Source organism: Marinobacter lipolyticus SM19 (genome assembly GCF_000397065.2).
GTDB lineage: Bacteria > Pseudomonadota > Gammaproteobacteria > Pseudomonadales > Oleiphilaceae > Marinobacter > Marinobacter lipolyticus.
On record NZ_KE007325.1, the window covers coordinates 441,835 to 553,661 of the forward strand.

Annotated in this window: 101 protein-coding genes (1 of these 101 running past the window's edge); 51 read left to right on the forward strand and 50 right to left on the reverse strand. The window is 57.9% G+C overall.

Annotation, left to right across the window (positions count from 1 at the left end; all coding sequences use genetic code 11):
* The 8 genes from MARLIPOL_RS11435 to MARLIPOL_RS11470 form a co-directional block, all read left to right on the forward strand.
* On the forward strand, window positions 1-229 hold the end of the coding sequence (locus tag MARLIPOL_RS11435; protein WP_012138277.1) for an FAD-dependent oxidoreductase. 1,982 nt of this gene lie to the left of the window's left edge; only the last 229 of its 2,211 coding nucleotides appear in the window; the start codon falls outside the window, past its left edge; the stop codon is at window positions 227-229.
* Complete coding sequence (locus MARLIPOL_RS11440) at window positions 195-1,166, forward strand: radical SAM protein (protein WP_036191500.1); 972 nt, start codon at window positions 195-197, stop codon at window positions 1,164-1,166. The genes MARLIPOL_RS11435 and MARLIPOL_RS11440 overlap by 35 nt, the downstream gene beginning before the upstream one ends.
* Window positions 1,167-1,456: 290 nt before the next feature.
* Entirely contained in the window at window positions 1,457-2,869 is a 1,413-nt protein-coding gene (locus tag MARLIPOL_RS11445) for a sodium:solute symporter family transporter (RefSeq protein ID WP_012138280.1), read from the forward strand.
* Window positions 2,862-3,818, forward strand: coding sequence for a metallophosphoesterase family protein (locus tag MARLIPOL_RS11450; protein ID WP_012138281.1), 957 nt, complete (start codon window positions 2,862-2,864; stop codon window positions 3,816-3,818). The genes MARLIPOL_RS11445 and MARLIPOL_RS11450 overlap by 8 nt, the downstream gene beginning before the upstream one ends.
* 149 nt (window positions 3,819-3,967) lie before the next feature.
* Window positions 3,968-4,483, forward strand: coding sequence for a diaminobutyrate acetyltransferase (ectA, locus tag MARLIPOL_RS11455; protein ID WP_012138282.1), 516 nt, complete (start codon window positions 3,968-3,970; stop codon window positions 4,481-4,483).
* Window positions 4,484-4,650: 167 nt separating this feature from the next.
* Window positions 4,651-5,919, forward strand: a complete 1,269-nt coding sequence (gene ectB, locus MARLIPOL_RS11460) for a diaminobutyrate--2-oxoglutarate transaminase (protein WP_036191503.1) — start codon at window positions 4,651-4,653, stop codon at window positions 5,917-5,919.
* 51 nt (window positions 5,920-5,970) lie between these two features.
* On the forward strand, window positions 5,971-7,413 hold the full coding sequence (locus MARLIPOL_RS11465) for an aspartate kinase (RefSeq protein WP_012138285.1): 1,443 nt from the start codon (window positions 5,971-5,973) through the stop codon (window positions 7,411-7,413).
* A gap of 134 nt (window positions 7,414-7,547) precedes the next feature.
* Window positions 7,548-8,543, forward strand: a complete 996-nt coding sequence (locus MARLIPOL_RS11470; protein WP_012138287.1) for a sigma-70 family RNA polymerase sigma factor — start codon at window positions 7,548-7,550, stop codon at window positions 8,541-8,543.
* On the opposite strand, the gene MARLIPOL_RS11475 is transcribed toward MARLIPOL_RS11470, so the two are convergent.
* The 4 genes from MARLIPOL_RS11475 to pdxH all read right to left on the reverse strand — a co-directional run bounded on the left by MARLIPOL_RS11475 (window position 8,530) and on the right by pdxH (window position 11,085).
* A complete protein-coding gene (locus tag MARLIPOL_RS11475; protein WP_012138288.1) occupies window positions 8,530-8,979 on the reverse strand; it encodes a DUF3429 domain-containing protein in 450 nt (149 codons plus the stop codon). The two genes, MARLIPOL_RS11470 and MARLIPOL_RS11475, sit on opposite strands and share 14 nt — an antisense overlap.
* A gap of 147 nt (window positions 8,980-9,126) precedes the next feature.
* Window positions 9,127-9,708 carry a DNA-3-methyladenine glycosylase I gene (locus tag MARLIPOL_RS11480; RefSeq protein WP_012138290.1) on the reverse strand — a complete coding sequence of 194 codons (582 nt, stop codon included), beginning with the start codon at window positions 9,706-9,708 and terminating at the stop codon, window positions 9,127-9,129.
* A 17-nt stretch (window positions 9,709-9,725) separates the two neighbouring features.
* Window positions 9,726-10,481, reverse strand: coding sequence for a 4'-phosphopantetheinyl transferase family protein (locus MARLIPOL_RS11485; RefSeq protein ID WP_012138291.1), 756 nt, complete (start codon window positions 10,479-10,481; stop codon window positions 9,726-9,728).
* A complete protein-coding gene (gene pdxH, locus MARLIPOL_RS11490) occupies window positions 10,450-11,085 on the reverse strand; it encodes a pyridoxamine 5'-phosphate oxidase (protein WP_012138292.1) in 636 nt (211 codons plus the stop codon). The genes MARLIPOL_RS11485 and pdxH overlap by 32 nt, the downstream gene beginning before the upstream one ends.
* A 123-nt stretch (window positions 11,086-11,208) precedes the next feature.
* Between pdxH and MARLIPOL_RS11495 the strand changes: the two genes are divergently transcribed.
* Window positions 11,209-14,022: a DUF748 domain-containing protein gene (locus MARLIPOL_RS11495; RefSeq protein ID WP_036191509.1), complete on the forward strand. Its 2,814-nt coding sequence runs from the start codon at window positions 11,209-11,211 to the stop codon at window positions 14,020-14,022.
* Here MARLIPOL_RS11495 and MARLIPOL_RS11500 read toward each other — a convergent pair.
* On the reverse strand, window positions 14,019-14,858 hold the full coding sequence (locus tag MARLIPOL_RS11500; RefSeq protein ID WP_012138294.1) for a substrate-binding periplasmic protein: 840 nt from the start codon (window positions 14,856-14,858) through the stop codon (window positions 14,019-14,021). The two genes, MARLIPOL_RS11495 and MARLIPOL_RS11500, sit on opposite strands and share 4 nt — an antisense overlap.
* A gap of 106 nt (window positions 14,859-14,964) precedes the next feature.
* Between MARLIPOL_RS11500 and yfbR the strand changes: the two genes are divergently transcribed.
* Window positions 14,965-15,558 (forward strand): 5'-deoxynucleotidase, encoded by a 594-nt coding sequence (gene yfbR, locus MARLIPOL_RS11505; RefSeq protein ID WP_012138295.1) that lies wholly within the window; start codon window positions 14,965-14,967, stop codon window positions 15,556-15,558.
* A 7-nt stretch (window positions 15,559-15,565) separates the two neighbouring features.
* On the opposite strand, the gene MARLIPOL_RS11510 is transcribed toward yfbR, so the two are convergent.
* Window positions 15,566-16,603, reverse strand: a complete 1,038-nt coding sequence (locus MARLIPOL_RS11510) for an SPFH domain-containing protein (RefSeq protein WP_012138297.1) — start codon at window positions 16,601-16,603, stop codon at window positions 15,566-15,568.
* A 5-nt stretch (window positions 16,604-16,608) separates the two neighbouring features.
* Complete coding sequence (locus tag MARLIPOL_RS11515) at window positions 16,609-17,064, reverse strand: NfeD family protein (protein WP_012138298.1); 456 nt, start codon at window positions 17,062-17,064, stop codon at window positions 16,609-16,611.
* Between the two features lie 162 nt (window positions 17,065-17,226).
* On the opposite strand from MARLIPOL_RS11515, the gene MARLIPOL_RS11520 reads away from it, so the two are divergent.
* The 3 genes from MARLIPOL_RS11520 to MARLIPOL_RS11530 all read left to right on the forward strand — a co-directional run bounded on the left by MARLIPOL_RS11520 (window position 17,227) and on the right by MARLIPOL_RS11530 (window position 20,033).
* Window positions 17,227-18,042, forward strand: coding sequence for an SDR family NAD(P)-dependent oxidoreductase (locus MARLIPOL_RS11520; RefSeq protein ID WP_012138299.1), 816 nt, complete (start codon window positions 17,227-17,229; stop codon window positions 18,040-18,042).
* 107 nt (window positions 18,043-18,149) lie between these two features.
* The gene (locus MARLIPOL_RS11525) at window positions 18,150-19,241 is read left to right on the forward strand and encodes a GGDEF domain-containing protein (RefSeq protein WP_012138300.1); all 1,092 of its coding nucleotides are present in this window, start codon (window positions 18,150-18,152) and stop codon (window positions 19,239-19,241) included.
* A gap of 12 nt (window positions 19,242-19,253) precedes the next feature.
* Window positions 19,254-20,033, forward strand: a complete 780-nt coding sequence (locus MARLIPOL_RS11530) for a class II glutamine amidotransferase (protein ID WP_012138301.1) — start codon at window positions 19,254-19,256, stop codon at window positions 20,031-20,033.
* A 67-nt stretch (window positions 20,034-20,100) separates the two neighbouring features.
* On the opposite strand, the gene MARLIPOL_RS11535 is transcribed toward MARLIPOL_RS11530, so the two are convergent.
* The gene (locus MARLIPOL_RS11535; RefSeq protein WP_012138302.1) at window positions 20,101-20,994 is read right to left on the reverse strand and encodes a metal-dependent hydrolase; all 894 of its coding nucleotides are present in this window, start codon (window positions 20,992-20,994) and stop codon (window positions 20,101-20,103) included.
* 232 nt (window positions 20,995-21,226) lie between these two features.
* Between MARLIPOL_RS11535 and MARLIPOL_RS11540 the strand changes: the two genes are divergently transcribed.
* Together MARLIPOL_RS11540 and MARLIPOL_RS11545 are read left to right on the forward strand one after the other, a co-directional pair.
* Window positions 21,227-22,333: a helix-turn-helix domain-containing protein gene (locus MARLIPOL_RS11540; RefSeq protein ID WP_012138303.1), complete on the forward strand. Its 1,107-nt coding sequence runs from the start codon at window positions 21,227-21,229 to the stop codon at window positions 22,331-22,333.
* A 223-nt stretch (window positions 22,334-22,556) separates the two neighbouring features.
* Window positions 22,557-22,964: an NINE protein gene (locus MARLIPOL_RS11545; RefSeq protein WP_012138304.1), complete on the forward strand. Its 408-nt coding sequence runs from the start codon at window positions 22,557-22,559 to the stop codon at window positions 22,962-22,964.
* Between the two features lie 154 nt (window positions 22,965-23,118).
* Here the strand turns inward: MARLIPOL_RS11545 and MARLIPOL_RS11550 are convergent, their stop codons facing one another.
* The 9 genes from MARLIPOL_RS11550 to MARLIPOL_RS11590 form a co-directional block, all read right to left on the reverse strand.
* On the reverse strand, window positions 23,119-24,486 hold the full coding sequence (locus tag MARLIPOL_RS11550) for a WS/DGAT/MGAT family O-acyltransferase (protein WP_012138306.1): 1,368 nt from the start codon (window positions 24,484-24,486) through the stop codon (window positions 23,119-23,121).
* Between the two features lie 116 nt (window positions 24,487-24,602).
* Complete coding sequence (gene nirD / locus MARLIPOL_RS11555) at window positions 24,603-24,971, reverse strand: nitrite reductase small subunit NirD (protein ID WP_012138307.1); 369 nt, start codon at window positions 24,969-24,971, stop codon at window positions 24,603-24,605.
* Window positions 24,972-25,131: 160 nt separating this feature from the next.
* The gene (gene nirB / locus MARLIPOL_RS11560; protein WP_407638085.1) at window positions 25,132-27,666 is read right to left on the reverse strand and encodes a nitrite reductase large subunit NirB; all 2,535 of its coding nucleotides are present in this window, start codon (window positions 27,664-27,666) and stop codon (window positions 25,132-25,134) included.
* Window positions 27,667-27,674: 8 nt separating this feature from the next.
* On the reverse strand, window positions 27,675-28,904 hold the full coding sequence (locus MARLIPOL_RS11565; protein ID WP_012138309.1) for an NAD(P)/FAD-dependent oxidoreductase: 1,230 nt from the start codon (window positions 28,902-28,904) through the stop codon (window positions 27,675-27,677).
* Window positions 28,905-29,093: 189 nt separating this feature from the next.
* Window positions 29,094-29,984, reverse strand: a complete 891-nt coding sequence (locus tag MARLIPOL_RS11570) for an ABC transporter ATP-binding protein (RefSeq protein WP_323807374.1) — start codon at window positions 29,982-29,984, stop codon at window positions 29,094-29,096.
* Window positions 29,985-30,040: 56 nt separating this feature from the next.
* On the reverse strand, window positions 30,041-31,036 hold the full coding sequence (locus MARLIPOL_RS11575) for an ABC transporter permease (protein WP_012138311.1): 996 nt from the start codon (window positions 31,034-31,036) through the stop codon (window positions 30,041-30,043).
* A gap of 25 nt (window positions 31,037-31,061) precedes the next feature.
* Window positions 31,062-32,417 (reverse strand): CmpA/NrtA family ABC transporter substrate-binding protein, encoded by a 1,356-nt coding sequence (locus tag MARLIPOL_RS11580; RefSeq protein ID WP_012138312.1) that lies wholly within the window; start codon window positions 32,415-32,417, stop codon window positions 31,062-31,064.
* A 229-nt stretch (window positions 32,418-32,646) separates the two neighbouring features.
* Window positions 32,647-33,873: a CmpA/NrtA family ABC transporter substrate-binding protein gene (locus tag MARLIPOL_RS11585; protein WP_012138313.1), complete on the reverse strand. Its 1,227-nt coding sequence runs from the start codon at window positions 33,871-33,873 to the stop codon at window positions 32,647-32,649.
* Between the two features lie 24 nt (window positions 33,874-33,897).
* Complete coding sequence (locus tag MARLIPOL_RS11590) at window positions 33,898-34,518, reverse strand: ANTAR domain-containing response regulator (protein WP_012138314.1); 621 nt, start codon at window positions 34,516-34,518, stop codon at window positions 33,898-33,900.
* Between the two features lie 438 nt (window positions 34,519-34,956).
* On the opposite strand from MARLIPOL_RS11590, the gene MARLIPOL_RS11595 reads away from it, so the two are divergent.
* The gene (locus tag MARLIPOL_RS11595) at window positions 34,957-37,629 is read left to right on the forward strand and encodes a nitrate reductase (RefSeq protein WP_036191325.1); all 2,673 of its coding nucleotides are present in this window, start codon (window positions 34,957-34,959) and stop codon (window positions 37,627-37,629) included.
* On the opposite strand, the gene MARLIPOL_RS11600 is transcribed toward MARLIPOL_RS11595, so the two are convergent.
* The 8 genes from MARLIPOL_RS11600 to MARLIPOL_RS11630 form a co-directional block, all read right to left on the reverse strand.
* Window positions 37,613-38,314 carry a hypothetical protein gene (locus MARLIPOL_RS11600; protein ID WP_036191328.1) on the reverse strand — a complete coding sequence of 234 codons (702 nt, stop codon included), beginning with the start codon at window positions 38,312-38,314 and terminating at the stop codon, window positions 37,613-37,615. The genes MARLIPOL_RS11595 and MARLIPOL_RS11600 overlap by 17 nt on opposite strands.
* 234 nt (window positions 38,315-38,548) lie before the next feature.
* Window positions 38,549-38,995 (reverse strand): hypothetical protein, encoded by a 447-nt coding sequence (locus MARLIPOL_RS11605; protein WP_012138317.1) that lies wholly within the window; start codon window positions 38,993-38,995, stop codon window positions 38,549-38,551.
* 15 nt (window positions 38,996-39,010) lie between these two features.
* Complete coding sequence (locus MARLIPOL_RS18575; RefSeq protein WP_145768779.1) at window positions 39,011-39,358, reverse strand: hypothetical protein; 348 nt, start codon at window positions 39,356-39,358, stop codon at window positions 39,011-39,013.
* An 88-nt stretch (window positions 39,359-39,446) separates the two neighbouring features.
* Complete coding sequence (locus tag MARLIPOL_RS11610) at window positions 39,447-39,965, reverse strand: Hcp family type VI secretion system effector (RefSeq protein ID WP_012138318.1); 519 nt, start codon at window positions 39,963-39,965, stop codon at window positions 39,447-39,449.
* Window positions 39,966-40,171: 206 nt separating this feature from the next.
* Window positions 40,172-40,891, reverse strand: a complete 720-nt coding sequence (locus tag MARLIPOL_RS11615; RefSeq protein WP_012138319.1) for an energy transducer TonB — start codon at window positions 40,889-40,891, stop codon at window positions 40,172-40,174.
* Window positions 40,891-41,301: a biopolymer transporter ExbD gene (locus MARLIPOL_RS11620; RefSeq protein ID WP_012138320.1), complete on the reverse strand. Its 411-nt coding sequence runs from the start codon at window positions 41,299-41,301 to the stop codon at window positions 40,891-40,893. The genes MARLIPOL_RS11615 and MARLIPOL_RS11620 overlap by 1 nt, the downstream gene beginning before the upstream one ends.
* On the reverse strand, window positions 41,298-41,699 hold the full coding sequence (locus tag MARLIPOL_RS11625; RefSeq protein WP_012138321.1) for an ExbD/TolR family protein: 402 nt from the start codon (window positions 41,697-41,699) through the stop codon (window positions 41,298-41,300). Before MARLIPOL_RS11625 ends, MARLIPOL_RS11620 begins: the two co-directional genes overlap by 4 nt.
* Entirely contained in the window at window positions 41,686-42,483 is a 798-nt protein-coding gene (locus tag MARLIPOL_RS11630; RefSeq protein ID WP_012138322.1) for a MotA/TolQ/ExbB proton channel family protein, read from the reverse strand. The genes MARLIPOL_RS11625 and MARLIPOL_RS11630 overlap by 14 nt, the downstream gene beginning before the upstream one ends.
* Window positions 42,484-42,695: 212 nt before the next feature.
* Here MARLIPOL_RS11630 and MARLIPOL_RS11635 point away from each other — a divergent pair, with 212 nt between their 5' ends.
* A complete protein-coding gene (locus MARLIPOL_RS11635) occupies window positions 42,696-45,041 on the forward strand; it encodes a sensor domain-containing diguanylate cyclase (protein WP_012138323.1) in 2,346 nt (781 codons plus the stop codon).
* A gap of 12 nt (window positions 45,042-45,053) precedes the next feature.
* On the opposite strand, the gene MARLIPOL_RS11640 is transcribed toward MARLIPOL_RS11635, so the two are convergent.
* Both MARLIPOL_RS11640 and MARLIPOL_RS11645 read right to left on the reverse strand, forming a co-directional pair.
* Entirely contained in the window at window positions 45,054-45,815 is a 762-nt protein-coding gene (locus MARLIPOL_RS11640) for a sulfite exporter TauE/SafE family protein (protein ID WP_012138324.1), read from the reverse strand.
* A 16-nt stretch (window positions 45,816-45,831) separates the two neighbouring features.
* Complete coding sequence (locus MARLIPOL_RS11645) at window positions 45,832-46,938, reverse strand: lysozyme family protein (RefSeq protein ID WP_012138325.1); 1,107 nt, start codon at window positions 46,936-46,938, stop codon at window positions 45,832-45,834.
* Window positions 46,939-46,990: 52 nt separating this feature from the next.
* Between MARLIPOL_RS11645 and MARLIPOL_RS11650 the strand changes: the two genes are divergently transcribed.
* Window positions 46,991-48,481: an amidase gene (locus MARLIPOL_RS11650; RefSeq protein ID WP_012138326.1), complete on the forward strand. Its 1,491-nt coding sequence runs from the start codon at window positions 46,991-46,993 to the stop codon at window positions 48,479-48,481.
* A gap of 129 nt (window positions 48,482-48,610) precedes the next feature.
* Window positions 48,611-49,228, forward strand: coding sequence for a hypothetical protein (locus MARLIPOL_RS11655; RefSeq protein ID WP_012138327.1), 618 nt, complete (start codon window positions 48,611-48,613; stop codon window positions 49,226-49,228).
* 64 nt (window positions 49,229-49,292) lie between these two features.
* Here the strand turns inward: MARLIPOL_RS11655 and MARLIPOL_RS11660 are convergent, their stop codons facing one another.
* Genes MARLIPOL_RS11660 through MARLIPOL_RS11675 form a run of 4 tightly spaced genes read right to left on the reverse strand, consistent with a single transcriptional unit; the run spans window position 49,293 to window position 53,328 of the window.
* A complete protein-coding gene (locus MARLIPOL_RS11660) occupies window positions 49,293-50,429 on the reverse strand; it encodes a HupE/UreJ family protein (protein ID WP_012138328.1) in 1,137 nt (378 codons plus the stop codon).
* Entirely contained in the window at window positions 50,426-51,670 is a 1,245-nt protein-coding gene (locus MARLIPOL_RS11665) for a tetratricopeptide repeat protein (protein ID WP_228677610.1), read from the reverse strand. The genes MARLIPOL_RS11660 and MARLIPOL_RS11665 overlap by 4 nt, the downstream gene beginning before the upstream one ends.
* The gene (locus tag MARLIPOL_RS11670; RefSeq protein ID WP_012138331.1) at window positions 51,630-51,854 is read right to left on the reverse strand and encodes a hypothetical protein; all 225 of its coding nucleotides are present in this window, start codon (window positions 51,852-51,854) and stop codon (window positions 51,630-51,632) included. Before MARLIPOL_RS11670 ends, MARLIPOL_RS11665 begins: the two co-directional genes overlap by 41 nt.
* A gap of 13 nt (window positions 51,855-51,867) precedes the next feature.
* Window positions 51,868-53,328, reverse strand: coding sequence for a DUF4331 domain-containing protein (locus MARLIPOL_RS11675; protein ID WP_012138332.1), 1,461 nt, complete (start codon window positions 53,326-53,328; stop codon window positions 51,868-51,870).
* A 176-nt stretch (window positions 53,329-53,504) separates the two neighbouring features.
* On the opposite strand from MARLIPOL_RS11675, the gene MARLIPOL_RS11680 reads away from it, so the two are divergent.
* Complete coding sequence (locus MARLIPOL_RS11680; RefSeq protein ID WP_012138333.1) at window positions 53,505-54,062, forward strand: sigma-70 family RNA polymerase sigma factor; 558 nt, start codon at window positions 53,505-53,507, stop codon at window positions 54,060-54,062.
* On the forward strand, window positions 54,059-54,748 hold the full coding sequence (locus MARLIPOL_RS11685) for an anti-sigma factor (protein ID WP_012138334.1): 690 nt from the start codon (window positions 54,059-54,061) through the stop codon (window positions 54,746-54,748). Before MARLIPOL_RS11680 ends, MARLIPOL_RS11685 begins: the two co-directional genes overlap by 4 nt.
* 33 nt (window positions 54,749-54,781) lie before the next feature.
* Here MARLIPOL_RS11685 and MARLIPOL_RS11690 read toward each other — a convergent pair whose 3' ends face one another.
* Window positions 54,782-56,203, reverse strand: a complete 1,422-nt coding sequence (locus MARLIPOL_RS11690) for an HDOD domain-containing protein (RefSeq protein ID WP_228677611.1) — start codon at window positions 56,201-56,203, stop codon at window positions 54,782-54,784.
* 199 nt (window positions 56,204-56,402) lie between these two features.
* On the opposite strand from MARLIPOL_RS11690, the gene MARLIPOL_RS11695 reads away from it, so the two are divergent.
* From MARLIPOL_RS11695 to MARLIPOL_RS11705, 3 genes are read left to right on the forward strand one after another with little or no spacing between them, the layout of a single operon-like run.
* Window positions 56,403-57,410 (forward strand): methionine ABC transporter ATP-binding protein, encoded by a 1,008-nt coding sequence (locus MARLIPOL_RS11695; RefSeq protein WP_012138336.1) that lies wholly within the window; start codon window positions 56,403-56,405, stop codon window positions 57,408-57,410.
* Window positions 57,410-58,075, forward strand: a complete 666-nt coding sequence (locus MARLIPOL_RS11700; protein ID WP_012138337.1) for a methionine ABC transporter permease — start codon at window positions 57,410-57,412, stop codon at window positions 58,073-58,075. The genes MARLIPOL_RS11695 and MARLIPOL_RS11700 overlap by 1 nt, the downstream gene beginning before the upstream one ends.
* Window positions 58,076-58,097: 22 nt before the next feature.
* Window positions 58,098-58,880, forward strand: coding sequence for a MetQ/NlpA family ABC transporter substrate-binding protein (locus tag MARLIPOL_RS11705; RefSeq protein WP_012138338.1), 783 nt, complete (start codon window positions 58,098-58,100; stop codon window positions 58,878-58,880).
* Window positions 58,881-58,946: 66 nt separating this feature from the next.
* Here MARLIPOL_RS11705 and MARLIPOL_RS11710 read toward each other — a convergent pair whose 3' ends face one another.
* Together MARLIPOL_RS11710 and MARLIPOL_RS11715 are read right to left on the reverse strand one after the other, a co-directional pair.
* Complete coding sequence (locus tag MARLIPOL_RS11710) at window positions 58,947-59,600, reverse strand: peroxiredoxin (protein ID WP_012138339.1); 654 nt, start codon at window positions 59,598-59,600, stop codon at window positions 58,947-58,949.
* Window positions 59,601-59,656: 56 nt separating this feature from the next.
* Entirely contained in the window at window positions 59,657-61,018 is a 1,362-nt protein-coding gene (locus tag MARLIPOL_RS11715) for an alanine/glycine:cation symporter family protein (RefSeq protein ID WP_012138340.1), read from the reverse strand.
* A 216-nt stretch (window positions 61,019-61,234) separates the two neighbouring features.
* Here MARLIPOL_RS11715 and MARLIPOL_RS11720 point away from each other — a divergent pair, with 216 nt between their 5' ends.
* From MARLIPOL_RS11720 to fghA, 3 genes are all read left to right on the forward strand, one after another.
* A complete protein-coding gene (locus MARLIPOL_RS11720) occupies window positions 61,235-62,191 on the forward strand; it encodes an alpha/beta fold hydrolase (protein WP_012138341.1) in 957 nt (318 codons plus the stop codon).
* Between the two features lie 140 nt (window positions 62,192-62,331).
* Window positions 62,332-62,763, forward strand: coding sequence for a CBS domain-containing protein (locus tag MARLIPOL_RS11725; RefSeq protein ID WP_012138342.1), 432 nt, complete (start codon window positions 62,332-62,334; stop codon window positions 62,761-62,763).
* A gap of 30 nt (window positions 62,764-62,793) precedes the next feature.
* Window positions 62,794-63,639, forward strand: a complete 846-nt coding sequence (gene fghA, locus MARLIPOL_RS11730) for an S-formylglutathione hydrolase (protein ID WP_012138343.1) — start codon at window positions 62,794-62,796, stop codon at window positions 63,637-63,639.
* 9 nt (window positions 63,640-63,648) lie between these two features.
* On the opposite strand, the gene MARLIPOL_RS11735 is transcribed toward fghA, so the two are convergent.
* Window positions 63,649-64,770: an HD-GYP domain-containing protein gene (locus tag MARLIPOL_RS11735; protein ID WP_012138344.1), complete on the reverse strand. Its 1,122-nt coding sequence runs from the start codon at window positions 64,768-64,770 to the stop codon at window positions 63,649-63,651.
* Between the two features lie 126 nt (window positions 64,771-64,896).
* Window positions 64,897-66,282 carry an MATE family efflux transporter gene (locus MARLIPOL_RS11740; RefSeq protein ID WP_036191532.1) on the reverse strand — a complete coding sequence of 462 codons (1,386 nt, stop codon included), beginning with the start codon at window positions 66,280-66,282 and terminating at the stop codon, window positions 64,897-64,899.
* A gap of 182 nt (window positions 66,283-66,464) precedes the next feature.
* Between MARLIPOL_RS11740 and MARLIPOL_RS11745 the strand changes: the two genes are divergently transcribed.
* From MARLIPOL_RS11745 to MARLIPOL_RS11755, 3 genes are all read left to right on the forward strand, one after another.
* Window positions 66,465-67,334, forward strand: a complete 870-nt coding sequence (locus tag MARLIPOL_RS11745) for a carboxylate/amino acid/amine transporter (protein ID WP_012138347.1) — start codon at window positions 66,465-66,467, stop codon at window positions 67,332-67,334.
* A 150-nt stretch (window positions 67,335-67,484) separates the two neighbouring features.
* The gene (locus MARLIPOL_RS11750) at window positions 67,485-69,050 is read left to right on the forward strand and encodes a methyl-accepting chemotaxis protein (RefSeq protein WP_012138349.1); all 1,566 of its coding nucleotides are present in this window, start codon (window positions 67,485-67,487) and stop codon (window positions 69,048-69,050) included.
* A 165-nt stretch (window positions 69,051-69,215) separates the two neighbouring features.
* A complete protein-coding gene (locus tag MARLIPOL_RS11755) occupies window positions 69,216-70,598 on the forward strand; it encodes a sodium-dependent transporter (RefSeq protein ID WP_012138350.1) in 1,383 nt (460 codons plus the stop codon).
* Window positions 70,599-70,639: 41 nt separating this feature from the next.
* On the opposite strand, the gene MARLIPOL_RS11760 is transcribed toward MARLIPOL_RS11755, so the two are convergent.
* The 4 genes from MARLIPOL_RS11760 to dctP all read right to left on the reverse strand — a co-directional run bounded on the left by MARLIPOL_RS11760 (window position 70,640) and on the right by dctP (window position 74,317).
* Window positions 70,640-71,218: a hypothetical protein gene (locus MARLIPOL_RS11760; RefSeq protein ID WP_012138351.1), complete on the reverse strand. Its 579-nt coding sequence runs from the start codon at window positions 71,216-71,218 to the stop codon at window positions 70,640-70,642.
* A 116-nt stretch (window positions 71,219-71,334) separates the two neighbouring features.
* Complete coding sequence (locus tag MARLIPOL_RS11765; RefSeq protein WP_012138352.1) at window positions 71,335-72,645, reverse strand: TRAP transporter large permease; 1,311 nt, start codon at window positions 72,643-72,645, stop codon at window positions 71,335-71,337.
* Window positions 72,642-73,190 carry a TRAP transporter small permease subunit gene (locus MARLIPOL_RS11770; protein ID WP_012138353.1) on the reverse strand — a complete coding sequence of 183 codons (549 nt, stop codon included), beginning with the start codon at window positions 73,188-73,190 and terminating at the stop codon, window positions 72,642-72,644. Before MARLIPOL_RS11770 ends, MARLIPOL_RS11765 begins: the two co-directional genes overlap by 4 nt.
* Before the next feature lie 80 nt (window positions 73,191-73,270).
* Complete coding sequence (gene dctP, locus MARLIPOL_RS11775; protein ID WP_012138354.1) at window positions 73,271-74,317, reverse strand: TRAP transporter substrate-binding protein DctP; 1,047 nt, start codon at window positions 74,315-74,317, stop codon at window positions 73,271-73,273.
* A gap of 171 nt (window positions 74,318-74,488) precedes the next feature.
* Here dctP and MARLIPOL_RS11780 point away from each other — a divergent pair, with 171 nt between their 5' ends.
* Window positions 74,489-75,229, forward strand: coding sequence for an enoyl-CoA hydratase/isomerase family protein (locus tag MARLIPOL_RS11780; RefSeq protein WP_012138355.1), 741 nt, complete (start codon window positions 74,489-74,491; stop codon window positions 75,227-75,229).
* A 20-nt stretch (window positions 75,230-75,249) separates the two neighbouring features.
* Here MARLIPOL_RS11780 and MARLIPOL_RS11785 read toward each other — a convergent pair whose 3' ends face one another.
* Complete coding sequence (locus MARLIPOL_RS11785; RefSeq protein ID WP_012138357.1) at window positions 75,250-76,836, reverse strand: class I adenylate-forming enzyme family protein; 1,587 nt, start codon at window positions 76,834-76,836, stop codon at window positions 75,250-75,252.
* A gap of 140 nt (window positions 76,837-76,976) precedes the next feature.
* On the opposite strand from MARLIPOL_RS11785, the gene MARLIPOL_RS11790 reads away from it, so the two are divergent.
* The 12 genes from MARLIPOL_RS11790 to MARLIPOL_RS11845 all read left to right on the forward strand — a co-directional run bounded on the left by MARLIPOL_RS11790 (window position 76,977) and on the right by MARLIPOL_RS11845 (window position 88,852).
* A complete protein-coding gene (locus MARLIPOL_RS11790) occupies window positions 76,977-77,771 on the forward strand; it encodes an SDR family NAD(P)-dependent oxidoreductase (RefSeq protein WP_012138358.1) in 795 nt (264 codons plus the stop codon).
* Window positions 77,771-78,211: a PaaI family thioesterase gene (locus MARLIPOL_RS11795; RefSeq protein WP_012138359.1), complete on the forward strand. Its 441-nt coding sequence runs from the start codon at window positions 77,771-77,773 to the stop codon at window positions 78,209-78,211. Before MARLIPOL_RS11790 ends, MARLIPOL_RS11795 begins: the two co-directional genes overlap by 1 nt.
* A 73-nt stretch (window positions 78,212-78,284) precedes the next feature.
* A complete protein-coding gene (locus MARLIPOL_RS11800) occupies window positions 78,285-79,487 on the forward strand; it encodes an acyl-CoA dehydrogenase family protein (RefSeq protein ID WP_012138360.1) in 1,203 nt (400 codons plus the stop codon).
* A 177-nt stretch (window positions 79,488-79,664) separates the two neighbouring features.
* A complete protein-coding gene (locus MARLIPOL_RS11805; protein ID WP_012138361.1) occupies window positions 79,665-80,432 on the forward strand; it encodes an SDR family NAD(P)-dependent oxidoreductase in 768 nt (255 codons plus the stop codon).
* Between the two features lie 171 nt (window positions 80,433-80,603).
* Window positions 80,604-81,671, forward strand: a complete 1,068-nt coding sequence (locus tag MARLIPOL_RS11810) for a phosphotransferase (RefSeq protein ID WP_012138362.1) — start codon at window positions 80,604-80,606, stop codon at window positions 81,669-81,671.
* Window positions 81,664-82,443 (forward strand): 5'/3'-nucleotidase SurE, encoded by a 780-nt coding sequence (gene surE / locus MARLIPOL_RS11815; RefSeq protein ID WP_012138363.1) that lies wholly within the window; start codon window positions 81,664-81,666, stop codon window positions 82,441-82,443. The genes MARLIPOL_RS11810 and surE overlap by 8 nt, the downstream gene beginning before the upstream one ends.
* A 22-nt stretch (window positions 82,444-82,465) precedes the next feature.
* A complete protein-coding gene (locus MARLIPOL_RS11820; protein WP_012138364.1) occupies window positions 82,466-84,133 on the forward strand; it encodes a long-chain fatty acid--CoA ligase in 1,668 nt (555 codons plus the stop codon).
* A gap of 162 nt (window positions 84,134-84,295) precedes the next feature.
* Window positions 84,296-85,159: a branched-chain amino acid ABC transporter permease gene (locus MARLIPOL_RS11825; RefSeq protein WP_012138365.1), complete on the forward strand. Its 864-nt coding sequence runs from the start codon at window positions 84,296-84,298 to the stop codon at window positions 85,157-85,159.
* Between the two features lie 2 nt (window positions 85,160-85,161).
* Window positions 85,162-86,193 (forward strand): branched-chain amino acid ABC transporter permease, encoded by a 1,032-nt coding sequence (locus tag MARLIPOL_RS11830; RefSeq protein ID WP_012138366.1) that lies wholly within the window; start codon window positions 85,162-85,164, stop codon window positions 86,191-86,193.
* Window positions 86,186-86,956, forward strand: coding sequence for an ABC transporter ATP-binding protein (locus MARLIPOL_RS11835; protein WP_012138367.1), 771 nt, complete (start codon window positions 86,186-86,188; stop codon window positions 86,954-86,956). The genes MARLIPOL_RS11830 and MARLIPOL_RS11835 overlap by 8 nt, the downstream gene beginning before the upstream one ends.
* The gene (locus tag MARLIPOL_RS11840; RefSeq protein ID WP_012138368.1) at window positions 86,943-87,650 is read left to right on the forward strand and encodes an ABC transporter ATP-binding protein; all 708 of its coding nucleotides are present in this window, start codon (window positions 86,943-86,945) and stop codon (window positions 87,648-87,650) included. Before MARLIPOL_RS11835 ends, MARLIPOL_RS11840 begins: the two co-directional genes overlap by 14 nt.
* 53 nt (window positions 87,651-87,703) lie before the next feature.
* The gene (locus MARLIPOL_RS11845; RefSeq protein ID WP_012138369.1) at window positions 87,704-88,852 is read left to right on the forward strand and encodes an ABC transporter substrate-binding protein; all 1,149 of its coding nucleotides are present in this window, start codon (window positions 87,704-87,706) and stop codon (window positions 88,850-88,852) included.
* Between the two features lie 59 nt (window positions 88,853-88,911).
* Here the strand turns inward: MARLIPOL_RS11845 and MARLIPOL_RS11850 are convergent, their stop codons facing one another.
* The 4 genes from MARLIPOL_RS11850 to MARLIPOL_RS11865 all read right to left on the reverse strand — a co-directional run bounded on the left by MARLIPOL_RS11850 (window position 88,912) and on the right by MARLIPOL_RS11865 (window position 92,634).
* A complete protein-coding gene (locus MARLIPOL_RS11850; protein WP_012138370.1) occupies window positions 88,912-89,367 on the reverse strand; it encodes a MaoC family dehydratase in 456 nt (151 codons plus the stop codon).
* Between the two features lie 30 nt (window positions 89,368-89,397).
* Window positions 89,398-90,156, reverse strand: a complete 759-nt coding sequence (locus MARLIPOL_RS11855) for a class II aldolase/adducin family protein (RefSeq protein ID WP_012138371.1) — start codon at window positions 90,154-90,156, stop codon at window positions 89,398-89,400.
* A gap of 128 nt (window positions 90,157-90,284) precedes the next feature.
* Window positions 90,285-91,427, reverse strand: a complete 1,143-nt coding sequence (locus MARLIPOL_RS11860; RefSeq protein ID WP_012138372.1) for an acyl-CoA dehydrogenase family protein — start codon at window positions 91,425-91,427, stop codon at window positions 90,285-90,287.
* Between the two features lie 10 nt (window positions 91,428-91,437).
* Window positions 91,438-92,634, reverse strand: coding sequence for an acyl-CoA dehydrogenase family protein (locus MARLIPOL_RS11865; RefSeq protein ID WP_012138373.1), 1,197 nt, complete (start codon window positions 92,632-92,634; stop codon window positions 91,438-91,440).
* Window positions 92,635-92,964: 330 nt separating this feature from the next.
* Between MARLIPOL_RS11865 and MARLIPOL_RS11870 the strand changes: the two genes are divergently transcribed.
* The gene (locus MARLIPOL_RS11870; protein ID WP_012138375.1) at window positions 92,965-94,272 is read left to right on the forward strand and encodes a DcaP family trimeric outer membrane transporter; all 1,308 of its coding nucleotides are present in this window, start codon (window positions 92,965-92,967) and stop codon (window positions 94,270-94,272) included.
* Between the two features lie 129 nt (window positions 94,273-94,401).
* Here the strand turns inward: MARLIPOL_RS11870 and MARLIPOL_RS11875 are convergent, their stop codons facing one another.
* Window positions 94,402-95,445, reverse strand: a complete 1,044-nt coding sequence (locus MARLIPOL_RS11875) for an AraC family transcriptional regulator (protein WP_012138376.1) — start codon at window positions 95,443-95,445, stop codon at window positions 94,402-94,404.
* A gap of 115 nt (window positions 95,446-95,560) precedes the next feature.
* Between MARLIPOL_RS11875 and MARLIPOL_RS11880 the strand changes: the two genes are divergently transcribed.
* The 3 genes from MARLIPOL_RS11880 to MARLIPOL_RS11890 are packed head-to-tail and all read left to right on the forward strand — an operon-like array spanning window position 95,561 to window position 100,322.
* Window positions 95,561-97,168, forward strand: a complete 1,608-nt coding sequence (locus MARLIPOL_RS11880) for an FAD-binding oxidoreductase (protein WP_012138377.1) — start codon at window positions 95,561-95,563, stop codon at window positions 97,166-97,168.
* Complete coding sequence (locus MARLIPOL_RS11885) at window positions 97,165-98,769, forward strand: glycerol-3-phosphate dehydrogenase/oxidase (RefSeq protein WP_012138378.1); 1,605 nt, start codon at window positions 97,165-97,167, stop codon at window positions 98,767-98,769. The genes MARLIPOL_RS11880 and MARLIPOL_RS11885 overlap by 4 nt, the downstream gene beginning before the upstream one ends.
* Entirely contained in the window at window positions 98,766-100,322 is a 1,557-nt protein-coding gene (locus MARLIPOL_RS11890; protein ID WP_012138379.1) for an FGGY-family carbohydrate kinase, read from the forward strand. Before MARLIPOL_RS11885 ends, MARLIPOL_RS11890 begins: the two co-directional genes overlap by 4 nt.
* Before the next feature lie 74 nt (window positions 100,323-100,396).
* Here the strand turns inward: MARLIPOL_RS11890 and MARLIPOL_RS11895 are convergent, their stop codons facing one another.
* From MARLIPOL_RS11895 to MARLIPOL_RS11905, 3 genes are all read right to left on the reverse strand, one after another.
* The gene (locus MARLIPOL_RS11895) at window positions 100,397-101,470 is read right to left on the reverse strand and encodes a peptidoglycan-binding domain-containing protein (protein WP_012138380.1); all 1,074 of its coding nucleotides are present in this window, start codon (window positions 101,468-101,470) and stop codon (window positions 100,397-100,399) included.
* Between the two features lie 264 nt (window positions 101,471-101,734).
* Window positions 101,735-102,904: an acyl-CoA dehydrogenase gene (locus MARLIPOL_RS11900; RefSeq protein WP_012138381.1), complete on the reverse strand. Its 1,170-nt coding sequence runs from the start codon at window positions 102,902-102,904 to the stop codon at window positions 101,735-101,737.
* A gap of 52 nt (window positions 102,905-102,956) precedes the next feature.
* Window positions 102,957-104,162: a 3-oxoadipyl-CoA thiolase gene (locus MARLIPOL_RS11905; protein WP_036191335.1), complete on the reverse strand. Its 1,206-nt coding sequence runs from the start codon at window positions 104,160-104,162 to the stop codon at window positions 102,957-102,959.
* A 200-nt stretch (window positions 104,163-104,362) separates the two neighbouring features.
* Between MARLIPOL_RS11905 and MARLIPOL_RS11910 the strand changes: the two genes are divergently transcribed.
* Window positions 104,363-105,715 carry a hypothetical protein gene (locus MARLIPOL_RS11910; RefSeq protein ID WP_012138383.1) on the forward strand — a complete coding sequence of 451 codons (1,353 nt, stop codon included), beginning with the start codon at window positions 104,363-104,365 and terminating at the stop codon, window positions 105,713-105,715.
* A gap of 33 nt (window positions 105,716-105,748) precedes the next feature.
* Here MARLIPOL_RS11910 and MARLIPOL_RS11915 read toward each other — a convergent pair whose 3' ends face one another.
* Window positions 105,749-106,678, reverse strand: a complete 930-nt coding sequence (locus tag MARLIPOL_RS11915; RefSeq protein ID WP_012138384.1) for a 2-hydroxyacid dehydrogenase — start codon at window positions 106,676-106,678, stop codon at window positions 105,749-105,751.
* Window positions 106,679-106,962: 284 nt separating this feature from the next.
* On the opposite strand from MARLIPOL_RS11915, the gene MARLIPOL_RS11920 reads away from it, so the two are divergent.
* The 3 genes from MARLIPOL_RS11920 (at window position 106,963) to MARLIPOL_RS11930 (ending at window position 111,613) form a co-directional block, all read left to right on the forward strand.
* Window positions 106,963-107,787, forward strand: a complete 825-nt coding sequence (locus MARLIPOL_RS11920; RefSeq protein ID WP_012138385.1) for an IclR family transcriptional regulator — start codon at window positions 106,963-106,965, stop codon at window positions 107,785-107,787.
* Window positions 107,788-108,078: 291 nt separating this feature from the next.
* Complete coding sequence (locus MARLIPOL_RS11925) at window positions 108,079-110,172, forward strand: 3-hydroxyacyl-CoA dehydrogenase NAD-binding domain-containing protein (RefSeq protein ID WP_012138386.1); 2,094 nt, start codon at window positions 108,079-108,081, stop codon at window positions 110,170-110,172.
* A gap of 256 nt (window positions 110,173-110,428) precedes the next feature.
* Complete coding sequence (locus tag MARLIPOL_RS11930; protein WP_012138387.1) at window positions 110,429-111,613, forward strand: acetyl-CoA C-acyltransferase; 1,185 nt, start codon at window positions 110,429-110,431, stop codon at window positions 111,611-111,613.
* The last annotated feature ends 214 nt before the right edge of the window (window positions 111,614-111,827 follow it).

The following is a 111,827-nucleotide window of genomic DNA, read 5'->3' on the forward strand; positions in this document are numbered from 1 at the left end:
CCTGGCGATGAAGCACGGCCTGGGCCTGAACAAGATTCTGGGAACGATTCACCCGTACCCGACCTGGAACGAATCGGCCAAATACGCTGCCGGCGAGTGGAAACGCGCCCACGCACCCCAGGGCATTCTGAACCTGCTGGAAAAGCTGCACGGCTGGCGCCGTGGCAAAAACACGAAAACACCAAGGAGCACCTATGCCCCTGACCGAAACCCGACCGGCCCGAAGTAAGCGAATACCGGCCGTGGAAGTCCTGGAGCCCAGGGCGTTCGACAGTTGGACCCATACCCGCAACGGCGAACCGCGTGGTTATATTGATGCGGACAAGCTGAAGGAGCTGTGGATTCACACCGGCACCGCCTGCAACCTGGCCTGCCCGTTCTGCCTTGAAGGCTCTCACCCCGGTGACGGTCGGATTCCGGGCATGAAACTGAGCGATGTGAAACCGTTTATCCACGAAGCCATCGACATGGGCGTGGAGCAGTTTTCCTTCACCGGCGGCGAGCCGTTCGTGATCCGGGATTTTGTCAATATCCTCGATTACGCGAGCCAGCACCGGCCCTGTTTCGTTCTGACCAATGCCACCGAGCCGTTGTTAAAGCGTCGCCACCAGGTGTTGCCGTTGCTGGATAACCCCTACGAGATCCACTTTCGGGTCAGCCTGGATTTCCCGGACCAGGCGCGTCACGACAAGGATCGCGGCGAAGGCAGTTTCGATCAGGCGTTGGAGGGCATCCATTGGTTGATCGAACAGGGCTTCAAGGTGTCCATCGCCCGCCAGACCGATCCCGAGGAAGTTCCCGCCGACGTCGAAGCGGCGTTCCGCAAGATCTTCCGCGAATGGCGTATTCCCGAGAACCTGGCGTTCACCGCCTTCCCGGATTTGGGTACACCGGGTTCCGAAGACGGCAGCCCGGAGATCACCGAAACCTGCATGGAGAAGTACCCGACCAAGGAAAGCCGGGCTCATTTCATGTGCACGTACACTCGGATGCTGGTGAAAAAAGGCGATCAGGTTCGGGTGTATGCCTGCACGCTGGTGGACGATGATCCCCAGTACGATCTGGGCGGCACCCTGGCCGAGAGCATGGACGAGCGCATCATGTTGCGGCATCACCGGTGTTTTGCCTGTTATCGGTTTGGTGCCAGTTGTTCTGAGCCTGGCTGATTTTCTGGGCTCCCTCTGTAGCCTGCGAGCTCGGAGTTACGGCCTTTGGGGTTGGGGAGACCTTCCAAAACGAGAACCGTGGCTTCTCTGACTGTTTTGGAAGGTCTCCCCAACCCCAAAGGCCTTGTCTGACTGAAGTGGTATTTCAGACGGCAATTGCCAAAGACGGTGGCCGGTAAGGGGGGGTATGGTTTTCCAAAACATTCAAAGAAGCCACGCTTCTCCGTTTTGGAAAACCATACCCACCCCTTGCCGGCCTGCCCCCAAAGACAAAGAACCGGAAATAAACAATGAACTTCACTGAAGCCTCCCTGTTCTGGGGATTTTTGTTGGTATACGGCGTGGTTATGTATGCCCTATCGCCGAAGAGCAAGAACGCGAATTCTTTTTACAAAGGCGCTGATGATCATGGTAACCCGGTGGGTCAGTGGTCACTCACGGCGAGTATTTTTTTCAGTTGGATTTTTGCCAAGTCGGTGACCAACGCCGCCAATCTGGGTGCGGCCTATGGTGTGGTCGGTGGTCTGGCCTATGCCAGTTACTGGTTGTCGATTCCGGTGGCCGGTTATGTGATTTATCTGATTCGTACTCAGACCGGAGCCCGTAGCCTGCAGGACTTTCTGACCTCCCGCTTTGGGCGGCTGGCCAGTCTGGCGTTTGCGGCGGCGATTCTGATTCGTCTGTACAACGAGGTGTGGAGTAACACCGCCGTGGTGGGCGGTTACTTCGGGTTGCCGGGTGAATGGGAATATTATGCGGCGGCGATGTTGTTCACCGTGTTTACCCTGGCCTACAGCCTTAAGGGCGGGTTGCGGTCATCGATTTTCACCGATGTGATTCAGGCGTTTGTGTTCGTCTTCTTTGTCGGTGCGGTGTTGTTCCTGATCATTCCGGCCAACGATACCAGTGCCCTGTTGAGTAATGGCGAGTTCAAGCTTAACGCCGGCTTTGATCTGCTTCTGGTGGCCTTGCTGCAGCTGTTCAGCTACCCGTTCCACGATCCGGTGCTGACCGATCGGGGCTTTGTGAACAAGGAAAAGACCATGCTCAAGAGCTTTGTGGTAGCGGGGCTGCTGGGCTTTGTGGCGGTGTTTATCTTCAGCCTGGTGGGTGTCCACGCACGATTGAACGGTATCGACGCCATGGGCAATGCCCCGGCCGCCGTGGGGCAGTCATTGGGGCTGGCGGCGTTGTTCTTCATGAGTGTGGTGATGATGACGTCGGCAGGCTCAACGCTCGACTCTACCTTTACCTCACTGGCGAAATCGCTGGCGGTGGATTTGCCACGGTTGGCTCAGCGCGCGAAGGACAGGCTGCCAAGCATGCGGGTCGGCGCGGTGGTGATGATCGTGTTTGCGTTCCTGGGTAACCTGCCGATGTTTGCCGGCACCGATATCCTCAAGGCCACCACTATCTCTGGCACCATGGTCATGGGGCTGGCGCCGGTGTTCCTGTTCTATGGTTTCACCCGCTGGTCGCCCTGGAGCTTCCACCTGAGTTTCTGGACCGGTCTGGGGCTGGGCGTGCTGCTGGCCACCGGGTTGATTCCCTCTGGATGGGCGATTGGTGAAGGCAAATACGCCATGCTCCTGGGCGTGAATGCCTACGGCTTCCTGATCTGTTCCGCCGGGTTCTTCTTGCCGCTGGTGTTAAAACGCCTCGCTGGCAAGTCTCTGGCAGCCAGTGGTGTCGGACATGGCTGACCTTGAAGGTCGTAGTTGCCCATTGGCGTATCGCTACCACCCTGCTGCTCTTTGTCAGAACGTCAGTCAGGTTTCCGAGGATGTGCTGTTTATCATTGGCGGGCTTTACGGCAACCCCTTTGCCCTGGATGAAATCGAGCAGATGGCGCTGGCGGAGGAGCGCCAGGGCCATCGGGTAAAACTGGTCTTCAATGGCGACTTCAACTGGTTCAATGCCAGTGACACGCTGTTCCGGCAGATCAATAACCGGGTGCTGGATCATACGGTTATCCTGGGCAATGTTGATTTTGAGTTGGCGACGCCCAGCGTCGGGGCTGGTTGTGGTTGCGCGTATCCGGACTATGTCGACCAGAGCGTGGTTGAGCGTTCAAACCGAATAATAGAGCGGCTTCAGGCGCTGGCTGATAAGCACCCGGACATACAAAACCGGTTGTCCGGATTGCCGAGGTATCGATGCCTGATGTTTGGAGGCCTAAAGATTTTGGTGCTGCACGGTGACCCGGAGTCGCTGGCGGGTTGGGGGCTGGCTCACGAATCTTTCGCTGCGGGTAATGAGCCGGTACTGGAAGCCTGGTTCCGGGCGTCGGGGGCGGACGTGATGGTGTCTACCCACACCTGCCTTCCCGCAATGTGGTCGGGGATGGTTGATGAGCGGTTTCGTATGGTCGCCAATAATGGCTCTGCGGGCATGGGCAATTTGCTGTCGGATTCCCGTGGACTGATCACCCGGCTTGGCTTTACAAGCCCCCTGGCCGAGCCTGTGGCAGGCATTGAGCATCGTGGCCTCAATGTGTCGCTTATGCCTGTTTCCTATGATCTTGATGCCTGGCTGCAACAGTTTGATCAGCTCTGGCCTGCTGGTTCACCGGCGGCGGTGTCCTACCGAAACCGTATTATCACGGGCACGCCCCTGTGCCCGGAACACATCGTTTTTCCTTCCATTTCGTAATCAATTTGTCACTGGCGGTTGCTTCAATTCGGTCTATTCTAATAGGACACACGTAGCCTGTTCGGCGTGGGTCAATCAGGCTCAACTTGAAATATATTTTGTGGTCTATATAATTTAACCCTAATTTTTTGACGCGAAACGATCACGTTATGACATCAGAAGGCTCGAATACCACCGCCATCACCCTTCGCACACCTGTGAAAGATGATGGCTACAGGCTCCACCAGCTGGTGGCTGAATGCCCTCCGCTGGACCCCAACTCGATTTACTGCAACCTGTTGCAGTGCAGCCACTTTGCCGAGACCGGCGTGGCCGCGGAGAAGGACGGCGATCTGGTCGGCTTTATCTCCGGATACATCCCTCCCCAACAGCCCGAAACCGTGTTTGTCTGGCAAGTGGCCGTTCACGAGAAAGGTCGTGGACAGGGTCTGGCCAAGCGGATGCTGAAAGAGATTGTGGCCCGGGACGCGTGCAAGAACGTGACGCACATGGAAACCACCATCACCGAGGACAATGAAGCATCCTGGGCGCTGTTCCGTTCATTTGCCCGTGATCTGGGAGCCGAGCTCACCTACCACGAGCACTTCGAGAAAGAGACCCATTTCGGCGGCAAGCACGAATCCGAATTTCTGCTGCGCATCGGGCCTTTCACAAAGCCAGTCTGAGAGTCTGTTACTGACCAGGCGTCAATGACCGCTATCCGGAGTAGCCGGCAGACTACTGAGGTAGGTCTGCCACAAGGCTTTAACCAATGTGCGGCTGGCTGATCGTGACTGAACCCGATGGACAGCCCCACATCTACCTCGAACCTGACATGCTAAGAGGCAAGACAATGGAACTTTTCAAGTCGACCGAATCTGAAGTACGCGTTTATTCCCGCGCCTTTCCGGTGATTTTTAACCGCGCCAAGAATGCGCACCTGTACACCGAAGATGGCAAAGAATATCTGGATTTTCTCGCTGGTGCCGGTTCCCTGAACTACGGCCACAACAACGACATCCTCAAGAAAGCGCTGCTTGAGTACATCGAGGCTGATGGTGTCAGCCAGGGCCTGGACCTGTTCACCACCGCCAAGCACGACTTCATCGAGTCCTACAAGAATCACATCCTGGATCCCCGTGGCCTGGATTACAAAATCCAGTTCACCGGCCCTACCGGCACCAACTGTGTGGAAGCGGCCATGAAACTGGCGCGCAAGGTCAAAGGCCGTAGCGGTATTATCTCTTTCACCAATGGCTTTCACGGTGTGACCATGGGTGCCGTTGCTGCAACCGGTAACAAGCATCACCGGGGTGGTGTCGGTACTCCGCTGGGTAATGTCGATTTCATGTTCTACGACGGTTACCTGGGTGATGACGTAGACACCCTGGAAATCATGGACAAGCTGCTGTCTGACAGCTCTTCCGGTGTTGAACTGCCGGCCGCCGTGATTGTTGAAGCGGTCCAGGGCGAAGGCGGCCTGAATGCGGCCCGTGCTGAGTGGCTGAAAGGCTTGTCCGAGCTGTGCAAGAAGCACGATATCCTGCTGATCCTGGACGATATCCAGGCAGGTAACGGGCGCACCGGTGAATTCTTCAGCTTTGAATTCGCTGGCATCAAGCCGGACATTGTCACCGTTTCCAAATCTCTCAGTGGTTACGGCCTGCCTATGGCGCTGGTGCTGTTCAAGCCGGAGCTCGACGTCTGGTCGTCCGGTGAGCATAACGGTACCTTCCGCGGCAACAATATGGCCTTTGTAACGGCTCGTGCAGCGGTAGAGACTTACTGGAAAGACGACGCCTTTGCTAACGAGGTGAAGGCCAAGACCAAGGTACTGGGCGATGCCCTGCAGGCGATTTGCGACAAGTACCCGGGTGAGTTCAAACTAAAGGGACGCGGTTTGATGCGTGGTATTGAAGCCACACATGCCGATGTGACGGGTCCGATTACCAAGCGTGCTTTCGAGCATGGCCTGATTATCGAAACCAGTGGTCCCAACGACGAAGTGATCAAGTGCCTGATGCCGTTGACCACGAGCGAGGAAGACCTGAAGAAAGGTGCCGAGCTGCTGGCAAGAAGTGTGGACGAAATCATGCAGGAAGGGATCAGCAAGGCGTCGTAAGACGCCTTCCACATCCGGACATTCATTCTGCAGGATAATGAAGACGACACTATGACTACCCAACAACATACCGTAGAAAAGATCGGCGGCACCTCGATGAGCAACTACGAGGCCGTCCGTGACAACATCATCATCGGTGGACGCAGCAAGGAAGATCTGTATCAGCGCATTTTCGTGGTGTCCGCCTACGGTGGCGTCACTAACGAGCTGCTGGAGCACAAAAAGACCGGCGAGCCCGGGGTATATGCCTTGTTTGCCGATGCTGAGTCTGACTGGGCCTGGGGTGACGACCTCACCAAACTGGTCAAGTTCCTGACCGATATCAACGGTGAGCTGTTTGAGGATCCCATGCTCAAGCAGCAGGCGGACCAGTTCATCACCGACCGTATTGAGGGTGTTCGCGGTTGCCTGATTGACCTGCAGCGTCTGTGTTCCTATGGCCAGTTCCAACTGGAAGAGCATCTGCTGACGGTGCGTGAAATGCTTGCCGGTATCGGTGAGGCGCACAGTGCCTTCAACACCGCACTGAAGCTTCAGCAGGAAGGCATCAACGCCCGCTTTGTGGATCTTACCGGTTGGCGCGACAATGAATTGCTGCCTCTGGATGAGAAGCTGAAGCAGGCGTTCGATGCAGTCGACCTGACCCGCGAACTGCCCATCGTGACCGGATATGCCCAGTGCAAGGAAGGCCTGATGCGGACCTTCGATCGTGGCTACAGCGAGATGACCTTCAGCCGGGTGGCGGTGATCACCGAGGCCCGTGAAGCGATTATTCACAAGGAATACCACCTGAGCTCCGCCGACCCCAATATCGTTGGTGCCGACAAGGTCGTTCCCCTGGGGCGGACCAATTATGACGTCGCCGACCAACTGGCTAACCTGGGGATGGAAGCGATCCACCCCCGTGCCGGCAAGGGCATGCGTCAGAATGAAATCCCGCTGCGGGTGATGAACACCTTCGAGCCCGAGCACACCGGTACCCTGATCACTGGCGATTACGTCAGTGAGAAGCCCCAGGTGGAAATCATTGCCGGCGCCAAAGGCGTGTTTGCCATTGAGGTGTTCGATCAGGACATGCAGGGTGAGCCGGGCTCCGATCGACGCATCCTCGATGTGTTGAGCCGCTTCAAGGTGCGTTTCATGTCCAAGGACACCAACGCCAACACCATCACCCACTATGTCGGCAGCACCCTGAAGCACGTTAAGCGAGTGGTCAAGGCGCTGAAGGAAGAGTTCCCGAACGCGGAGATCAATACCCGCAAGGTGGCGGTGGTTTCGGCCATTGGCAGTGACATGAAAGTGCCTGGTATCCTGGCCCGCTCCGTAAAGGCCCTGGCAGACGAGGAAATCAGTGTCCTTGCCCTGCACCAGTGCATGCGTCAGGTGGACATCCAGTTTGTGGTGGATGAAGATCACTATGAGAAGGCCATCGTTGCCCTTCACGGTGCTCTTATTGAGCCACACAATCACGAGTACGCCATCGTCGCGGCCTGATGACCGGTCTGAATCAACCCCGGCCGGAATGATCATTCCGGCCGGGGCAATATCGTTTGTCCTGCCTCTCCGAGGAAATCCACCCCCCACCCTCCGTCGTATCCTTCAGTACATTCTTGAACGGTACCAACGCCATGACCAAATCCGTCAGGCTGGGACCGTCCCCGACCATAACCCCAAATAGTGAAGCGGATTCTCTGGTGGGGCTGTACTTCAGGGATGCGTCCCGGTATGAACTTTTAGGAGACAAGGGCGAACAACGTCTGGTTCGTCAACTCACGCGCTGTTATCAGGTGATTGGCCGGGAGTTGGCTTTGCCTGAGGAAACCCCGCAGACCTACCGCGATATCGTGGGCAGTTTCGGCGATGCCTGTGCTTTTTCAACCCGAAGCCGCCGTGCCTATCATCTTGCCCGCGCATGCCGCAGCAGGCTGGTTGAGAGCAACCTGCGCCTGGCGGTTCACATTGCCCGCCGATACGGTCAATACGGTATTCCGATGGCTGACCTGATCCAGGATGCGAACATTGGTCTGATCAAGGCGGTGGAGCGTTTTGACCCGACCAAGGGATTTCGTTTTTCTACATACGCCTACTGGTGGATCAGCGAAGAGGTGAAGCGTTGTCTCCAGCGTGGCACCCGACTGGTGCATACGCCGGAAAATGTAGTCGATGAGATCCGGCAGCTGCGCAAGGTGTCCATGCGGTTGCATCAGGTCCTGGGGCGGGCGCCGCTTCAGAGTGAGCTGGCGCGGGAAATGGAGGCTTCGCCTTCCCGTATTGGTGAACTCCGCGCACTGGCGAGCCGGGAGCTGTCCGTCGATGCACCGGTCTCTGGTTCTGAAGCCATCACTCTGGGTGACAGTTTGAGTGCCAATGATCAGTTGGCGCCTGAGCATTCCATGGAGCAGCGTGACCGGAAGAAGACGCTGGCGGAGATCCTGGGGGAGTTAACGGAGCGGGAGCGTTCAGTGCTATCTCGTCGGTTCGGGCTGGGAATGCCGCAGCCGGACACCCTCCAGATCATTTCTGACGACCTGGGCATCAGTCGCGAGCGGGTGCGACAGATTGAGAAGGGTGCTATCCGGAAAATCCAGTCAAAGCTGGGGGTGGAGCCCCTCAGTGAGTCGTGAAAAACCAGGTGCCGGCAGCGACCTGACAGGCGACAACAACAGCAGTGAGCACCAGCCGAAGTTTCAGGTACCACGCCGGCCAGAAGGCCTTCATCCATCGAACGTCGACATAGTAAAGAGCGAGATAGGCTGTGGTATACAGCGCAATCTGCCACGCTGTTGTGAGCAACAGGCCAAGACCGGCGGACAGAAAGAAAACCTGGCTGAGCAGCATGGTTACCAGGGGCGAGAGCGGGTAGCACCGGTTCTCCAACTGCATGGCAATGGGCCAGTAAACGCCGCCCATAAAGGCCAGAACTCCCGCGCTGTACAGATAGAACCAGCCGATGATAGCCACGCTGTGCGCCGGGATGAGAAACAGCGAAACAATGGCTGCAACGAAGGGCAGCAGGCCGAGAAGGCCTACGAGAATCGCAAGTCGGGCTACGGCAATCACAATGCTTTCCCCAGCCAGTATGGACCAAAGGGCCGTTTCACGAGGGTGATGTGGTGGCTATTACTGAATTCGTCGAATGCTATTTTCACCGTGGTGCTCCGGGGTGACGTTTTACGCCAGTATTTACGATACCCGGTAGCAATAGGATCAATTCCCCAGAGCCTGACATTCCGTGTGTTGCGGACAGCTGACAAGGTGATCATTGACCATGCCGGTGGCCTGCATAAAGGCGTACACGATGGTCGGCCCGACGAAGTTGAAGCCGGCTTTTTTGAGCGCGCGGGACATGGCTTCAGCCTCAGCGGTGGTCACCGGCACTTCTGACAGGCTCTGCCAGTGATTCTGAATCGGCGCGCCACCTACAAAAGACCAGAGGAAGTCACTGAAATCAAAGCCCTGTTCCTTCAGGTCCAGATAGCTTCGGGCGTTGCGGATAATTGATTTTACTTTCAGTCGATTGCGGATGATTCCGGGGTTGCCCAACAATTCCTCCACTTTTTTGTCGTTGTAGTGGGCAATCTTTTCCGGATTGAAGTTGTCGTAGGCGGACCGGTAACTGTGCTGCTTGCGAAGAATCGTGATCCAGCTCAGACCGGCCTGCTGGCCGTCCAGGCAAAGCTTCTCGAAGAGCGCGAGTTCATCGTACTCGGGTCGCCCCCATACCGTGTCATGGTATTCGGTATAGAGGGGGTCGGTGCCACACCAGGGGCAACGGTTGTTCTCATCCATAAGATCTCCTTTTCGGGTCAGTTGCCGGGCTCGATGGGGCGGTGCCAACTGAAGGGCAAAGGGCTCTCCGTCGGAACCACTCTGTCTAGGTCCAGATCGGCTGTTGGTCCGGCCAACAGCCCTCCGGAAGGCAGTAATATATGGTCACGCTGGTAAACCAGGGTTACCAGGAAGCCTTCCAGCTCGCCGCTGGCGGCTTGCCATCCGGAGTCATGGCGGTCGCCGTAAAGGCTGAAATCCGGTCGAACTTCCAGTGTTTGAAGATTGCCGGCTATGCCCCGCCCTGTGGCTTTCAGCCAGGCTTCCTTGAGTGTCCACACCCGCAGGAAGTCTTCATGGCTGTCATTGGCCAGCAGCCAGTCCTGCTCTGTCCGGGTGAACCAGCGCCGCACCACTTTTTGCCAGTGCGGGTGTCGGTTAAGAGGTTCCAGGTCCAGGCCAATACCTGGCTGGTCACTGACAGCGCAGCCTGATATTCCACCACTGTGGCTCAGGGACAGGTGCCAGCCCTTCGGCCGCACCGAGGCTACAGGGCGGCCGCTGACCGGTTCGCACTCCCGTGCCGGGCATTTAGAACCATGCCCGATAGCCTGTCGGATCAGCCAGCGGCTGCTCAGGTACTCACGCTGTCTGGGACCCGAAAATTTGGCCACTGTGGTCCGCTCGTATTCGGTCAGCCAACGCGGACAGGGCAAGGCACTGGCCTCTGGTTCGGGGCATAGCCAGACCGAGGGTGCCATGTCAGGGTTGCAGCCGCTGGATGTGCCAGCCATCACCTTGCCTCACGTATTCAAAACGATCGTGCAGGCGGCTGGGCCGACCCTGCCAGAATTCAATTCGTTCCGGTATCACCCGGTATCCGCCCCAGAAGCTGGGCAGCGGGATTTCGCCCTCGCTGAACTTGCGCTTGATTTCAGCCACTTTCTGCTCAAGTAACCCGCGGGACGTAATGGCCTTGCTTTGCTCCGACACCCAGGCGCCAATCTGGCTGCCCCTTGGACGGGAGGAGAAATAACGCAGAGATTCGGCCTTACTCACCTTTTCCACCGTGCCCTGGATCTTCACCTGGCGGTTTAGCGCAATCCAGGGGAATAACAGGGCCGCTTTGGGGTTTTGTTCCATCTCCAGGGCCTTACGGCTGCCGTAGTTGGTATAGAATACAAATCCATGGTCATCATAATACTTCAGCAGCACAGTCCGTAGGTCCGGCATCGAATCGCTGCCGGCTGTGGCCAGGGACATGGCGTTGGGCTCCAGGATGCCCGCGGCTCGCGCGTCATCAAACCAGGTATGGAACTGTCTTATCGGGCTTTCATCCAGCGCGTCCCGGTCCAGGCCTTCACTCTCGAAGTCGCGTCGCATGTCACTGATATCCATCGGATGGATCCTGTCGTAAAGGGTGAGTCTTCAGTACTATTGATACCATTAGAATACGGTGGTCTATTCTTTCAGGATTGACGGGTTATGGAAACTGACGGGCAACAATCGGGGAGTTCTGGCGTGTCCAAGGCGCAAACGCGAAAGCCGATGTACAGGAAGGTGTGGTTCTGGTTGGTGGTGCTGCTGGTCGCGTATACGCTGGCCGGTTTTTTTCTGCTGCCCTGGTGGCTGCAGCGGTTTGTGCCGGAACAGCTGGAACAGCGAATGGGCTGGCAAGCACAGGTCGATGAGGTCCGCACCAATCCTTTCAGCATGAGCGTAGATATCCGCACACTGACGGCGGATGACGCGGATGGTGAGAAAGTGGTCGGGTTCGACCGGCTGTTTGTCGATCTGGGATTCTGGAAGTTGTTTACCGGTGTGGTGGGAATGCAGGCCATTGCGCTCGAGGAACCCTTTATCCGTCTGGATCTTCTGGACGATTACAGTGTGAACTTCGCCAGGGACTGGAGCGACGCCAACCCTGCCGTGACTGAGCCTGAGCCAGAGCAAGCAGAGGACGACACGTCCACGCCGCCGAAACTGTACTTCCAGCAAATCACCGTTAATGGCGGTGAGCTGCTGTTCCGGGATTTCAGCAAGGAAGAGCCCGCCGAATTCCGGATCTCTCCTCTGGATCTGACACTGAACGATCTTGCCACCTGGCAGCGGGATGATGCCCAGAGTAATTATTATCTACTGGCAGCGCTGGGTAGCCAAACCATCGAGTGGGAAGGCGACCTGAGCATCAATCCTATGTATTCAAAGGGCTTTCTGCGAATTGCGGATGTCGACCACGCAACGCTGAAGCATTTTTTGAAGCCGTATCTACCCTATGAGCTGAGGGGCGGGAATGTCTCCGTCAGTACGAACTATGAATTGAGTGTGGCGGAACAGTTATACCTGACGACCTCGGATGGCTTGCTGGAACTTGAAGAACTGGCACTGGCCCTGGACAAAGATCAGGAGGAGGCTGCACTCACCAACGGGCGTCTGTCCGTCGATCAGATTCGTTTCAGCCTGACGGGCCGCAGCGCGGACATCGGCATGATCACTGTGGATGCCCTGGACCTGGCTTTGGCCCGCAGTGCCGAAGGTGAGATAGACCTGCTGGTTCCGCTTCAGCAGGACGCGGAAGACGAGACCGACACCGATGCCTCGGAAACCGGCGATGGCGGATTCCTGTGGTCGATTGCCGGGATAGAACTGAATAACAGCCGGGTGCAATGGCGGGATCTCCAACCAGATACTCCGGCGGATATCACGGTTGAGGACCTGTCCCTGACCCTCGGTGGTGTTAGTCACGAGTTGGAGGAGCCCGTTCGTTACCGACTGCAGGGGACGCTTGCCAAAGGTGGTTCGCTCGGGCTGGAGGGGCAGGCCACGATACAGCCATTTACCCTGGAGGCCGGCGTAACCGGTTCCGGTGTGCAGCTGGCGACCTTTGAACCCTATATCCTTGAGGCGGCGAACCTGAACGTGCGAAGTGGACAGCTGGCCGTGGATGGCAACCTGGATCTGGATGGCCAGAAGGAGCCGCTGACCGGTACGTTCAGCGGCACTGCGGAAGTGTCCGGACTCAACCTGACTTTGCCTGACTCCAATGACCCCTTGCTGGCCTGGAAAACACTTCGTCTGGCACCGCTGGAATACAACGTGCATCCGGCCCGCCTGGAAATCGGCACCATTACTCTGAGTCAGCCTGCGGTGAACGTCGTGCGCGGTGGTGACGGTCTGCATAATATCGAGCGAATCATCCAGATGTCTGGTGCGCCAGCGGAGTCGAAAGCTGAGGCGCCGGAGGAGGAAGAGGGTGGCGATCCAGATTTTATCTTCCGCATAGAGCAGTTGTTGCTGGAAGAAGGGGATGTGTCCTACACCGACCGAACCCTTGATCCGGCGTTCACCACCAGGTTCGATGAACTTAACGGTACCGTCACCGGGATCAGTAATATTGTGCCGCAACAGGGCAAAGTCTCGTTGCGAGGTCGGGTTGATGGGATTTCCGACCTGAGCTTTGAAGGGACCCTGGGCACCCTTGGCACTGATGACGTCAGTCAACTGAATCTGGACATGAAAAACGCATCCCTGCCGAATCTGTCGCCCTATTTCGGGCGCTATCTCGGGTATGGGGTGGACAGCGGTAAACTCAATGTCGATATGAACTATGAAATTGCGGGCAGTCGTATCGACGCCACCAATATGATCGTGATGGACCGACTGGAGTTGGGACAGCCGGTGGCGAGCGAAGAGGCTGTGAGTGCACCCGTGAAGCTGGGACTGGCGCTGTTACGGGATCGCAAGGGTGTGATTGAAATCGATGTCCCGATCAGCGGCAACCTGGATGATCCCGATTTCAGTGTCGGAAAAGTGGTGATGCGAGCGTTTGTGAACATCCTCGCCAAGGCGGCGGCCTCTCCCTTCAGCGTGCTGGGATCGGTTGCGGAGTTGGCGGGTTTGTCTGGAGAGGAGCTGAGTCAGGTCAATTTCCTGGCCGGCCAGGTCTCGTTGGCAGAGGGTGAACAGGCGAAACTGGATGCCCTTGCGGATGCACTGACGGAGCGGCCGGCACTGTTGCTCAATATCCGGGGTGTGGTTGCACCGGAAGCGGATGGATTGGCCCTGCTGAAACAGCGTCTGGAGGAACAGGGTGGTGGAAGCCTGAGTGAAGAGGCCTGGGGGCAGGCGCGTCAGGAGTACCTGGCCGGAGATCGCTCATTACCCCCGGAAGCCCTGGGCAACCTGGCCTCTGCGCGAGGCGTCTGGCTGCGGCAACAAATGCTGGAAGAGTATGGCGTTGCGCCCAAACAGCTGTTTTTACTGGACCCTGTGCGGAATGCTACAGCTGACGACCAGGGACGGGTCGCTGTCGAGTTTGCACTGGATGCGCGTTAGTCGGCTTGAGTGCTTCGGTAGGGAAAACTGGTCAGGAAATTCGGTGGTAACTGAAGGCCCCACTGTTCAACGAGCAGCCGGTACTGCCCGCTTTCCATGAGCGGTTCAAACAGGCGAATCATGTCTTTGGCATCGACGGGGGCGTCAGGATGGGTAATGATTGACAGGCGGTAGGACTGGTCAGGAACCTCGGATACCAGAAAGGTATCCCAGTCTTCCGGGTGGCGCTCCAGATATTTCTGAAGATAGGCGCGGCTGACAATCGCGACTTCTGCAACGGAAGGCCTGTCGGCCTTGATCAGGTTGATGTTGCGGCGATGGCTGTCGGAAAACTCGATATTGAATCGTTTCTCCAGTTCCGCATTGTTGGTTTCCAGATCGGCGAAGCCGTAGTGGTATCCGGAAATGGCGACAATGTGCCGCTTGCTCACGTCATCAAAGAAACTCAGGTCACGGTCGGGTTTCTTGAGGGCCAGGTAGACATCTTCATCGGTCAGGATCGGCATAGTGGCGTTGAATTCGTATTTTCTCCAGCCCCATTCCGGACTCTCGAAGAAAATGACATCGTACAGACCGGCCTCGAAATCCAGGTGACGTCGCTGGGGCGAAGTGTGAATGATCCTGAACCGGATGTCCTGATGGGCCTCGCCGACGCGCTCCAGCGTGTCAGCCAGCAAGCCCGTGACGTGATTGCCCTCTTTGATACTGGCAATGGGAGGGAAGTTATACACACCTACCCGGATCTCTGTCTCGGCACTGGCTACAGACAGGTTCGGTCCACCCGCGAGAATGGCCGCGACAAGAATCGTATTTCTGAATAGTTGGACAGGTGACACAATAGCGATCCCGGGGTATTGGTGTAAGCGTCTTCCAGAGTACTGTTACAGTATTCTAGTCATAAAGGGTCAAGTATAGACACATGAGCAAAAGGAAGCAGTTATTGTGAGTCTCCCCCTGAGTCATTTTTTTGCCTATGTCTCCCGTTTACGCTGGATCAAGCGTTGGGGATTGATGCGTAATGCGATCGAAGAGAACGTCGCCACCCATTCCTGGGAGGTCGCGACCCTGGCCCACGCTCTGGCATTGATTCGTAACCGGCATTTTAATGGTTCGGTGAATGCCGACCGGATTGCGGCGGCGGCGCTGTATCACGATGCCACCGAGGTGATTACCGGTGATATGCCGACGCCGGTCAAATACCATTCGCGGGTTATGCGTGTGGCGTTCGGAGATATCGAGCACAAGGCAGAGGCGGAATTGCTGGCGCTATTGCCGGACGACCTCAGGGAAGACTTCGCTCCCTATCTCAGGGAGTCTCAGCTGTCGGCAGAAGAGCAGGAATTGATCAAGGCCGCGGATCGGCTGTCAGCCTGGCTGAAATGTCAGGCCGAGATTCGCACCGGTAACAAGGAATTTGAACCCGCCGCCGAGCAGATCGCACGACGGCTGGACCAGGATGGGTTACCCGAGGTTGCCTACTTTATGGAGGTGTTCGCTCCCGGTTATCAGCAACCTCTGGATAACCTGCTGGGGTAATGCCCGTTCAGGAAGCAGCGCCCGAGGAAGCTACCATGCCGCCGCGCAGACCATCACGCTGCACTGACTGGCGCACCAGGTCTTCCGGGCTGCCCGCCAGCTCACGGAACATACCCATAGAACCCAGCAGCGCGGACGATTCGTAGGGAACGAATACCCGCTCGCCATCCTTGGCCATGTTTGGCAGTACCTTGATGTAGCTCTGACCCAGAAGGTAGCCGATAACCGTCTGTTTGTTCTCTTCCGATTCACCCATGGCGCTCAGTACCAGGCGAATGGATTCCTGTTCGCCCTGGGCACGCAGGATGGCTGATTCCTTGTCGCCCTGGGCGTTGAGGATGGCGGACTCCCGTTGACCCTGAGCCATGGCAATGGCGGCCGCCTTCTCACCTTCCGCTTCCGTGACGGTGGCACGACGCTTTCGCTCAGCCGCCATCTGCAGGCGCATGGCTTCTTCCACTTCCTCAGGCATGCTGATGTCCTGAACTTCCACCCGGGTCAACTTGACTCCCCATTTGGAGGCCGGTTCTTCCATTTCCGCCTGGATGGCGTTATTGACCTCGCTGCGGGACTCGAACAACTTGTCCAGTTCCATCTTACCGACCACCGAGCGGAGGGTCGTCTTCGCCAGCACTTCCACCGCCTGGCTCATATTTGCCACTTCATACACGGCGCGACGGGGATCAATGATCTGGTAATACAGGGCACCATTGATCTTGACCGTCACGTTGTCGGTAGTGACCACCGGCTGGCCGGGAAAGTCCATCACGGTTTCACGGCGGTCGATACGAACTTCATCGCTGGTGACCGGGTGGTAGTCGTCCCCCATGCGCATGTAGCGAATCATGGTGATGGGGCGAGGGCGTTCAATAAACGGGATGATGATGTTAACACCACTCTCCAGTATCCGGTTGAAGGAACCCAGGCGCTCAATAACCATGACCTCGGACTGGCGCACGATCACCAGACCTTTGGCAATAATAGCGATACCGATGACGACCAGAACCAGACTGATAATCAGTCCGGGTGTAATGAATGCTTCCATACTGTTTACTCCGTGAGATTGACGCAGTGGACAACGGCGGTGGTGCCGTCGAATCGTTCAAAAATGACTTCCGTGCCTTCTGGCAATTCCGCCACGCCGGTATCGCTGGTACGAATCCGGTAGAAATCGCCGTTGACCTTGATGCCGATGGCGCCGTCGAAATCCCGTCGCTCGCAATGGTAGCGACGACCATGTTCAACGCCGGTGCCCGTGGTGCCATAGGCAACGCCTTTCGGAGAAAACCGGGGGCGAAGCCAGAGGATGGCGACAGGGACGAGAATGCCGGAAAACACGCCCATACCTACCAGTTGCCATTCGAAAGACACGCCGAGGAATGCCAGTGCTGCCGTCAGCGCCGCTGCGACTCCCAGGGCCAGCAGCACAAGGACGCCGGAGGCAAGTTCCGCCAGGCTCAGGACCAGGGCCAGAATCAGCCAGAAATGAGAAAGACTCCATTCCATACAGGTAATATCCGTCAGTGGTTGGTTTGCAAAGTCGCGATGGATTGTAGCATGGCTCTCTCGGTTGGCCTGAGTGCCCGGTACCGGCGACCTCTTATGCCATGTTCAGGAACCGGACACCTGTTAGAGTAAATACTTTAAAACAAAGAAGAGGCCCCGGCCATGAAAGATCTGAAGAACAAAGTTGCAGTGGTTACTGGTGCAGGCTCGGGCATCGGTCGTGCGCTCGCCAAGTCATTGGCTGCCCGTGGTTGTCGCCTCGCCCTGTCGGACGTGAATGAAACCGGCCTGGCGGAAACCGTGAAGGCGCTGGATGGCGCTGACGCCAAAACCTACAAGCTGGATGTGTCCAGCCGTGACGCCATTTACGCCCATGCGGAAGAAGTCGCCAAGGATTTTGGTCAGGTGAACCTGGTGATCAACAACGCCGGTGTTGCGCTGTCTGCCACCGTCCGTGAAATGACCGATGACGATTTCAAATGGGTGATGGACATCGATTTCTGGGGTGTTGCCCACGGTACCCGTGCCTTCCTGCCCCATTTGATTGCGTCCGGTGACGGCCATGTGGTCAACGTATCCAGCGTGTTCGGCCTGATTGGTGTGCCCAAGCAAAGTGCCTACAACGCCGCCAAGTTTGCCGTGCGTGGCTTTACCGAGGCCCTGCGTCAGGAAATGCAGCTGGAAAATCAGCCGGTAGCAGTCAGCTGTGTCCATCCCGGTGGTATTCGCACCAACATCGCCAACGCTGCCCGCATGGGCAAATCGGAAAATGCCGATGCCCAGCGCAAGGGTTTTGACAAGCTGGCGATGACTACGCCCGAGAAGGCCGCGGAGATTATTGTAAAAGGTATTCTCAAGAATGAATCCCGCATTCTGGTAGGCCCGGATGCCTGGGGAATTGATGCCATCAACCGTCTGCTGGGGTCCGCTTACCAGCCGCTGGTAGCGAGATTTTCGCGCAAGAACCTGTATGTCTGAGGCATAATGTAATCTGTAGCAGGTTGCGATTGGATCGCAATCTGCTGTACATTTTACATACAGAGTATTACTTCTATACTTGCTGTTCATCTAGGGAAAGAGTCAGCATGAATACGCCTCATCATTCCGATCTGGGGGCTACACTGGAACTTAGCCGCTCGGGTCTACGCGACAATCATCGCCGCTCGTTAATGCGGTTGTTGTTTCTGGTCACCGGTTTGTCACTGGTGGTTTTCGCCTGCCTGCAATTACTGAATGGATTCTGGTGGGTCGCAACCATTGAGTTTTCCGCCAGCGCCCTGCTGCTTTTTGGCGTGGCCCGCCTGCGCACATCCCCTCACCTCCAGCAATGGATTTATGGGTATCTGGTGACCCTGTTTTCCTTTTTTCTGGTGATCATGCTTTTACCGGAGGCCTCGGTGTCGGCGTTTGTCTGGGTGCTGATGATGCCGGTGCTGGCATACCTGCTGCTGGGCAAGCATGAGGGGTTAATTCTGAGTGTGCCCTTCATGATTGTGGGTTGTGTCATCTATTTTATTCACCTTGGGGCTGTTGGCAGTGCCCAGGTGATGATCGACCTGCTCAATATGGTCTTTTGCGGCGCCCTTATGCTCACCTTCGTGCATATGTACGAGATTCGCCGGGAAGAGGCGGAGCAGCGGCTGGTCACCATGGCGCAGACCGACGCCCTGACCGGTCTGTCAAATCGCAACAGTTTCCAGCATAAATTGAACCGTACAATCGCCGAGTGCGAGCGAAGTGGCACTGGATTCGCTCTGGTGATCATGGATATTGACCATTTCAAGATGGTGAACGACAGCATGGGGCATGACGCCGGGGATCATGTGTTGCGAAATATTGGTCAGTGCCTGCTGGAACGCTTGCGGATGACGGATTCCGTTGGCCGTCTCGGTGGTGAGGAGTTCGGCCTGATACTCAGAGATGTCAGGCCTGCCGACGCATTTGAGTTGATGGATGCGCTGCGCCAGCGTATTGCTGACAGCGAGCTTGCCTATGGTGAGTCCCGTATCCGCGTCACCGCCTCTTTTGGTATTGCCCAATGGCCGGATCATGGCCGGCAGGCGGGAGAATTGTTTCGCGTGGCCGACCGTTGCCTGTACAGTGGTAAGCGCGCTGGCCGTAACCGGGTGGCGCCCGTGGGACCGATAACACCGAGAGGTGAAATGCTTACTGGCTGAGGTGGTTGAACCGTGTGTGAATTACTGGCCATGAGCGCCAATACCCCGACCGACCTGTGTTTCAGCTTTACCGGCCTGACCCGTCGCGGCGGCGAAACGGGTCCCCACAAGGACGGCTGGGGTGTCGCGTTCTATGAGGGTAAGGGCGTGAGAGCCTTCCACGAGTCCGGTGCCAGTGCCAGCTCCCGTATCGCCGAAGTGGTCCAGACCCATCCGATCAAAAGCGAAGTGGCCATCTGTCACATCCGCCAGGCCAATGTAGGTGAGATCTGTCTGGCCAACACCCACCCGTTTATCCGGGAGCTGTGGGGGCGTTACTGGGTGTTCGCCCATAACGGCCAGCTATCCTCGTTCCATGCGCCCCAGGGGTTTTACGAGCCGGTTGGCACGACAGACAGCGAAGCCATGTTCTGCGATATCCTCAACGATCTTCGTCAGCACTGTGACCGTGAGACCCCGGTTGACGAGGTGCTGGATCGTCTTGTTGCATTAGCCCGGAACTACGCCAGCGAAGGTGTGTTCAACCTGTTGTTGAGCAACGGCGACTGGCTGTTTACCTACTGCACCACCAAAATGGCCAGCATTACCCGCCGTGCTCCGTTTGGCCCCGCCCGACTCAAGGATGCCGATGTGACCGTGGATTTCGAGTCAGAGACCACGCCCGACGATATTGTCAGCGTCATCGTGACTGAGCCGTTGACGACGGACGAACAGTGGGACATCTACTCGCCTGGCGAGTGGCGGCTTTGGCGGGGAGGAGAAGTGATCAGGTCAGGTTACGCGCTGGCATAACCTGACCGTAAAGCCGTGTTATCGACTGCAGTGATTGCTGACTGCAGTGATTACTGACTTGCAGTGATTACTGAAGAGTACGGCGGTTCCCATTCTGGTACTGGGGCGCGATGTGCTCGCTGATCTGCTCCTTGAAGCTGGCAATCAGTTCACTGTTATCGTGATCCCAGGGATGGAAGCCCGGCTTGAAATATTCCAGCCAGGTGGGAATCAGGCTGGAGAAGGTGCCGTTCTTGCCCCACATGCGCCAAAGACCCTTGGCGGTGTCCTTCAGCGAGAAGTGCTTGGGATCGTTCAGCATCATTCGTGTCGTGAAGTAGCTTGCCATCACACCCAGCATGGCCGTACTGAACGCCAGGTAGAATGAACGTTCTGCGTAGGTGCCGCCGACCTGCTGGAACACGTCGTAGGTCACGGCCTTGTGCTCGGTCTCTTCAATGGCGTGCCACATCCACAGGGGGCGCATGGTTTCGTGCATATCTTCACGGACATCGCTGCGTTCCAGCAGCATGTCTGCCATCATGGCGGTCAGATGCTCAAGTCCGCAGGTGATGGCCAGCTGGTGCCGCTTGGGCAGCTTCTTGGCAATGCCGAGAACCACTTCCAGATGCTTTTCCAGCTCTTCCACGGGCATACCGCTATCCCGCACATGCTGGTTCATGGCATCGTGCTCCAGGGAGTGCATCGCTTCCTGGCCGATGAAACCACGCATCTCGGCCTTGAGCTTCGGGTCGTTAATCTGATCCCGGTAATAGCGTACGGAGTCCACAAAGAACTGTTCACCCTGCGGGAACAGAACCGACAGAGCGTTCATGGTGTGGCTCAGAATGTAGCTGTTATCGAGCCAGTAACGGGGAACCTTCTCGCCAAACTCGAAGCCCATGCGTTGGGGCTTGATGGAAACGTTATCCGGCGTGTTGGAAACTGGTGCCCTGGACTCTGCAGTTTTTGTTCTCAGCATGTTCATGCTCCTCTGCGACTGAACGCTTTGGCTGAAGTCATGTCTGCAGTGTGTGCGAGTCAACGGCGCCTGTGAATGCATGAAGGGGACGCCTGCCGTTCAGGTTGGGACAGTAATGGCAGTTTAAATTGACTATGATGACAGTATCACAGGTGCCTCCAGCCCCAGTGTTGCGGTCGCTGGCTTCTGTTAGCATCAGGATAACTTTCCCACAATACCCAAAGGACAACCTATGGCGAACACCAGCCCGGACAAAGAACGGCAAATGCTGGGGTTTTTCCTGGTACCTGGCGTGTATATGCGGGTCATGGCCGAAACCGTGCGGCAGCTTGGCTACAATGACCGGTCGTTATACGAGGGGCTGAGCTTTTCGGCGGAAGACCTGAAGGCAAATGACAGCCGGGTGTTCGTGACCGATGCCATCCTGATGACGCAACGGGCATTGGACCTGGCGGGCAAGGACGGTTTGAGCTTCATGCTGGCGCGGGAACTCCGGCTGACGATCCACGGCACCCTGGGTTTTGCCGCTCTGACCAGCCCGACGTTTGCCGATGCTCTGGATTCAGTGCGTCGTTATCTTCAGCTTCGCGCACCTTTTCTCAGTATGAGTCAGTCCGAGGCGGGGGAAAACGTCCTGGTTCAACTTCGTACCGAGTTTGACGCACCCGGGCTGTACCCGTTCCTGGCGGAAACCGTGAGTGCCACGCTGATTATGTTGACCGAGCAACTGTTGGACCGCGAGGATGCCGAAAAGCGTGGGTTTGCGATGACCGACGGCAAATTGCCGGGGGTAACGGTGCATATGAGCAAGCCCGAGCCGGATTATTATGCCCGCTTTGCGAATCAGTTACCGGTACGCTTCGAATACGGCAAGCCTGAGGAAATGATGGTGTTTCCAAAGGCCCTGTTGAATGTACGCATGCGCCTGGCGGACGCGGATGCCTCCCGCATGGCCCGTGAGCAGTGTGAATTCGAATTGCAGAAGGCGTTGAAGGACCAGGGTGATATCACCCTGGCGATTCGCAATATGCTGCGAATGACGCCTGGACCCTTGCCTTCCCTGGAGGCAATGTCAGAGCGCTTTTGCGTGTCGTCGCGGACCCTCAAGCGCCGCCTGGCAGAGAAAGACACAACCTATCGCGAGATTCTCGAGTCAGTGCTGAAGGACCGGGCGATTCAGTTGCTGCGGTATACCAACCAATCGGTGAGTGAGATTGCCTACGAGCTGGGGTATGCCGATCTGTCCAATTTCAGCCGCGCTTTCCGCAAGTGGACCGGCAAGTCGGCCAGCGAATTCCGTGAAGATGGGCCCGATCCGGCGCCTGAGCTGGGGCCCTGAGGTTTTGGCCTGCGTTCCACAGGCCTCTTGTATGGGAGTGTGGTCGCAGGGTGGTGTCTTATTTTTCTGAGAAAAAGAACTCGCTTTGCTCAGACACCTTTATTCTCAAAAAAATAAGACACCACCCCACGCCCTGCTGAACCGGGAGAATGCCATCTAAACCAATGTAGGTCGGGTTAGCGAAGCGTAACCCGACAAAGCACCCACAAATTGAGGAGAAACCATGTCACCCGAAAAAGACACCCACAGCAAACTCTTCGGTTATCTCCTCTGGATCTTTGGCTTCCTCGGATCTCATCGCTTCTACTACGGCAAACCGATTACCGGCACCATCTGGTTCTTCACTCTGGGTTTGCTGTTTATCGGCTGGATTATCGATCTGTTTCTGATTCCGGCGATGGACCGGGAGGCGGATCTGAAATTTCGGGAAGGCGAGGTCAGCTACAACATTGGCTGGTTGCTGTTGACCTTTACCGGCGTATTCGGCCTGCACCGGATGTACATGGGCAAGTGGATTACCGGCATTATCTACCTGCTGACCGGCGGCCTATTCCTCGTAGGCGTGCTCTATGACTTCTGGACTCTGAATGGTCAGATTTCCGAGCGAAACCAGGAAGTTAAATTCAGCTGATCTCCTGTGGCGCGCTTCTCCGGAGTCTGACGAGACCTTCTGCTGCCTTCTTCCAAAACCGTAGAGGGCCAGGGATGGCCCGATCCGAGCCCACATGGAAGTGCTTGTAGGCGTGTTTTGGGAGAAGGCAGCAGAAGGTCTCAATCACCCCAAGTCAGCTTCCTGCAGCAATCTCTAGTTCCGCCAACCCCTCTTCCAGATAATCCAGCATCCGCTGCAGGCTAGGCAGTGTGCGGCGGCAGCCGATGAGGCCGAATTCGATCTGATCGCGGTAGCTGGTCAGGGTCATATTCAGCGCCAGCCTGTCCATGGCGATGGATACCGGGTACATGCCTTCCATTCGGGCGCCGTTCCAGTAGCAGTCTTCCGAAGGCCCCGGCACATTCGAAATCACCACATTGAAGGTCTGCCACTTTGGTGCCATACCGGTTAACAGGTTAAACGCCGCCGGCGCGAGCGTCAGGGCGGTGTAGTTCAGGATCTCCTCGGAGGACATCGTCGCGTAGCGATCCTTGGCCATTTTGACATCGTGATGGATGTGCATCAGCCGGTCGGCGGGATCGCTCAGATGGGTGCCCAGGGAAGCAAGTATGATCCCGACCTGATTGCCTTCCTCACTGTCATCCCGACGGAGGGACACTGGCACCATGGCGATCAGCGGCTGCGCCGGGAGTTCATCCTGATTCATCAGGTAGGTCCGCAGGGCACTGGCGCACATGGCCATCACCACATCGTTCACCGTCACCCCGTAGGCCTGGCCCACCGCGCGAATACGATTCAGACAGTAAGACTGCGCCGCAAAGCGGCGAGAACCGGTAATCTTCTGATTCAGAATACTGGGGGGCGCGTGGAATACCGAATCATACGCCGGATCCTTACGGGCCTGATTGATCGTTTTCAGCAATTCCCGAGCCACCGTGGGCACAGTGCCTAGCTGTTTGCCGGACTCCCCGATCAGCTGTCCGATGCTTCTCCACAATGACATCCCTTCCCCGTCAGAGGAACGTCTCTCCCGGGGAGGCAACGCCCAGATCGGGGGCATATCGCGCTGTTCGGGGTCGGGGGACAACATGCGTTGCGCCATGCGCATGGCAGAGACGCCATCCACCAGGGAGTGGTGAATCTTGGTGTAGACCGCAAACTGGCGATCCCTCAGCCCCTCGATCAGGTGAAACTCCCACAGAGGCCGCTCGCGATCCATCAGGTGGGAATGCTCCGCCGACACGAACGACAGCAACTCCCGAACGCGGCCCGGCGTCGGCAACGCCTCGAAGCGGAAGTGATGCTCCAGGTCCAGGTGCTCATCCTTCACCCATACCGGTTGCGCGAACCGACTGTCCAGGCGGCGGTCGAACGGCGAAGTGACCGTGGTGTGATCACGAAGCTGGTCCGCCAGCTGTGCCACATAGTCATCCGGCGCATTCTCCGGGAAGGAAAACAGCTGGAGTCCGCCAACGTGCATGGGTTGCTGGCGTTTTTCCAGCCAGAGAAACATCTGGTCGGTAGGGCTGAGTGGCTTCACGAGGTCATCCTTGTTGTTGGATTTTTCCTGATCATACCCTAGCCAAAGTGTGAGGGAATTGACCTCTGGTAAACTCCAGTCGGGTTAAACGGCAATCAACCCCGCCAACTTTCCGATCAGGCGGCGGCAGTTTCCGACTGAGCCGCTGGAACTTCCAGCCTGATTCTGTCGCCGTCCAACAGGACCGGGTAGGTCTTGATACTGACATCCTGGTCTTCCAGACACTGGCCGGTCACCAGGCTGAAGTGCTGCTTGTACAGTGGTGACGCCACCACCGGTTCACCTTTGATATCACCGGTGATGCCCCGGGCCAGCACATTCGAGCCACTGAACGGATCGGTGTGACTGATGGCAAACAAAGCCGGCAGCCGATGCGGCAGGTAGAACACCGCCACCGGACCATCTTCGGTCCAGACTGCAACACCGGATTCCGGCACCAGATCTTCAACCTTACAAACCGAATCCCAACGAGTACGAGCTTTCATAAACAGTCTCCAACGAATCTTCTGATATCTCTGTGTGGTCAAGTGAGTGAGGGGTATGGGGGTAATTTTCTGTCAGGAAAAAGGTGTCTGAGCGAAGCGAGTTCTTTTTCCAGAAGAAAAATACCCCCATACCCCTCGCTCCACCCGCCAAGTCATCAGGCTACGCAGACTCGGTCTCCAAAACAGGCCGCCGCTGATCCCGCTCAGTCGTCCACTGCTGCACCGGATCCTTCTTGTCAGGCGCATTGACGAACTCGCGGAAGCGCTTGCGCTTCTCCGGATCTTCCACCGCGGTTTTCCATTCGCACTGGTAAGTGCCCACAATGCTCTCCATGTGCTCTTCCAGTTCCCTGCCAAGGCCCAGACTGTCTTCCAGCACCACCTCTTTCAGGTAGTCCAGACCACCTTCCAGATTCTCCATCCACACACTGGTGCGCTGCAGGCGATCAGCCGTGCGCACATAGAACATCAGCACGCGATCAATGGTGCGGACCAACTCTTCGTCAGAAAGATCCGTGGCAAACAGATCGGCGTGGCGAGGGCGCATGCCGCCATTACCGCACACGTACAGGTTCCAGCCATTCTCGGTGGCGATCACCCCGATATCCTTGCTCTGGGCTTCGGCACACTCACGGGTACAGCCGGACACCGCCATCTTGATCTTGTGAGGCGAACGCAGACCCTTGTAGCGATCCTCCAGGAAAATCGCCATGCCGACACTGTCCTGTACGCCATAGCGGCACCAGGTACTACCGACACAGGATTTCACCGTACGCAGGGACTTGCCATACGCGTGACCGGTTTCAAAACCGGCGGCAATGAGTTTTTCCCAGATCTCCGGCAGTTCGCTCAGAGTGGCACCGAACAGATCCACCCGCTGACCACCGGTGATCTTGGTGTAAAGGTTGTACTCCTTGGCCACCTCACCGAGCACGATCAGCTTGTCCGGAGTGATTTCACCGCCAGGTACACGGGGCACGATGGAATAGGTGCCGTTTTTCTGCATGTTGGCCATGAAGGTGTCGTTGGTATCCTGCAGTGGCACGTGGTCGGTGGCCAGAATGTGCTCGTTCCAGCAGGTCGCCAGGATCGAAGCGACGGCCGGCTTACAGATGTCGCAGCCATGGCCCTTGCCGTGTTCGCGAATCAGCGTCTGGAAGGTTCGGACACCGTTGACCTTCACCAGATGGAACAGTTCCTGGCGACTGTATGGGAAGTGTTCACAGATGTCCTTGCTGACTTCCACACCGCGCTTTTCCAGTTCGCTATCCACCACGTTCTTCAACAGTGCCGCGCAACCACCGCAGCCGGTGCTGGCCTTGGTTTCGCCTTTGACGCTGCCAAGGTCGCTACAACCGGCGTCAATCGCGCCGCAGATATCGCCCTTGGTGACGTTGTGGCAGGAACAGATGGAGGCGGTTTCCGGCAGGGCATCGGGGCCCAGGGCTGGGGCACCGCCCTCGCTTTCCGGAAGAATCAGGGTTTCCGGGCTGTCCGGCAGGGTGATGCCGTTGAGGGCATACTGCAACAAGGTGTCGTAGGGACCGTTATCACCCACCAGAATGGCGCCGAGCAGCGTCTTGCCGTCCTCGCTGACCACCATGCGGCGGTAGTGACCGGCCTGCTCGTCGTTGAAACGTATGTTGCGGGCACCCGGGGTCTGACCATGGGCATCACCAATGGAGCCCACGTCCACGCCCAGCAGTTTGAGTTTGGTGCTCATGTCGGCACCGGTAAAGGCCGCTTCACGGTCACCATTGAGGGCGGATGCCAGGGTGCGGGCCATGGTGTAGCCGGGAGCGACCAGACCGAAGATCTTACCGCCCCACAGGGCACATTCGCCGATGGCGTGAATGTGTGGGTCGGAGGTGGTGCACTGATCGTTGATGACGATGCCGCCACGCTCACCGATCTCCAGGCCGCTGGTCCGGGCCAGGGTGTCCTGAGGGCGGATGCCGGCGGAGAACACGATCAGGTCGGTTTCCAGATGGCTGTCGTCGCTGAAGTTCATCCGCAGACGGCTGTCCTCACCCTCGACAATCTCGGTGGTGGCTTTCTCGGTATGTACCTGAACACCCAGCTCCTCAATCTTGTGTCTGAGCAGGGCGCCGCCGTCGGCGTCGAGCTGCACCGGCATCAGGCGCGGTGCAAACTCCACCACGTGGGCGTCCAGACCCAGGCTCTTGAGGGCATTGGCCGCTTCCAGACCCAGAAGGCCGCCACCGACCACAACACCGGTTTTGACGCCGTTGGCGCTGGCGCGGATGCTGTCGAGGTCCTCCAGGGTGCGATACACCAGACAATGGGGGTGCTCGTTGCCTTTGATCGGTGGTACGAACGGATAGGAACCGGTGGCCAGCACCAGTTCATCGTAATCATAGGTGCCCGCGGGAGTGGTCACGGTCTTCTGATCGCGGTCAATGGCGGTGACCTGCTCGTTGAGGTGCAGGTCGATGTTGTTGTCTGCGTACCAATCGGCGGTGCCCATGGCCAGGTCGGCGTGGGTGGAGCCACCGAAGTACTCGGACAGGTGGACGCGGTCATAGGCCAGCAGTTTTTCCTCGCCGAACACCTTGATATCGAAGCGTTCAGCGGCAGCCGAACTGGTCAACTGCTCAAGAAAATGGTGACCCACCATGCCGTTGCCGATCACGATCAGGGTTTGTTTGCTCATGGTATTTCCTCTCTCTTTCACTGACGGCATCACGCGGCGTCGCAGTAATGTTTGCCAAAGGCCAGGTGGGCCCGGATAGGGCTGATGTCATCGGCCTGTTGAATACGTTCGCTGTACCAGAGGCCGTCCGTGGTCTCACCGAACAGGACCGCGCCGGTCAGGCGCTGGTTGCGGATCAGCAGGCGGCAATAGCGATTGGTTTCATAGTCCTGCCAGACCACCGACTCGGTATCGCCGTCCGGCTGTGTCTGGCCACAGGAAAAAATCGGAATGCCGCTGATCTTCAGTCGCGTGGGAATAACTGACGGTTCAAAAGCGGCATCGCTGTTAGCATCGCAGAGCACCTGGGCAAGCACTTCGGCCTGCTGGTAACCGGGCTCTACCAGCCCAAAGGTCTGATCGCTGATCTGGCAACACTCGCCAATGGCATAGATAGTCGGATCGCTGGTGCGCAGCCGGGTATCAACCCGGATGGCGCGATCACAGTCGAGGCCAGCATCCCGGGCCAGTTGGGCATTGGGTGAAATGCCGGCGGCGATGACCACCAGGTCGGTACTGATCAGGGTTTCATCGTCAAGCTGGACGGCGCGGATGGAATCCCTGCCCAACAGGGCAACCGGGGAGGTGCGGGTTCTGATGGTCAGACCCCGGGCGGTCAGGGCGTCTTCCAGCAGGGCGCCACCGGTCGGATCCAGCTGGCGGTTCAGCAGGTGGCTGCTGCGATGCAGAACGGTGACCGACATCCCGCGGCTGCGCAGGCCCTCTGCCGCTTCCAGACCCAGAAACCCGCCGCCGATAACCACGGCCCGCCGGTGACGCTGGCTGATATTGATGAGCTTGCGGGTGTCCCGCAGGTCACGGAATCCGACCACGCCTGCCATCTCTTCGCCCTGGATACCAAGGCTGGCTGAGCGGGAGCCGGTGGCAATCACCAGACGGTCGTATTCCTGAACCAGACCGCTGGTGGTAGTGACGGTTTTATCGATCCGGTTGATGGCGGTGACGGGGTCTCCCTGATGGATCTCGATATTATGCTGTCGGAACCAGTCTGACTGTTTCAGTACCAGACTGCTCTCCTTGGCATCGCCAGCCAATAACGCAGACAGCTGGATTCGGTTGTAGGCCGGGCTGGCTTCGCCATTGAACACCACAATCCGGCTAAAAGGCTGGTGTGGCTGTGCTACCAGCTTTTCCAGCAGCCGTTGTGCCACCATGCCGTGGCCGCAGATAACGAGGGTTTGTTGTGCCCCGGTGTTCATGGTCGCCATCCCCTTTTTACCCAAACAAAAAAAGCCGAAGCATCTTGTCCCCGGAGGGACTCAATGGTTCGGCGCCAATGCCAACAACAATGATCTGTTAATCCGGCCGATCCATAGCCGGGACATTCATCCTTGGTTAGGTAAAAGCGAACTCCGTGCCAACATTATTAATTCAGATTTAACAGCAGGTTAGGCATTTGCAGCCAGTTCCTCCTCGGCGTGCGTGCGCTCAGACGGGGCGGTGTGCACCGAGAAGGTGCCTGTTGGCTGGCCGGTCCCCTGGCCCTCGGTTTCTGCCTCCGGTTCGTCCGCAGACGCACTCTGTTTGGATGGGAACGACTGTTTTTCATACAAAAAGGACAATACAGCCTGTCGGTAGTGCACATATTCCGGATTGTCGGCCAGCGTGACCCGGTTACGTGGTCGTGGCAGGTCAATGTGGAGCTCTTCCCCCACCGTGGCGGCGGGGCCGTTGGTCATCATCACGATGCGGTCGGACAGTAGTACGGCTTCATCGACATCGTGGGTGATCATGATCACGGTGCTGTTGAGATTCTGCTGTATTTCCATCAGTGAATCCTGCAGGTGTGCCCGGGTCAGGGCATCCAGTGCCCCGAACGGCTCGTCCATCAGCAACACACTGGGTTTCATTGCCAGCGCCCGGGCAATACCGACCCGCTGGGCCATGCCCCCGGAAATTTCCCCGGGGCGCTTGTCCAGGGCATGTCCCATGTTCACCAGATTCAGGTTGTGCAATATCCAGTCGCGCCGCTCGGCCTTGCTCATGGTCTTGCGGAACACCTGCTGAACCGCCAGCTCGACGTTTTCATACACCGTCAGCCACGGCATCAACGAGTGGTTCTGAAACACCACGGCCCGTTCCGGACCCGGCGTATTCACTTCATGGCCGTCCAGTACACAGCCACCACGGGTGGCCTGTAACAGCCCGGCAACGATATTCAATACCGTGGACTTGCCGCAGCCGGAGTGACCAATCAGGGACACGAATTCCCCTTTACGGATCTTCAGATCCACGTTTTCCAATGCGATGAATGGACCTGTGGGTGTATCGAAGGCCATTTGGACATTGGTTAATTCAAGATGTGGCTTGCTCATAGCTAACTCCTCAAATGACGCTATTCGTTCCAGGCAACCTTCTTCTGAATCAGCAGCATGATCCGATCCAGCAGGAAGCCGATGAAGCCGATGGCCAGTACCGCCACCATAATCCGGCTCAACGACTGACTGCTGCCGTTCTGGAACTCATCCCAGACAAACTTGCCCAGGCCCGGGCTCTGGGCCAGCATTTCGGCGGCGATCAGCACCATCCAGGCAATGCCCAGAGAGACCCGCAGGCCCGTGAAAATCATCGGCACCGAGGACGGCAGCACCACTTTGCGAACGTGAGTCCAGAACGACAGCCGCAGAACTTTCGAGACATTCAGCAGGTCGGGATTGACCGCTGCCACGCCAACGCTGGTATTGATCAGCGTCGGCCACAGGCTGCACAGGGTGACGGTGATCATCGACGTCACGAACGACTTTTCGAACAGCGGGTCGTCGCTGACATAGGTCGCTGACACCACCATGGTGACCAGCGGCAGCCAAGCCAGCGGCGACACCGGTTTGAAGATCTGGATCAGCGGGTTCACCGCCGCCGAAAAGTGGCGGTTGAGCCCGATCACGATACCCAGGGGTACCGCAATCAGGGTCGCCAGTACAAAGCCGGCCAGGACCGTGCCCAGGCTGGTTACCACCTGGTCAATAAACGTGGGGGCGCCCGGATAGGAGCGGATTTTCACCTCTGCGACCGGATTCTCCGCAAGAATGCGCTCGTTACGTTGCTCCTGCATGGTGATGAACTGCGATGCGCGTTCCCGCTGGTCGCTGTGTTCCTGCCACAGCTGGCCGGACTGTTCCAGTACCGCCCCCGGTCCCGGAAACGCCCCGAGGGAGGTCTGTACCTGCGGCGCGGCAAGGTGCCAGAACCCCAGGAACAGGAGGATGCCGATGATGGGTAGCAACAGCTGGCGACCGGTGTCGGCCAGGTTCGGCCGGGGCAGTTTTTCGGTCAGTGCACGGAGCCAGTGCGTGGCAGCCGGTGTCTGATCGGTCTGGCTGAGTGTGGTCATGGGATCTCTCCTGACAATCACGTGATTAAGGGGTTTGCGACCCTTTCAGGCCAATGTCGAAACTGTCGATGTAGGCGTTCGGCTCCCGCGGGGTGAAGGTAACGCCGTCAATCAGCTCACCCTGGTAGGGACGGGCGAAGTTTTCGGCGTCCAGGTCCGGGAAGTCTTCGGCGCTGAGGGTGCCATCCTCGATCAGTGAGCGGGCGGCTTCCTTATAGATGTCCGCGCGGTAAACCTTGGCGGCGGTCTCCATGTACCAGTCGTCGGACTTGGGTTCCGGGATCTGTCCCCAGCGGCGCATCTGGCTCAGGTACCAGATGGCGTCCGACGGGTACGGGTAGGTGGCGTAGTGACGGAAGAACACGTTGAAGTCAGGCACCTCACGCACGTCGCCTTTCTCATACTCGAAGGTGCCGGTCATGGAGTTGGCGATGACTTCCTCATCGGCGCCGACGTAATTGGAGCGGGCGAGAATCTTCACTGCCTGTTCCCGATTGGCGTTGTCGTTTTCGTCCAGCCAGTGAGCGGCGCGAATCAGCGCACGCAGCAGGCGCAGGTGGGTGTTGGGGTATTGTTCGGCCCAGGTTTCGGTCACCCCGAACACTTTTTCCGGGTTGTTGGGCCAGATCTCGTAATCGGTAATCACCGGTACGCCAATGCCCTTGAACACCGCTTGCTGATTCCAGGGTTCGCCCACGCAATAGCCCTGGATGGTGCCAGCTTCCATGGTGGCCGGCATTTGCGGTGGCGGCGTCACTGACAGGTGAACGTCTGCCTCCAGTGTGCCGCTGGTGTCGCCGCGCTGGGGTGCGTAGTAGCCGGGATTGAGGCCGCCGGCCGCCAGCCAGTAACGCAGTTCATAGTTGTGGGTGGACACGGGAAACACCATGCCCATACGAAAGCGCTCACCTTCATTGCGGTACTGCTCGATAACCGGTTTGAGGGCGGATGCACTGATTGGATGCGCGGGCTGGCCGTCGTCGTTATCACCGATGTGCGGGCGCATCTGTTCCCAGACGTCGTTGGAGACAGTGATGCCGTTGCCGTTCAGGTCCATGCTGAAGGCGGTGATGATGTCGGCCTGGGTGCCGTAGCCGATGGTGGCTCCCAGAGGCTGGCCGGCCAGCATATGGGCACCATCCAGTGAGCCGGTCACAACGCCATCAAGCAGTACTTTCCAGTTGGCTTGCGCTTCCAGTTCCACAAACAGGCCTTCGTCCATAAAGAAGCCCTGCTCCCAGGCGACGGCCAGCGGCGCCATGTCGGTGAGCTTGATAAAGCCCAGTTTCAGGTCCGGCTTCTCCGCCGGTCCGATGTCGGCCTGAACCGTGCCGGTTCCGCCCAGTATCAGTAGTGAGAATGCCAGTGTCTTCAGCTTCATGAGTCTCTCCCGCAGTTTGCTTTTCCCCAAACAAAAAACGCCCGCTCCCCACTGATGGGAAACAGGCGTCGATGCCCGGGAAACCTGGTTGGTTATCGGAAAATGTTATCTGTAAATGTCATTGCAGACCTTGTGCCAGGTTTTCATGTTGTTGAAGTTAAAAGATTTTTGATGAGGTTGTGGTGGGTGAGGGCTGATTGGCGCGTATGGTGGGAACGGTTTTGGTGCGTCAGGCTTCGTTTGCGGGCACAGTCGGGTTGGATTGCCAGTCGTGAAGCTGTTCTCCGAGCAGAGAGTCGCTGGAGACATCCACAGGACCGAACTGACCGTTCAGTGTGAAAGCGCGGGGGTGTTGTCCTTCGGTTTTACTGTCGATAACCGGTGCATCAATACCCAGGGAGCCTGCGGCATCCCGGAAGATATCGGGGCGGAAAATCCGTTGTATCGACGACCTGTCAATGTGCGCGAGTTGCTGCTGGTGAGCAATCAGGCGTGTGGCCAGCCAGTGGGCCTGGGAAAGCCAGGGAAAGTTGGCCGAGTTGCGAAAGAAATGCTGATGCAGTTTGGGGTGGAACGGACTGCAGCCACGGTCTGGGTGCAAAGGAAACTGCTCGCCGATGTTGCGATTGAAGTATTCCCCCAGGTATTCCGGGCGCGCCAGGGTTCGGGCCAGCATGGCGTGATTGTTGGGGCTGTCCAGCCAGCGGCAGGCGGCAAGGAGGGCGCGAATCAGGTGGCGGTGCATTTCCTGGTGTTGTTCGGCCCAGTCCGCGCGAAGTCCCATAACTTTCTCCGGGGCGTTCTGCCAGATCTGGTGCCCGGAATGCAGGATACGACCGAGCTGCCGTCGCTCAAGCACACTGTTCCAGGGCTCGCCGACACAACAGCCTTCGATGGCACCACTCTGAAGGGCGTCCATCATCTGCACCGGTGACACCGGGATGATGTGGAAATCCTCGCCGTTAACGGCTCCGGCGGAATCCAGCCAGTCACGCAGTTGCAGGTCATGGCTTGACCACGGGGCTACCGAAGCAAGCCGAACGGGCTTCTGACGCTTCCTCGCGAGCTGGGTTAATGCGCGAGCGGTGTCAATCGGTTGCCTCAGGTCAACACCGGAGAGCACCATCCGGTCAAACAGCTCGTTGCCCAGGGTGATGCCATTGCCATTGCGGCTCAATACCATGCCGGTGGTTACCGGTACCCGGGGACGGTCTGTCGCCAGCGACATGCTCAGTGGCATGGGAGCCAGCATGTGTCCGCCCTCCAGAAGACCGAAACTGATCTTGTCCCGGAGGGATGCCCATGAGCTCTCACGAACCAGTTCGACCCGCAGCCCTTCAGCTTCGAACAGGCCCAGCTCCTGGGCCATGATCAGGGGAGCGCTGTCGAGGAGCGGTACAAATCCGAGCCTGAGGTGAAAAGCGGTGCGGCGTCGGATGGGTGTGGGGGTGGCCATGGGATCAGATTCGCCTCGGGTGGATCAGGACGCCTTTTTAACCGCCGGAGCAGCAGATTGCCTTTCCAGCAGGGTGATAATCCGGCGCGCCATATCTGGCAGACGTTCACTGTGGTCCATGGCGGCCGACCGCAGCATCTGGAACGCGCTGTCTTCGTCGCAATTCTCGTGTTTCATGATCAGGCCCTTGGCTTTCTCGATGTACTTACGGTCCTCGAGGGCACCACGGGTTTCTGCCAGTTCCGTCCGCAGGGCCTGGAAGGATTCGAACTGGGCAATGGCGGAATCGATAATTGAGCGGACGCTCTGGGGCTTGATGCCGTCGACCACATAGGCGCTGACGCCGGCGCGGACCGCAGCCTGAATGGTGGCGCGATCCCCGGGCTCGTCCGCGGAAAAGACAATGGGCCGTGGCGCATGGTCGTTCAACGTACTCATGTTTTCCAGGGTGTCGCGATCCGGAGAGTCCATATCGATGATCACCATGTCCGGTTGATCACGGGCGACTGCTGCCGTCAGTCCGGTGGCGTCGGGGCGCTGGCGAATGACTTCATGGCCGCTGTGGGTCAGGGCTGCGCATACCTTGCTGGCGCGCTCGGGATTGTTGTCGATCAGTAGAATTCGCAAAGACTCTGATGACTGCATGACGTTTCCTCGATGTTCACAACGCGGAATGATCGACACCCCGCAGCATAGCGTTTGGTTTGAGTCCGTTATTGGACGTTCACAACCCGGATATAGCAATTTATCTGCCATGCATGGCGAGTGGCTGGAAAACAGGAAGTTAGAGCGATTTCTGAGAGCACTGACTGGCTCGGAAGAATGACGCAGTGCCTCTCAGCTGTGCATGAAGATGCGAATGTGCACCACAATGTGGCTGCCGGGAGCCTTTGAGCCGGCCACTTTTCTGCCAAACCGTTGGTTATCAGGCACTTTGCCGGCCTGGCCCCCGATTTGCTACCTACTCTATACAGACAGAGAGTATTGAACAGGTACAGGCAACGAAGCCCATCATGATTCCACTGCCAGCCGGGGGGGAATCATGGCGGGCTTTTTTGTTGGCCTTTCATCAGTGGAGCAGACATGTTGGTGCCTCTGAGTGACCAGGAAAACGAGATAAAGACCACTTGCCCCTATTGTGGGGTGGGTTGTGGTGTGGTGGCGTCTGTTGCAGGAACGCCGGAAGTGGCTGGTGACGAGAGCCATCCTGCGAATGGTGGGCGCCTGTGTGTCAAAGGCGCCAGCCTGGGTGAAACCCTGGGCGACGATGGCCGGCTGCTGACACCGAAAGTGGCCGGTGCCACCGTAACCTGGCCGGAGGCGATTGATTCGGTTGCCGATGCCATCCGCATGGCGGTCGAGACTCATGGCCCCTCCTCGGTTGCCTTTTACCTGTCGGGCCAGCTGCTGACTGAAGACTACTACGTGGCCAACAAGCTGGCGAAAGGGTTTATCGGGACCCCGAATGTGGACACCAATTCCCGGCTTTGCATGTCATCGGCGGTGGCGGCCCACAAAAGGGCCTTTGGCGGCGACCTGGTTCCCGGGTGTTATGAGGATCTGGAACTGGCGGACCTGCTGGTCCTTACCGGCAGCAACGCGGCCTGGGCCCATCCGGTGCTTTACCAACGTATGAAGGCTTCGGCTCGTCCGGGCAGGAAGGTGGTGGTCATTGACCCACGTCGTACTGCTACCAGTGACCTGGCGGATCTCCATCTGGCCCTGAAACCGGGAACCGACACCCTGCTGTTCAACGGACTGCTGGTCTGGCTGGTGGCATCCGGGGCGATCGATGAGGCATTTGTTGCCGACCATTGCAGCGGGTTTGAAGAGACGTTGGCGGAAGCAACAGCGGCGGCACCCACTCTGGAATTCGTTGCTGAGGCCTGCGACCTGGCCCGGGATGAAGTAGAGGCCTTCTATCGCTGGTTCGCCGAAGAGGAGCGGACAGTGACTGCGTTCTCCCAGGGCGTCAATCAGTCCGTTGCCGGCACAGACAAGTGCAACGCCATCATCAATTGTCACCTGGCTACCGGCCGTATTGGCAAACCCGGGGCCTGCCCGTTTTCCCTGACCGGCCAGCCCAACGCCATGGGCGGTCGCGAAGTCGGCGGCCTTGCGAACACTCTTGCCGCCCACATGGACTACGATACGCCGGGCGCAAAGGAGCGTGTCGCCCGCTTCTGGCAATGCGACGAAGTGGCCGATGGGCCAGGGCTCAAGGCGGTTGAGCTGTTCGATGCGGTCGAGCGGGGCGAGATCAAGGTGTTGTGGGTGCTGGCCACCAACCCGGCGGTGAGTCTTCCAGAGTCCGGCCGGGTCCGTAGGGCGCTGGAACAGTGCCCGACAGTGATTGTGTCCGACTGCATCCGCCACACGGATACCACAGATTACGCCAACATCCTGTTGCCTGCTGCGGGGTGGGGAGAAAAAGATGGCACGGTGACCAACTCCGAACGTCGAATTTCGCGCCAGCGCCGGTTCCTGCCCCAGGCGGGAGAGGCGAAGCCGGACTGGTGGATTCTTTCCGCCGTGGCGGGGCGTCTGGGTCATCGGGCATGTTTCGACTATAGCGGCCCTGCGGATATCTTTCGCGAGCACGCGGCGCTCTCCGGCTACGAGAATGACGGCAGCCGGACCTTTGATATCTCCGGTCTCGCGAACCTGAGCGATAGCGCCTACAACTCACTACAACCAACCCAATGGCCGGTGCGGGAAGGTCCGCATAATACGACCTCGAGATTGTTTACCGACGGTTGTTTTGCCACCACCGATGGACGCGCCCGACTGGTGCCGGTCAAGACCCGGTTGCCGGAAGTACAGCCTGATGGCAAATTCCCGATGATTATCAATACCGGGCGAATTCGTGACCAGTGGCACACCATGACCCGCACGGCGCGGGCATCCCGCCTGCTGGCTCACCGCTCTGAACCTTTTGTGGATGTCCATCCCAGGGATGCGGAAGCATTGGGTGTGGAGGCGAATGGGCTGGCCACACTGGAGGGCGATCAGGGGCAGTTTGTTGGCAGGGTTCATATCAACCCGGGCCAACGGCAGGGCGAGGTTTTCGTGCCGATTCACTGGAATCGACAGTTTACCGGAGAGGGGGTCGCCACTGCCCTGACCCGAAGTATTACCGATCCGCTTTCCGGTCAGCCCGAAGCCAAGCATGGACGGGGCAGGCTGACCCGCTGGCCCGCACGCTGGCATGGCCGGTTGCTGGTGCGCAAAAACAGGCCCCGGCGCTGGCGGGCTGATTATTGGGCAATGCAGCCCATGGACGCCTGTGATAGCTGGTGGCTGGCTGGGCGCACCAACGTGGACTGGCCGGCCATGGTTCAGGAGTGGCTGGGCGGGCAACCACAATTGGTCATGCAGGATCAGCGTCAAGGCCGGTTCCGGGCTGCCCGATTGTCACACGGCACACTGGAGGCGGTGCTGATGGTGGAGCGGGACCCCGCGCTCTTGCCTGCCGTGGACTGGCTTGCGGACTGTTTTACGATGGAGGAACTGGACGAAGCCACCCGTCGTTGCCTGCTGGCGGCCCGCTCGGTCGATACCGAGGATATCGGTGCACTGGTATGCAGCTGTTACCAGGTCGGGGAAAAGCAGATATGCCGGGCTATCGAGGAAGGTGCCAACAGCGTTGAGCTGTTGGGTGAGCAACTGCAGTGCGGTACTGGCTGTGGCTCTTGTATACCGGAATTGACCGGGTTGGTTGAGCAACAGGTCGCAGAGGTTAACTGTTCGGTGTGACCAGCAATGACACCGGCACCCGATAGCGAAGTCCCCGCGAAGGGCCCGTGCCTGCGACAGTACAGGTCTTCCGGTTCACCCGAATGATCTTGCCTTGGTGCTGGGTTTGGCCATGGCCAAAACGGACGGCATCCCCTACCTGCCAGTCGGCTGCCAGCTGTTGGGGCTGAACGATCTCGAACGGCTCGTGAGGCAGCGCAAGTCCATGCTGCCGGGCCAGCCCGGTCAGGTAATCCCTCGCTGCCCTCGCACCCCCGCTTTCATGAAGCTGATCGAGAATCTCGTAGAAATGGTGGTTGTGTACTGATCCATGAAAGCGTTTGCCCGCGCTGTGTTGCAGCAGGTGGGCAAATTCATGGCAACAGGTGTGAGCCAGCAGGTTGAGCGTTGTCAGTTCACCACCGAAATACTCCCGTTGCAGGATTTCCCGGCTGGAGAGCCAGCCCATGGCGGTCTCGGCCTGCTGTTTGGCCATAATCATGCGAACACCATAAGTGATCTGATGTTGCCTGGTGCGGGGATCGTAACGGTGGTAAGTGGCCTGGCCGGAGCCGACCCGGCACTGCAGCGAACCTCCGGAGCTACGCCCCCTGATCCAGCTGGCGGCTGGTTGCCACAGCAATTCTTCGGTGACCGAACACATCAGTTTGCCCAGGCCAACAGCGTTATTTCTGGAGATGGTCATCGTGAGCAAACCTGAATGTTCGTTTTCCTTCGATGGGTGATCTTAAGGTTACCACCGTCCATGCTGCGCGAGAAAGCGGAAGCCTCAGACGAAGCTGCCGCTTGAAGCACCTCCCGGAGAATCAGACAAACTGTCACCAGATATAAATAAGTGGTGACAGTTTGTCTGATTCTCCGGGAGGGCGTTCAGTGAAGGTATCGAGCAGGCCGAGGTAGTTGGCATCACGCTGCAGGTCTATCGGATAGAAATTGATGACAGCAGCTCATCGAAGAAATCATCTCTTACACTGATCGTTATCCAAAACTCGTCGTACTTGGCGACTGCAATAAAGGCAGTGGTAAAACCGCGAACTGAAGACGCAAAACCATAGGCGCCTTTAGGTAACGACAACTCTATAGCTGCGCCAGAACTTCTTTGGTTTTCAATGAATCCCTGTTTAACTTCTTTGGTGGCCGTACCGGACTGGGGGGCGGTGACTACGGTCGTTATGATTCCAACCAGTTCTGAATCCTTCCAAAGTAACGTTTCGGATGATTGAAGTTCGACAACATCAAACTGGCCGCTGTCGATACTGAAGCTGACATTTGTGGTGGTGCGAAACTCTATGGGTTGCTTGATTAACGGGGTGCAGCCAGAAACAAATGCGACCATTAATAACATCAGCGAGGCGATACGCTTCATTACAGACATTCCCTATCAATTGAGCGAGTCAAGGATAACAGGTTTGAATTGCGCCGCACGAAATCGTTTACACATTAAGTTGACTCTTACATTGCCTGTTAGGAAGGGTTCGCCGGATTTCCGAATAACTCGTAAAGCCCATTTCCTGAGTTTGGTTGCGGGCATCAGTACGTCTTGAGGGCTTGGTACCGCATGGATCCAAGTGCTGCAATCCGAAGTTTCAGCTAGCAAATGTACAATCAGAATGACCGTTTCGTCTGTAATCGTAGAGCTTCTGAATTTTCGAGCATGGCCTTTTCCGTAGAAAACGCTGATGATCGATTGAATGATATCGACATCGCTCTCTGTTAAAGAATCGTCCACGTTACTTCATCCTTGAAGTTATAGAAGCAGCACGCTGGAACACTACCTGTTTCCAACGTGCTGCTTTAGTTGTTAATGAGGTGCCAAATTACGCCTCAATCGGCGAACGCCAGTCGTCCGCACCGGAAGTGCCGGCGACAGCGTGTTCCCAGGTCACTTTACGGTAGGACAGGGAAGCGGTTACCAGCTGGGTGAAGTCAGCGCTAGCGGCGTCCTGGCAGTGCGGCATGTTGCACTGGATGTCGATGATGGTGGCATCTTCCAGGATGGTGGAGAAGAAGTGCTCCTGTTTGCCCTCAACGGAGGTGCGGTACCACTTCAGCTCTACCTTCGGCAGCATTTCACCGGAAGCCAGGGCGTTGTACATCAGCGGGGTGGCCTTGTTCAGTGCAGAGGTGAACTTGAACGGCTTGTGGACGCGCTGACCGGAAGGCTGACCAGACTGTGGGTCGGTCGGAACGGTGACAACGTGGCTGAATTCCTGAACCAGCACTTCGTCTTCGTGCCCTTCCACGTAGATGTTGCCTACGGAGTCGGAAGTGAATGCGCCGGCAGTGATGTTGCCCTGGGTTTGGCCTTCGATGCTGATATAACAAGGAGTTGGCATAGTCATGCTCCATGACGTGTGAATGAATAAATGTCCCCGGGTTCTTCCCTGGACGGTCAGTGTCATAACAAGAGCTGTGCCAGAACTGAAAATACCTATAAAAACAGCAGTCTGAGGATTTTTAGAGGGTCATTGACGAGTGGCTGGGCAAGCGCTTGCTTCCGGTCGGGCGAGGGATTGCTGGCCGGGCAATAAGTTGCCCGGCTTCAGCGCAACCGGAAGCGCACCGGGAGCGCGTAACTGAAGCTCCTGCCTTGCATGGATTCAGGGACTTCGGGCAGCGGCGCTGCCTGCTCCAGCATATCCATGGCGGCCTCGTCCAGCAGGTCGTGGCCCGATGAGTTTCTCAGGGAGTGACTCAGCAGCGCGCCGTCGCGGCTGAACTCGAAGATGATGACCGGTGCGCCCTCCTGCCCCAGTCGGCGGGCGCGGCGTGGGTATTCGTAATATCGACTCAGATGGCGGCTCAGTCTGGACAGGTAATTGTCCACATCCGAAGAGTCACCGGCACTGAGCTCAACCTGCTGATCTGCGCTGCTGTCCTCGGCGTCCGCTTCGGTGGTGTCTTCGGCGTATTCCTCCGCTTCTGGCAGGTCAGACTCCGCCACCTCTTCGGGGGCGGGGTTCTTCACCGGCTCGGGTTGTGGCTCCGGTTCGGGTTCCGGCACAATTTCTGGCTCTGGCTCTGGCTCTGGCTCTGGCTCTGGCTCTGGCTCTTCAGGCTGTTCCTCAGGCTCCGCTTTGGGGGCTTCGTTACGGGGTGCCCCGGCAAGGGAGATCTTCATGGCCGGAGCGGTATTGACGGATGATTCGCCGAGGGAAGTCAGCGTCGGTACGTCCCGCGGCATCGCAACAACGACCGCAACAGCGGTGATCAAAACTGCCAGGACCAGAAACAGTCCCCTTACCTTCTTGCCTGCGACCATTACTGCGTGGGCTCCGTCAGCAGAATGACATCGGTGTAGCCGTTGTCCTCCAGTAACCGGAGTAGATCCTCCAGATCTGACATGGGTACGTCTTCGCCGGCGGCAATCTTCAGGGGTGTGGATTCGTCCGGAGCGGGAAGCCGGGTGGGCAGGGCTTCCCTGGAGATGGTTTCACCGTCGATGTGCCACCCCTTGTCCACGGAGATCATGAGATCCGCGTGGGGTGCTTGCCGGCCTTCGGCCCGGGTAGCGGCCGGAAGATCCGGTAAGGGAGTATCCGCCAGTTGTCCGGCCACGATAAAGAACAGCAGCAGCAGGAACACCAGATTGATCAGTGGCAGTAGAGAGTCTTCCACACGCTCCATCAGGGTCTTGCCGGACGTCGCCGGAGGTGGAACCAGCTCGATCACAGGCGGCTCCCGGACACCGGTGTCCGTTTCCAGTGTGCGGTAATTCCCCGATCCTTAAGGCTGCTCAGGGTCTGGGTGAAGTGATTGAGGCCGGTTTCCGGTGCGGTACTGACATTCACCTCCCGGACCCCGCTCGCGTGTAAAGCGGGCAAGACGTCTGGCAGGGTGAAGGTTTGATCTTTCCATTCCAGACGCCCGTCGGTCATGACCCGGAGTTCCGGGATCGGTTCACCGGTGGTGGGGCTGGTGTTACCCGTCTGATTGGACAGCTCCAGGAAATCTACCGGCAGCAGCCGGCTGGTGAGCATGAAGAACACCAGCAGGATAAATACGACGTCGATCAGCGGTGTGATGCGGATCGGGATCGGGCGGCGCGGCCTCGGATCAACCAGTTGCATGGACGAGATGACTCCGGGACTCGGTGGCGACTTCACGGACGGGGCGTGCAGCGGCACTGGCTGCAGGCTCCGGAGCCTCGTCAGCTGCGGAGTAAATCGTTTCTTGTTGACTGTTCGGGTCGACGGCAAGAACGCTGACCAGGGCGCCGTTGACGGTTTTGTGTATCCGGCGCAGGCGGAATTCGATCCAGGCTGCCAGGGCGGCAAAGGGAATGGCCACCACCAGGCCGGCCGCCGTGGTGGTCAGTGCTTCGTAAATGCCGCCACTGAGCTGACTGGCGTTGGCCCGACCTTCGGTTGCAGCCATGGCGCTGAAAGCTTCCATCATGCCGAGCACTGTGCCCAGAAGGCCCAGCAGTGGGGCCAGGGCGGCAATCACTTCAATGATTTTCAGTGGTGCCTCGAACGGTTCCAGGGATTGCTGCGCATCCCGCGCCGCGGTTTCCCGGACCTGTTGCGGACTGCGGCCGGCCAACTGGTTTTCCATGGTGTCTGCCAGCAAGTGGTGCAGGGGGTTGAGCCGCGACCAGAAAGTGGCCTGGTGGCGTAGCCGTTGCGGGGCCTGATCGGACAGGTTTTCTTGCCAAAAGGTAATCGCGTTTTTAAGTTTCCCGGTCAAACGAGGGGCGTAAAAGGCACCAAAAAGCATCAGATAGACAAAAGTCACTGCCCCTGCAATGGCCAGTGCAAGCAAAACCACCATCACGGGTCCGCCCATGTCTATCAGCTGACTGAGCGGTGTTGCCAGGGATTGCGGGGCGTTGGCAAGGGGAACTTCGGACATGGTTTTGCCTCGAGACGAATAAATAGATCTAAATAATAACGATTATCACTAAATATTCAAGTTTTGTAACCTGAGGTGCAATGCGGGGTCTGTTAAAATCCTGACATTATGCCGTTAATCTCAATGCTCATGTACTAACCTGTGTTTAATCATCTCTACCACTTACGGCAGAACGGGTTAGCTTGTTTCTGTCTGTGCGGAGTCGCGTCACTGTGCTGATTAAACGCTGGTTGGGTAGTCTGGTAAACCGAGCCGTCGCTTTCGTTATTCTGGTCATCTTGCTGTCGGCGCTCGTCGTCACAGTGGCGGGCACACTGGTCAGTCAGAGCGAACTGGAAAACCAGGCGAAGAATGAAGTGGTCACCATTGCCAACCTTGTGGCAGGGGAATTGGATGACAAGCTTGAGCAGCGCCTGGCTGTCCTCGCCGACATCGCCGATGGTTTGAGCATGCGCGAGGATATCCTGCAGATTCGTGCCACCATATTGCTCCGTCGTGAAATTGCCTTGCGCCACTTGTTTGATGCGTTTTACCTGATTGGTGCCGACGGCAGGATTCTTGCGGAATACCCCGAAGCGTACGCCCAGAAAGGCCGGGATGTCAGTGGTCGGGAGTATTTCAGAAGAACGGCTCGACAATTGACTCCCGTTGTAAGCCGTCCTTTTCGGTCGTTCTATCAAAATGAACCCGCGATCATGATCACTGCGCCGGTCTTCGATCATAACCGCCAGTTCATTGGCATAATCGCGGGCGGCATTCTGCTGGATGCGGATAACTTTATGGGCGACGTTGGCCGGGTCCGTATCGGCGAGTCTGGCTATGTCAGTGTCGCTACCCAGGGAGGCATTACCCTGGCCAATGGCAGGACGGGCGCCGTTATAGAGCCGGTACCTGCCAGCAGTTCTGCCCTGCAGCAGGCGATGTCCGGATTTGAGGGGGTTGTGGCCACTGAGAATGGTGATGGCGATAAGACCATCATGGCTGTGAAGCAGATGGATCAGGCGCCCTGGTTTGTCGCCGCATCGTGGCCCGCCAGGGAAGCGTTTGCTCCGGCCGCCCGCCTGGTGGATAACCTGCTCTGGGTGTTGTTGGCGGTGATCGTGACGCTGGCGCCCTTCGCGTTTGTCATGTTTCGGCGGTTGATGACGCCCATGGATGTCCTTGGACACCAGATTACCGAGCGGCATCTGGGGGTCCGCACGACGCCGGTGGACGTTACGGGCGTGCGTGAAATCCGTCAGGTGGCGGAAACCTTCAATACAGTGATGGAAGAGCGGGACGAGGTCCTGTCATCACTGGCAGAGCGGGAAGCTTTTTTCCGATCACTGACTCAGAGTGCCCCCATAGGTATCGTTCAGACCGATGTCCTGGGCAGGATTGAATTTGTTAATCCGACGTTCGAGAAAATTACCAACAGCGGTGGCAACGGGCTGCTCCATAAGTATCTCATTGCCGGGATCCATGAGGATGATCGGGAACAGGCGTTGCGGGAATGGTACTCCGCCTTGCGCAACCACGAGGTGTTCCGTGGGCGTTTCCGGCTGCTGCGTGGCACCTCCGGCGGGGCAATCTGGGCCGATGTTATGACCGCTGCCATCGAGACACCGGACAAGTCCCTCGGGACCATTACGGTCGTGCGCGATATCACCCGTGAACTGGAGGTTGAACAGGCGCTTCGGGAAGAGCAGCAGCGGGCGGACAGCATTCTCGCCGTGCTACAGGAAGGCGTACTGATGGTGGATACCGGCGGTGTGATCCGTTACGCCAACCGGGCCGCGTGCTCGTTCATCGGTGATGGGGAAAATTGCGAAAATCAGAATTTCTTCGAGCGCACCGTCATCGAAAATGAAGAACGTCAGTGGCAAGCCTCGGATTTTCTCGCGGGCGAAGACTTCGAGAGCCTGTACGTGACCCTTCGTAATGCCAGAGGGCAGATCTTTGATATCGACCTCACCATGTTGCACCTGCGCAAGGGCCATGACAACGAACGGTTGGTATTTGTGCTCCGGGATGACAGCGAACGCCGGCGTCAGGAAGAGCGGCTGTCCTGGGAAGCCACTCATGACAGTTTGACTCAGTTGCTGAATCGTCGAGCGTTCAGTGCCGCACTGATGAAATGCCTGGCCGACGTTAACGAGCAGGCGTCTGTCAGTGTGTTGATGCTGATTGATCTGGATTACTTCAAGCCGATCAATGACGAAGGTGGGCATCTGCTTGGGGATGACTTGCTGAAACGCCTGGCTGACCTGCTTAAGGACTCCGTACGCCAGTCGGATACGGTAGCGCGTCTGGGTGGCGATGAATTCGGGATTATTCTGCCGGCCTGTGGACTGAACCGTGCCGAGGTGTTGGCCGAGAAAATTCGTGCCGGTGTTCAGGCGTTGCGCATCGAGCGGGACGGGCGCTCGTTCGGTGTCACCACCAGTATCGGACTGACTGGATTGTCGCCCGGAGATTCCGGTCCCCGTGAGGTGGTGGCCCGCGCTGACGAGGGGTGTTACATCGCCAAGGCTCAGGGGCGCAACAAGGTTATTGTCGTACCGGTTCCCGAGCATTGACCCACTGTCCGTTCAAAACAAAGCTGCACTGGCGGCTTGCCAGAGAAGTCTGAGTGCCAGCACGGTCAGCAGAATGTTGAACGCCTGACTGAACAGCCGGTTGCTCATGGTCCTGAGCATGTGCAGGCCGATCCAGGTGCCGGCAAAGCCACAGGCAATCATGCCCAGAATGAACACCACCCATTCATGGAAGACGAATCCGGCAACACCAAACACCAGTGCCTTGGGGGCATGTTGCAGGCACATGGCGGTGGCAAAGGTGGCCACGGTGGTGAACCTTTCAGTATGCATCTGCTTGATAAACGCCGCGACCAGCGGGCCGGTTGCGCCCACAAACAGACTGACAAAACTGGTGACCGCTGAAGCCAGAAAGACACCGAACGGCCCAAACGCGCCTTTGGGCAGGCTCGGTCCCCAGCACAGGTACAGCACGAACAGGGCAATGGTCAGTTGCCACAGGTGTGCGGGAAGGTCCACCAGCAGCCAGGCGCCCAGCCCTGCACCGACAAGGACGCCCGGCGCAAATGCGGCGATGGTTTTCCAGTTTGTGTGGCGGCGGGCCAGGACCGCTCGTCCCGCGTTGGAACCAAGCTGGATCATGCCATGCACCGGGATAATGGCGGCGGGAGGCACCCACATGGCCATTAACACCAGTAATAACACCCCGCCGCCGGCCCCAAGGCTGGCCGTGATCATGGACGTAATGGCGGAGGCGAGTAGCAGGAACACCGCAATGTAGGGAGACAGGTTCTCCGGAATCAGGGTCAGTTCCACGAGTGTTTACCGGCGGTCAGCTGCAAAAGTCGGGGTCCTTGAGTTTCGGACTGTTGCACAGGGCTTCGGTGGCCAGTTGCACATCCGCCACATAATACAGGGAAGCCAGTCCGAACCGGTCCCTGCCCAGATTATGGAAAATCATGCCGAACGCGATATCCCCTGCCGTGTAGCTGTCATGGTGTTGGGCGAAATAGGCCGCTGGTTTTGCCAGGCTGTCATCGTCCAGCAGTGTCCTTACACGGTTGGCGCCTCCGTGATAGGCCTGCACCAGCATCAGGGTAAACAGGCGATCCTGCTTTGCTTGTGGCAGGTGGCCAAAACGTTCCTCGAATGCCGGCTGCAGGTTGCTTGCATTCTGGTGCATCAGGCGCAGAGCACAATCCATTTGCGCCAGGCGGTGCCAGTAGTTTGCGGGTTGAATCCTGCAATCTTGCAGGGCAGCCGGTGACAGCTGAAGGATGCCACGGGCGTTTGCAGCGGAGTGCGCCCGTTGACGACCACCGCTTTCAATCAGCAACTGGCCGCCGAGATAACGGATCAGGTCTCTGGGCAGGTTAATTCTCTGCTGCTGTTTGCGGGTGTTATACACATACAATAATGCATTGTGGAGGGGTTGCGGACTGTCAGCGGAGGCAAAGCTCAGATCGTCCCATGCTCCCCAGACCAGATCAGCGGGCAGTGTGCCCAGATATCGGGCCATGGCTTCGTCGAGATTGACGTGGGGTTGATCGCAGGCCAGAGCAAAGGGATAGCCCGTGGTGCCCTCGCTGCCTTGCGCCCAGGTGTCGGCACGCCCTTCTGCGGCCAGCCGGGCGCGGGTGTCATTAAGTAGCTTCTGGGTGTCTTTGCGGTCGTCGCCATCGTTCATATAGCCGAGGAACTGCCCACGCATGTTGTACAGGATGTGTCGTTCACTGTCGGAGCAGTAACCGGATTCCTTCAGCACCCAGCGCCGGATGGTGACGATATTGTCATAGACGCCCTGACTGACCCAGTAGGGCGAGCTGCGAATGATGTCTTTCCAGTCATCAACCGACTCCGAACCTCTGGCAAGAGTCGCCAGAAATACCAATGGGACAAACAGAACAGCCAAGTGGAGACTATTGAGTCTTGTCTTCATAAACGTTATACCCGTGAGTCCTCAGAGTTCAGAATAACAAATGGAAGCGACGATGAAGCAATCCGAATACCAAAAATACGACGCAGTGGCACTGGCAGACCTGATCCGACGGGGAGACGTGTCATCCCGGGAGGTGTGCGAAGCCGCGATAGAGCGTGCGAACCAGGTTGATGGCCGCCTCAATGCCATCTGTTTCCCGCAATTCCCCGAAGCCCTTGCCCAGTCATACAACAAGGAAGCGCCTTTTGCTGGCGTTCCCCTGCTGTTAAAGGATCTGGCCCAGGAACAGGAAGGTCAGCCATGCACCTACGGCAGCCGCGGGCTCAAGAACAACATTGCTCCGAGGGATTCGGAGTTCGTACGCCGAGCCCGTGAAGGGGGCTTGTTGTTTCTGGGGCGTACTGCCACCCCGGAGTTTGGCCTGAAAGCGGTAACAGAATCCACACTTTGGGGGCCATCCCGTAATCCCTGGGATACCGGCCTGACGCCCGGCGGCTCCAGTGGTGGTTCGGGCGCGGCGGTTGCCGCCGGTATTGTACCCATGGCCGGCGCCAACGATGGTGGTGGCTCTATCCGTATTCCGGCCGCCTATAACGGCTTGTTCGGCCTCAAACCTTCCCGTGGACGCATTTCTTCCGGGCCATTCGTCGGCGAGGCCTGGACCGGAGCCTCCTCGGATCACGTGGTCAGCCGCACCGTCCGGGACAGTGCGGCCATGCTTGACGTGTTGGCCGGGCCGGCGGCCGGCGATCCATTCGTGATTCCGCCGCCTTCTGAACCCTATGCGGATCTGATGCACCGGACCCCGGGCAAGCTTCGTATTGGTGTGTTCACTTCGTCGCCCTACCAGACCGAGGTGGCCCCGGAATGTGTGGCGGCGGTGGAAGAAACCGCGCGATTGCTGGAAAATCTTGGCCACCACGTGGAGTATGCGCGCCCCGAATTTGATGGCATGGCCCTGGCCCGTTGTTATCTCGGCCTGTATTTCGGCGAAGTGTCGGTGTTGATGGAGAAAGCGAAAGCGGAGTTTGGTGCCAGCGAGAATGATTTCGAGCTGGATACCCGGTTGATCGGCATGTTGGGGCGTACCCTGCCTTTACCGGAGTATGTCAGTCGCCGCCAGCAATGGAATGATTTCTCCCGCGCACTTGGGGCGTTTTTTGGTCAGTTTGACCTGTATCTGTGCCCGACCACTGGCCAGCTACCGGCGAAAATCGGGGAGTTGGACACACCGTCTCACCTGCAACTAGCCGCCAAACTGATGCTGGCCCTGAGAGCCGGAAAACTGGTGCACAAGAGTGGTCAGGTCGACCAGATGGCCATGGAAAACCTTGCGCGCACGCCCTTCACCCAATTGGCTAACCTGACGGGAACCCCGGCAATGTCCGTGCCTCTGCACTGGACATCGGCGGGCCTGCCGGTCGGTGTCCAGTTCGGAGGTGCCCATGGCAGCGAGGGGTTGTTGTTCCAGCTGGCTGCCCAGCTGGAGGAAGCCAATCCCTGGTTCCCCCAATACGAGCGGCTGGTGGAAGGAGTCAATTGAAATCCCGGTGTGTGATCCGACCCGGCCAATTCCACGTTTATCTTTATAGCCGGAACAGGCTATGCTGTAAGTCAGGAAGGCCTCAGTCTTCCTGACAGACCCTGATGGCATCGAGGAGGCGAGCGTCTTATGAACCAACCGATGGCAATCGACGAACTGGTATCTGTAGCACAGGCCGAGGCCATGGGGGAGCTTGATGCCCCGATGATGGCTATTGTCCTGTCCAGTGAACAAAGCTACGACTTGCCCATCAATTCCCTTGAAACCGATGCCGACAAGGCCCGCTGGGGGTTAATCCTCCGAGCTGCCCGCGAGCATGTAGAAGCAGACGCCGTGGCGGTTCTCTATCCCGCCTGGACTACTATTCGCCACAAGAAACCCGAGAACGAGACTGCGGATGCAGCCGAGGCAATGCCCGAAGATAGCGGTGAGGAGGCTGAGCCGTCAGACCCCATCGATACACTGTTCGTGCAGTTGCATACCCGTGACCACGTCTATTGGCGGGGGTTTGAACAAATCCGGGATCCCAAGCACCAGCGCATCATTGGATTCCGTCGCATCAAGGCCCTGTCGACGGACTACAAGCGTGATGAAGCGCCGTCCGTGACAGCCTGGTTGAGCACTTTGTTCGAACCGTTGCCGGATGAAGGTGAAGAAACCGAGGTGGATCGCGAGCTGGCAGATTTGTTGGAGGAACCGGAAGTGAGCGCAGCGCTTTATCCCAGGCAGATGCGTGCCCTGCACTGACCCTTCCTGAACCGCAAACGTTATGGAGAGCGCCCGCCGGCAGTGATGCCGCCGGGCGTTTTTGCTAGATAGCCGAGGCGCGTTCAGCCACCCAGTACAGGCTCAGGGCTCCGACCATCAGCAGCATCGCGGGTACGGCGGCACGCTCGTAGAGTCGGAAACGGCCGCAGAAGTACAGCAACGGGAACAGTACCACCAGCAACATCAGCTGTCCCAGTTCCACGCCCAGGTTAAACCCAGCCAGAGCGACCACTGTCTGCGATACTCCGGATGTCAGATTCCCCAGCACACTGGCGAAACCGAAGCCGTGAATGAGACCGAACCCGAAAGCCAGCTTCCAGGTCTTGTGGCCGAGGATTGGCCAGAACACGTTCAGGGCCGCGACGGCGATGGATAAGGCAATGACGGTTTCCACCCAGGCAATGGGCAGTGTCACGATATTCAGTGCCGCCAGCGCCAGGGTAACGGAGTGCGCCACGGTGAAGGCAGTGACGATACCCACCAGTTCCAGTAATCGGTTTCTCAGATCGCGACCTCGAGGGGCTTGCGTGGAACGGCGGGGTTTCAGCGGCAGGGTGGGCGGCAGCATCAGTACCAGCAGGAACAGGATATGATCGAGACCGATCAGCAGGTGGATAATGCCTTCGTAGAGAAACGTGGTAAACAGTTTCAGGCTATTGCCGAAGGTCCCAGTGCTGGTGCCCAGAGACATTGTCCGGTCATCGGGCGCCAGCACACCCAGGCGCTCGCCCTGGCTGTTTGTCACGCTCACCAGTGCCCGATGCAGGGGATCCTGCTCAAACAGCAATGAATAAGTGATGGACTCCGGTACCTGGCTGTCCGGACAGCTGACCTGGTAGCGCCCCGCAGCGTAGGGACCATCGCTGTGGCGGGACACGCCCCACTGCCTGCCGGTCAACTGGCAGGGTCCGCTGCCGTTGCTGAGTGTCAGGCCCTGATCAACCAGGCGGGTGATAGCCTCTCGCCCCTTGCGAACCTCGGCTCCGCTGAGCTTGCCATCGCCATTACTGTCCAGGGGCAACACGAGAGCGAGATCCCGCAAGGCAAGATCAATGCGCACCTGTGCCTGGGTTGGGTCCACATAGATAAAACTGTCGCTGGCCTTGTGAGCCCATGCGGGTAGTGCGATCAGCATGAGCACGGCAATGCAGGCTGTCATTCGGTGAAGTGCCGGGATCATGAGCGCGCCTCCGGATACCGGGCATCACGCTGGTTATACTTTTCCAGCCAGGCCCTTATGTCGGCCAGTACCGAGTCGTCACCGGCTGCTCTGGCCGCACGAAGCAGCAGTCTGGTGTCCAGAGGTTCCCGCTGGTCCCGCCAGTTGGCTCTGGCGTGTATCAAAGCTGTTTCCGCATCTTCTTCAAGGTCGAGGGCATAGCGCGCGAAGTCCCGCTGGTGCAGCAGCGTGCCGCGCCACCGGGCTTCGGCAAAGCGTTCCTCCAGCATTGCGGAGAGTCGGTCGGCGTCGGCATGTTGATGGCGTTTCATCGCTATGGCGCGGATAACGGCGAGGGAGTCCACCCGTTCGTAAGCGTTCGTCAGTTCTATCACCGCTTCGTTTTTGCCACGTTCCAGTAGCCAGTCTGCCAGCTGGGTCCGTGTGTAAAGGTCGTCTGGTGCCAGCATTAGTACCTGGCGCCAATGGGTTTCCGCCTGGGGCTTGCCAAGTTGTGCGGCGATATCGGCGAGGGTGCCTTCGGCCCAGATCCGGCTGATGGTGTCGCCGGCAAGGGAGCGGTGTGTCTGCGCCTGCAAGGATTCGTAAGCGGTTTTTGCGTTGCCGGTTCTTGCCTGTGCCTGGGCCAGGCAGCTGGCGGCGATCAGTCCGGGAAAATCGTTCGCCAGTTGCCGACAGTGGGCATGTGCGGATTGGTAGTGGCCTTGCACCAGTTCCAGATTTGCCAGCGTCAATCTGGCCTGGCTGGCGAGCCGTTGATTAGTGTTGGGTGAATTGAGGACAGCGGTCAGCTCCACACGGGCAGGTTCAAAACGGTGAAGGCTCTGGTTGAGTGTGGCGCGAAGGATCTTCAGCCGGTCTGTCATCCTGTCCTCTGGCCAGCGCTCGAACAACCCCTGGGCATAGCCAAGGTAGCGTGGGTCCCCCTGAGCGCGTGCCTGCGTCAGATATTCCTGGATCCGGTCTGCCAGTGCCGGGGCGGTCCCGGGCAGGGTGTCGGGTGCCAGTGCTTCTGATGGCAGTGTGATCAGTATTTCCTGGTCGTCAAACTCTGTTTCAATCGCAGCGGGGGCTGCCAGTGCCGTTTCCAGGGTCAATGCTGTGACCAGCGCGACGATGGAAAAAGCCCTGCGCCGAAGCGCAGGGGGTAGGGCCGTCAGCCAAGGGTCGGCGTCAGACTGACGGCGGAGCCCGCAGGATTCAAAACAGGTCGTCGTACGCCTGTTTGTTGTCCTTGTCATTGAAGCTGAACTCCAGTTCGTTGATGTTAACCGCGTTGCGGTCGTCGTCCGTCTGCTTGATTTCTTTTTTCACGAACGTGGTGAAATCAAGTGACAGGCCCAATCCCCGGCCATTGCTGGAACCGTCAGAACAGCCAGCCAGTGCCAGTACGGCGATCAGGGCAATCCCCATTCGGAGTGTCATGGTTGTCCCTCCCTCAGATATCGTTAGGTGAACCCGCGATCGGCGTCGCCAGGTATGGGAAGGTGGTTCTCAGCTCCGTTGGGTCCAGCTGCACACCGTCGGTGTATTCCAGGTCGCCATTGGGCGCGTCGGCCGGATCTGCCAGTACGCCCATAGCGACGCGTAGGGAGATGTCGACGGTATCATCAACCGGACGGCGACCGTTGGGGAAGCCGGCATTATCTCCGCCGAGTACACCGAGATCGTTTTGGGCCCCGGGCGCCGTGGTAGCAATGTTCGGATTCAGGCGCAGCATTTCGGATGCGGTGACACCATCCGGACCGTTCAGGTCAGGCACACCGGTCAGGAACGCTGTAATCAGATCGTTCCGTGGGAAGTTGTTGGGGGCGGTTACACCAAAGAGGGCCTCCAATAGCTCGGGCAGTGTCGGGTTGGTCACATAGGTCAGGAACTGACCATCATCCTTGGGTTCGCTCGCATTAAAGCCATCTTTGTCCTTCAGGCCGATAACCACTTCGTTGACCAGCGGCATACCCAGTCGCGAGACCTGAGCATAGGCTCCGCCTTCCACGGTTGCACCTTTGCCGTTGGCAGCCGGTGCCGGATTGATGACGCGGGCCTGACGCACGCTGGCGGTGGTCCAGCCACCAATGACCGGGTCACCCGAGGCTGTCTGGGCCGTGCCGGTCAGGCAGGTGGTCGGAACCTCCAGAGCGAAGGAGGTGATGTTTTTGTCCGCCAGATCCCCCGCGCCTTCGCCATTTCGAGGCCCGACCGGATTGGTGTTGACCAGGTCGAAAATCTCACCCAGATTCACCGCAAAGGCTTCTTTGCGCTGACCCACGAATACCCGGCCTTCAGTACCGCATCCGGGAATCGCAACATCAAAGATGTGCTGGTCGGCGTAGGCTTCGTAGTCACCGAAGGATTTTCCGCCTATGTTATCCAGAGGCTTGGCGAACGTCTCCATGCCCGTAGTGGCATTGGTGGCGACCTGCTTTGTGCCTGTGCGGCGATCGCCACGAATAACGGTGACGGTGTACTCCTGTCGCATCTGCACGTTGGCGTTGTCGGTGGCGTCGCCAATGTTCTTCAGCGGCACGGAGACCATTTCTCCCCCGACATCCAGCTGGATGTCATTCAGCACATCCTGCATCTGGAATCGGAAGGTGATGTCTTCCTGGGCATTGCCAGAGTTATCGATATGAATCTCGTAGATGGCGTCCTCGTCCAGGTCGAAGTAGTTGGGGCCGCCGTACGCGTCCTGAAGCGGGAGGTAGTTGGCGATCAGGGTGACAAAGTTTTCCCGACCGCTTTCGTAGCTTCGGAACATGTAAAAGTCGGTGCCATCAACCTTGGGAACTTCGGTGATGAACGGCGCCTCGCGGTGGCTGGAGGCAGAGGCTGTACCTGCTGTCAGACAGATCCCGGCAATCGCGAGAGCGAGGCCGGAGCGTTTAATTACTGTGTTCATTCCGCTTTCCTCATCTATTGTTGGTGTTGCATACGGAGAAACGGCACGGCTTTGAAAAAAGATGCAGGCCGCACGCAAAAAATTGAATGGGTGTAACCTGACGCCGATGCATCCTGACCGGACCGGGGGCCGTAGTAGGCAATAGGTCAGTGAAAGAACGAGGTGTGGAGACCACAATGATAAACACAGAAGTAGAACAAGAAGAGCTGATGACGTTGCTCGTGGCTGTTGCCCGTAGCGATCGCCAGGCGTTCCAGCGGCTGTATGAACGAATTGCAGCCCGGATGTTCGGGTTGTGCTTCAAGCTGGCGGGACAGCAGGAACTGGCGGAGGAAGCCTTGCAGGATGCGTTTGTGCAGATCTGGCATCACGCCGGGGAGTATCACAGTGATCGGGGGTCACCGTTGAGCTGGATGTTGACCATTGCGCGCTACAGAACTCTGGACTTGATGAGGGCAAGGACCGTAAGACGAACCGCCGGGGATGAGCGCCTTGAGCATCTGGAGGACCCCCGCAGCGGGCCCCTGGACCACTCATTGCGACGTGCCGGCGCTGAGCAGCTGACTGGCTGCCTGGATGAGTTGAGTGACGTCCAGCGGGACAGCATCCTGTTGTCCTACTACCGTGGGCTCACCCACGATGAGCTTGCCCAGGCGTTGAGTTCGCCTATTGGCACGGTCAAAAGCTGGATCCGTCGTGGACTGATGGCGTTGAAGAGGTGCCTGGAACGATGAAAAAGACGCCGGAAAGAATTGAAAGTCTCGCGGCTGAGTATGTCCTTGGTTCGTTGAAGGGCAAGGCCAGAAACCGCTTTGAGCGCTGGATGATGGAGTCGGGACGGGTCCGGCAGGAAGTCTGGTATTGGGAGGAAAAGCTCGGTCAACTGGGTGATCGGGTGCTGGAACGGGAGCCCCCGGAATCCGTGTGGCTGGCGATCCAGCACAGACTGTGGCCCCAGCAAGAGAAACGTCCTGCGCCCAGGCAGGCCGCAAACCGGATCTGGCCGGCCTGGGGCATGCTGGCGACGGCGGCAGCACTGGTTTTGGCCGTCATGCTGGTTCAGCAGCCCTCGCCGGAGCCGACGTTGTCTGGCGCCATTGTTCAGTCGGATGTCAGTGATCCGTTGTGGTTGGTGAGTGAATCCGGTCGCGATAACCGTCTGCGGTTGAGGTCTGTGGCCGCGACCTCGGCCGAGACTGGCAAGGACTACGAGTTGTGGATTGTGCCGGACAAGGGCGATCCGCTGTCACTGGGCGTGATTCCGGTGGGCGACATCTTTCAGGTGGAACTTACGGACGAAGCCCGTGAAACCCTTAGTCAGAGCCGTACCCTGGCGATCAGCCTTGAGCCGCGCGGTGGTTCGCCAACCGGCAAGCCGACCGGCCCGATCCTGCACGTCACCAAGCTATACGAGCTGTGACTCCGGCGGCTATGACTCTGGCGAATGTGCGGCTCAGTTGGAGGCCAGCAGCGTAATGCACAACTGGGCGTTCTGGACGAAATGACCGAACGCCGTCAGTTGTTCCTCAGAGGGAACGTAATCGCCGGCGGCGTTGTCGGCGTAGAACAGCCCCACCAACCGCCCCTTGGCGGTCAGTGGGCCGATCAGCGCCGGTACCTTGCCCAGCCAGCGATCATAAGGTACGCCGGCGTCAGTGGGGGTTGGCCTGAACACGTTACAGCTGGCATGGGGAAGCAGGTTGCCCAGTGCGCCGGTACCATCCCTGGGAATGATGAAGTCCTCGCGCCAGGTTTCCGTCCCCCGTCCGCCGACTTTCCTCGGAACCAGATTCTGGCCGCTCTTGTCGGCCATCAACAAAGCCACTCGTTGCATGCCAATGGCCCGGTGAATGCCCTCGATCACCAGTTGGCAGACCTCATTGATATCCGGCTTTTCGGTCAGGCTCAGGGTCAGATCCCGTAGAATCTGCAATTGCAGGGCCGGATCCATGGCTGGCGCCCTGGCTGGCTGGCGCTTGTTGCCGTCCTGACTGCCAGGCATTAGCGCTGTCACCTGGGGAATGCCCAGGGAGACCGCCACTTTCGCGGCTTCTTCGGCGTTGACCTTAATCTGATCACGAATGGCGGCCGGTGTCTCGCCAGTGTCCTTGCTCAGGTGTTCCAGCACCTTGTCCATTTCGGCGCCCCGCCAGCCATTTTCCGATAGCCGGGCCATTTCCACTGAGTGTCGTACCAGACCGGCGGCCATGGAATTGGCCTTGCCGGGCGAGACCACATCCTTGATGAAGGGCCCTAGTGCCCAGGCATCCACCAGGCCCCGGGTAATTTCCGTGAAGGTACTGTGCAATACCGTTTTCTGGGCTTCTACCGGCGGCTCTTCCAGTCGCAACCGCTGCTCCAGTTCGGCGGCCTGCTCGGTTTCACAGGACCAGAATGCCAGTTCGCCAATGTTCATCAACAAGGCTCCGATGAAAACTTCTTCCAGGGCATTTTCATTGCGCCTGGGCATTAGGCAGCGGGCCTGAACAGCGGCATGGATCGCTCTGGCGAGGCATCGCAACAGGTGAGGCCGGTCATTGCGTTGCAGCAGCGCATCCACAATCAGCGAAGAGATGGCCATGGATTTCACCGAGTCGAAGCCAATCAGGGTGATCGCGCGGCTGACGGTGCTGACCTGGGTCCGTGTCTGGTTATAGAAAACGGTGTTGGACAGCCTCAGGACCTGGGACGTGAGCTGGGCGTCATTGAGTATCACGTTGGCCAGTTCATTGACCGTGCTGTTTTTACTCTCGGTCAGCTCGCTGATTCGTTTGAGGGTGTTGGCCAATACAGGCAGCTCAACCTTGCTGAGATAGCTGACCCATGCCTGGGTAGAGTTCATCCTTGAGGGCGGAGTATCAGTTTTTGTGGTCACGTTATTGGTTCACTCCAGCGTGCGCCTCGGGATTGGAAGATTATTGTAATACCTGAGTTTAGCGCAGCGTGGCGGAAGGTGTCGGTAACAGAACGTGTACGGGGATCTACCGAGCGCAGCAGATTCGGGTTTGACCGGGGATTAGGCTATAATGGCCGGTTTTAACATTGCACCCACAAGGCGCTGACAAGGCTGATCCGTGATTGTATTTGACCAGGTCCAGAAGTCTTACCAGGTAGGCGGGCGGGCGATCCCTGCGTTGCATCCTACCAGTATGACCATTGAAACCGGCGAGGTGTTTGGCATCGTCGGTCACTCAGGCGCGGGGAAATCCACCCTCGTTCGGCTGATTAACCTGCTGGAGCCGCCGACCGGCGGTCGCATTCTTGTTGATGATGAAAACATCACTGAGTACGACGCCGCCGAACTGCGGGCTTTCCGTCGCAAAGTCGGGATGATTTTCCAGCACTTCAACCTGTTGTCCTCCAAGACCGTGGCCGACAACATTGCGTTCCCGATGAAGCTGGCGGGCATATACTCCCGCACCGAGATTCGTGAACGGGTGGCGGAATTGCTGGCCCGGGTCAGCCTGACGGATCACGCCAACAAGTACCCCTCGCAGCTGTCCGGTGGCCAGAAACAGCGGGTGGGCATTGCCCGCGCCCTGGCCTGTCGCCCGACGATCCTGCTGTGTGATGAAGCCACCAGTGCCCTTGACCCCCAAACGACCCAATCGGTGTTGCGTCTGCTCGCGGACATCAACCGTGAACTGGGGCTGACCATCGTGCTGATCACCCACGAGATGGATGTGGTGCGCCGGGTTTGCGACCGGGTGGCGGTCATGGATGCCGGGGAAGTGGTCGAAATGGGCGCGGTCAGCGATGTGTTTCTCCATCCGCAACATCCCACCACCCGGGACTTCGTGTTTGAAAGCGAAAACATCGATCGTGACGAGTTGCAGGAGGACCTGCAAAAGGCTAACGGTCGCATCCTGCGCCTGACCTTCCGTGGTGAATCCACCTACAAACCCTTGCTGGGCAGCGTGGCGCGGGAATCCGGCGTGGATTTCAGCATCCTGTCCGGTCGTATTGATCATATCAAGGACACGCCCTACGGCCAGCTGACCCTGTCCCTGGTCGGTGGTGACCTGGACGTGGCGATGAAAGCGCTGGAAGCAGCAGAAGTTCATGTAGAGGTGATGCGCTGATGGAAGCCTTACTGAGTAACGTGGACTGGGTGGAAATCGGCATCGCCAGCTGGGACACCCTGGTGATGGTGGGCATGTCCCTGCTGTTCAGTGTGTTGATCGGTCTGCCGATCGGCGTGCTGTTGTTCCTGTTTGGCAAGCGTCAGTTGTTGGAGCAGCCGGTGGCGTATGCGGTGCTGTCGTTTGTGGTGAACGTGCTGCGGTCGGTGCCCTTCATTATCCTGCTGATCGTGATGATTCCGTTTACGGTGATGCTGATCGGCACGTCTCTCGGCGTTGCTGGCGCGATTCCGCCACTGGTGGCCGGTGGCGCACCTTTCTTCGCCCGGCTGGTGGAAACGTCATTGCGTGAGGTGGATCGCGGCATCATTGAAGCCACTCAGGCGATGGGTGCCAGCGTGAGGCAGATCATTTTCGGCGCCTTGCTGCCGGAAGCGCTTCCGGGCATCATCGCTGGCATTACGGTGACTGCCATTACACTGGTGTCCTATGCGGCCATGTCCGGCGTCATTGGCGGCGGTGGTCTGGGTGATCTGGCCATCCGTTTCGGGTACCAGCGGTTCCAGACCGATGTGATGGTGATTACCGTCGCTTTGCTGGTCATTTTTGTGCAGTTGCTGCAGATGGCCGGGGATCGCCTGGTTTTGTATTTCAGCCGTAAATAATATCAAACGGGAGAACGTGCTTATGAACTTCAAGAAAACCCTGGTGGCCCTGGCCGCCGTTGCTACTTTCTCTTCTGCTGCCTCAGCAGAAACGCTCTCTGTTGCGGCTACCCCGGTGCCCCATGCGGAGATCCTGGAATTTGTGAAGCCGCAACTGGCCGAGCAGGGTGTCGAGCTGGACGTTAAGGTATTCACCGATTACATCCAGCCGAACATCCAGGTTGATCAGAAGCGGATGGATGCCAATTTCTTCCAGCACCAGCCGTATCTGGACGAGTTCAATGATGGCCGTGGTACCAGTCTGGTCACCGTAACCGGTGTTCACGTGGAGCCCTTCGGCGCCTACTCCAGCAAGATCGATTCTCTGGATGAATTGAAAGACGGTGCCGTGGTGGCCATCCCGAATGACCCCACCAACGGTGGTCGCGCCTTGTTGCTGCTGCAGAAAGCCGGGCTGATTACCCTGAAGGATGAAAGCAAGATTACCGCGACGCCGCGGGATATTGCCGACAATCCGAAAGACCTGGACTTCAAGGAGCTGGAAGCCGCTACACTGCCGCGTATCCTGGGCCAGGTGGATGTGGCACTGATCAACACCAACTACGCGCTGGAAGCGGGCCTGAACCCGTCCGAGGATGCGCTGGTGATTGAGGGTTCTGAGTCCCCCTACGTCAACATTCTGGTCGCCCGTCCCGACAACAAGGACAGCGAGGCCATGCAGAAGCTGGCGAACGCGCTGAAGTCTGACGCAGTGAAGGATTTCATCATGGAGAAGTACGAGGGTGCGGTCGTTCCCGCCTTCTGATAGCGCATTCTCTAAATAAAAATGCCGGGCAAATGCCCGGCATTTTTATTTAGAGAATGCGAATGGTCAGTCACCGCTCCAGTTGGCTGTGGGGTCCGGTGTCACTCGCAGGTAGGATCTTACCTCCCTGTGGCCCTGCGGGAAGCGCTCCTTGATTTCGTCTTGATCCTGCAGCGATGGCACGATGACCACTTCGCCGCCGCTTTCCCAGTTGCCCGGGGTTGCCACCTTGTGGTTGTCGGTCAGCTGCAGCGAGTCAACAACCCTTAGTATCTCATTGAAGTTACGACCGGTGCTCGCCGGGTAGGTGATTATCAGCCTCACCTTCCTGGCGGGATCGATGACGAACAACGAACGCACGGTCAGGGTTTCATTGGCGTTGGGGTGGATCATGTCATACAGGTCGGACACTTTCCGGTCATGGTCTGCGATGATCGGAAAGTTTACCGTACAGCCCTGGGTTTCGTTGATGTCCTTGATCCACTCAAGGTGTGACTCGACCGGGTCCACGCTCAGGGCAATAACCTTGACGTTGCGTTTGGCGAACTGGTCTTTGAGCTTGGCGGTCAGTCCCAGTTCGGTGGTGCAAACCGGTGTAAAGTCCGCGGGATGGGAAAACAGAATCCCCCAGCTGTCGCCCAGCCAGTCGTGAAAGCGGATCTTGCCTTCAGTGGAGTCCTGTTCGAAATCCGGTGCGGTATCTCCCAAACGTAAACTCATAGCGTAACCTCCTTCGGTGAAGCTTATGACAACAGTATAGTCCCTGAAGCACTGGATCAATTATTGATGCCGAGTGCCTTCTCCTTATCGAAGTGCTCGCGGGTCAGCTTGAACACAACCGGACTGAGGAACAGCAATGCGATAAGGTTCGGCAGTGCCATCATGGCGTTAAGCGTGTCCGCCAGCAGCCAGATAAAGCCCAGATTAATCGTTGCGCCCACCGGAATGGCGAGAATCCACAGCACCCGATAAGGCACGATGGCTTTGACCCCGAACAGGAACTCAACGCATCGCTCGCCGTAGAACGACCAGCCGAGAATGGTGGTAAAGGCAAAAATGGCCAGCGCAATGGCTACCACGTAATTGCCAAAACCCGGCAGGCCGTTTTCAAACGCCAGTGAGGTCAGGGCAGCCCCGGTTTCGCCGGAGTTCCAGGCACCAGAGGTAATGATCACCAGCCCGGTGATACTGCATACAATGATGGTATCAATGAAAGTGCCAAGCATGGCTACCATGCCCTGAGTAACCGGGTTTTTGGTCTGGGCAGCGGCGTGGGCAATTGGCGCGGACCCCAGGCCAGCTTCGTTGGAGAAGATGCCGCGGGCAACGCCAAAACGGATGGCAGCCCAGACCGCGGCCCCGGCAAAGCCACCTTCGGCGGCGATCGGGCTGAACGCATGCTTGAAGACCATGGCCAACGCAGCGGGAATCTGATCAGCGTTGACCGCCAGGGCAATCAGGCCGATGAAAACGTAAGAAATGGCCATCAACGGAACCAGGGAGCTGGCAACGTGGCCGATACGCTTTATACCACCGATCAATACCATGCCCACCAGGACCATGAGGATCACCCCGGTCATCCAGTGAGGCAGGCCAAAGTTGGCATTCAGCACGTCCGCGACCGAGTTGGCCTGTACCGTATTACCGATACCGAAGCCGGCAATCGCGGCGAAAATGGCGAACAACACGCCCAGCCAGGCCCATTTACTGCCCAGTCCGTTGCGAATGTAGTACATCGGGCCACCGACATGAGCGCCGCGCTCGTCCACTTCCCGGAAACGAACCGCGAGAACCGCTTCGGAGTACTTGGTGGCCATTCCCACCAGGGCCGTAAGCCACATCCAGAAAAGGGCTCCAGGGCCACCGAGGAAGACAGCAGTGGCAACACCGGCAATGTTACCGGTGCCGACAGTCGCGGACAGCGCTGTCATCAAAGCCTGGAAAGGGGGAATTTCACCGTCGCTTTCCGCGCCGGAACGGCCTTTCCACATCAGCCTGAAACCCGCGCCCAGTTTGAGCACTGGCATCAGTTTCAAGCCAAGGCTGAGGAAAAGCCCCACGCCGAGGATCATGACCAGCATGGGGGGGCCCCAGACCAGTCCGTTTACTGCACCAACAAAGTTTTCAATGGCTTCCATGGGGATCTCCCTGTGTTATTGCCAAAGACGGTTTTATGATGTTTACCCTTGCAAGGGTATAACTGATTGAGTTTAGTCGGTTATTCCTGTCTGTAAACCGTCAGATCAGGGAATTTGCCCGTTGAACAGTGGGGGATGTCATCAAAGTGATTGGATTTGACGTCAGTTGCGGTAGTGTTGAATAAGCAATCCCGGTTTGAATCACGAGGAATACCGATGTCCCAGAGCGCTGTCGCACAGACCAGTGCGGAAACCGATCCCACCCGTTCACATGCGGTGAATCATCGTTTTGTCGATGCCAACGGACTGACTTTTTGCGTGGAAACACGGGGCAATCCCGAGGGCGAGCCGGTGTTGTTCATCATGGGGCTGGGTGCCCAGATGACGCTGTGGCCGGAAGCCCTGCTGGACCGATACGCGGACGAGGGGTACCACGTTATCCGCTTTGATAATCGTGATATTGGCCTGTCCACGCACCTGAAGGACCGGCTGGAGGGGCATCCGGTAGCGATGATGGCGCGTTCCAGGGTCGGGCTGTTGATTCCTGCGCCGTATACCCTGAAAGACATGGCAGCGGACGCGGTTGGTATCCTGGATGCCCTTGATGTGCCGAATGCCCACCTGGTCGGGGTGTCCATGGGTGGCATGATCAGTCAGTTGGTGTCTTCCCTGTGGCCGGAGCGGGTGCGCAGCGCCACGTTGATCATGACGTCGACCAACAGCCCGCGGTTGCCGATGCCCAAACCCAAGCTGATCTGGCGATTGGCCGGTGTGGGTGCCAAGGGCCACGATGAAGCATCGGTGGTGGGCCGTTCCCTGGATTTCTGGAAACTGATCCAGAGCCCGGCATTCCCGCCGCCGGAGGATGATGTCCGTGAGCGCTTGATCCGGGAATACCGTCGCAGCTACCACCCGGCGGGTATCTTGCGTCAGACCCGGGCGATTCTGGCCACCGGCAGTCTGTCGTCCCTGAGCCGGCGGATTCGGGTGCCGACGGCAATTATCCACGGTAAGGCCGATCCGCTGGTACGTCCGGTGTCTGCGGAACAGCTGAAATATCTGATTCCCCATGCCCACCTGGAACTGATTGACGGCATGGGGCACGATTTGCCGGAACCCTTGCTGGAACGCTTTGCGGCGATAAGCCTGTCGGTGATTCGCGCCTCGTCCTGAAATCGACCCCCGCCCGGGGAGGATATTCACAATATCCTCCCCTTTGTGTTTTCACTTTTTGCCCCCATTGCCTATGGTTATAGGAGAACGTATCGGTTCTGCGACGTTACTTCGGAACGATAACTGCGAGGGGAATACCCATGCGCTCATTGAAAGCTTCTGATGTCATGTGGAATCACATCGAGCCGATTCGATGTGGTGAGCCGTTAACCCGGGTAGTGAAGGCGCTCCTGAAGAATCACGTCACCGGTTTGCCCGTGGTGGATGAGCACCGGAAGGTCATCGGGTTTATCTCGGAACAGGACTGCATCCACGCATTGCTGGTTAGCAGTTATCACTGTGAGGGTGATCCGATTGTTGATGACGTGATGTTTCGCGAACCTGTAACGATCTCCCCGGAAATGGCCGTGGTGGACCTGGCCCAGAATCTGGGCGCAGGCAAACCCAAGGTATACCCGGTGGTGGATCATGGACGTTTGGTAGGAATAGTGACCCGCACCGCCATTCTGGCAGAACTGGCCAGAGCCGGTTGCGGCATCGAATTACCAAAGTACGCTACGGCGGAAGACTGATCAGCACGCTTACCCTGAACCGAGGTCATCATGGAACTGTTATCGACCAACGTTTGTTTCGAAGGTGAACACCGTCGTTACCGTCATACCGCAGCAGCCCTGGGCTGTACCATGGAGTTTGCCGTTTACCTGCCGCCAGCGGCGGTCGGTCGCAATCCGCGCCCGGTTCCCGCGCTTTACTGGCTTTCCGGGCTGACCTGTAATGACCAGAATTTCATGCAGAAAGCGGGGGCACAGAAGCAGGCGGCCAGGCTGGGTATGGCCATTGTGTGTCCGGACACCAGCCCGCGTGGGCTCGGACTTCCGGGTGAGGATGACAGCTACGACTTTGGCACCGGTGCCGGCTTTTACATCAATGCTACGGAACAGCCGTGGGCGCCGCATTATCGAATGTATGACTATGTCGTAAAAGAGCTGCCGCAGCTGGTGGAAGACCAGCTGCTATTGACGGACAAGCGCGCTATAAGCGGTCACTCCATGGGTGGTCACGGGGCTCTGATCTGTGCCCTCAAGAACCCCGGGCGTTATGCCTCGGTATCAGCCTTTGCCCCCATCGCCAATCCCAGCGAATGTCCCTGGGGACAAAAGGCGTTCACCGGCTATCTCGGTACTGACAGGAGTCGCTGGGAAGAATGGGACGCCACGCTGTTGATTCCGACCGCACGGGAGCGACTGCCCCTGTTGGTCGATCAGGGCACGTCCGATGAGTTCCTGGACAGTCAGCTGAATCCGGACGTACTGGCCGATGCCTGCGAGAAAATGCACCACCACATCAACCTGAGGATGCACAGGGGATACGATCACAGCTATTTTTTCATCGCCTCGTTCATTGATGATCACCTGAATCACCATGCCGAGGCCCTGGGGCTGAGGTAGGAGTCGGTGCTAGTGCAAATCCCAGATCAGACTGAAATCCATGGAGGGCATGATTTCGGGTTGTTCCACTGCCCGTATGTTGAATTCGAGCAGGCTGCAATCCCGTTCAAACGTTCCACTATAGCGGTTGCCCTTCGGACTGATGATGGCTTTTACAAAGGGACCCAAGTGGCGGACAGGGCGTTGCGTCACGACGCCAACCTCGTTATTGGCCAGGCGCACCAGTGTGCCGGGCGGATACTCTGTCAGCACCGTCAACAGCGCTCTCGGAATGGCAGGACGTAACTGACCGTCGGTCAGGCTGGCAATCAGTTTGCGGGCATCGGTAATGTTCATCCGTTGCCGGTACGCCCGCTTGGTGATCATGGCCACGTAGCGTTCGGCCAGCGCGAGAATTTCCGCTTCCGGCCGTATTTCAGTACCGCTGAGCCCTTTCGGATATCCGGATCCGTCCGCTTGCTCGTGGTGTTGCGCAATGATGTCGAACAGGGTCTGGTTCCGAATGCCAGCGGCATACAGGGCGATCACACTGCGTTGTGGATGCTTGCGAATAACCGCGCGTTGGTCGCCGTTAAGAATTTTGCGGGAAGCGTTCAACTGGTCGGCAACAGGCACCAGCGCCAGGTTGGCGACCAGGGCAGCGCTGGTGAGCAGGCTGGTGCGTTCTTTATCCAGTCCGAACGTCTGCGCGGTAAAGTGACAGAGAATGGCGTAGAACAGAACCTGCTCGTGAATGGTGGGTTCAACGGAATACAGGTGAATCAGTGCCAGGCAGACATCTGGAGCATCGTCACAGGTTCTTTCAATCAGGCGGGTCAGACCGAGCAGGCGTTTTTCTGCGCTGTCGTCACCGGAGGTGATGGCGTTCAGGGTCACTTCCAGCGTTTGTAGCAGTACCGGATAATCTGCGAAGGGATTGCGCTGGCGGGTATCCTCGAGAATCTCCTCCTGCTGACGTTCAATCTTGCGGGGGTGAAACAGTCCCCGGTCAAACAGTTGCTCAAGCTGCATGTCATTCTGGATGACGTAACCCTGACGCAACAGCACGTTGCCTTCAACGTCATAAACCGTCCATGGCAGGGGTTTACCCACCACCAGGGCGCCGGGTGCGATACGGACAAGATTCGACACGGATTGATTTCCTGAACTTTGTTTTTCTTGCATTTGCATCTAACTCTAACCCTGAAACAAGGATCACTCCAGCGTCAGAGGAGGTCAACTGCTCAAATAGTCCGGATTTTGCAGAATTTCAGGCGTTCAGGTTTTGGGAGCGTAGAGAAACAACCGTAACCCCAGAAGAATGCTGGCGGATGCCAGCCCGCCAGTAAGCCCTACCCAGAAACCGGCGGCACCCATTGCAGGTACCAACCCATCGGTAAAGGTCAGCACGTAACCAAGCGGCAGCCCCACCACCCAGAACGAAAACAGCATGATGAACATGGGAATGCCTGTGTCCTTGTAGCCCCGCAGGGCGCTGATACAGGTCACCTGAATGACATCGGCGATCTGGAACAGTGCCGCGAACATCAGCAGGCTCACCGTCACCTCCCGGACCGCTGCATCGCTGGTGTACAGCGCGGCAATCTGCTCTGCGAAGGTGAACAACAGGGTGGCGAACACCAACGCTACGGTCGCCGCAAGGATCAGCGAACTGCGGGAAATAAGTCGTGCAGTGTCGGGCGCCTGCGCACCGACGAGGAAGCTGATTCTGAGCGTTAGAGCCATGCCAATACTCAGAGGCAGCATGAACACCAGGGACACCACGTTGAGGGCAATCTGGTGGCCAGCGACCACCACGGGTCCAAGCGGTGCCAGGAACAGGGCGATGACAGAGAACAGGCTGGCTTCCACGAATATCGTGAAACCGATGGGCACACCGATTTTCAGTATGTACCGAATACCTTCCGGGTCCGGTTTCACCCAGTCGGCGAGTAGGTGAAAGCGACGGTATACTTCGCTGCGGTTCAGGTACACCAGCAGGGCCATGGCGGCGACACCGTTGGACAGCGACGTAGCCCATCCACAGCCCACGCCCCCCAAGGCCGGCAGCCCCAGCTTGCCGTAGATGAAGATGTAATTCAGCGGCAGATTGAGCAGGGTGCTCAAGACCGCAAAGGCCATAATCACACGGGTATGTCCCAGACCATCGGTCAGTCCCCGCAAGGCGGTCATCAGCAACAGGGCTGGCACTCCCCAGGCAAAGGCATCGAGGTAGCCCTGGGTGATGCCAGCGGTATGGGGGTCCAGATTGAGCCGGTCGAGGATCGGATGCACGTGGGTCAGTAGCAGAATCATCACTACCGATCCGGCGGCGGCGATGTAGAGCCCCTGCCAGGTGGCAGGCATGATCTTGTCGGTGGTGCGGGCGCCATTATACCCGGAAATGATGGGCTGCAGGGCGCCGAGCAACCCCATGAAGAACAGGAACAGCGGCATCCACAAACTGCTACCGATACCCACTGCCGCCAGGTCTTCGGCACTGGCGTGGCCCGCCATGACGGTATCGATTACGCCGTTGGCCATCTGTGCCAGTTGGGCAATCAGAATTGGCCCACCGAGGATTGCCAGGGTGCGCCATTCGGTAAGGGTCCGCTGGATCAGTGGTTGTGTGCTGGCTGGCAGGGGTTGATGGGTCTCGTCCATGGGGTGTGATGCTGCCTTGGCGGTTTGAAAGGTGAACAGTGGGTATGCCATTGGCCATGGTAACCGAACAGGGTTGTGATCGGCATACCGCTTTTCCGGTATAGGCAAATGGTCCTGCGTGGCTGTACAGCCTTGGGATCGAGGCGGTAAAGTGCCGCTTTTCTGAACAACTGGCGAGTATTATGGGTCTTCTGGTCTTTGTAACGGTCCTCTGGGCATTCTCCTTCAGCCTGATCGGTGAATTTCTCGCCGGGCAGGTGGACAGTGACTTCGCAGTATTAACACGGGTGCTGCTGGCGGCGCTGGTATTCCTGCCGTTTACCCGCTGGCGCGGCGTCGCTACCGGCCAGAAGCTGGGCATCCTGGTGACCGGCATGCTGCAGTTCGGCATTACCTACCTGTGCCTCTACCGGTCTTTCAGCTATCTCACAGTGCCGGAAGTGTTGCTGTTCACGATCTTTACGCCGCTGTACGTCACCCTGATTGACGACGCCATGTATCGCCGGTTTTCCCCTGTGGCGTTACTGGCGGCTGCCGTGGCTACGCTCGGCGCCGGTATCATTCGCTATGATGGGTTGAGCCCGGATTTCATTACCGGCTTCCTGCTGTTGCAGGTGGCCAATTTCACCTTTGCTGCCGGGCAGGTGGGCTACAAGCATGTGATGCGCCATTACCCGTCCGATATTCCCGCTTTCCGTACCTTCGGGTATTTCTTCATTGGGGCGCTGATCATTGCGCTTCCCTCATTCCTGATTTTCGGTGATGGCAGCCGGTTGCCGGAAACCGGCCTGCAGTGGGGCATCCTCGCCTGGCTAGGGCTGGCAGCTTCCGGTATTGGCCTGTTCCTGTGGAATCGGGGTGGCTGTCATGTCGATGCGGGCACCCTGGCGATCATGAACAACGCCCTGGTGCCAGCGGGATTGCTGGTTAACCTTTTGATCTGGAACCGGGATGCAGATCTGTTGAGGCTGGCCTTCGGGGGTGCGGTGATTGTGTCATCCCTGTGGCTGAATGCCCGATTCCACCCTCGGGCCCGTCTCGCTATTACCTGAATTTTAGAACTAATGGTTTTTCGTTACTGGTCGATAACATTGGTAACCATACAAAGATAGTGGTCTTTGGTAGAAGCGTGATATTAATCTATCTTGCAACTATCTGAACTTAAGAAATCAGCCTAAGCGCCCACATAGACGGATGTCGATATGAGAAAAAACCTGCCGGTTACCCAGAGGGAAGTCAGGATGCGTGAGGGTGGTCGCCTGATCACCACCACTGACCTCAAAGGGGTTATCACCTACTGTAACGATGAGTTTGCCGAGATTAGCGGTTTTAGCCGAGAGGAACTGGTCGGTCAGGCTCACAACATCATTCGCCACCCGGATATGCCGCAAGCTGTGTTCAAGGGCATGTGGGATTACCTGAAAGCCGGCAAGGCCTGGATGGGTGTGGTGAAGAACCGTGCCCAGTCCGGTGACCATTATTGGGTGAGTGCTTACGTTACGCCGATTACTGAGAATGGCCAGGTTGTGGGTTACGAATCCGTTCGTGTTTCCCCCACCCGGGAGCAGGTCAGTCGCGCAGAAACCCTGTATAAGCGTATAAACGCGGGACGTTCCATCGTTGGTATTCAGAGTCGGGTAGCGTCTGTCGTCAAATCCGGCTGGCCATTTTTCCTGTCCCTGGCGTTAAGTCTTGGCGCACTGGCCATGGGTGAGCCGGCGCTGGCCGTGGCCATGATTGTTGCTGGTCATGCCATTGGGGCGGCGTTTGTTTTCAAATCCGTAACCGGTCGTTTGAATCAGATTCTGAAGCTTCGCGCGGATGCGTTCCGTGATCCCGTGGTGTCCCGAACATACAGTGATGAGAGCGGTCTGTTCTCCCAGCTTTCCATGGTGCTGCTCAGCGAAGACGCGCGTATCCGGACCGCATTGGCCCGCATTGAGGATCAGGCGGAACTGTTGTCGGCGCAGGCTGAAGCGTCCCATGGTTATATCAGTGAGGGAGCCAAGGCCATCGCCCGGCAGCGTGCGGAGACCGATCAAACGGCCTCAGCGATCAATGAGATGACCGCCTCGATACAGGAGGTGGCGGAAACCGTAAACGCCAACGCTCGAGATGCCGAAGAAGCAAACAGTTTCGCGGCTACTGGCAGCAAGCGCAGTGAGGAGGCGCTGGGAGCTATTGAGCAACTGGTAACGCGCGTCAACGGCATTGGTGAAGTCATCGGGCGTCTGGGTGAATCCACCAACAGCATCGGTGAGGCTGCCAAGTTGATTTCCGACATTGCCGACCAGACCAACCTGCTGGCTCTCAATGCGGCAATCGAAGCGGCCCGTGCTGGCGAGCAGGGGCGGGGCTTTGCGGTGGTGGCGGATGAAGTCCGAACCCTGGCGAGTCGAACCCGGGAGTCAACCGTGAAAATCCAGGAAGTCATCGATGATTTCCGCCAACAGGTTGAACAAGCGGTATCAGCGACCCGCGATGGTGAGGAAGTGGCTGGCCAGGGGTTGGCGAAAGTCCGTGAGGCAGAAACCTCTTTGCGGGACATTGTGTCGGCCATCCAGAACATTTCCGACAGCTTCATCAGTATGTCCGCGGCCTTTGAAGAACAAAGCCACGTATCGGATGAGATCAATCGTCAGATTGTGAGTATTGCCGAACTGGCGGATAACAGTACCGAGCAGGCCAACTCCGCCCGGGACAGCAGTACAAAACTGAGCGAAATGTCACACGGATTGAAAGACCTGGTGTCGCGCTTTGTAAAGTAAAACCGGTTGGTTAGTGTGCCGGGTGCGTCGGGCTGTCATGTGCTCCGCCCCGGTTAACTGGCATCCACCTGCGACTACTGGCAAAATCCCGCCCCAATTGCCGGAGACTATCTCCGGCAAATCCAATATAAAATGATTCCTCAGCCAAAAGCACAGGAAGAAAACATGACTGACAATAACCAGGCTGCAGCCCCACGGGGCATGTGGTCCTCAAGGCTGGCCTTTATTCTGGCGGCGACTGGCTCTGCCGTTGGCCTTGGTAATATCTGGAAGTTCCCGTATGTGACCGGTGAGAATGGTGGTGGTGCCTTCGTACTGGTCTACCTTCTGTGTATTGCCATTATTGGTATTCCCATCATGATGGCCGAAGTATTCATCGGTCGTAATGGGCGCCATAATCCGATTACCAGTATGCGCCTGGTGGCGGAACGTAACCTCAGTTCTCCGGCCTGGCGCATCTCTGCGATAGTGGGTGTGCTGGCGGCCTTCATCATCCTTTCCTTCTATTCGGTTATTGGCGGCTGGGCGGCTTCTTATATTGGCCATGCCGCCACCGGCGACTTTGCGGGTCAGGATGCGGATGCCATCGGTGCCCTGTTTGGGGACCTGCTTGCCAGCCCGGGAATGCTGCTGGCCTGGCACAGTCTGTTTATGGGGCTGATCATCTTTGTCGTGGCCCGCGGCCTCAAGTCCGGGCTTGAAAGGGCGGTCAACATCCTGATGCCTGCGCTGTTCGTGTTACTGCTGCTGGCGGTTGGTTACGCGGCGACAACAACTGGTTTTGGCCAGGCGGTGAGTTTCCTGTTTACACCGAATTTTGACGCGTTGACCGTTAACGGTGTTCTTATCGCCCTAGGCCACGCGTTCTTCACCCTTAGCCTGGGCATGGCAATCATGATGGCTTACGGTTCTTATCTGGGCCCCGATGTTTCCATCGGCCGCACAGCCATTGCTGTCTCGGTTATGGACACTGTAGTGGCGTTGCTCGCCGGGTTGGCGATCTTCCCGATCGTATTTGCCAATGGCCTGGAAGCCGGTGCCGGCCCCGGCCTGATCTTCCAGACCCTACCTCTGGCCTTCGGTCAGATGCCGATGGGCAGCCTGTTCGGCACGCTGTTCTTCGTGCTGTTGTTGTTTGCTGCCTGGACGTCCGGTATCTCACTGCTGGAACCAGTCGTGGAGTGGGTTGAAGAGAAATTCTCCATGGGGCGCGTTGGAAGCTCGATTCTGGTGGGCGTGGCCTGTTGGTTGCTGGGTATTACGTCTATTTTGTCCCTGAACGAGTGGTCCGGATTTGCGCCGCTGGGCATGTTTGAGCGCTTTGAAGGCAAGACAATCTTCGACTTGCTGGATTTCTTCACCGCTAACGTCATGCTGCCGTTGTCCGGTCTGTTGACTGCGGTATTCGTTGGCTGGTTCGTTGCCAAGGAATCCCTGAAGGCGGATCTGGCGATGGAGGGTGGCAGTTTTACCTTGTGGTATAACCTGATTCGGTTCGTAACACCGATCGCTGTGAGTGTTGTATTCGTCTATAACCTATTGTCGTGACAGGAAAAGGGGCAGGCCCAGTCGGCCTGCCCCTTGTATTTTCACCTCTCCCCGGATTCGGTGACCGCACGCAGCGCCTGCATGTGTGGGCGAACCGCTTGCTTATCGGACTCCGGAGCCTGGCGTGCGCTTTCCATAGCCGCCGTGGCCCCACCCATCATCGCCCTCATCTGTTCTTTCTGGGCTTCGCTCAGGTTTGGGTTGTTATTGATTTCATCCATGGCTGCGGCCATTTTCCGGGCCATTTGCGGATGTTGGTCCTCCATTTCAATGGCCATCCAGGCCTGGAATACCCGATCCCCTGTGGCGCCCCATTCCTCCATGGAGTCAAAACCGTTTTCTTTAACGATACCTTCCATGCGGTTGTATGCTTCGTGACCCCGCATTTGGTTCACCGAATCGGAAAAGATGGATGAGAAGTCAGGCATCTCCGACGGATTTCCGGAGCCTGGCATTTGCTCGTTCAGCTGGTCAAAGTCATCGTCGAGGGTTTCGGCTTCTTGCAGTGTGCTGATGAAGGCCCGGACTTTCTCGTTTGTGAGGCGGTCGGCAGCCAGCGTGCTGGTCGTAAAGAGTAGGGTGACAACCAGAGTAAGACACAGTGAAAGTGTGTGTTTCATAAGTTCCCTCCGTGAGAAGTATGCCCCCTAATCCATGCGCCGGGGGCTTATCTATACAATAGACACTCCTCCTTGAAACTCGCAACCTGCTCGGGAGGGCCAGGAGCCGAATCGGCTCAGAAAAACAGATCCGGCAGGTAGGTGGCGATTTCCGGGAAGATCATGATCAGAGCAAGACCCACAATCTCGACAATGACGAAAGGAATGATCGAGGAGTAGATATCCTTCATTGTAATGCCCGGTGGCACGACGCCCTTCAGGTAGAACAGGTTGAAGCCGAAAGGCGGTGTCATGTAACCGATCTCCATATTGATCACGAACAGGATTCCGAACCAGATCGGATCAAATCCCAGCGACTCCACAATCGGCATGAACACCGGCAGGGTGATCAGCATGATGCCGACCGGGTCCAGTACCATGGCCAGCAGGAATACGATCAGCATCATGGCAATGATGATGCCCCAGGGACCGCCGGGAATCATGTTCATCAGGCTCTCGATCAGATCCTGGGCGCCCATGCTTTGGTAGGCGGCACTGAAGGCGTGGGCTGCGAACAGTATCCACATGATCATGCCGGTGAGCTTGAAGGTTCGGATGGCCGCTTCCTGCAGGACGCTCCACTTGAACTGCCTGTATACGGCCGCGGAAATAAGTGCACCGAGTACACCCATGGCGGCGGCTTCGGTGGGCGTGGTGATGCCCCCAATGATGGAGCCCAGCACCATGATGACTACGCCGATGGGCAACAGTACCGCCCGCAGTGCACGCAGCTTCTCCGGCCAGGTGCCGCGTTCCTCCTTTGGAAGTGCGGGCGCCAGTTCGGGCTGCAGGTGGCTGCGAACCAGAATGTAAATGGCGGTCAACACCATCAGCAGAATGCCCGGCATGATGCCGGCGGCAAACATCTTACCCACGGATACGCCGGTAATCAGGGCATAGAGAATCATCAGGATACTGGGGGGAATGAGAATGCCCCAGCCACCGCCGGTGTTGATCACGCCCAGGGCCATCTTCTTGTCATAACCCCGTTCCAGCATGGATGGCAGAGCGATGGTGCCCATGGCAACAACCGCCGCGCCACTGATACCGACCATGGCCGCAAAAACGGCACAAATGCCCAGGGTGCCGATGGCAAGACCACCCCGAAGACCCCCGCACCAGAGGTGCATCATACGGTACAAATCCTTGGCCACACCGGTTCGCTCCAGGATCATCGCCATGAACACGAACAGGGGGATTGCGACCAGGGTAAAGCTTTCCATGGTGCCCCAGATCTGCGAGGACACCATGTAAAAGGAATCGAATCCCCAGGTGAAATAGAGGAAGACGACGGATACCCCGCCCAGCACAAAGGCCAGTGGTAGCCCGAGCAGCAGGAAAAACAGCAGGGAGCCGAAGAACAGAAGGGTCAGGACTTCAATACTCACAGTGCCTCTCCTTTCTCGTCTTCCTGGGTTTCGGGGGTGTAGTAACTGAGGTTGAAGGCCACTGCGATGTCTTCCAGTAACTTGACGATGCCTTGTAGAACCAGCAATCCGGTACCCAATGGAATGGCTGCCTTCACGGGCCAGATTGGCGGGTTCCAGGCGGAATAGGAGGTTTCCCAGCTGGCAATCGATTCGCTTGCCATGTCGTAGCCGAAGTACAACAGTGCGAGGGTAAAGATGAAGAATACCACCGAGGTCAGAATGTCGAGGATGGCCTGGCCACGAGGCGACAGGTGCGAGTGCAACAGATCGACATTCACGTGGCCGCGGTGCGCCATGATGTAGCCACCCGACATGACCGCGTAAATGCCAAACAGCATCTGGGTCAGTTCGTTGGTCCACACGGTGGGTGAGTTGAACAGGTAACGGAAGGCCACTTCCATGATCAGGAACGCGAACATGGCAAAGACGATAAGCGCTATCCCGCGCCCGATAACCTCGTTGAGGCGAGTCACCCCTCTCATGAATGCAGTCAGCACACCCATTGGTATTCTCCGGGAAACGGTGAGTTCATAAGCAAGGCCGGGCCAGAAAACTGGCCCGGCCGGTTTCAGGTGTCAGACGATTACAGGTAGCCCAGCTCTGACAGGTAGTCTTTCAGCATGTCCAGCGCCTTCTTGGCGTTGTCGCTGCGCTTGCCTTCTTCATCCCACAGTTTCTGTGCGGTCTGGGTCAGGCGGTCCTGCACGTCATCCGGCAGGGTGTTGACCTGCACACCGTGTTCATTGATGGCCTTGGCCAGAGTAATGCGTTCCTTGTACTGGTATTCATTGGTACGGAACCAGAACTGCTCATCCAGCGCCTGCTTGACGATGTTCTGCATGTCTTCCGGCAGCTTGTCCAGGGCCTTCTGGCTGACAATGATGACATCGGTACCGGCAATGTTCAGGGCCGGCTGCACGTGGTACTTGGCCACTTCATACAGACCCATGGAGAAGGCGCCCTGGGAAGCGCCCCAGTGGGCACCGTCGACAATGCCGGAGTCTAGTGCGGTGTAGAGCTCACCACCCGGGATGTAGGAGGCGGCGGCACCGGCTTCGGTCAGGAAGGTCTGCAGAGCGCCGGAAGAGCGGATTTTCAGTTTGGTGAAGTCTGCCCAGCTGTTAATCGGCTGCTTGACCACCATCTCGGTGGGGTAGACCTTGTCGGTTGCCCAGTAGACGCCGTATTCGGCGGCCTCATCACGAAGCATCTGCTCAAAGCCCAGGCCCTGGTGGAAATAGGCAGCTTCCCAGACGTTACGGAAGGCGAACGGCAGACCGGACGCAATGCCCGCGAGGGTGATCTTGTCCTGGGCATAAGAGGGGGAAATGGTACCCATTTCCAGAATGCCCCGGCTGACAGCGTTGAAGATTTCCTTGGCCTTGAACAGCGAGCCTGCTTCGTACAGCTCCAGTTCCAGGCGTCCGTCAGTGCGTTCTTCAAGAATCTTCTGGAGACGAACCAGGCTGTCTTCATAAGAGCTGCTGGAACCCGGCCAGTGGGACTGGACCTTCCAGGTGTAGGTTTCTTCGGCAGCTGCCGGAGTGCTGGCAAATACGGCGGTCAGGCCCAGGGTCAGGGCGCTACCGTAGATGGTCAGGGTTTTTCTGGCGGTGGTTAGCATCTTCATTGCGGGACCTCGATCATTGTTGTATTGGATGTCCTGTCCGTAGTTTCGCACTGCAGAATTTATGATTGCAGAATGAATCCGTGTATCTGAATCTATCACACACTTTGCTTTTTGCAATAGGATGGAGGTCGATATTCCGTTACCAAAGTTTAGTCCATGAGGAGATGTTCAGTGATCAATGCGCAAAGTCAGCCGGGTGTTACCCACCTTGTAATCAGTCGCGCGAGCAAGAAGAATGCTCTGACTCGCGATATGTACCAGGCTTTGGCCGATGGCGTGAGCGCAGCGGCGGCAGACACCAGTGTGCATGCCATCGTACTTAGTGGTGAGGGGGGCGTATTTACCGCCGGCAACGATCTTGATGACTTCCGCGCCCGCGCTACGGATGCCAATCCGAAACCGTCGGCTGGCCTGGCCTTCATTGAAACTCTGATGGCGTGCGACACACCGGTCATTGCTGCAGTGGAAGGGCTGGCCATCGGAATCGGTACCACCTTGTTGTTGCACTGTGATTCCGTCATTGCCGGTCGTTCCGCGCGCTTCAAGACCGCGTTCGTGGATCTGGGGCTGGTACCGGAGGCCGCCTCCACCGTGACCATGCCCTTGCACTTGGGGTCTCGTCGCGCTGCAGATTTGTTGCTTATGGGTGAAACACTGGACGGCGAGGAAGCCCGGGAGTGTGGGCTGGTCAGCCGTGCCGTCGATGACGGGCAGGCGGTAGAAGAGGCGCTGGAGCAGGCGAGAAAGCTCGCAGCCAAACCCCGGGAAGCCCTGAGAGCCAGTAAGCGGCTAATCAAGGCCCCGTGGAAGGATGCGGTGCGCGAGGCCCTCGAACAGGAGAGAACCGTGTTTGCCGAGCGGCTCCGGTCCGAGGATTGTCGGGCTGCTCTGGCACGGATGGATAAGCGCTAGTATTCCGGCAGGGCCACTATTCAGGCCCAGTAAGGCGCCCGCAGCTCCCGCTTCAGCACCTTGCCAATGGTGGAGCGGGGCAGCTCCGGACGAAACTCGATCGCCGCCAGGCGTTGGGTCTTGCCCAGTTGTCCATTGGCCCAGTCCAGAATCTCCCCTTCATCCTGCGTGCAGCCGGACTTGCGCACCACCAGTCCTAGTGGTGTTTCACCCCATTGCTCGCTGGGAATGCCAATCACCGCAACATCGGCGACGGCAGGGTGGGCGTGCAGCACCTTTTCAAGGTCCACGGCATAGATGTTAAAGCCACCGGAGATGATCATGTCCTTGCGGCGGTCCAGAATATAGACAAAGCCCTCGTCGTCGATTCGCCCCATATCACCGCTTCGATAGAACACCAGGTCTTCAGGACTGGTCCAGAGCATCTCTCGAGTCTGTTCTTCACGGTTGACGTAACCCCGCATCATGGAGATGGCGCGACCGACGATTTCCCCGGTTTCTCCCTGGGGCAGCTCATTGCCTTCCTCGTCAATCACCCGCACTTCCGCGCCTTCGGTTGGCAGTCCCACCGAATCCCATTTATCCGGATGGGCGGCGCAGTCCAGGCTGGTGGAAATGCCGCCTTCCGTCAGTCCATACACCTCACGGATGTTGCCGGGCCAGCGCTCCATGGCTTCCTGGATGACCTTCGCTCCCAGCGGGGCACTGGTACAGAGTTTGAGCTGGAAGGCGGACAGGTCGAAGCGATTGAACTCCGGATCTGCGAGGACGCGCTGATACTGAACCGGAACCAGCATGGCGTGGGTCACGCGGTAGCGTTCGGCCAGTTCGAGGAAGCGCCGTGCATCAAATTTCGCCATCAGTACCAGAGTGCCACCATGGAACAGGGTCGGCAGCATGGACACCAGGGTGGTGTTGGAATACATCGGTGTGGAGACCAGATTGATGGCATCGCCATCCAGCCCGAAGCGGCTCATGCGGACCATCTGTCGCTGGCGGAAACGATAGTCGTGGAGAATGCCCTTGGGAGTGCCAGTGGTGCCGGAGCTGTAAATGATATTGAACGGATCATCCAGGGTCACCGGTGCCGGCTGGGCCTCAGCGTCGACGTCTCCCAGCCAGGATTCAAGATCCTGACCTATCCCCGGGCCACGGCAATCCAGCCCGATGCATTGATCGGCGCCAAGAGTGTCGAGCTTGTCGGCCATGGCTTCAAACAGACTGAGATTCTTTCTGGACACAAACAGGAAGCGGGCCCCGCAATCCTCCACCATCAAAGCCAGGCTGCTATCGCTGGCCATGCCTGAGAGCGGCACCATACAGCCACCTGCGACTAATGTGCCCAGGTACAGTGCGACGTAGTCGATGCTGTTTTCCGATAACCCCGCCACGGCATCGCCCTGTTCCAGGCCTGCAGCCCGGAGCCGGTTGGCTATGCGATTGGCGCGCTCTACCAGCTCCCGCCAGCTGAGTTGGGTCTCGCCATCAATGAGTGCGATGTGGTCAGGACGCTCCGTCGCCAGCTGTTGGATACGGTGACCGAGGGCTTCCATGGTTTCCTCGGAGTCAACAGGAGCGTAGACAGGCATGTGCTGCGTGCTTTTCATTTTTTCGCCTCTCGGTGTTGTTGTGTTTTATCTAGTGAAATTAACTTTCGAATATATTGACTCAAAACCGGGTGACGTGACAAATTACAGTCAAGATGAAATTTATGACGACGCAACAAACCACAAAAAGGAGCATCGGCATGGGGCGTTTCGACAATCGGGTGGCCATCGTCACCGGGGCAGGCAGCGGCATCGGCAGAGCCACCGCCGTCAGGCTGGCCCGCGAAGGTGCGCGGGGGATGATGGTGGATCGCTCCGAAGCCGGCCTGCTGGATACCGAGGGCCTGATGCCTGAAGGCGCTGAGATCCTGCGCCGTATGGGTGATGTGGCGGACGAAGACCAGGGCAGATCGCTGGTCGAGGAAGCGATTTCTGCCTTTGGCCGGATTGACGTGCTGTGCAACGTCGCCGGTATTGCCAGTACCGGCGGTAGCCATCCCGACATCACCGCAAATGATCGGGATGAGTGGGAGAAAGTCCTGTCGGTGAACCTGATCGGCACCATGTTGTTTATCAAGCATGTGGCGCCACACATGCAGGCCCGCAAGCTGGGCTCAATCGTCAATACTGCCTCTGTGGCGGGTATCCGCTCCGGGGCCGGTGGTAATGCCTACAGCGCCTCCAAGGCCGGGGTTATCAATCTCACCATGACGGCTGCCTGTGACCTGGGAACGGACAATGTTCGAGTGAATGCCGTGTGTCCGGGGCTGGTGGAAACCGGGATGACCCAGGCTGTGTTCGATTACGCCCGTGCCAACGAGAAGGCCCACAAACTGGGGTCCCGTTGTGAGCTGCGCCGCTATGGTGCGCCGGAAGAAATCGCCGCAGCCATTCTGTTCCTGGCCAGTGATGACGCCAGCTACATTACCGGTCAGGCCCTGCCCGTGGATGGAGGCAACACCGCGTCGCTTAACCTGCCGGGGATGAAAGTGTAATGAATGACGAGAGTTTGCATATCCGTGGCGGCCAGGACCTGCCCGGATTTCACAACCTGCTGGGGTATCGCCAGGTGTCCTGGGAGGAGAACGAGGCGGTGATTGAGCTGGATCTGCAGCCCCGCCACCTCAATCTGGGTGGCGTAATCCATGGTGGTGTGCTGACCTCACTGCTGGATATTGTCCTGGCCGAGGCTGGCACCTACTGCCCCTATCCCGGTCGGATGCGCAAGGCCATCACCCTGTCACTGACCACGACTTTCACCGGCCAGTGTTCCGGTGGAACGATTCGTGTAACCGGGTGCAAGCGGGCAGGGGGCACCCGGATTTTCAACAGCACCGGAGAAGTCCACGACGACAAGGGCAATCTCCTGGCCATCGCAGAAGGCACCTTCCGTATTCGTTCCGGAAGCGAGAAACCGGAAGGCGTCCCGATCTGACCGTCGAAACAACAAGAGACACGCCGGTGTTGTCACTGCCGGCCAACGACTATCAACCAACGAGGTACTGGACATGTTTGAACTGTCTGACAAAGCCAAAAAGCTTCAGGCGCAACTTCACGAGTTCATGGATGCTCATATTTATCCCAATGAGCACAAGTACCATGAGCAGGTCGAGCAGGCGGAGAACCGATGGGCTCCGGTACCGATCATTGAAGAACTGAAGGTCAAGGCCAAGTCGGCCGGCCTGTGGAACCTGTTTCTGCCGGAAAGCGAATTTGGAGCCGGTCTGACCAACTACGAGTACGCACACTTGTGCGAAGTCATGGGCCGTTCGTCCATGGCCCCGGAAGTCTTCAACTGTTCCGCGCCGGACACCGGCAACATGGAAACCATTGCCCGTTACGGCAATAAGGAACAGCAGGACAAATGGCTTAAGCCATTGCTCAACGGCGAAATTCGTTCCTGTTTCTCCATGACCGAGCCGGATGTTGCCTCCTCCGACGCCACCAATATTGCCTGTGAAATCCGTCGTGATGGCGACGAGTATGTAATCAATGGTCGCAAATGGTGGTCTTCCGGCGCCATGACTACCACGGCCAAGATTGCCATTGTCATGGGCAAGACCGATCCGGATGCCGAGAAGCACAAGCAGCAGTCGATGATTCTGGTGCCTCTGGACACGCCGGGGGTGAAGATGGTCCGCCCGCTGACGGTGTTTGGTTATGACCACGCGCCGCACGGCCACGCCGAGATTCACTATGACAATGTGCGGGTTCCGGTGGACAACATTCTGCTGGGTGAAGGTCGTGGTTTTGAAATCGCCCAGGGCCGCCTCGGGCCAGGCCGTATCCATCACTGCATGCGCACTATCGGTGTCGCCGAGCGCGCCCTTGAGCTGATGTGTCAGCGTGCCAATGACCGCGAAGCCTTCGGTAAGCCGCTGTCCAGCTTCGATTCCATCCGCAAGGACATTGCCCGCAGTCGTATCGAGATTGAGCAGGCGCGGCTGATGACTCTGAAGGCGGCGCACATGATGGACACCGTCGGCAACAAGGTGGCCCGTCAGGAAATCGCGATGATCAAGGTGATTGCCCCGAGTATGGCGCTGAAGATCATTGATCGTGCGATTCAGGTTCACGGTGGTGCCGGTGTATCCCAGGACACGTTCCTGGCGAAGGCCTGGGCTCACGTCCGGACCCTGAGGCTGGCGGACGGTCCTGATGAGGTGCACCTGGATTCCGTGGCCAAGATCGAACTTAAGCAATATCGGTAAATATTTTAGGCCCGCGTTGTCGGGTGTCTGAACGAACGGGGAGGAGCCTGCCGGGACACGCTGTGAATACGTCCATGTACGCTCGACAAAAACATCCATGTTTTTGACGGACCCGGCAGGCTCCTCCCCGTTCGTTCCCATAGCTCCGAGAAAGATTTTCGAGAATGAGGTGCCCGTATGAACAACCCGCTTTTTGATATGACCGGAAAAGTCGCTCTGATCACCGGTTCCACCAAAGGCATCGGCCGTTCCATCGCCGAAGAAATGGCCCGTTTGGGTGCCAAGGTTGTGATCTCCAGCCGCAAGGCCGACGCCTGTGAACAGGTCGCCGGCGAGCTGAAAGAGCAGGGCTATGAAGCCATCGCCATTCCCTGCCACGTGGGCAAGAAAGAAGACTTGCAGAACCTGGTGGAAAAAACCAACGAAGCCTGGGGTTCCATCGACGTACTGGTGTGCAACGCAGCCACCAACCCGGTCTACGGCACCACCGCCGAAATGACCGACGACGCCTGGGACAAGATCATGGACACCAACGTCAAAGGCACCTTCTGGCTCACTAATATGGTGCTGCCGCAGATGGCTGAGAAAGGCGAGGGCGCCGTTGTTCTTCTATCTAGCATCGCGGGTATTCGCGGTAATACCACCATCGGCACTTACGGTGTGTCCAAGGCCGCCGAAGCGGCCCTGGCCCGCAACCTGGCCGTGGAATGGGGGCCGAAAGGTATCCGCGTGAACAGCATTGCCCCTGGGCTGATCAAAACCGATTTTGCAAAGGCCCTTTGGGAAGACCCCGTACGGGTCAAACGCGCCGAAGACAAAACCCCGCTGCGCCGAATCGGTGATCCGGTTGATATCGCCGGGCTGGCGGTCTTCCTGTCCACCAAGGCCAGTGCCTACGTCACCGGGCAGGTCATTGTGGCCGACGGTGGTGAAACCATTTGCTGAGGATTTCCCTCAATGGTGGTGTGGCCGACGGGTGGGGGTGCCTTTGTTCCGGGAAAAAGAACTCGCTGCGCTCAGACACCTTTGTTCCCTGCACAAAGGCACCCCCATCCGCCGGCCGCAGATCTGTTTGCAGGCCGCGACGCATAAAGATAACGAAGGTTGAAACGAACAATGAGTATGACGCCAGAGTTGGTGGATGTTCTGCCAGCGCATTCATTCGATGAAGCCAACCTCCTCACATGGCTCCAACAAGCCATTGAGGGCTTTGGTGCCAGGTTGGACGTGAAACAATTTCAAGGCGGGCAGTCCAACCCTACGTTTTTGCTCAACACCGACAGCGGTCAATACGTGCTGCGCAAAAAGCCGCCCGGAAAAACGTTGCCATCCGCTCACATGGTGGAACGGGAATACAAGGTCATGCGGGCCCTGTCCGAACACACTGACGTGCCGGTACCAATCACCCGGGCCCTGTGTGAAGACAGTAGCATCATTGGCACCCCGTTCTATGTGATGGACTTTCTTGAAGGCCGGATCGTGAGTCATCCGTCGCTGCGGGCGCTGGACCGTCGGGAACGGATGCCTGCACACCTTTCCGCCATTGATACTCTGGCGGCACTGCATTCTGTAGACGTGAATGCGGTTGGCCTGAGTGATTACGGTCGACCCGAAGGCTATGTGGCCCGGCAGGTTGCACGCTGGAGCAAACAGTATCTGGCGTCCAAGACCGACGATATGCCCGCCATGGATAAACTCATGGAGTGGCTTCCGAGGAATCTACCGTCCACCGATGAGTGTGCCATCGCCCATGGCGACTATCGCTTTGGCAACCTGATGCTGGCGCCGGACAAGCCCGAGGTTGTCGCTGTCCTCGACTGGGAGCTGTCCACGCTCGGCCACCCGCTGGCGGATCTGGCGTATTACTGTCTGCCCTACCATTTGCCTTCGGACATGGAAGGCTCCCGCGGTTTGCTGGGCGAGGACCTGGAGGCATTAGGCATTCCCGATGAGCAGGAAACCATTGCCCGCTACTGCAAAAAGACCGGCCGTGACGGTATCGCTGACTGGCATGTGTATCTGGCGTTCTCGCTGTTCCGGCTGGCAGCCATTCTTCAGGGCGTGTACGCCCGCGCGCTGCAGGGCAATGCCGCCAACGCCGACGCCCTGCAAGTGGGCAGGCGTGCGAGTCAGCTGGCGGATGTGGGCTGGAAAATTGCCAGTGAGGGGGCCGGTCATGAGTGAGCCGATCGTCCGTCGCATCCTGATCACCAACGACGATGGCATCAACGCACCGGGCCTGGCGATTCTTGAACGCATTGCCCGCAACCTCGCCGAGGAGGTCTGGGTGGTGGCGCCGGAGCACGATCGTAGCGGCGCGGGCCAGAGCATTTCCATCCATGACCCGCTGCGGGTGTACGAAAAGGGTGAGAACCGCTACGCCGTATCCGGCACGCCGGCGGATTGTGTTTTGTATTCGCTGGCCCAGTGGTTTGGCGAGACCCCGCCGGACCTGGTGCTGTCCGGGGTGAACTGCGGCGCCAATATCAGTGACTCGGTGCAGTACTCCGGAACGGTGGGTGCGGTACTCAGCGCGGAACATATGGGCATACCCGCCATTGCCCTGAGCCAGGCTTTTCTGAGCCGGGAAGGCGTTGACTGGTCGCCGGTGTCGGCATTCGGTGAGCAGATTGTCCGCAAGCTCTGGCAGCCCGGTGAGAACCGTGCCTGGAATGTGAACTTTCCAGCGTGCGACGCCGGTGTGATCCGGTACGCGCAATGGTGCCATCAATCCACCGGTTCCATTCAACGGCCCCGGCTGCTGGCGGGGCGGGATGCCCGCAGCCTGCCCTACTGGTGGTTGGGTTTTGATCGCAGTTCCCGCCACATCCTGGCACCGGAGGAAGATGTCACCGTCCTGCGGGAGAAGGCCATTGCCATCACACCTTTGCGTCATCGGGCTCTCTTGCCCGGCGATACCGAACGATTTGAGCTGGCCGCCATGGCGGCCCACTGACTTGTATGAGGGGATCATAACAATGACATTTACACGCCATCACAACGTCTGGCCCAAAGAGTTGCCGAAAACCATGACGCTGCCTGATACCAGCGTTTTTACCAATCTGGAAATTTCCACCCTGCGGTATCCGGATCACACGGCCATCATCTATTACGATGCGCCCATGAGTTACCGCCAGCTATTGGCTGAAGTGGAAGCGATGGCCGGCTATCTCCAGGCCCAGGGAGTGAAAAAGGGCGATCGTGTTCTGCTCTACATGCAGAACTCGCCCCAGTATGTGATTGCCTACTACGCCATTCTGCGTGCCGACGCGGTGGTGATTCCGGTGAACCCGATGAATCGCGCTGCCGAGCTGGAACACTACATCGCAGATACCGGTGCGAGTGTGTGCTTTGCCGGCCAGGAACTGGCAGGGTTTATCGCCCCTTTGCTGGAAAGCACGGATCTGGACCAGGTTGTGGTGGCGTCCTACAACACTTATGCCAACAAGGACACCGACCTGGAGCTGCCGGCTGAAGTGGCCGCCCCGGCCTGGTCCAAAGAAGTTCCGGGTGTTGTGACCTGGGAGAAGGCGCTGGCCGCTGAGTATAAGCCGACGGCGCATACCGCCGGCCCGGACGACCTGGCGGTGATTCCCTACAGTTCCGGAACCACCGGCGCGCCCAAAGGCTGCATGCACACCCATCGCAGTGTCATGGCCACGGCGGTGCATCGTGCGTTCTGGAATCTGAGTACGGCAAACAGTGTCCAGTTGGCAACGCTGCCGTTTTTCCACGTCACCGGCATGACCGGCTCCATGAACAGTCCCATCTTCAGTGGCTCGACCACCGTCATTATGACCCGCTGGGACCGCACCACGGCTGCCAGACTGATTGAACGCTACCAGATCACCGGCTGGACTAACATCGTCACCATGGCGGTGGATTTCCTGTCGAATCCGGACATCGCCAAGTACGACCTGAGCAGCCTGAACACCATCGGTGGTGGTGGTGCGGCGATGCCGGAGGCGGTTGCAGCCAAACTCAAGACCATGACGGGGCTGGACTATATCGAAGGCTATGGCCTGTCAGAAACCATGGCGGCCACTCACATCAATCCGCCGGATCATCCCAAGCCCCAATGCCTGGGCATTCCGGTATTCGATGTCGACAGCCGCATTATTGACGTGGAAACCCTGGAAGAGAAAGGCCCGGGTGAGGTTGGTGAGATTGTTTCCAGCGGCCCCCAGGTGACCCTGGGGTACTGGAATCGTCCGGCCGAGACCGAGGCCGCCTTTGTGGAAATCGACGGCAAGCGCTTCTTCCGTACCGGCGATCTCGCCTACTACGACGAGGATGGCTATTTCTTCATGGTGGACCGGGTCAAGCGGATGATTAACGCCTCAGGTTTCAAGGTCTGGCCATCGGAAGTGGAAGGTCTGATGTACCGGCATCCGGCGATTCACGAAGTGTGCATCATTTCCTCGCCTCATCCCAAGCGGGGAGAAACGGTAAAGGCCTGCATTGTTCTGACACCGGATGCAGACGGAAAGACCACCGCAGCGGACATCGTCAGCTGGTGCAAGGAGCAAATGGCGGCTTACAAGGTGCCTGAAATCATTGAGTTTGTGGATGAGCTGCCAAAGTCTCCCACCGGCAAGCTGATGTGGCGCGCGCTGCAGGAAGAGGAGTGGAAAAGCAAGGCCTGATGGCCACATTACGATCTTTTCGTTTCGCACTGCAGAATGTGATTCTAAATATTGACATGCGAGACGTTCGATGTAATTGTTTCATCATGCTGATGCGGGGTCGCAAGACCCTGCTCAAAACCGCATAACTCGCTACAACAACAAAACAGCGGAGGAGCACACTTGAACCTTTTCTTTCAACAAATCATCAATGGGTTAACCCTGGGGAGTATCTACGGTCTCGTAGCCCTGGGACTGACCCTGGTCTACGGGATACTCCACATCCCGAACTTCGCACACGGTGCGCTGTATATGGTCGGCGCTTTCATGTCCTACTTCTTCATGGTGGACCTGGGAGCGCATTACTGGGTTGCCATGGCTGGTTCCGCCATTGTAGTGGCCGCCCTGGCGGTATTGTGTGAGCGCCTGGTATTCCATCCCCTGAGGCATTCACCGCCGATTCATGACAAGATCGCCGCCATTGGTATTCTGTTGTTCCTGGAAGCGGTGGTGCAGATGTTCTGGGGTTCGGATTTCCGCCGCATGTCTTCGCCGTTTACCGGCATCCTGAATTTCGACGGCTTGATCATCCCTGAACAGCGTCTGCTGATCATTGCCGGTGCGTTCGTACTGGTGGTCGCCCTGCAACTGTTCCTGCGCAAGACGATGACCGGTGCGACCATCATCGCCATGGCCCAGAGCCGTGACGGCGCCTTCCTGGTGGGAATCGATGCCAACCGCGTGGCGATGATGACCTTTGCCATCTCCGGTGTGCTGGCCGCATTCGCCGCCACTCTCTACGCGCCGATCAACCTGGTGTACCCCGCCATGGGCCACCTGGTCATCATGAAAGCCTTCGTGATTATTATCCTCGGTGGCATGGGCAGCATTCCCGGTGCCATCGTCGGCGGCATGATTATCGGCTTCGCCGAGGCCCTCGGCGGGTTCTACATCTCCACATCCTATAAGGACATCATCGCCTTCGGCCTGTTGGTGCTGATCCTGTCCGTTCGTCCACAGGGCCTGTTCGCGAAGGGGGCGCACTGATCATGTTCAAGTTCGCATCCATGTTGATGACGCCAGCCGCCAAGTACCTGATGCTGGCCTTTGCCGTGCTGTTTCCGCTGGTCGCGGCGAACGAATATCAGGTGTACGTGATGGCCACCGCCTTTGTCTGGGCGATAGCGGTCTACGGCCTTAACATCATTACCGGTTTCTGCGGCCAGCTGAACCTGGCCCACGGCGGTTTCTTTGCCATTGGTGCCTACACCCTGGGCCTGCTGACCGCCGACTTTGGCTGGAGCTTCTGGCCGGCCTTTGTGGCTGCACTGGTCACGACCGCCGTACTCGGTTTTCTGGTGGGTATTGTCTCCCTGCGACTGAAAGAGCACTACTTTGCCATCTTTACCCTGTGCGTGGGTTTCATCATCTACCTGTTGATCGACAAGTGGGAAGAACTGACTCATGGCGCCATTGGCGTTCGTGACATCGCCGCCCCCTACGGCTTCGGTGTGGTGGATTTCACCGACACCACGCCGTTCTACTACCTGGTGCTGGCGTTCCTGGTGTTCGCTATCTGGTTCATGGGGCGGTTGTCCAAGTCTCTGCTGGGGCGGACATTCCTCGCCATTCGCAACGGTGACGAGCTGGCCCAGTCCCTGGGTATCAACCTGATGCGCAACAAAGTGCTGGCGTTTGTCCTGTCCACCACCTACGCCGGTCTGGCCGGTGCCCTGTATGCGGGGATGGTGCGTTTCATCGGTCCGGATGAGGCCAATATCCAACATACATTCGACATGATCACCTACCTGTTGGTGGGCGGCATCGGCACCATCATGGGGCCGCTGCTGGGTACCATCGGCATTGTGTGGATCACCCAGTCCCTGCAGTTCCTGGAAGAGTACCGGATGATCATTTTCGGTCCGCTACTGGTGCTGCTGGTGATCTTCTTCCCGAGGGGTATTACCGGTTCTTTCCTGACCTGGATGCACCGCAAGTCCCAGGCCTTGGTGCCTGGCAAAAAGCGTGAGGAAAGCAAGGTGAATACGGTTCAACCCAGGGAGGCAGAAAGCAATGCTTAAGGTAGAACATCTGACCAAAATGTTTGGCGGCCTGGCCGCGGTGAACGATGTCTCGGTGGAATTCGAGACGGGCAAGATCAACGCCATTATCGGGCCGAACGGGGCCGGAAAAAGTACCTTTTTCAATCTGATCTCCGGTATGCACGAGCCGACGTCCGGCCGCATCCTGTTGGGCGGTGTGGACGTCACCAAACTGCCCAGCGACAAGGTGGCACGGCTGGGTGTCGGAAGGACTTTCCAGACCACCAACCTGTTCGAGCAGGCGACCGTGCTGGATAACCTGATCGTGGGGCATCGGCTGCGCACCCGCTCCGGATTGTGGGATGTGCTGATCAACAGCAAACGCCTGCAACGGGAAGAAAAATCCGCTCGGGACAAAGCGATGGAAGCCCTTGAGTTTGTGGGGCTTACCCATGTGGCGGGCCAGTTTATTGCCGACATCACCCAGGAAGAGCGCAAACGCGTTGCCTTCGCGCTGGCGCTGGCCACCGATCCCAAGATTGTCCTGCTGGACGAACCCGCCGCCGGGATAAATCCGGAGGAAACCGTCGGTTTTGCCGCGCTGATGCGCAAGATGGTGGACGAGAAAGGACTGACCGTCTGCCTGATCGAGCACAAGATGGACATGATTATGAGCCTTGCGGACAAGATCATGGTGCTGGACCACGGCGAGAAGATTGCCGAGGGCACGCCGGAAGAAGTGCGCAACAATCCGGTGGTGATCGAGGCCTACCTGGGAGGTGATGAAGATGCTGCAGCTTAATCATGTCGACGTCTGCTACGGCAGCTTCAAGGCTCTGACGAACATTTCAATGTCCGTGGATACCGGGGAACTGGTGGTGCTGCTGGGGGCCAATGGCGCGGGTAAAACCAGTCTGTTCAATGCCATCAGTGGTCTGGTGAAGCCCGCCGCCGGCGACATTCTTTTCGAAGACAAGCAGCTCAACGGCATGAAGGCCAGCGCCATTGTATCCAACGGTGTGGTGCAGTGTGCCGAAGGGCGCAAGCTGTTCCCCGAGATGAGGGTAATGCAGAACCTGATGATGGGGGCCTATGTGCACCGTCGGGATCGTCAGGGCAACCGGAAACGTCTGAATGAGGTGCTGGAGCTGTTTCCGATCCTCGGAGACAAGGCCAATGAGTCGGCCGGATCGTTGTCCGGTGGCCAGCAACAGATGGTGGCCATCGGTCGCGCCATGATGAGCCGGCCGCGCTTGTTGATGCTGGACGAACCATCCCTGGGCCTTGCCCCGTTGGTGGTCAAGCAGATGTTCGAAACCATCAGACAGATAAACAGTCTGGGCACAACCGTGTTGCTGGCTGAACAGAATGCTTTCGCGGCCCTCAAGATTGCCAATCGCGCGTACGTCATGGAAAACGGCCACCTGGTCATGGAAGGTGACCGGGAAGCGATGCTTGGCAATGAGCAGGTTCGCAAGGCGTACATCGGGGCCTGACTGGCCTCAAACAACAATTATAGAGACACGCACAACACAACCAGGAGACAACAATGAAAATAGCCAAAAAACTGGGTCAGGCTGTCGCGACGGTAACCCTGGGCATGAGTCTGTCCGCCGGTGCCATGGCGGGCGAAGTGAATATTGGGTTCACCGGTCCGCTGAGCGGCGGCGCAGCACTCTACGGCGAAAACACGCTGTCCGGATTGCGGATGGCTGTTGAGGAAATCAACGCGGCGGGCGGTTTCGACCTGAACGGCGAGAAGACCACGGTGAACCTGGTTTCCCTGGATGACCGGTACTCACCGGCTCAGGCGGCCACCAACGCCAAGCGTCTGAAGCAGGAATCCAACGTTTCGGCGATATTTGTGCCTCATTCCGGCGGCATTTTTGCCCTTCAGGACTTCAACGAGAAAGATGATTTCCTGCTGATGGCCTACTCCAGTGTGCCCAGCATTACTGAAAAGGGAAACAGTCTGACCCTGCGCATTCCGCCCACTTTTGATGGATACGTCAGAGCCTTTACCGACTACGCGCTGGAGCACCAGGGCAAGAAGCTGGGCATGGGTGGCGCCACTCACGAGTACGCGAAGATCTGGGGCTCCATGGTCAAGAAAGAGTGGGAATCCAAGGGCGGTGAAGTCGTTTCGGATACTCCCATGGACTACAACAAGTCGGCGGATTTCTTTACTGGCGTCAGCCGCATTATCGCCGAGGCTCCGGACGTGATGTTTGTGGGCGGTGCCTCCGAGCCGACCGGCCTGGTAGTACAGCAGGCACGTCAGATGGGTTTCCAGGGTGGCTTCATCGTGATGGATCAGGCCAAGATTGATGAAGTAGCCAAGGTCGCTGGCGGTCTGGATATGGTGGAAGGCGCCATTGGAGTGGTGCCGCTGAGCGTGTATGAAACCGATGCGGCGAAAGACTTCATCGAGCGTTACAAGGCGGAGTACGGCAAGATGCCTGGCTCTGAAGCGGCCTATAACTACCTGGCCCTGCATGCCCTCGTGGAAGCCATGGACGCCACTGAGTCCACCGACCCGAAAACCCTTCGAGCGGCTGTCGGTGATGCCCTGAAGAGCATGGATGTGAGCAAGAACCCGTATGAGGTCACTGAAGTGACCGAAAACGGCGGATTTGTCACCGAGACCACGCTGGCTGTCGTGAAAGACGGTGAAATTGTTCGCGAGGAAATCGACTGACAGACCTGTCTTAAAACAAAAAGGGGCCGGAAGGCCCCTTCAGATATGTAACGAATGCTTTACTCCACGTACATCACCAGATTCTCCGCCACACAGGCGGGCTTGTCTTCGCCCCGGATCTCCACGGTCGTCTTGTAGGCTGCCAGCGTGCGCTGGTCATCCACTTTGGTGACGCTCTGAAGCTCTACCCGGGTGCGGATATCGGAACCGGACCTGACCGCTGCCGGGAACCTCAGCTTGTTCATGCCGTAGTTGATGCTGGCGCTGGTACCGGTCACCGTCATCAATTGCTGGTTGAGTTGGGGGATCAATGACACAGTAAGGAATCCATGAGCCACTGGGCTCTTCCACGGCGCTTCCCGCTCGGCCCGTTCCACGTCCACATGAATCCACTGGTGATCACCCGTAGCATCGGCGAATGCCTGGATCATGTCCTGGCTAATGGTCTTCCAGGGACTGTGGCCGATAACCACACCGGTGTAGCTGTCCAGATCATTTAACGCGATGGATACCATCAAAGTCTCCTTTTGTTCTTGTCAGTGGATTCAAACGGCGTAACCCGGATTCTTGCTGTCCAGGAGTCGCACCAGTGCAGGCCATGTCAGTGCAGCTGCGCCACCCAGCGCCTGAGACTGGTCGGCTGTGGTCTGAATGGCCTGTTGCGAGGGCAGGTAGGTCGGGCCACAGCTCTGGGCCTTGACCTGGATTTCGCAGGCTTTCATCAGAAAATACAGGTAGGTAAAGGTTTCCGGTACGTCCTTGCCCGCGGTCAGTACCCCATGATTGCGTAACAGCATCATCGACTTGTCACCCAGATCCCTGATCAGCCGTTCCCGCTCGTCGAGGTTCAGGGCGACGCCCTCGTAATCGTGGTAGCTCAGGTGGTTCAGGCACAGCATCGCAGTCTGGCTCAGGGGGAGCAGACCATCCCGATGGGCGGATACGGCAACACCATCGGGTGCGTGCAGGTGCATCACCGCGCCGGCATCTTCGCGCCCCATATGTACGGCACTATGGATGGTGAAGCCCGCTGGATTGACACGGCTGAGGTTGCCAGACTCCACTACCTGTCCGTCCTGATCCACCTTCACCAGCGAGGACGCGGTGATTTCATGGAACAGCAACCCATAGGGGTTGATCAGAAAATGGTGATCCGGTCCCGGCACCCGGGCGGACAGGTGGGTGAATACCAGATCGTCCCAGCCGAACAGGGCGACCAGTCGGTAGGCGGCGGCCAGTTCGGTACGTACTTTCCATTCGGCTTTTCTCAGGTCCTGCTGTGATTGATCACTTGTTGTTGTCACCGTGATGTCCTCAACCTATGAAAAAAATTTTCCGCAGTGTACGGCATAAAAAAGGGGGTGGCTGCCGCCACCCCCGCAAAAGACCCCTGACTGGATAGAGAGGCCCAGGCTCACAAGTCCAACGCCTGTTAGCTGGCCTGCAGCAGGGAGGCGTAATGTTCCAGGTGGAAATCGTCGTCGCCCAGCTGGTGATTGATGGCGATCAATCGCTTGGCATAGTGGGCAAAGTTGTACTCCCAGGTCATGCCGATACCACCGTGAGACTGAATACCGGCCTCGGAAATAAACTGACCGGCCCGACCAATCACGTTCTTGGCCGCAGCCAGCACACGACGGCGTTCATCACTCTGTTCGCTGTCGGCGACGCTGGCGGACAGAATGGCCATGGAACGTGCCTGCTCCAGTTCGGACATCATGTCCACCATACGGTGCTGCAGTACCTGGAACTTGCCGATGGGTACGCCAAACTGCTTGCGCTGTTTGAGGTAGTCCAGGGTCAGTTCGTTGGCCATTTCCATCACGCCCACGGCTTCGGCGCACAGTGCGGCAATCGCACGGCCGGCCTGATATTCGATGACGTTAGCTGCGTTGCCTTCCTCACCCAGCAGCGCATCTGCGCCGACCTGCACGTTGTTGAGGGTAATGTCGCAGCCCTTGGCACCGTCGATGGTGGGGTAGGTGCGGCGTTCAACACCGGCAGTTTCCGGGCTCAGGGCAAACAGGCTGATGCCGTCGGCCTCGCGGGAATCACCCGAAGTGCGGGCGGAAACGATGATCAGATCGGCACAGTGGCCGCCGATCACCACCGCCTTGCGGCCGTTCAGGACATAGCCTTCACCCTTTTTCTCTGCACGGGTTTCCACGTTGTTCAGGTCATAGAAGCTCTGGGGCTCCTGCAGGCCGACGGCGGCTTTCAGTTCGCCACTGGCGATACCGGCAAGCCAGTGTTCCTTCTGGTTATCGTTGCCGGTCTGATCGATCAGGCCGCCACCCAGAATGACCGACTGCATGTACGGTTCCAGGCACAGGCCTCGCCCCAGTTCCGCCATCACAGACTGAACTTCCACGCCGCCCCCGCCGAAGCCCCCAAGTTCTTCGGAGAAAGGCACCGCAGTCAGGCCCAGCTCGCTGAGCTGTTGCCAGAAATCGGCACTGAAACCCAGGTTGGTCTCGCTGAATTCCAGGCGCTTTTCAAAACTGTATTCACCGCGCACCAGACGCGCCACGGTGTCCTGCAGCATCTGCTGCTCTTCATTGAGTCGGAAATCCATGGTCGCCTCCTTAAAGCCCGAGAATCATTTTCGACACGATGTTCTTCTGGATCTCGTTGGATCCGCCGAAAATCGACAGCTTGCGATTGTTGAAGTACTGGGCCGATAGTGGCGCGGCGTTTTCGTCCGACAGGAAATCACCCTCGTAGTCCATATCCAACTCTTCTTCGAGGAATGGCAGGGCGTAGGGGCCGATCGCGCGGCGCGCCAGGTCGTTGATGGCCTGGCGGATTTCGGTGCCTTTCACTTTCAGCATGGAACTTTCCGCGCCGGGTACGCCGCCGCCTTCGACCGAAGCAATAATGCGCAGGTTGCTGATGGCCGCTGCGGTCAGGTCGATCTCCACCTTGGCAATTCGCTGGCTGAAGGACGGATCCTCAATCAGCGGGCGGCCATTCTTCAATCGCCGTGAAGCCAATTCTTTCAGGTGTGACAGTGCCGCCTTGGACATGCCAATGCCGGCCAGGCCGGTGCGTTCATAGGTCAGCAGATACTTGGCGTAGGTCCAGCCCTTGTCTTCTTCACCCACCAGGTTTTCAACCGGCACCTTCACGTCTTCGAAGAACACTTCGTTGACCTCGTGCTCGCCCTCCAGGGTGATGATGGGACGCACGGTAATGCCCGGTGTGTCCATGTCCATCAGCAGGAACGAAATACCTTCCTGGTTCTTGACTTCGGTGTTGGTGCGCACCAGACAGAAGATCATGTTGGCGTGCTGGCCCAGGGTGGTCCAGGTCTTCTGGCCGTTAACGATGTAGTGATCGCCGTCGCGCACTGCGCGGGTCTTCAGGGACGCCAGGTCGGAACCGGCGCCGGGCTCGGAATAACCCTGGCACCACCAGTCCTCGCCGCTGAGGATCCGTGGCAGGTACTTCTGTTTCTGTTCTTCGTTACCGAACTTGATGATCACCGGTGCCACCATGTTCACCCCGAACGGGATGGAGCGGGGAACACCGTAACGGCAGGATTCTTCGTCCCAGATGTGCTTCTGCACCGGAGTCCATTTCACACCGCCATACTCTTCCGGCCAATGGGTGGCGTACCAGCCCTGCTCGCTGAGAATTTTCTGCCACCGCTGATGGTCCTCTTTGGACAGGCGGCGGAACCCTTTTACTTTGGCGGCGATGTCCGCCGGCAGTTTCTCATCCAGGAACGCTCTTACCTCGTCACGGAAGGCAAGTTCCTCGGCCGTGTAGTTCATGTTCATCGGATAACCTCGTCAATGCATTACAGCGAAAATATATACCGCATAGCAGAATTACTCAATGATCAGTCAAAGATTGCACCCCTGTCAATGATAATGAAACAAGAAAACACACAGTAATTACGACTTTCATCAAAATTTGGTTTCAATGACTTGTTGATAGCAAAAGCATCGTCTATATTCGAAAACACGGAAGATGGTACTGCTGTGCGGAACTAAAAAATCAACAAATACCGCACAGTGAAACAGCAAGATTGATTTGGTGTGAGCCAGTACCAGCACCGGAAATTTCAATAACAAAGACATGCAATCAACTCCGTTAAGAGGTTTGAGATGACAACAACAACGCGTTTTCACGCACGCCCACTCGCTCGTGCCATCGCCCTGACCAGCCTCCCGCTGATCGCTTTCGGGTCAGGATCTGCCCTGGCGCAGAGTTCCGAGCTGGACGAACTGCGAGAGCGGGTACAACTGCTGGAGAGCAAACTGGAAGGCGCCGTGGACACGGCACCTGAGTTGCAGGATGACAACCCCTATCTGCTGCGGGATGGTGACGGGATCAAAATAGGGAATACCACGATTTCATTCGGTGGCTTCATCAAGGCGGATGCTATTTTTGGCTCCAACGGAAACGGCAGCATGAACAGTTACAGTGTTGGTCTGCCACGAACCTTTGCGAAAGCGGCGGCTTCAGGCGAGAGCGACTGGAAGACCGGCCTCTCTGCTCGTGAATCGCGCATCAGTATCGGTACCAAGACCGAGGATGTTGCCGGTCATACACTGACCACCTATGTGGAGATGGATTTTAACAAGGAGATGAACGACGGAAATGAAGTCGTTTCCAACAGTTATTCTCCGCGTTTGCGCCAGGCTTATGGTTCCTGGAACAACTGGGACTTCGGTCAGACCTACACCACCTTTACCGACCTGGCCGCCATGCCGGAGGTGCTCGATCAGGGTAAGCAGGCGGCATTTATATACGTAACCCAGCCGATGATTCGCTACAATATGGCTGCGCCGGGCGGGAAGGTTATGATTTCCCTGGAAAATCCCGAGGACGGCTTCTCCGACAATTCCTATGATGATCAGTCTTACCCGGACCTGGCCATGCGCTACCAGATTCGCGGCAATTACGGGTTCTACTCCATTGCCGGTCTGCTGCGTAACTTTGAAGATGACGCCGCAGACGAAACCAGGATCGATGGCGCGGTCTCTCTGAGTGCTCGAATTCCCACCATTGGACGTGATGATCTGCGCCTGCAATACAGCTACGGCGCGCTTGGTCGCTACATGGGCCTGTTTACCTACCCGGACGTGGACCTGGCTGCGCAAGCCATGGGTGATGTGGAACCGCTCAAGAGCTATGGCGCTACAGCCGCCTACCGTCATTTCTGGTCACCGTCATGGCGCAGCAACCTGATCGTTTCTCATACCGAAATTGTCGATGACCTGGTGGCGCCGCCGGCCGGTACGTTGAGTTACTTTGATTCCTCGACGTCGGTTCACGCCAGCCTGTTGTGGTCCGCTCACAGGAATCTGACCCTGGGCGTGGAATACGCCTACTGGGATTTCGGAGAGATTGCCACCAGCAGCAGCCAGCACTACGAGCAGGTTATGGCCTCGGCCAAGCTGAGCTTCTGATCGGTAAGGCGCAGACATAAAACGATTGTTCTCAGGTGCGTTTGCACCCTTTGCTTCGCCCCGCAGTGTTCCCCCGCTGCGGGGCTTTTTTGTGGCCGTCAGTCTGCCTTGTGGCAGGGGAAACTCATGCTATGACGCCGAATCTTTACGCGTTTTGTTCCTGAACTCGCCGGGGGTGCTGCCGCTCCAGTCTTTAAATCGCCGATGGAAGGAGCGCACCTCGCTGAATCCCAGGCGCACGGTGATTTCCTGAATGCTCAGTTGGGTATTGGTCAGGTAGTCCCGCGCCAGTTCGTGCCGGATATCATCCAGCAGGCGCTGATAGGACAGACCTTCCTCGCCCAGTTTGCGTTGCAGCGTTCGCGACGTCATGGCCAGTTGTTCGGCCACCCTATCCTGTCGGGTCACTCCCTGTCGCAGTTGTTGATAGATAGCGTGCCTGACGCGAGTAGACAAACCATCGCGGTCCCCGAGGGTTTCCATGCGAGTCCGGGCGTGCTCTTCCAGGGTCTGTCTCAGGTCCGGGTCCGGTTGACGCAGGGGGGCGTTCAACAGTGACTGGTTAAAGCGGATGCGACTGTCCGGTTGATCAAACCGCACCGGGCAGCCCCAGCGATCGCGATAGGCATTTTCCAGTCCGGCTCCGGGTGAGGGGTGTTCCAGATCGACCTGCAGTGGCGCCGGTTCGTCATGACCTGCGAGCCAGCGGGCGTACTGTATCCAGGAGGCAAAAACGTTATCGATCATGTGGGGGCGCACTGCCGGATCGGTATAGGCACATGCCCAGATCAGGTGTGTTTCGTCGCCCTGCCGCAGGACCCGGGTCACCCCCATGTCGCCCACCAGTTTCTCATAGGGAGCAATCCGTTCGATCGCTTCTCCCAGGGTGGCACAGCTCATGGTGATGTAGCCCAGCACATTATAGGAGCCGGGCTGCACATAGTCGCCACTGTACAGACCCAGCAACGGATTACCGGTCTGTTCAGCCATCGCACGGATCAGTGCCTGAAAGCGGTTTCCGGGGACATGGCCCTGGGACAGGGTTGGCAGATCGGCAGGCAGGCCGGCTGCGTGGCACAGAGCTGCAACGTCCAGGCCTTCGTCCTGTGCCAGGCGAAGATACTGTTGGACGGCGGTGACGGAGGCGAGGCCAAGACTGTTATCTGTCGTCATTTGCTCATTCAGTTGTCGCTGATCGACCGTGACAGGATTGTGGTAAACGGTAAGACTCTACACCCTGGTGTAACCGTATAAGTGTAACCGCATTAGCGACAACAAGGAGCCACAAATGCGACGTTGGAACGGCTGGGGTGATGATCAATTCAATCTGGAGCTGCCGGCCAATGGCTCGGCCTTTCTCGCCGAGAGGATCGGCGGGGCGCAGCCGCTTCCCGATGCCACTCTGGAATCTGTACTGGCCAGAGTGCCCGAAACCCGATTGCCGCACCACGAAAAGGTGTCGACAGACGCCGAGACCCGCGTCCGCCACGCCCGGGGGCAGAGTCTGGCGGACTGGCTGGCCATGCGCAGCGGTGAGTTCGGCGTTTTCCCGGACGGGGTCGCCTTCCCGGAGAGCTCGGAGGACGCCCGGGAGCTACTGCAATGCGCTGCGCATACCGGTGCTATTGTCATTCCCTACGGCGGCGGAACCAGTGTGGCCGGCCATATCAACCCCAACGAATCCGACAAGCCGGTCCTTACCATCAGTCTTGCACGCATGAATCGCCTGCTGGATCTGGATCACGAGAGCCATATTGCCACCTTCGGTGCGGGCACGCCGGGGCCATTGCTGGAAGCCCAGCTCAAGGCTGAGGGTTACACTCTGGGGCATTTTCCCCAGTCGTTTGAGCTGTCGACGGTTGGTGGCTGGGTGGCGAGCCGGTCCAGTGGCCAACAGTCCCTGCGTTACGGACGCATTGAACAGTTGTTTGCCGGCGGGCGTATGGAAACCCCTCGCGGTCCACTCACCATTCCCACGATTCCTGCTTCTTCGGCAGGACCGGATATCCGCGAGATGATCATGGGCTCGGAAGGACGCATGGGATTGATCACCGAGGTTAAGGTACGTGTCACACCGCTGCCGGAGAAGGAGGCTTTCCACGTTCTTTTCTTTCCCAGTTGGGCGACCGCCCGCGATGCGTCCCGGAGCTTGGTCCAGTCGCGGGTGCAGCTCTCCATGATCCGGGTCAGCAACGCCAGGGAAACCGAAACCCAGCTGGCGCTGGCCGGGCATGAAAAGCTGATCGGCACCCTGGAGAAATTCCTGGCTTTCCGTGGCGTGGGCGACGGCAAATGCATGATGACTCTTGGCCTGACCGGTAGCAAAACCCAGTGCCGCGCCGCCCTGCGGGAAGTCCGGCGCATCTGTAAAGCTCACCGGGGGGTCTATACCGGTACCCATATGGGCAGCAAGTGGGCCGAAAAACGGTTCACCATGCCGTACCTGCGCGAAGCCCTCTGGCAAATGGGCTACGCCGTGGACACCCTGGAAACCGCCACGGACTGGGACAATGTGGACAACATGATCAACCGGGTGGAGGACAACCTTCGGTATGGCCTGTCTGAAGACAATGAGGCCGTGCATGTGTTCACGCACCTGTCCCATTTCTACACTCAGGGCTGCAGCATCTACACCACCTACGTCTTCCGCACCGCGGATGATTACGTCACGACGCACGCGCGTTGGCAAAAGCTCAAACAGTCGACGTCGCAACTGATCGTTGAGAACCGCGGCACCATCAGTCACCAGCATGGGGTTGGCAAGGACCACGCGCCGTACCTGCCAGTGGAAAAAGGCGAGCTGGGTATGGAAGCGATTCGTTCCCTGTGTGACCTGTTCGATCCCGATGCCCGTCTTAATCCGGGTACCTTGCTGCAGGAGGATTCCGGGTCATGACGGGTGCCAACTTGCCGGCCTGGCCGCGTGAGTCGGTGCTTGATCGGTTGCGTGGAGGCGAGGAACACTATGATCTGGTGGTCGTCGGCGGTGGTATCACCGGGGCGGGTATCCTACGGGAAGCGGCCCGGGCCGGTCTCAGGGCCCTGCTGGTGGAACAGCGGGATTTTGCCTGGGGCACCTCCAGCCGCTCTTCCAAGATGGTCCATGGCGGTCTGCGCTATCTCGGAAGTGGACACGTCGGGCTGACCCGGGACGCGGTGCGCGAGCGTCAGCGGCTGTTGCAGGAAGCCCCGGGACTGGTGGATCCACTGCCGTTTGTGATGCCGCACTACTGTCGGCAGTTCCCCGGTCCACGGCTGTTCGGCGCCCTGCTGTCGGTGTACGACTGGATGGCAGGAGAGCGCAATCACGAATACCTGAAAGGCGACCGGGTTCTTGAGTGGGTGCCGGGCCTCAACCGTGATGGCCTGTATGGTGGCACTCGCTTCGCCGACGCGGTAACCGACGATGCCCGCCTGGTTCTGCGTACGCTGCACGAGGCGGTGAGTGATGGCGCCGAGGTACTTAACTACGTGCGTGTCGAGAAAGTGGATCGTGACTCTGGCGGGGTGAAACGCCTCCATGTCAGCAACCAGATGAATGGCGAGTCCCTGACAATCAGCGCCAATCTGGTGGTCAACGCCACCGGTGCCTGGACCGACAACCTGCGCGCCCAATTGGGCGCGGAGAAAACCATTCGGCCCCTGCGCGGCAGCCATCTGGTTTTCCCCTCCTGGCGCTTGCCTGCAGCTTGTACCATTTCCCTGTTCCATCCGGACGATGGCCGCCCGGTCTTCATTTTCCCCTGGGAAGGGGTGACGGTGGTCGGAACCACCGACCTTGATCATTCGCTGACCCTGGATGACGAGGCCCGAATCACGCCGGAGGAGGTGGATTATCTGCTGGCGGTCGTGGGCCGGGTTTTCCCGGACAGCGGTGTTGGCACCGCCGATGTGCTGAGCACCTGGGCGGGTGTTCGTCCGGTGGTGGGAGGAAGCGCCAAGGACCCCTCAAAGGAAAACCGGGAGCATGCGATCTGGGACGATGGCGGCGTGATCAGTGTTGCCGGCGGCAAACTCACCACGTTCCGGCTGATTGCCCAGGATGTCCTCGCCAAAGGGCTGCCTTATCTGGACAAGCTGGAAACCGCAAGGTCGGACGCTCCCATCTTCCAGCGACCATCGACGCCCGGGCAGCGACCGGCATCGGTTTCGAGCCGGCAATGGCAGCGTTTGCAGGGGCATTATGGTGACCGGTTGCCGGAGGTGCTGGCGGCTGGCCCCCTCGAACCGGTGGCGGACACTGACACCCTCTGGGCCGAGCTGGTGTGGAGTGCCGCCAACGAAAGCATCCAGCAATTGGACGACCTGCTCCTGCGACGGACCCGTATCGGACTGTTGCTCCCCCGGGGTGGCGAGGCTGTCCTCGACCGTTTACAGGCGCTTTGCACTCCGGTGCTGAACTGGTCCGCTGAACGCTGGCAGGTGGAGAGGAATCACTACCTTGAGCTTTGGCGGCAGGCCTACAGTCTGCTCGATGAAGGGAGGAGCGCATCATGACGGCTCCATTGATTCTGGCCATCGATAACGGCACGCAGAGTGTGCGGGCGTTGCTGTTCAACCTGGAGGGCGAACTGGTTGGCAAGGGCAAGGAAGAGATTGAGCCTTATTTCTCTGATCAGCCTGGTTGGGCCGAACAACACCCGGATTATTACTGGCAAAGTTTGGGCAAGGCGTGCAACAAGCTCTGGGCGGATACGGACGCCCGCCCGAAAGAGGTCAGGGCAGTCACTGTCACCACTCAGCGTGGCACGGTACTGAATCTGGATCGCAACGGTGACGTATTGCGTCCGGCCATTACCTGGCTGGATCAGCGCCACGCCCGTGCGGAAGGCCCGGTGCGAGGACCCTGGGGCTGGTTCTTCCGGCTGCTGGGGTTGCAGGACACTATTCGACGGTTTCGGGAAAATGCCCAGGCCAACTGGATTGCCCAGAATCAGCCGGACATATGGAACCGCACGGACAAATTTGTGCTGCTTTCCGGTTACCTCAATTGGCGCCTGACCGGCCGGATGGTGGACTCGGTCGGCAGCCAGGTGGGTTATATTCCCTTCGACTACAAACGGCAGGTCTGGGCCGGCAAACGGGACTTCAAATGGCAGTTGATGCCAATCAAACCATCCATGCTGCCGGAACTCGTGCAGCCGGGGGAGAAAATCGGCGAACTGCAGTCAGAAGCGGCCAGTCAACTGGGCCTTCCCGAAGGGCTGCCGGTTATAGCGGCGGCCTCGGACAAGGCCTGTGAAATCCTGGGTTCCGGCGGTTATGCGCCGGACATCGGTTGCATGAGCTATGGCACCACGGCGACCATCAACACCAACAGCGCCCGATATGTGGAACCGATTCGCTTCATGCCGCCATACCCGTCGGCAATTCCGCACCACTACTGTACGGAGGTCATGATTTATCGGGGTTTCTGGATGGTGAGTTGGTTCAAGCGCGAGTTCGGCCAGCGGGAGCAGCGCATCGCCGAGGAGCGGGGTATCCAGCCGGAGGCCTTGTTCGACGAACTGGTCAATGAAGTGCCACCGGGTTCCATGGGGCTCACCCTGCAGCCGTATTGGTCACCGGGGGTTCGTCAGCCAGGGCCGGAGGCCAAAGGGGCGATCATCGGTTTCGGTGATGTGCATACTCGCTCCCACATCTACCGTGCCATCCTGGAAGGGCTGGCCTACGCCCTGCGTGAGGGCAAGGAACGGATCGAGAAGCGCACCGGTGTGCCAATCACGCGTTTGCGGGTAGCCGGTGGTGGCTCCCAGAGTGATGCCGCCATGCAGCTGACCGCGGATATCTTTGGTCTGCCGGCGGAGCGTCCTCATACCTATGAAACATCGGGCTTGGGAGCGGCGATTGATGCGGCGGTCGGGTTGGGGGATTACCCGGACTTTGAAACGGCAGTAAACAGAATGACGCGGGTGGGGCAGGTGTTTGAGCCTAATCCGGAAACCCAGCAGCTGTATGACAGGTTGTACCGGGAAGTTTACCAGGGCATGTATGGGCGTTTGCAGCCGTTATATGCCCGTATTCGTGATATCACCGGTTATCCCAGATAGGCAGGGCGACGGTCCTGTCGCCCAAAAAATAACCGCGACCAAGGTCGCGGTTATTTTTCGTCCGGAATCTTTAATCAGAGTTCAACTCCGAGGTGCTCCAGGGACGCGATAGTGAGGTTGCCAGAGGGCAGGTTATTGTCTTTCTGATAGGCGATCAGGGCTGCGCGGGTCTTGGAGCCGTAGACGCCGTCGATCCAGACCGGATCGTAGCCTTTGGCTTCGAGAGCTTGCTGCAAGCGCTGAACCACACCCTCAGTGACGTTGGTTTCGCACAGAATTTCACGCCATTCCATGTCGGCTTCGGAAACCTTCACGCTCTTGGGAACTTCCGCGTAAACGGCAGGGATGGTGACCGTCTTTTCCTGGGGTGGTTCGACTTGCTGGACCACCTTCACGGTTTTGTACTCGGCGGGAATTGTGACTTTCTCGGTATGGGCCGGTACATCCACCACACGTTTGGTGACAGTCTCGTACTCTGCAGGAATTTCCACAGATTCGGTGCGCTCCGGGAGAACCAGTTCTCTGCGCTCAATTGTTTTGTATTCTGCAGGCACTTCCACCAGGCACATGATTTCACCGGTGGATTCGTTGATTTTCTCAATCGGGCCGCGACCTTTCTTCCAGGTGCTGTAGGCCGGCTTAACCAGAACTTTTTCGGTGACGGTTTTGTATTCTGCCGGCTTGGTGACCAGCTTGCTGGAAGCTTCTTTGACCAGTACCCGCTCGGTCACGGTCTTATAGGTTGCCGGAATCACCTTGAGTTCTTCGTAGGCTTCGTTAACCAGTACCCGTTTCTCTACGGTTTTGTACTGTGCCGGTTTGGTGGTCACCTTGGTGTCTTCTTCGGAGACCATTACACGCTGCATTTCCGTTTTGTAGGTTTCCGGGATGACAACGCGGGCATAACAGTGACCGGGCTGGGCGTTGGGCGGCAAAAGTTGTGACTGGTTTTGTGTCGAAGGCTCAGAGGAAGACGATTGTTGCTGGTTGTTCAGTTGCGCACGTAACTGCTGGTTTGTCTGCTCCAGACTTTGTTGCCTGTTCTGGAGCTCCTGGTATTCGGGGCTTTCTTGCACAGATTGGGTTGAAGCACAGCCTGCGGCCATGGCGGCAATGATGGCAGTTGTTATTAGACGGGATTTCTTCATGGGTTTCTCCTTAACCAGAAGATAATATATTGAAATAAAGGCACCGATCGCTTGGGATTGGCGTCTGAGATTAGGGGTGACGAGCGCCGCCTATTGTTAAGTCGTGTTAAAGACTAGCATTAACAACTAATTAAATAGGTGCTTCAGGAGGGGCAGAAGGGGCCAGAATTATCCTGGTGACAATGTTGTGAGACGTTTCACCGTATATGTTGCAGAAAAAAGGCAGAGCCGGGGCTCTGCCTTTTGGGTTTCCCTCAATGGAGATCAGCTGAAAGCCTGAATCCCGGTCTGGCCACGGCCCAGAATCAGGGCGTGGACATCGTGAGTACCTTCATAGGTATTCACCGCTTCCAGATTCATCACGTGGCGAATCACGTGGTACTCATCAGAGATGCCGTTACCGCCGTGCATGTCACGGGCAACCCGGGCGATGTCCAGAGCCTTGCCGCAGTTGTTACGCTTGAGCAGGGACACGGAATCCGGAGTGGCAACGCCGTCGTCCATCATGCGGCCCAACTGAAGCACCGCCTGAAGGCCGATGGTGATTTCAGTCTGCATGTCCACCAGCTTCTTCTGGATCAGCTGGTTGGCGGCCAGCGGCCTGCCGAACTGCTGGCGCTCCAGGGTGTAGTTGCGGGCGGCGTGCCAGCAGAACTCGGCGGCACCCAGAGCGCCCCAGCTGATGCCGTAACGGGCCTTGGTCAGGCAGCTCAGCGGGCCCTTCAGGCCTTCGACTTCCAGCTTGTTCTCTTCTGGTACAAACACCTCGTCCATAAAAATGGAGCCGGTGTCAGAGGCCCGCAGCGAGAACTTGCCTTCGATCTTCGGTGTTTCCAGGCCTTTGGCGCCTTCACGCTCGATCACGAATCCGGTTACTTTGCCATCAAGCTTGCCCCAGACCACGCAGACATCGGCAATGGGGGAGTTGGTTATCCACATCTTGGAACCACTCAACAGGTAGCCGCCGTCGACTTTCTTGGCGCGGGTTTCCATGCCGCCCGGGTCGGAACCGTGGTTGGGCTCGGTCAGGCCAAAGCAGCCGACGTACTCACCGGAGGCCAGTTTCGGCAGGATACGCTTTTTCAGCGCTTCCTGGCCGTAGCTGAAAATGGGGTACATGACCAATGAAGACTGCACGCTCAGGGCAGATCGGTAAGCGGAATCCACCCGCTCCACTTCACGGGCGATCAGACCATAACAGACGTGGTTCAGGCCGGGGCCGCCGTATTCTTCCGGCAGGGTGGCGCCGAGCATGCCCAGCTCGCCCATGTCGGTGAAGATAGAGCGGTCGAATTTCTCGTGGCGGTTCGCTTCGATAATGCCAGGCATCAGGCGCTGGTCACAGAAGGAGCGGATGCTGTCGCGAACCTGACGCTCGGTTTCATCCAGTTGCTTGTCGAATTGCAGCAGGTCATCCCAGGGTGCGGAAGCCATAGTGGTATCTCCTCAAAAAAATTAGTCTGTAGCTTGTTTAATCGGATGCTCTTTAATAGGTAACCCGTTCAATCACAGCAGCAATGCCCTGGCCGACGCCAATGCACATGCTGATCAATGCGTAACGCCCACCGCTGCGCTCAAGCTGGCGAGTGGCGGTCAATGCAATCCGTGCGCCGGATGCTCCCAGGGGATGGCCTACAGCAATGGCACCGCCGTTGGGATTCAGCCGGGAATCGGTTGGGTCAATGCCCAGTTTGGTGGTACAGCCGAGAACCTGGGCGGCGAATGCCTCGTTGATCTCGATCACGTCCATATCGTTGATGCCCAGACCCGCACGGGCGAGGGCTTTCTCGCTGGCCGGTACCGGGCCGTAGCCCATGACCCGCGGGGGAACCCCCGCAATGGCTGCGGAGACGATACGGGCGCGGGGCTGGATGCCGGCTTTCTCACCGGCCTCGCGGGAGCCGATGATCAGGGCAGCGGCGCCGTCGTTGATGCCGGAAGCGTTACCTGCGGTCACTACGCCGCCTTCAAACAGGGAGCGTAAGCCTGAAAGCGCCTCCACTGTGGACTGGGGGCGTGGGTGTTCATCACTGCTTACGCTGACCGGCGGTTTTTTCCGGCCCTGAGGCACTTCAATGGCAAGAATCTCTTCATTATAGAAGCCGTCCTTCAGAGCAGCGTCGTAGCGGGCCTGACTCTGGGCGGCAAACTGATCCACCACTTCCCGGCTCAGGTCCAGCTCCCGCGCAATGTTATCGGCGGTTTCGGGCATGGTGTCCGCGCCGAATGCCGCTTCAATACGGGGATTGGGGAAACGCGCGCCAATGGTGCTGTCGAAGGCACGGAAGTCCCTGCTGAACGGGCTTTCGCTCTTGGCCATGACGAATGGCGCCCGGCTCATGCTTTCCGCGCCACCGGCGACAAACAGATCGCCCTCGCCACAGCGAACCGCCCGTGAAGCGTCGATGATAGCCGCCAGGCCAGAACCGCACAGGCGGTTGACGGTGAGGCCGCCGGTTTCAACAGGGAGGCCAGCCATCAATCCGGCATGGCGGGCCAGGTTGCGGGCGTCTTCACCGGCCTGGTTGGTGCAGCCGGCAATGACATCCTCGTAGGCTTCTGCGGCAAACGCATTACGCTCAACCAATGCCTTGATGACGCTGGCCAGTAAATCATCCGGTCGCACCTTGGCCAGTGCGCCTGCGTGTCGACCGAAGGGTGTTCTTAGCCCGTCATAGATGAATGCGCTCATGGCATCTCCCGTTTCATCAGAAGACATGGTCCCCATTGTGATCTTCCCATTATAAGGAGGAAAGGGGTGGGGGTTGTCATGTCATTAATGTTGATATAGTTTCGTATAGCGGAATTAAGTTTTGTATATTGGTTGCTAAAGACTAATCCGGGTCTGTGTGAAATGCAACCGATACCATCATCGAAAGGCACTAATCTGTTATGAGCCGTTTTCTGGTTCCTGTCGCGGTTTTGCTGGAACTTATAGCGCTTTGCATCTCCAGCCCACATCTTAGTGCGCTCGCCGGCGTGTTATTTGTTCTTTACTTTCTGTTCGCCCTGTGGCGATTGCAGGCCTATTCCCGCTACCTGTTCCTGATTTCCCTGCTGGCCATCGGCTATCTGGGTGTTGTCGGCCAGCTGGATTCCGGTGATCTTATGCGGGCCGCCTCCAATGCCGCCTTTTACGCCGCCTTTCTGGGAAGTCTGGGGATGATGCAGTGCCTGGTACGGCGGCTGGAGGTATTGCAGAGAATCCACGATGTATTACTGGGTGGACGCCCGGCGTTGTTGTACCCGAAATACGCGGTGGTGAGCTGCGGTATCGCCTCGGTGCTGAGTTTCGGGGTGATGAACCTGCTCTGCGGCACCCTGGCGGATACCCTCGGGCAACGGGGTATTACTGGTGTCTCGCGCCTGCGGTGGCTGCGCAGTGTGTTGATCAGTACGTTGCGGGGATTCGCTCTGGTGCCGCTGGTAGCGCCCACCAGCGTTGCGGTCGCCATTATTACCCGGGAAGTGCCCACGCTGAGCTGGTCCGGCCTGCTGCCCTATGGCATTGGCAGCGCGATATTGCTGGTACTGGTGGGGTGGGTGCTGGAATACAAGCGCTTTCGCCTGGTCAGCAGCGAGCGTAAGCCGTTGGAAACCTGGCCGGCCGGAAGCGGGCGATTATTGCCCTTGGTACTGATCATCTTCACCGCCATGGGGGTGCTGGTACAGTTCACGGCTCTGAAGGTGTCGGTGGCGGCCATGCTGACGGTGCCGGTGGTGACCCTTCTTTATATGCTCTGGCACGATCGCTCAGCGACAGAGGTGGCGCGGGAGGCCGCTGACAATATGCTGGGTATGAGCAATGAGATGTCCATCTTTGCCGGTTCCGCCGGGCTGGGCGTGGCGCTGGTGGGTGTGATTCCGGCAGATGCCCTGGCAGGCATGGCATCTGGTGAGCTTGGTGTATTGGTGCTGGCGGTGTGTGGGTCGCTGATGATGCCCCTGCTATCGGCAGTGGGGATTATTCCTATCACCGTGCTCAGTGTGCAGGCGGGATTGATGCCTCAGTTGGTGACGGAGGGGGTCGACCCGTTGCCCGTTGCGGTCGCGCTGGTGATCGGTTTCTCCCTGGCCATGATGCTGTCGCCGTTCGGCCCGGCGGTGATGTTGCTGTCACGGTTTGGTCAGGTGTCACGGTGGGTGGTGGCATTTGGCTGGAACGGAGTGTTCGTCCTGTTGTCCCTTCCGTTATTGCTTGTAATGCTATGGGGAGTATTCGCGATGGCGCCGGCCATGGGGTGATTCCAGAGTGACCGGCGCGATTGTCTGGCGCAATCAGTAACCCCGGCTGGTGTCCACGATACCGGTAATCGATTGACCGCTATGGTGCGCACGGATTTTGCCGGTAATCTGTTCCAGTGTGGCGTCCCGAAGGGTGCGCGCCGAAATGTGTGGCGTGATGGTGATCTCCGGACGCTGCCAGAACGGGTGGTCCGACGGCAGCGGCTCCTGGCGGAATACATCCAGAGACGCCCGCGCTACATGACTGTCATCGATGGCCCTGAGCAGGTCGTCCTCCACCAGATGCTCCCCCCGACCGACATTGATTACCACCGCACCAGGCATCAATTGGCTGAGATGCGTGTAATTAAGGATATCCCGGGTTTCCTCCGTCAGCGGCAGAGTATTTACCAGCACCCGGGTTGATTGCAGGAAATGGGGGAGGCTGTCGGCCCCGGCAAAGGTCGTAACTCCTTCCAGGTCATGTTCGCTACGGGCCCAGCCGTTGACCCGGTAATCCAGGTCGGAGAGAGTGCGTGCCACCCGCTTGCCAATGTGGCCAAGGCCCATCACCCCGACTGGCCATTCACTGCGCTTGATCGGACGGTGAATTTTCCAGATGCCTTCACGCTGTTGTTCCCGATAGGTTTCCATGCCTCGACTGGCTTCCAGTAGCTGGTGCAGCACATATTCCGCCATTTGCACGGACATGCCAGCATCTTCCAGCCGCACTACAGGGAGGTGAGGCGGGAGGTTGGGCACGGCCAGCAGGCCGTCGATGCCAGCGCCGAGATTGAATACCGCTTTCAGCTTTTTCTCACGTTCAAACAGTTCTGCTGGCGGCTGCCAGACAATGGCGTAATCGGCGTCCACGGTCGGGCCATTGGCATCCCATACATGAATCTCGGCCTCCGGAAGCAGTTCCTTGATGGGTACAGTCCAACGCTCTGGCTTGGGGTCTCCTGCGACAAATAGAACTTTCATGGGCTCTCCGGGGATCGTCAGTTGCATTAAATTTGGTTACTATATTCCGCTTTGCAGAATAATATACCGAAAAAGATCCGTAAACCCGGGGTTCTGTCCCGCAGTGGTGGAAGAAAACTGAAACATAAAGGAAGAGTGTTTCATATTTGGCACGACTTTTGATAATGGTTTGTGGTACTTGATATCGACAACGATTAAAATACCGCAACTTTTCTTCTATCCGACGAGTATCCGGGTATCCCGGGCACACCGGAACAGGCGCAGTTGTTGGAGGACGCCAGTTTATGACAAAAGCACAGATCACTTCACCGGAACTGTTGGCGGCATCCGGCGACGGCGAACCGGTAAAGCCGGAAAAGGATCGCAAGTTCGTCGAGGCGCTTTCCCGCGGTCTCGACGTGCTTCGTGCCTTCAGTCAGGGCTCGGTGATACTGGGAAACCAGGATATTTCGCGTCTGACTGGGCTGCCGAAGCCAACCGTTTCGCGCATGACCTACACCCTGACTAAACTGGGCTACCTCAGTTACAACGCCCAGCTGGAAAAGTATCAGCTTAGCTCCGGCGTGCTGGCTCTGGGTTACGCCTATGTGTCCAACCTCAAGGTACGCCAGTTGGCCAAGCCCTACATGGATGAGTTTGCACGTCAGACCAACATGTCCGTCGGCCTGACCTGCCGCGACCGCCTGCACATGATCTATGTAGAGAACCGGCTGCCCCCGGAAGCCTCATTGCTGCGCATGGACATCGGCCTGAAACTGCCCATGGCCACCACATCGGCGGGCCGCGCCTACTATTGCGCTATCTCCGACAAAGGGCGCAAAGTCATTGATGACGCCATGGAAGCAAAGTATGGCGACGCCTGGCCGGAGAAGCGGGAAGGTCTTGAGCGTTCAATGGAAGACTTTAAGCAGTACGGCTTCTGCCTTTCCCTGGGAGAGTGGGATCGCAACATCAACTCCGCCGGTGTGCCCATTCACCTGCAGGACGGCACCATTATGGCCCTCACCTGTGCGGCGCCATCGTACCTGATTCCCGGCGAAAAACTGCGGGATTCGATTGCTCACCAGTTGGCGATGCTGGCCAGCGATATTGAATCGCTAGGTGTTTGATTCTATCGGCTAACTGAAGAAGCCTGGGGCCGGACGGGGATCTCCCTCCGAAACCGTGCGGAGCCATGGATGGCGGAGCCGAGCGTACAGGGATGTATTCACAGCGTGTTTCGGAGGGAGATCCCCGTCCGGGCCTCCCCCAAGCTGATATACCCGAGAACCCCAGAATTCGTTCTGGGGTTTTTTTATGCCTGCATTTTAATCCATGGTTGAAACCTGCCGAAAACTTGTATTAAATCGTACTTATGTTTCGCTTGATAAAACTACATTCCATATAGGCGAGGAGAGATTATGTCTGAGGTCGTAACTTACAACCGGGAAGGCGCCATTGGTGTCATCACAGTGAACTACCCGCCCGTGAACGCGTTGGGTCATGCGGTTCGTTCCGGTCTGGTGGCTGCGCTTGAGCAGGGGCAGCACGACGCAGACGCCAAGGCTCTGTTGCTGGTTTGCGAAGGCCGCACCTTTATTGCCGGCGCCGATATCCGCGAATTCGGCAAGCCGATGCAGGAACCGGGGCTAACTTCCGTTATAGATCAGTACGAAAATAGCGACAAACCGATTGTCGCCGCCATCCACGGCACCGCCCTCGGTGGTGGTCTGGAGACCGCGCTGGGCTGTCATTACCGGGTGGCCCTGAGCAGCGCCAAGGTTGGCCTGCCGGAAGTGAAGCTGGGCTTGTTGCCTGGTGCCGGTGGTACCCAGCGACTGCCGCGTCTGACCGGCGCCCGGAAAGCCCTGGAAATGATCACCTCCGGTGAGTTTGTAAGCGCCAGGGATGCCCTGGCTCTGGGTATTGTCGATGCCGTTGAGGATGGCAGCGATATCAAGGCCGTTGGTCTGGCATACGCTCAGAAAGTTGCCGATGAAGGCAAACCGGTACGCCGAGTGCGGGATCTTACTGACAAGGTCGAGGCCGACAAGGGCAGTGAGGTTTTCGACCAGTTCCGCGCGGGTCTGGAAAAGAAAGCGCGTGGTTTGTTCTCGCCGTTCAAGTGTGTGGATGCGGTCCAAGCGGCCTTCAACCTGCCGTTTGATGAAGGCATGAAGCGTGAGCGCGAACTGTTTATGGAGTGCATGGACTCACCGCACCGTGGCGGTCTGATTCATTCCTTCTTTGCCGAACGCGAAGTTTCCAAGGTAAAAGGTCTGTCCAAGGACACGCCGGTCCGTGACGTTAACAGTGTGGGCATTATCGGGGCTGGCACCATGGGTGGCGGTATCGCCATGAACTTCGCCAATGTTGGCATCCCCGTGACCATCGTGGAAGTGAAGCAGGAAGCCCTGGACAAGGGTCTCGGCATTATCCGCAAGAACTACGAGAACTCCGCCAGCAAAGGTCGCATCACGCAGCAGCAGGTTGAGGAGCGCATGGCGCTGATCAGCGGCAGCCTGACCTATGACGCCTTCAGAGACGTGGATCTGGTGATTGAAGCCGTGTTCGAGAACATGGCCATCAAGAAAGAGATCTTCGGCAAGCTGGACGAAGTGTGTAAGCCCGGGGCCATCCTGGCGTCCAACACCTCCACCCTGGATATCGACGAAATTGCGTCGGCTACCAAGCGTCCGGAAGACGTGGTGGGCATGCACTTCTTCAGCCCGGCGAACGTCATGAAATTGCTGGAAAACGTGCGTGGCAGCAAGACGTCCGATGAAGTGAAGGCCACGGTGATGGCCGTTGCCAAGAAGATCAAGAAAGTCGGCGTGCTGGTTGGCAACTGCCACGGTTTTGTCGGCAACCGCATGTTGCACAAGCGGGGTGCGGAAGCCATGGCGCTGGTGAACGAAGGCGCCAGCCCGCAGCAGGTGGATAAGGTGCTGACCGATCTGGGTTACCCCATGGGTCAGTTCGCCATGTCGGATCTGGCGGGTATCGACGTGGGCTACCGTATCCGCGAAGAGCGCCGCAATGCCGGTGAAGATGTAGCCCCAAGCTGGATGGACAAGCTGGTGGAGATGAACCGTCTGGGCCAGAAGACTCAGGCTGGTGTCTACAAGTATGAGGAAGGCAGCCGCAAGCCGATCCCGGATCCGGATGTGGATCAGCTGATCGCTGAGTTCCGCAAGGAGCAGGGCATCACGCCACGGGAGATTTCTGATCAGGAGATCCTTGAGCGCTGCATGTACGTGATGATCAATGAAGGCGCCAAGATTCTGGAAGAAGGTATCGCCGATCGTTCGCTGGATATCGATGTGGTGTGGATCTACGGCTACGGGTTCCCGGCCTACCGTGGTGGTCCGATGTTCTGGGCGGACCAGGTTGGTCTGGACACTATTCTCAGCACCGTCAAAAACTTCCACGACACCTTGGGTGGTCAGCAGTGGAAGCCGGCGGCCCTGTTGGAGAAGCTGGTCAGTGAAGGTCGCAAGTTTGGCGACCTTTAAAGACTAGCCTGCTGGTGTTGGGGCCGGTCCCGGGGTGGGGTGTCTTTTCTTCTGGGAAAAATAACTCGCTGCGCTCAGACATCTTTTTCCCGGCAGAAAAGACACCCCACCCCGTGACTGACGTTACCACTGAGGTTTATCCAGTAGGTCGGATTAGGCGAAGCCGTAATCCGACAACCCAGATGTAAAGCTCAATATAAGTGTCGGGTTACGGCTTCGCCTAACCCGACCTACCTGTTTAGGAAGGAATTTTTTTATGTCAGACGCCGTTATTGTTTCCACCGCCCGTACCGGCCTCGGTAAATCCTACCGTGGCGCCCTGAACAACACCCACAGCGTGGACCTGGCTGGTCACGTTATCCAGCATGCCGTTGAACGTGCAGGTATCGACCCGAGCATCGTTGAAGACGTGATTCTCGGCGCCACGTTCCACGAAGGTGCCCAGGGCAAGAACATGGCGCGCCTGGCCGCTATCCGCGCCGGTTTGCCGGTGACCACTGCCGGTGTCTCCATCAACCGCTTCTGCAGCTCCGGCTTGCAGGCCATTGCCATGGCCTCCCAGCGAGTAATCTCCGAGAAGGTTCCGGCCATGGTGGCCGGTGGTGTGGAATCCATTTCGCTGGTGCAGAACGACAAGCTCAACAGCTTTCACGCCACCAACGAGTGGCTGATGAAGAACAAGCCCGAGCTGTACCTGTCGATGATCGAAACCGCTGACATCGTCGCCCAGCGCTATGGGGTTACCCGTGAGTCCCAGGACGAATACGCGCTGATCTCCCAGCAGCGCACTGCCGCCGCTCAGGAAGCCGGCAAGTTTGACGACGAAATCGTGCCGTTCGATGCCACCATGATGGTGAAGGACAAGGAAACCGGTGATATCAGCTATAAGGACGTCACGTTGAACCGTGATGAATGCAACCGCCCCAACACCACACTGGAAGGCCTTCAGGGTCTGAATCCGGTGCGTGGGGACGATCAGTTCGTCACGGCTGGAAACGCATCGCAGCTGTCTGACGGCGCATCCGTGTGCACGGTGATGAACTCCACTTACGCCGAGAAAAACAACATCGAACCCATGGGCATCTTCCGTGGCTTTGCGGTTGCTGGCTGCGAGCCGGATGAAATGGGTATCGGTCCGGTATTTGCCATCCCGCGTCTGCTGGAGCGCACCGGTCTGAAAATGGATGACATCGATCTGTGGGAGCTGAACGAAGCCTTCGCCTCGCAGGTGGTTTACTGCCGCGATCGTCTGGGCATTCCGATGGAAAAACTGAACGTCAATGGTGGTTCCATTGCAGTAGGTCACCCATACGGTGTCACCGGCTCCCGTTTGACCGGACACGCCTTGATTGAAGGCAAGCGTCGCGGCGCGAAGTATGTGGTGGTCACCATGTGCATCGGCGGTGGTCAGGGTGCTGCCGGTCTGTTCGAGGTGGTTTAACCTCGGTGAATGAATTGGTCTTGGGGTGGCCTCCGGTAGCCTGCGGGTTTCGGGGCTGGGCCCGGGGTGGGGTGTCTTTTCTTATGGGAAAAGAACTCGCTTCGCTCAGACACCTTTGTCCCGTCAGAAAAGACACCCCACCCCGAGCCGGATCTGACAGCACAATTAGCGCCACGTTGCCACGTTGCCACGTTGCCACGTTGCCACGTTGCCA

What these genes read in the sequence shown, in the direction of transcription:
- MARLIPOL_RS11440 (WP_036191500.1), top strand. Translation starts at nt 195, where the DNA reads ATGCCCCTGACCGAAACCCGACCGGCCCGAAGTAAGCGAATACCGGCC.
- MARLIPOL_RS11445 (WP_012138280.1), top strand. Translation starts at nt 1,457, where the DNA reads ATGAACTTCACTGAAGCCTCCCTGTTCTGGGGATTTTTGTTGGTATAC.
- MARLIPOL_RS11450 (WP_012138281.1), top strand. Translation starts at nt 2,862, where the DNA reads ATGGCTGACCTTGAAGGTCGTAGTTGCCCATTGGCGTATCGCTACCAC.
- ectA (WP_012138282.1), top strand. Translation starts at nt 3,968, where the DNA reads ATGACATCAGAAGGCTCGAATACCACCGCCATCACCCTTCGCACACCT.
- ectB (WP_036191503.1), top strand. Translation starts at nt 4,651, where the DNA reads ATGGAACTTTTCAAGTCGACCGAATCTGAAGTACGCGTTTATTCCCGC.
- MARLIPOL_RS11465 (WP_012138285.1), top strand. Translation starts at nt 5,971, where the DNA reads ATGACTACCCAACAACATACCGTAGAAAAGATCGGCGGCACCTCGATG.
- MARLIPOL_RS11470 (WP_012138287.1), top strand. Translation starts at nt 7,548, where the DNA reads ATGACCAAATCCGTCAGGCTGGGACCGTCCCCGACCATAACCCCAAAT.
- MARLIPOL_RS11480 (WP_012138290.1), bottom strand. Translation starts at nt 9,708, where the DNA reads ATGGATGAGAACAACCGTTGCCCCTGGTGTGGCACCGACCCCCTCTAT.
- MARLIPOL_RS11485 (WP_012138291.1), bottom strand. Translation starts at nt 10,481, where the DNA reads ATGGCTGGCACATCCAGCGGCTGCAACCCTGACATGGCACCCTCGGTC.
- pdxH (WP_012138292.1), bottom strand. Translation starts at nt 11,085, where the DNA reads ATGGATATCAGTGACATGCGACGCGACTTCGAGAGTGAAGGCCTGGAC.
- MARLIPOL_RS11510 (WP_012138297.1), bottom strand. Translation starts at nt 16,603, where the DNA reads ATGGAAGCATTCATTACACCCGGACTGATTATCAGTCTGGTTCTGGTC.
- MARLIPOL_RS11515 (WP_012138298.1), bottom strand. Translation starts at nt 17,064, where the DNA reads ATGGAATGGAGTCTTTCTCATTTCTGGCTGATTCTGGCCCTGGTCCTG.
- MARLIPOL_RS11520 (WP_012138299.1), top strand. Translation starts at nt 17,227, where the DNA reads ATGAAAGATCTGAAGAACAAAGTTGCAGTGGTTACTGGTGCAGGCTCG.
- MARLIPOL_RS11525 (WP_012138300.1), top strand. Translation starts at nt 18,150, where the DNA reads ATGAATACGCCTCATCATTCCGATCTGGGGGCTACACTGGAACTTAGC.
- MARLIPOL_RS11535 (WP_012138302.1), bottom strand. Translation starts at nt 20,994, where the DNA reads ATGCTGAGAACAAAAACTGCAGAGTCCAGGGCACCAGTTTCCAACACG.
- MARLIPOL_RS11540 (WP_012138303.1), top strand. Translation starts at nt 21,227, where the DNA reads ATGGCGAACACCAGCCCGGACAAAGAACGGCAAATGCTGGGGTTTTTC.
- MARLIPOL_RS11545 (WP_012138304.1), top strand. Translation starts at nt 22,557, where the DNA reads ATGTCACCCGAAAAAGACACCCACAGCAAACTCTTCGGTTATCTCCTC.
- nirD (WP_012138307.1), bottom strand. Translation starts at nt 24,971, where the DNA reads ATGAAAGCTCGTACTCGTTGGGATTCGGTTTGTAAGGTTGAAGATCTG.
- MARLIPOL_RS11565 (WP_012138309.1), bottom strand. Translation starts at nt 28,904, where the DNA reads ATGAACACCGGGGCACAACAAACCCTCGTTATCTGCGGCCACGGCATG.
- MARLIPOL_RS11570 (WP_323807374.1), bottom strand. Translation starts at nt 29,984, where the DNA reads ATGGCCTTCGATACACCCACAGGTCCATTCATCGCATTGGAAAACGTG.
- MARLIPOL_RS11575 (WP_012138311.1), bottom strand. Translation starts at nt 31,036, where the DNA reads ATGACCACACTCAGCCAGACCGATCAGACACCGGCTGCCACGCACTGG.
- MARLIPOL_RS11580 (WP_012138312.1), bottom strand. Translation starts at nt 32,417, where the DNA reads ATGAAGCTGAAGACACTGGCATTCTCACTACTGATACTGGGCGGAACC.
- MARLIPOL_RS11585 (WP_012138313.1), bottom strand. Translation starts at nt 33,873, where the DNA reads ATGGCCACCCCCACACCCATCCGACGCCGCACCGCTTTTCACCTCAGG.
- MARLIPOL_RS11590 (WP_012138314.1), bottom strand. Translation starts at nt 34,518, where the DNA reads ATGCAGTCATCAGAGTCTTTGCGAATTCTACTGATCGACAACAATCCC.
- MARLIPOL_RS11595 (WP_036191325.1), top strand. Translation starts at nt 34,957, where the DNA reads ATGTTGGTGCCTCTGAGTGACCAGGAAAACGAGATAAAGACCACTTGC.
- MARLIPOL_RS11600 (WP_036191328.1), bottom strand. Translation starts at nt 38,314, where the DNA reads ATGACCATCTCCAGAAATAACGCTGTTGGCCTGGGCAAACTGATGTGT.
- MARLIPOL_RS11605 (WP_012138317.1), bottom strand. Translation starts at nt 38,995, where the DNA reads ATGAAGCGTATCGCCTCGCTGATGTTATTAATGGTCGCATTTGTTTCT.
- MARLIPOL_RS11610 (WP_012138318.1), bottom strand. Translation starts at nt 39,965, where the DNA reads ATGCCAACTCCTTGTTATATCAGCATCGAAGGCCAAACCCAGGGCAAC.
- MARLIPOL_RS11615 (WP_012138319.1), bottom strand. Translation starts at nt 40,891, where the DNA reads ATGGTCGCAGGCAAGAAGGTAAGGGGACTGTTTCTGGTCCTGGCAGTT.
- MARLIPOL_RS11625 (WP_012138321.1), bottom strand. Translation starts at nt 41,699, where the DNA reads ATGCAACTGGTTGATCCGAGGCCGCGCCGCCCGATCCCGATCCGCATC.
- MARLIPOL_RS11630 (WP_012138322.1), bottom strand. Translation starts at nt 42,483, where the DNA reads ATGTCCGAAGTTCCCCTTGCCAACGCCCCGCAATCCCTGGCAACACCG.
- MARLIPOL_RS11645 (WP_012138325.1), bottom strand. Translation starts at nt 46,938, where the DNA reads ATGAAGACAAGACTCAATAGTCTCCACTTGGCTGTTCTGTTTGTCCCA.
- MARLIPOL_RS11650 (WP_012138326.1), top strand. Translation starts at nt 46,991, where the DNA reads ATGAAGCAATCCGAATACCAAAAATACGACGCAGTGGCACTGGCAGAC.
- MARLIPOL_RS11655 (WP_012138327.1), top strand. Translation starts at nt 48,611, where the DNA reads ATGAACCAACCGATGGCAATCGACGAACTGGTATCTGTAGCACAGGCC.
- MARLIPOL_RS11660 (WP_012138328.1), bottom strand. Translation starts at nt 50,429, where the DNA reads ATGATCCCGGCACTTCACCGAATGACAGCCTGCATTGCCGTGCTCATG.
- MARLIPOL_RS11665 (WP_228677610.1), bottom strand. Translation starts at nt 51,670, where the DNA reads ATGACAAGGACAACAAACAGGCGTACGACGACCTGTTTTGAATCCTGC.
- MARLIPOL_RS11670 (WP_012138331.1), bottom strand. Translation starts at nt 51,854, where the DNA reads ATGACACTCCGAATGGGGATTGCCCTGATCGCCGTACTGGCACTGGCT.
- MARLIPOL_RS11675 (WP_012138332.1), bottom strand. Translation starts at nt 53,328, where the DNA reads ATGAACACAGTAATTAAACGCTCCGGCCTCGCTCTCGCGATTGCCGGG.
- MARLIPOL_RS11680 (WP_012138333.1), top strand. Translation starts at nt 53,505, where the DNA reads ATGATAAACACAGAAGTAGAACAAGAAGAGCTGATGACGTTGCTCGTG.
- MARLIPOL_RS11685 (WP_012138334.1), top strand. Translation starts at nt 54,059, where the DNA reads ATGAAAAAGACGCCGGAAAGAATTGAAAGTCTCGCGGCTGAGTATGTC.
- MARLIPOL_RS11700 (WP_012138337.1), top strand. Translation starts at nt 57,410, where the DNA reads ATGGAAGCCTTACTGAGTAACGTGGACTGGGTGGAAATCGGCATCGCC.
- MARLIPOL_RS11705 (WP_012138338.1), top strand. Translation starts at nt 58,098, where the DNA reads ATGAACTTCAAGAAAACCCTGGTGGCCCTGGCCGCCGTTGCTACTTTC.
- MARLIPOL_RS11710 (WP_012138339.1), bottom strand. Translation starts at nt 59,600, where the DNA reads ATGAGTTTACGTTTGGGAGATACCGCACCGGATTTCGAACAGGACTCC.
- MARLIPOL_RS11715 (WP_012138340.1), bottom strand. Translation starts at nt 61,018, where the DNA reads ATGGAAGCCATTGAAAACTTTGTTGGTGCAGTAAACGGACTGGTCTGG.
- MARLIPOL_RS11720 (WP_012138341.1), top strand. Translation starts at nt 61,235, where the DNA reads ATGTCCCAGAGCGCTGTCGCACAGACCAGTGCGGAAACCGATCCCACC.
- MARLIPOL_RS11725 (WP_012138342.1), top strand. Translation starts at nt 62,332, where the DNA reads ATGCGCTCATTGAAAGCTTCTGATGTCATGTGGAATCACATCGAGCCG.
- fghA (WP_012138343.1), top strand. Translation starts at nt 62,794, where the DNA reads ATGGAACTGTTATCGACCAACGTTTGTTTCGAAGGTGAACACCGTCGT.
- MARLIPOL_RS11740 (WP_036191532.1), bottom strand. Translation starts at nt 66,282, where the DNA reads ATGGACGAGACCCATCAACCCCTGCCAGCCAGCACACAACCACTGATC.
- MARLIPOL_RS11745 (WP_012138347.1), top strand. Translation starts at nt 66,465, where the DNA reads ATGGGTCTTCTGGTCTTTGTAACGGTCCTCTGGGCATTCTCCTTCAGC.
- MARLIPOL_RS11750 (WP_012138349.1), top strand. Translation starts at nt 67,485, where the DNA reads ATGAGAAAAAACCTGCCGGTTACCCAGAGGGAAGTCAGGATGCGTGAG.
- MARLIPOL_RS11755 (WP_012138350.1), top strand. Translation starts at nt 69,216, where the DNA reads ATGACTGACAATAACCAGGCTGCAGCCCCACGGGGCATGTGGTCCTCA.
- MARLIPOL_RS11760 (WP_012138351.1), bottom strand. Translation starts at nt 71,218, where the DNA reads ATGAAACACACACTTTCACTGTGTCTTACTCTGGTTGTCACCCTACTC.
- MARLIPOL_RS11770 (WP_012138353.1), bottom strand. Translation starts at nt 73,190, where the DNA reads ATGGGTGTGCTGACTGCATTCATGAGAGGGGTGACTCGCCTCAACGAG.
- dctP (WP_012138354.1), bottom strand. Translation starts at nt 74,317, where the DNA reads ATGAAGATGCTAACCACCGCCAGAAAAACCCTGACCATCTACGGTAGC.
- MARLIPOL_RS11785 (WP_012138357.1), bottom strand. Translation starts at nt 76,836, where the DNA reads ATGAAAAGCACGCAGCACATGCCTGTCTACGCTCCTGTTGACTCCGAG.
- MARLIPOL_RS11790 (WP_012138358.1), top strand. Translation starts at nt 76,977, where the DNA reads ATGGGGCGTTTCGACAATCGGGTGGCCATCGTCACCGGGGCAGGCAGC.
- MARLIPOL_RS11795 (WP_012138359.1), top strand. Translation starts at nt 77,771, where the DNA reads ATGAATGACGAGAGTTTGCATATCCGTGGCGGCCAGGACCTGCCCGGA.
- MARLIPOL_RS11800 (WP_012138360.1), top strand. Translation starts at nt 78,285, where the DNA reads ATGTTTGAACTGTCTGACAAAGCCAAAAAGCTTCAGGCGCAACTTCAC.
- MARLIPOL_RS11805 (WP_012138361.1), top strand. Translation starts at nt 79,665, where the DNA reads ATGAACAACCCGCTTTTTGATATGACCGGAAAAGTCGCTCTGATCACC.
- MARLIPOL_RS11810 (WP_012138362.1), top strand. Translation starts at nt 80,604, where the DNA reads ATGAGTATGACGCCAGAGTTGGTGGATGTTCTGCCAGCGCATTCATTC.
- surE (WP_012138363.1), top strand. Translation starts at nt 81,664, where the DNA reads ATGAGTGAGCCGATCGTCCGTCGCATCCTGATCACCAACGACGATGGC.
- MARLIPOL_RS11820 (WP_012138364.1), top strand. Translation starts at nt 82,466, where the DNA reads ATGACATTTACACGCCATCACAACGTCTGGCCCAAAGAGTTGCCGAAA.
- MARLIPOL_RS11830 (WP_012138366.1), top strand. Translation starts at nt 85,162, where the DNA reads ATGTTCAAGTTCGCATCCATGTTGATGACGCCAGCCGCCAAGTACCTG.
- MARLIPOL_RS11835 (WP_012138367.1), top strand. Translation starts at nt 86,186, where the DNA reads ATGCTTAAGGTAGAACATCTGACCAAAATGTTTGGCGGCCTGGCCGCG.
- MARLIPOL_RS11840 (WP_012138368.1), top strand. Translation starts at nt 86,943, where the DNA reads ATGCTGCAGCTTAATCATGTCGACGTCTGCTACGGCAGCTTCAAGGCT.
- MARLIPOL_RS11845 (WP_012138369.1), top strand. Translation starts at nt 87,704, where the DNA reads ATGAAAATAGCCAAAAAACTGGGTCAGGCTGTCGCGACGGTAACCCTG.
- MARLIPOL_RS11850 (WP_012138370.1), bottom strand. Translation starts at nt 89,367, where the DNA reads ATGGTATCCATCGCGTTAAATGATCTGGACAGCTACACCGGTGTGGTT.
- MARLIPOL_RS11860 (WP_012138372.1), bottom strand. Translation starts at nt 91,427, where the DNA reads ATGGATTTCCGACTCAATGAAGAGCAGCAGATGCTGCAGGACACCGTG.
- MARLIPOL_RS11865 (WP_012138373.1), bottom strand. Translation starts at nt 92,634, where the DNA reads ATGAACATGAACTACACGGCCGAGGAACTTGCCTTCCGTGACGAGGTA.
- MARLIPOL_RS11870 (WP_012138375.1), top strand. Translation starts at nt 92,965, where the DNA reads ATGACAACAACAACGCGTTTTCACGCACGCCCACTCGCTCGTGCCATC.
- MARLIPOL_RS11875 (WP_012138376.1), bottom strand. Translation starts at nt 95,445, where the DNA reads ATGACGACAGATAACAGTCTTGGCCTCGCCTCCGTCACCGCCGTCCAA.
- MARLIPOL_RS11880 (WP_012138377.1), top strand. Translation starts at nt 95,561, where the DNA reads ATGCGACGTTGGAACGGCTGGGGTGATGATCAATTCAATCTGGAGCTG.
- MARLIPOL_RS11885 (WP_012138378.1), top strand. Translation starts at nt 97,165, where the DNA reads ATGACGGGTGCCAACTTGCCGGCCTGGCCGCGTGAGTCGGTGCTTGAT.
- MARLIPOL_RS11890 (WP_012138379.1), top strand. Translation starts at nt 98,766, where the DNA reads ATGACGGCTCCATTGATTCTGGCCATCGATAACGGCACGCAGAGTGTG.
- MARLIPOL_RS11895 (WP_012138380.1), bottom strand. Translation starts at nt 101,470, where the DNA reads ATGAAGAAATCCCGTCTAATAACAACTGCCATCATTGCCGCCATGGCC.
- MARLIPOL_RS11900 (WP_012138381.1), bottom strand. Translation starts at nt 102,904, where the DNA reads ATGGCTTCCGCACCCTGGGATGACCTGCTGCAATTCGACAAGCAACTG.
- MARLIPOL_RS11905 (WP_036191335.1), bottom strand. Translation starts at nt 104,162, where the DNA reads ATGAGCGCATTCATCTATGACGGGCTAAGAACACCCTTCGGTCGACAC.
- MARLIPOL_RS11910 (WP_012138383.1), top strand. Translation starts at nt 104,363, where the DNA reads ATGAGCCGTTTTCTGGTTCCTGTCGCGGTTTTGCTGGAACTTATAGCG.
- MARLIPOL_RS11915 (WP_012138384.1), bottom strand. Translation starts at nt 106,678, where the DNA reads ATGAAAGTTCTATTTGTCGCAGGAGACCCCAAGCCAGAGCGTTGGACT.
- MARLIPOL_RS11920 (WP_012138385.1), top strand. Translation starts at nt 106,963, where the DNA reads ATGACAAAAGCACAGATCACTTCACCGGAACTGTTGGCGGCATCCGGC.
- MARLIPOL_RS11925 (WP_012138386.1), top strand. Translation starts at nt 108,079, where the DNA reads ATGTCTGAGGTCGTAACTTACAACCGGGAAGGCGCCATTGGTGTCATC.
- MARLIPOL_RS11930 (WP_012138387.1), top strand. Translation starts at nt 110,429, where the DNA reads ATGTCAGACGCCGTTATTGTTTCCACCGCCCGTACCGGCCTCGGTAAA.